Here is a 112,125-nt window from a genome sequence, read left to right as displayed (position 1 = left end):
GACGTCGATCGCGGCCTGGAGGTTCGTGTCGAGCCGGGCGAACGCGGCGGCGGCGCTGTTCGGGCTCACGCTCGTCGCGAAGTCCACCGCCTCCTGGTACTGCCCGCCGTCGTCGAGGCGGCGCACCTGAAGGTGGGCCAGCGACCATTCGCGCGCGGCTTGTTCCGCGGCTTCGATCTTCTTCTCCCCCGCGGTGCCGGACGCGAGGTCGCGCGCCTGGCCGAGCAGGCCGCCCTTGCCGTCCGCGCCGACGAGATTCTCGGCCAGCTTGATGAACTGCTGCTCGTACGCACCGCCGTCGCCGCGCGCGACCAGCGTGAGGGTTTCGTCCGCGCGTGCCTGCAGCGCGTAGATCCGGGCGCGCACCAGGATGTCGACCTGCGACGTGCCGTCGGTGCGCCCGGTCGCGACGAGACTGCCCTGCACGACGAGCGCGACCGCGCCCCACAGCAGCGACAGCACCATGCAGCCGGTGGCCACGAGCAGACCGATGTTCAGCACGCGGTTTGTCCGGCGGGTCAAGTAGATCTGCGCGACCACCAGCGCCGCGAGCGCGGCGAGGACCAGCGCGACCGCTGCCCACGGCACGTCGCTGCTGCTGTCCTGCTCGTCGGAAAGCTTCTGGGTGTGCGCTTTGTAGAGCGAGTCCGCGGCGGGCAGGATCGTCGAGCGCATCAGCTGCGAAGCCTCGCGCAGATACGAAGCGCCGGACGGGAAACCCTGCCGGTTGTTCGCCCGCGCGGTCTCGACGATCCCGGTGTAGACCGGAACCTTCTGGTTGAGGATGTCCACCTGGTTGGCGGCGTTGCCGACGTCAGTGGTGTCCGACGCCGCGCGGGCGAGCGCGGATCCCGCTTCGGCGATGTCCTGCTCGTACCGCTTCCGCAGCGCGGGCGGTTCAGTGCCGACGGAAAGGAAAGCGCTGGCCGCGGTGGCGTCCGCGTCCGACAGCGAGCGGAACACCTGCTGCGCGGCCGCCGCGAGCGGTTCGCGGTGGTCGATCAGGCCGTTGATCGTGTTGTCCTTGTCCTTCACGGACAACACGCCGACGAGCCCGGCCACCAGCGACAGCACCACCAGCGCGACCGCGATCAGCGACAGCTTGCCGGGCGTGGTGGTCGTCGATCTGACGACCGCTCGCACCGCCTGGCCGGGCAGGTCCAGCAGCCCGGCGATTCCGCTGCGGCCCCGAAATTCCTCCGGTGGGGGCTCGGCAGTCGTTTCCGGCCGCGTCGCAGTGCTGCTCATCCCCGATCCTCCCCGTGTGCCACTCGCAGAAGGTAGCCGGTCGGGCAAGTCGCAGCGAACGACACCCGGAAGGTGTCACCTGCACGTGATCTCAGCCAGCGCAGCGACCGTGGCTTCGGCCTTTCTCGCCGGTTCCGCTTGTAGCGGTGCTGCGCAGCAACCCCTGGGTTGCTGCTTCGGCCATTGCCGCGCGTACGTCGACGCACCATGGGCCGTCTGCGCGTAGTTCGACGTACGCGCCTTCGCCGTTCTTCAACTCCAGCTCGCGTTCTCCGTCTACCGCGATAACGCCGCCACCTGCGGCAAGGTCGACGCGTACGCCGGGACGCAGCACTCCCCAGCCGCGTACGCCGACTGGACGCACCACGCCGGGCGCGATGGCGGCGTGCACCACGTACGCGGAGCTCTCGACTGGACCAAGCTGTAGCGCTACGCCATCCGCGCTCGAACGAGAACTCGGACACAGCTGTCCGGCGATGCTCGACAGGCCAATGCCGTCCGGCTCGGCGAAGGTGCAGTAAAGCTCGGTGAGCGCGGTGGGATCCCAGAGCGCCTTCGCGCCGACGTGTTTGTTCATCGAGACCGCGACGTCCACCAACGCGATCTCGCGGCGGTTCTTCGTGACGACCTCGAGCATGCTGACCCGCTGGGTCACGAGGTCCGCGTCGACCTGGCCGCTCGCGACCATCCCGGCGGCCAACCCGGCCACCGTGGCCTCGCCGGCCTGCGGGAACGCGTTGTTTGTACCAGTCGGCAGCGCGAGCAGCGGCACGTCGCCGCAGGCCTTCGCGGCGACCCGGGCGGTGCCGTCGCCGCCGAGGCACACGATCACGCCGGCCCCGGCGTCGACCATCCGGCGCACCGCGTTGACGGTGTCCTGCGCGGTGCCGGTGAGCGTGTCCTCGTCGCAGAACTCGACCGCGGGCAGCGGGTCGCGGCCGAGGTCGCGCAGCACGGCGGCGGAGATGCCGCCGAGATCAGTGGAGAGCAGCACGCGTTCGACGCCGGTCACCGCGAACGCCGACAGCAGCCGGCGCACCAGGTTGGCCTTCTCCTCGACCGGGACGGCCGACGCCTGCGTGACGAGTCTTCGGATGTCCTGTCCGGAGGCAGGGTTCGCCACTATCCCCGCAACGACTGCCCCCATCGGGCACCCCCCAAGTCTGCTGCCGCCAGGGGGCCAGCACACACGTCCGGCCGCGCGGAGGAAAGGGTTGCACGGACGTTGCATCGCACCGTGCCTCCACGCCGGCCAGAGCCTACCCTGGGTTCCCGCGTGGCTACCCATCGTTCAAACGAGAGAAGCAAGCCCTTCGTAGGTGTACCCGGCTTCCTCGACGGCGGCGCGGACAGCCGTCTCGTCGAGGGCTTCGGCGCTGCGGACCGTCACGTGTCCGGTTTCGACGTCCACGGTCACGTTCTCGACCCCGGGCACCTCGGTGAGTTCTTCGGTGACCGACTGCGCGCAGTGGCCGCAGGACATCCCGGTGACGAGATAAGTGTTTTCGCTCATGTCCGGGAGCCTACGAGCCCGCGGACTGGCCACGATCGGGTGATCCACAATGGCCGGTCAGGCACAGAAAGCCTTGGCGGGCAACAGGATCCGCATGGTGAGACAGCTCGGGCCCGGAGACGAAAGAAGCCACCACCCCCGGAACCGGGAGTGGTGGCGACTTAGCGATTAGACGCAGGTCAGATCAGGCTGACCGACGTGGCCTGCGGGCCCTTCTGGCCCTGGCCGATCTCGAACTGCACGCGAGCGTTCTCCTCGAGGGTACGGAAACCGTTGCCCTGGATCTCGCTGTAGTGCACGAAGACGTCGCCGCCGCCGTTGTCGGGAGTGATGAAGCCGAACCCCTTCTCGGAGTTGAACCACTTCACGGTGCCCTCAGTCATCTAAACAATCTCCATACATAACACCAAAACAGGAAGCCGACCGACGTCCTGGGCCCAGACACGGGCGAGATGTGTTCCCCGAAGAGGAAGATCACGCCCGCTGAGTTCTGCGAGCGTGCTTTACCACGAACACAAAAATCGAGACCACCGAAAGTAAAGCACAGCGGAGCGGGCCCGGACAAGCCGACTCACCCCAGTTCGCGCCGCCGGGTCACTCCCCGCTGGCCTGGCGAAGCGGCGCGCCGAACGGCGAGCGCCAGTCAGTGCCCTGGTCGGACGCGACCACGGCGACGTCGTGCGCCTCCGCACTGGCGCTGAACAGCACCGGAACCACTCCGGACCGGGTCTGCTCGGGCACCTCGGCGACCGCGCCGTGCTCCGGCTCCTCGCGCACGACGGACACCAGCGCACCGGCCCGCGCGGACCGGGCCCGGCCGCGAGCCGTCGCCGCGGCGGTACGGGATTTCCCGTCCTTTTCGTCGGCCATGACGAACTCCCCTCGTTCCTTCCCCGCGCCAAGCGGGGGATGACCGCGATGGTGCCATCCGGCACCGACAAAATCCGGCCGAAACCGGTTGTCCCCACCCCTGAAACGCGCCGATTGGCCGCGAACCGAGCCGGGGAGCGTGTCCACCCGGGAATTTCCCCAACCGAACGCCGGCCGAACCTGGCCGAGCGAACCGGGTCCGGATGCCGAACCCCGGGAACACCGTCAGGCTACCTGAGCCAACCCCCGGCAGCTACCGAACATTCCCGGCGTTTCCCTGTGTTCTCAGGAAGATTTCAGGTCCCGGACGGTCGCGGGGCTCCGAGAAGCGTGCTGAGCCGCACGTCCGGAGTAACGACGTCCGGGTCCGTGCGCACGTCGATCACACACGGCCGCTGCCGGACGAGCGCGCTCGCGATGATCGGCTCCAGCCGCTCGCGATCGTCCACCGTGTACCCCGCCGCGCCGAGCCCGCGCGCCCACGACGCGAAGTCCGTCAGCGGGATGGTTACTCCGGACAGCCGTCCGTGCGTACGCGCCTGATGCATCGCGAGGGGGCCGTGCAGGCCGTTCTGGAACACGACCACCATCACCGGCGCGCGGTAACGCACAGCGGTCTCGATCTCTTGCCCTGTCATGAGCGTGCCCGCGTCGCCGACCATCGCGACCACAGCTCGCCGCGGCTCGGCGAGCTTCGCCGCTACTGCCGCGGGGACCGCGTACCCCATCGCAGCGTTGCTCGGACCGAGCTGGCTGCGCGGAGCGGTGAAGCACCAGTAGCGGTGCATGAACTGCGCGAAGTTGCCAGCGTCACTTGTGACGATGGTGTCCTCCGGCGCGAGCTTTCGCAGCGCGCGCACGACGTCGACCGGATGTACGCGCGTGTTGTTGCTTGTGTTCGGCGGTGTCATGAAGGTGTGCACGGCGGCGTTCGCGGCCGACGCTCTGCGCGTACGCGGCGAAGCGATCGCGCGCAGCTCCTTCAGGAACGGCTCGACCTCAGTGTCCACACGGAACGTCAGGCCGCGGCGGCGCTGTTCGTCGATGCCAGTGCCGACAAGGACAAGCGTCTGCTGCGGTGTCGGATAGCGGAAGCCCTGCGTCGTGACTTCGTCGAGCTGAGTGCCGAGCGCGAGCACGAGGTCGGCCCGTTCGAGCGCGTCGAGCTGGCGCGCGGGGATGCCGAGACCGAGGTGCCCGGCGTAGCGCGCGTGGTTCTCCGGGAACGCGTCCTGGCGGCGGAAAGCGTTGTACACCGGGAGCGCCAGCTCGTCCGCCACCGCGATCAGCTCGTCCCGCGCCGACCGCGCGCGGCCGCCGACGATGACCACCGGGTAGCGCGCTTCGTCCACCAGACCGGCGACAGCTTCAGCCGAACGGCCCAGCGTTCCGGTGGCCGGCGGGCGAACCTTCGCCACCGGTTTGGCCGAGTCGTACGGCACGCCCCAGGCGTCGCTGGGCACGCCGATGACGACCGGACCCGGCCGTCCTTCGCGGCAGCGGGCGAGACCTTCGGCAAGAAGATGCGGCACGTCGTCCGGGTCGTCCGCGCGGACGACCCATTTGGCGATCGTTTCGAACATCCCGGTCGAATCGGACGCCGGCACCTCGCCGGTGAGCACCGGGTCGAGCGCGGGGGTTTCGAGCAGCACGACCATCGGCGTCTCGTCCTGATACGCCGTCTGCACGCCCATGACCAGCGCGGCGGCGCTCGGACCGCGGCTGGAGAGCAGCACGGCGGGGCGTTCGGTGAGCTTGCCTTCGGCCTCGGCCATGAAGGCGGCGCCCGAATCGTGGCGGGCCGAAACGAGCGTGACGTCGCGCTCGCGGCGGAGCGCGTCGAGCAATTCCAGGAACGACTCGCCGACGACCGCGTACACCCGGCGAACCCGGGCCTCGTTCAAGACGCGTACGGCCGTTTGCGCGACGGTGGTTCCCACTTGGTATCTAATGAGGAGAGCTTAGGGCGGCACCGTGAACCGGCGTCAAGTGATCTTGAACAACTCGCCGCGGGATTGTGCCGATTGCCGGATCGCGCTGCCCACCAGTTGGGAGGACGCCGTCGTGACATCCGCCGAACATGAGACTGTTTTCACTTATGGGGCTCCGGCGCTCAAATACGGAACCGGCTCGAGCGACGAAATCGGATACGATCTTGCCCAGTTCGGCGCGCGCAGAGTGCTCGTCGTCACCGACCCGGTCGTCGCGGCGACCGGCTGGCCCGAGCGGATCGCCGAGGGCATCCGCGGCTACGGGATCGCGGCCGAGACGTTCGACGGCGTACACGTCGAGCCCACCGACGTCAGCATGCAGAAGGCCGTGGACTTCGCGCGCGGCACCGGCCCGTACGACGCGTTCGTGGCGGTCGGCGGCGGCTCCAGCATCGACACCGCGAAGGCCGCCAACCTGCTGACCAGCAACGACGGCGAGCTGATGGACTACGTCAACGCGCCGGTCGGCGGCGGCCGCGCCCCGGCGAATCCGCTGAAGCCGCTGGTCGCGGTGCCGACGACGACCGGTACCGGGTCGGAGAGCACCACGGTGTGCGTGCTGGACGTGCTGTCGCTGCGGGTGAAGAGCGGGATCAGCCACCTGCGGCTGCGCCCGACGCTGGCGGTCGTGGACCCGCGGCTCACCGTCAGCCAGCCCGCCGGGGTCACCGCGGCGAGCGGGATGGACATCCTGTGCCACGCCGCGGAGAGCTACACCGCCAAGCCCTACACCGAGTTCGGCCGGAAGCGGCCGGAGGAGCGGGTGCCGTACTGCGGGTCGAATCCGCTGGCGGACATGTTCGCGGAGAAGTCGCTGCAGCTGCTGTCGTGGGCACTGCCCGCCGCGGTGCGCGACGGCGACGATCTGGCCGCGCGCGAGGCGATGGCGCTGGCCGCGACGTTCGCCGGGCTCGGCTTCGGCAACGCCGGCGTGCACATCCCGCACGCCAACGCGTACCCGATCGCCGGGCAGGTCCGGGATTTCCACCCCGACGGCTATCCCGGAGACGAAGCGATGGTGCCGCACGGCATGGCCGTCTCGCTCACCGCGCCCGCCGCGTTCCGGTTCACCTTCGCCGCGAACCCGGAACGCCACCAGCGCGTCGCCCGGCTACTGGCCCCGGATTTCGAGTGGTCCGGCGACTTCGCAGATCACCTGCCCGCCGTGCTGACCATGCTGATGCGCGAGATCGGCCTGCCCGCCGGAATCGGCGCGGTCGGCTATCGCGAGTCCGATGTGGACTCTCTCGTGGAGGGAACGCTGAAGCAGCAACGGTTGCTGGCCACCGCGCCGCGCACACCGTCCGAAAAGGACCTGGCCGGGATTCTGCGCGACTCGGTGCAGCTGTGGTGAACTACCCGCATTGGCAGACGGTTCCGTTGCGGTGGAAGGACAACGACGTCTACGGGCACGTGAACAACGTCGTGCACTACTCGCTGATGGACACCGTCATCAACACCTGGCTGATCGAACGCGGCGGCCTCGACATCGAGTCCGGGCCGGTGATCGGGCTGTGCGTGGAATCGCGTTGTGCTTACCACGCCTCGGTTTCGTTCCCGGACGCTCTGCGGATCGGACTGCGGGTGGCGCACCTCGGGCGATCGAGTGTGCGGTACGAGATCGGGATGTACTCGGCCTCTGAGACTTTGGTGGCGGAGGGGCATTTCGTGCACGTGTTCGTGGATCGCGAGTCCCGGCGGCCGGTCGAGGTGACTGGGAAGTTGCGGGAATCGTTGGCGGGGCTGGCTGTTTGATCATTTGGCCGCGCGCAGCGCCCGGCCGCCGAGTTCGCGCAGGTGCTCCATCAGCTCCGGCGGCTCGTGCACCTCGAACTCGCGGCCGAGGCTGGTCAGCCGGAACGCCAGCCACTCCAGAGTGTCGGCCGGGCTGACGACGCGGCAGGTGCGATCGTCCACCGCGGTCACTTCGCTTGCCGCGCCCCAAATCCGCGCCACCTCGTCCGCCGGCGCGTGCACGGTGACCACCGCGCGATGGGTCGGGCGGGAGGTGTGCAGCTTCTTGGTCACGTACGCCGCCGGGTCCTCCGCGGGCAGATCTCTTGCGGTGAACCGGGTCCCGATTGGTCTTGGTTTTTCGATGCGGTCGACGCGAAAGACCCGCCAGTCGTCCCGGTCGGTGTCGAACGCCAGCAGGTACCAGCGACGACCGGACGACACCAGATGATGCGGCTCGACCAGCCTTTTCGTCGCCTCTTTGGCGAGGTAATCGAACCGCAGCCGCTCGCGGTTGGCGATCGCCGTCGCGAGGACCGTGAGCGACTCCGGATCCACGCGCGGCCCGTCGTTCACCGGCAGCGGCACCGTCGCCTTGCTCAGCACGCTCACCCTGCGCCTCAATCGGGACGGCAAGACCCTCTCCAGCTTGGTCAGCGCCCGCACCGACGCCTCGTCAATCCCCGTCACCGCGTGTCCCGACGCCATCCGCAACCCGACCGCGATCGCGACCGCCTCCTCGTCGTCGAGCAGCAACGGCGGCATCGCACTGCCCGCGACCAGGCGATATCCGCCCTCCGCACCCATCGTCGCCTCGACCGGATACCCCAGCTCGCGCAACCGCTCGATGTCCCGGCGAACCGTGCGCCCCTCGACACCCAGCCGCTCCGCCAGCTCACTGCCCGGCCACTGCCTCGGCGTCTGCAACAAGGACAGCAACTGCAGTAATCGCGCCGCACTCATGATCTAGGACCATATCTGACCTACATGGCCTCTAGCGTTCTCGCCATGAACATTCGCCCGTTCCGCATCGACATCTCCGACGCCGCCCTCGCCGACCTGCGCGCCCGGCTCACCCAGACCCGCTGGCCGGCGCCACTGCCCGGCGAAGGCTGGGACCGCGGCGTGCCGACCGACTGGCTGCGCGAGGTCGCGTCCTACTGGGCGACCGGCTACGACTGGCGCGCCCACGAGGCCCGGTTGAACGAATTCCCGCAGTTCCAGACCGAAATCGACGGGGTCGACCTGCACTTCCTGCACGTCCCTTCTTCTGTTTCGGATGCCACGCCGCTGTTGCTGACGCACGGCTGGCCGAACTCCTTCGTCGAGTTCGCTGATCTGATCGAGCACCTGTCGGACTTCCACGTCGTCGTCCCTTCGCTGCCCGGTTTCGGCTTCTCCTCCGCCCCCGGCACCGGCTGGGACACCGCCCGCGTGGCCCGCGCGTGGGCCGAACTGATGCGCCGCCTGGGCTACCGCGACTACGTCGTCCAAGGCGGCGACCTCGGTGCCTACGTGGCCCCAGAAGTCGCACGGGTCGGTCCGGTGCTGGGCGTCTACATCACCGCTGGCCTGGGGATTCCTGGTGAAGGCGACTTAGGTGAGCTGGACTCGGCGGAGCGTGCCGCGTTCGCCGAGATGATGTCGCAAGACTGGATGAATGGCGTCGACCACCACTCGCTGCTGCGGGCCGCGCCGCAGACGTTCGCTTACGGATGGAACGACTCCCCCGTGGGCGCGCTGGCTTGGATGGCACAGAAGTTCCACGAGTTCGGCGGTGGCGGCCGGCCCCTGGACGAGATGCTGGACGGGTTCCTGACGAACCTGAGCGTGTACTGGTTCACCGAGACCTTCGGGACGTCGTCGTGGTCGTTCTACTCGAGCACCGGTTTCGCCTGGCCGCGGGGCCAGAAGGAGGCACCGACCGGGGTGTACAGCGGAGTGCCGGGGATCCGGCGGCTGGCCGCTCGGGAGTCGGAGATCGTGCACTGGCCGGTCGATAATCCGGCCGGGCACCACTTCATCGCGATGGACCAGCCGGAGGCTTACGCAGCGGATCTTGCTCGGTTCGTGACGCAGGTCCGGTCTATGCGATGAGGGTGGGCGTGCCGGGGTGGGCACCCACCCCGGCGAGTGGCCGGGTGGCGCCCGCTAGACTGAGCGCGCGGGCCGTTAGCTCAATTGGTAGAGCTGCGGACTTTTAATCCGTAGGTTCTGGGTTCGAGCCCCAGGCGGCCCACTCAAACTTCCAGGTCAGCGGCTTGTCTCGGACCTGCGGTCAAGATCGGCTCCCCGGTTTATCTCCGGTTTTGGGGGCGGACGGATTATCCAGCACCCCCTCCAAGGCCATCGCGGATCGCCCGCAAGGCGTTGTCCGGGTCCCGGAGCGGGCGACAGCAGACATCGAGCCAAGACGCCTAATCCCGACCGCCGTACAAACGAGTCGATTGGTCGTCTAGGTGTCCGTCGAGGCGTTTGCGCAGCAGTGTCGCCCAGGAAGCGGGCAGCGCCTCGGGATGGTTGAGGAGATGTTCGGCGGCGGCGCGGTCGGTGCGGTCGATGTTGAGCACGCGGTGCACTTCGGCGACGGTGATTCCGTGTGCCGGGCGAAGGACCAGGTCGAGTCGGTCGCCTGCGGTCAGGCGGCCTGGTCTCGCGACCCGGCAGTAGAGGCCGGTTCGGCCGGTGCGTTGGATTTGGACGGCGAGGTCCGGAAGGCTGTGGTGGGCGGCGAGCCGGTAGCACGGGCGGCGCGGCTGGGTTACCTGCAGCGCGACGGTGCCGACGAGGTAGATCGAGCCCACCACGACGTTGTCTTCCAGCATCTCCGCGGTAGTGAGGTTTTCGCCGAACGCCGGCGGGGCGACAGTGCCCAGAACTCCGGCCCAGGCCTGGTAATGCTCGCCTGGATAAAGGAGAACTGCCTTGTCCGGACCGCCGTGGTGTTTGCGGTCGCCTTGTTCGTCGTGTGCCAGGCCGAGCGGTCCGACGTCGACTGGACCGTGCACCGGGGTTTTCTGGATTCCGGACAGCACTGTGCGGCCGCGCCAGGACATCGGGCGCACGACGCCGGCGGAGACTACTGCGATGTGGCCGCCGTTCATCGCTTTCCCTCTGGCCGCGGGTGAAAAAGCACGGGTAACTCCTCTCGGGGGCACCGGAGCGGGGCGGCAGGCCGTCGACCTGCCGCCCGCTTCGGATCAGTTGGCTTGCGCAGCGCGACCTTCGGGAAGTCGATGGGGACCGACAGCGCGACGTTGAGGTAGTTGGTGAAGAGGTTGAGCGCGACGTGCGCTACCAGCTCCACGATCTCTTCGTCGTCGAAGCCCGCCTTGCGAAGGGTTTCCACGTCAGAATCGGTTACGTGGGCGCGGTTTTCCACCAGCTTGGCCGCGAAACCGAGCGCGGCGTCGGTGCGCGGATCGGCGGAGTGGCCGGCCTGGGCGTGACTCATGTGCTCGGCGGAGACTCCGGCTTTCCGGCCGAGTGCGGTGTGGGCCGCCAGGCAGTACTCGCAGCCGTTGCGGTCGGCGACCAGCACCGCGATCTGCTCTCCGAGCTTGGCGCCCAGCCGTCCGCCGCCGAGGGCGCCGAAGCCGGCCCACATCATCTTGAGCGCGGCGGAGGAATTGGCGACGGCCTTGAACATGGCCGGGGTGGCGCCGAATGCCGCGGTGATTTCGGATAAGAGGGACTTCGCTTCGCCGGTGGCGTCCTGGGGGTCGATCAAGGTCACTCGGGACATCGGGGTTGGTGCTCCTGTCAGAGGTGGAGTTGTTTCGTGAGTGTGTTGAGGGAGTGCGAACGTCAGGTGCAGGTCCCGTCAACCGTGCAGACGGCGTCCGGGGCGGCCGTGTCAACGGGCGTTTCGTCGATCAGCCGGGTTACGGCGGTCGCGAGTTCCAGGTCTTCGACCGCGCCGAAATAGTGGCCTCGGAGGTTGCCGTCGCGGTCGATGAGCACCAGGGACGGCGTGCCCCGCATTCCGTACCGGCCGAAGGTGATCGGTGTCGGATCACCTTCGCGGTGCGCGTCGACGCCGACCGGGAACCTGATCTTGTACTCGGACAGGAACGCTTCCAGACTGGTCGGCGTCATCGCCTCGTGGTGCTCGAAAACGCTGTGCAAACCGACCACGGCGAGGTCATCGCCGAAGAACCGGGCCAGCCTGCTCGCTTGCGGAAGACCGTGACTCACGCAACCGGGGCACAGCATCTGGAACGCCTCCAACGCGACCACCCGGCCGCGCAGACCGGCCAGCGTCAGCGGATCGCTGTTGAACCACCGGGACGTCGTCCATTCCGGAGCCGCCGCTTCCCCGAGGACAGCGGCGGTCACCACGCGGACTTGGCATAGGGCTGCGACCACAGCCTGACCTGCAGCGTGACGGATTTGAACCAGGCCTGGAACATCGCCTCGACCTGCTCGTCGCTGTGCCCGCCCGCGGTGAGGAACGGGCGGATCGTCGCGCTGATCGGGTAGACGAACGCGATCAGGTAGCGCAACGGGATGTGCGGCACCGAGTCGGCCCGGTCGATCTTGTTCTTCTTTTCCGCGGTGTGCCGCAGGGCGATTTCCTGCTGATACGCCAGCCATCGCTCGTCGTAGGGGCGGGTGCAGGTGTCGACGATCCACTGCCCGAACCGCGACCGCACCCGGTCGAGATAGTCGGTTATCGGCTCGCCGGACGGCGTGGAGAAGTACGCGAGCAGATGCGGATGCGAGCCCACGAAGCCGTACCAGACGTCGAGGACCTGCTCGATCTGTCCATTGAGGACTTCACCGGCCGTGCGCAACGCGGCCTCGTCGTCCGGTCCGAAAAGGACGGTCGCCTTCAGTTTTTCCAGGTCTTCCGCGGTGACCGGGGACGCCGGGAGCGCTGAATCGTCATGGGTGTAGCCGGGTATGGCGGGAGCGTTCATCTCATGCGCTGCCTTCCTTGGGGCCAAGGCCTTCCTTGTGCCTGCATCGACAGCATGCCACAATATCGCTAGGAGTCCTACCTACCCGTTGCCGAGAGCGAGAGAGAAGCAATGACCTCCGCCGAGAACACCGATCCGTTGACCACCGCGGCAGGCGCACCAGTCGCCGACAACCAGAACAGCCTCACCGCCGGCCCGCGAGGTCCGGTGCTGCTCCAAGACCTTTGACTGCTGGAGAAGCTCGCCCACTTCGACCGCGAGGTGATCCCGGAACGGCGGATGCACGCCAAGGGGTCCGGAGCCTTCGGGAAGTTCACCGTCACGCACGACATCAGCCAGTACACGAAAGCCGCACTCTTTAGCCAAGTCGGCAACGAGTGCGAGACGTTCGTGCGCTTCTCCACGGTCGCCGGGGAACGCGGCGCGGCGGACGCCGAACGCGACATCCGCGGATTCGCCACACGCTTCTACACCACACAAGGAAACTGGGACCTGGTCGGCAACAACACGCCGGTCTTCTTTCACCGCGACCCGCTGAAGTTCCCCGACCTGAACCGCGCGGTCAAGCGGGACCCGCGGACGAACCTGCGAAATCCCGAGAACAACTGGGGTTTCTGGACGAACCTGCCGGAGTCGCTCCACCAGGTCACCATCGTGATGAGCGACCGCGGCATCCCGAAGACCTACCGGCACCTGCACGGCTTTGGTTCGCACACGTTCAGCCTCATCAACGCCGCAGGCGAGCGACACTGGGTGAAATTCCATTTCCGTACCCAGCAAGGGATCGAGAACCTCACCGACGAGCAGGCCACCGAACTCATCGGCCAGGACCGCGAATCGCACCACCGCGACCTCTACGACGCCATCGAGCGCGGCGACTATCCTAAGTGGACGCTGTACGTGCAGCTCATGCCAGAGGCGGACGCGGCGACCTACCGACTCCACCCGTTCGACCTCACGAAGGTGTGGAGCAAGAAGGACTACCCGCTCGTCGAGGTCGGCGAACTCGAACTGAACCGCAACCCGGAGAACTACTTCGCCGACGTCGAGCAGGCCGCGTTCACCCCGGCCAACCTGGTGCCGGGAATCTCGGTCAGCCCGGACAAAATGTTGCAGGCTCGGCTGTTCTCCTACGGCGACGCGGCCCGCTACCGGGTCGGCGTCAACCACCACCAGATCCCGGTCAACTATCCGCGCGCGGCCACGCTCGTGAACACCTACCACCGCGACGGAGCCATGCGCGTCGACGGCAACCAGGGCGGCGTCCCGGGCGTCGAGCCGAACAACTTCGGCCGCTGGACGGAACAGCCACAGCACGCCGAGCCCGCGTCCGCCGCCGGCGCGGTTGCCGACCGGTTCGACTACCGCGAGGACGACGACTTCGAGCAGCCAGGCGACCTGTTCCGAAGCATGACCGAGACGCAACAGCAGGCCCTCTTCGACAACACCGCGCGCGCGATCAAAGGCGCGCGAACGGAAACCGTCGAGAAGCACATCGCGAACTGCAGCCGGGCAGACCCTGCTTACGGCGCCGGAGTCCGCAAGTCCTGCGAGGCGATCGGCGCGCTCTGAGTGCTACGCCGCCGGCTGATGCTCCGGGCAGTCGGTGCGCAAATCCGTCAACGGCAACGGTGTCCGCAGCAGCTCGCAATGATGCGGCGCCGACGGGTCAGCGTGCTTGGGGTCAGCGTGCTTGTCGGGGCTGAAGAAGCGGCAGGTGGTGCACATCCGCGCGACACTCACCACCCCCTGGCGTTGCAGGTCCGCGATGACCTGGAGGAGGGTGTGCAGGGTCGTCGCCCGGTCGCTCGTGGGCAGCTTTCCCAGCGAGGTCACCACCTGCTCGTCCCACGCCGCCAGTTCACGGGCGACCGCCTCGCCTCGTTCGGTCAAGATGAGCCGCCGACGGCGGCCGTCCGGGATCGGGGACCGCGTGAGCAGTTCCTTGCGCTCCAGCGCGCCGACCGCGTCGGACATCGTCGGCGTGGTGACGTCGAACTCCGCGGCGAGCGCGTTCACCTCGCGCCGGGCCTCGGGCTGCCGGGACAACGCCAGCACAGCCTGCTGCTGCAACGGCGACAGGCCGTGGCCACGGGCGCTGCGCTGCGAGAGCGACCGCAGACCGTTTCCGAGCCGTTCGATGGCGTCGGCCAGCCTCCGATCCAGGTCAGCCTCGCCGTGCGATCCGGTCATGCGCTCCGCCTTGAAGTTAGGACTCCTTACCGTTTCATGGTAGACCACGGACGCGGCAGACCTCGGCCGATGACGGAACGGGTACGCGAGGCACGCTCGGTTCGAGGAGAGGCTGTCGCTGATGAGCGACCCGACGTACGGTGCCTGGGCCGGTCCGCGGCTGTTGCACGCGATCGAGTAGTAGATGTTGTCCTCGAGCATGGAACGGTCGCGGTGAAGGCATCCGCAAGTCCGGCAACGCTTTTGACGGATGCCGTGGCCGCCGGTTATCCGGTTCGCAGGGCGGCTGTGCCGGGCAGGCGGAACCTCGGGATACGTGCGTCGTCCGGACGGAGGGACGTGTCCTGGGCGAGGAGGCGACGTGCGGCGGCGTGGTCGCTCGGCCGGTTGACGGATTCGACCGCGGTGAGCCGTCCATTGTGGAAGTGCAGGACGGAGAACGCGTCCGCGGCGTCGCCGATGCGTGCTGTCTCGGTCTCGGCTTCCGGGTCCGGTACCAGTCCGGCGATCTGCAGCTTGGCCGCGAACTGGTCTGTCCAGAACCACGGCACCGCGTCGAACTCCACTGTCCGGCCGGCGAGGCGGGCCGCAGCCACGCGGGCTTGGTCGGTGGCGTTCTGCACCGATTCGAATCGCCTGCGGGTTCCGTCCCGGGTTGGGAAGGAGGAGCAGTCGCCGACTGCGGAGATCGAGGGGTCAGAGGTGCGCAGTGCGGTGTCGACTTCGATTCCGTCGCCGACCGCGAGGCCGGAGTCGCGCGCGAGTTCGACTTCGGGATCCACCCCGATCCCGAGCACCACGAGGTCGGCCCGCAGGCGGGTGCCGTCCGCGAGCACCACTTGGCGAACTCGGGTGTCGCCGTCGAACGCGTGCACCGTCGTGTCGGTGAGGACGCGTACTCCCTCTGCTTCGTGCAGTGCGCGGAAATGGTCGGAGATGTCGGCCGACACGACCCGCCGCATGAGCCGGGGCAGGCTTTCCACAACTGTCACAGTGCAGCCGCGCTTGCGTGCCGCGGCGGCCGCTTCGAGGCCGATGAACCCGCCGCCGACCACGACGACGTCGTCGGCCCGGCCCAGTGCGTCTCGGATCGCGCGGGCGTCGTGCGGGGTGCGCAGCACGCAGATGCCGGCGCGGCCGGATCCCGGCACGGTCAGGTGGCGTGCCCGGCAACCGGTGGCGAGCACGAGATCGCGGTAGCCGAGAGCCCTGCCCGAGCCGAGCCGCACGAGGTGCCGCTCCCGGTCTATCCGCGCGACGGTGTCGTGCAGCAGGGTGATGTCCCGTGCCGCGTAGAACTCCGGTTTGCGGAACTCCAGTCGCGGTTCGGCCTCGCCCAGCAGCATCGACTTCGACAAGGGCGGTCGCTGCACGGGCGGGCCGTCCAGCCCGTCGACGAGAACGATCGGGGCCTCGACGCCTTCGTCGCGGAGGAACAGTGCCGTATGGAAACCGGCGTGCCCGGCCCCCACGACGACGATCGGAACGCCGGTCATTGCTCGTCCGGCAGTTCGACGAGCAGGTCGTGGACGGGAGCGGGCAGCTGACAACTGAGCCTGCTGGTCGGGCGGCGCTCGGACGCGGTGCAGTTGAGCATCTCGTCCTCCGCCTCGCTCATCGGCGGGAAGTCGTCCGCGGCGTCGGCGGGGACGTAGACGTGGCAGGTCGCGCACATGGCGTTGCCGCCGCACTCGCCGACGATCCCGTCGATGGCGTCGTCGACGGCGGCCTGCATCAGCGGCGTGCCCGGCGGCACGTCGAGGGTGCGGTCGCCGTCCGGCGCCCGGAAGGTCACCTTCGGCATGTCAGATCCTCTCCAGCGGCGGGTGCGCGACGGCGACCGGCTCGCTGATCACGGGCGAGCGCATGCGGCCGAGTCCGTCGATCTCGGCCTCGACCACGTCGCCGTCGGCCAGGAACCGGGGCGGGTCCAGCTGAAATCCGCAGCCCGGCGGGGTGCCGGTCAGCAGGAGGTCGCCCGGGCGCAACGCCATAGACCTGCTGACTGAGGCGATCAGCTCGGCGACCCCGACCGCCATGCCCGCGGTGGAGCCGTGCTGGCGCAGTTCGCCGTTGACCCACAGCCGCAGCCCGGCGTCGGCCGGGTCGAACTCGTCCGGGGTCACGAGCCACGGCCCGGTCGGGCAAAACGACGGAGATCCCTTCGCGCGCGCGATCTGGAACAGCAGCGGATGTTCCGCTCCCGCGCCGAAGGCGATGTCCCGGGCCGTGACGTCGTTGGCGATCATGTATCCGGCGACGTACTCCAGCGCCTCGGCGCGCGGAATCCGTTGCCCACCACGGCCGATGACCACGGCCAGCTCGACCTCGTAGTCGAGCTGGCGCGTTTCGGGCGGGCAGACGATGGCGTCACCAGGACCGCATACGCTGCTGGCGGGCTTGAGGAAGACGATCGGCTCTCCCTTCGGCCTGGCCGCGCCGAGCACCTCGTCGCCGTGGGCGGCGTAGTTGAAGCCGATCGCGATGACTGTGCCCGGGCGGGGCACCGGCGGTCCGAGTCTCGTATCGGCCAGCGGCACCAGATCGTCGTCGGCGTAGCGGTCGACGGCGGAGCGCAGCAGCGGCTCGGCCGACGGCCAGCGCGACAGGATCTCGCCCCGCCCTCCGGAGGGCAGGCCGTGGCTGTGGCGCAGCGGAAGGATCGCGTCCGGCCGGACCAGTACTCCTGGCTCCTCGGCGCCGGGCGGCCCGAAACTGACGAGCTTCACGTGTTTCTCCTGGCTTCGGTGATGGCCACGAGCGAGAGCGCCAGTTCGGCGAAGGAACGCACGTCCAGGCCGGTGAGCTGGTGCCATCGCGTGAGGCGGTATGAGACGGAGTTCGGGTGCAGGGCGAGTGCGGCTCCGGTCCCGCGGAGGGTGAACCCGGACTCGGCGTAGGCGACGACGGCGTCGGCGAGGTCCGGCTGTTCGCCCGCGACCCGGCGGATCGGCTCGAGGAGCGGGCCGAGCAGCGGCGCGAGGTCGGGGATGACGGCCGCGAACCAGTCGGTCTCGAACCGAACCGCCGCGCGGCCGTCGGCCTCGGCCAGCCGCAAAGCGCGGGTGGCGTCGCCGAGGCCGAGCCGGATCCCGGCCAGCCCCGGCCTGGTCAGCCCGATGCCGAGAGGTCGGCTCTCGCCGCCCACTTCGGCGGCGAGAGCAACGACGTCGTCGAGCACGGCGCCTTGGGACACGATCGTCAGCAGCCCCGCACGGGCGTCGGCGTGCACGACTCCGGTGATTCGCCGTCCCGCGCGTTGCAGCGCGTCGACCGACTCGCGCGGCCACCAGCGATTCCGGGCGACGAGCACGGTGAACTCCCCGTCCGGATCCAGTGCGAGTTCGCGCATCAGATCGGTGGCGTCCTGACCCGGTCCGTCCGCGTGCAGAACGTCGAAGAAGCGGGCCCTCGTCTCCCGTTCGTGCTGCTCGCGGCCGCCCTGCTGGGCTACGTAGGCGTCCACGACCGCCTGGCTCATCGCCTGCGACCAGTGCGCCATCGGCCCGACGAGTTCGACCAGCAACGACTCCGTGGCGAGGTCCGAACGGCGCAGTGCCTCCCATAGCTCCTGGTGAGCGTGGTGGAACGCCGCCAGAACGTCGTACACGGGCATGTCGTAGTAGGCGCGACGCCGCGCCGACGCGCGGATCGATTGCAGCACTTCAGGATTCGGCGGCGCTCCTTCGGCAAGGCTGCGGGTCATCGTCTCGTAGAGCGACCGGACGTTCCTGAAGTGTTCGCTCTCCGGGAGCAGCGCGTAGGAGGGCAGCTCGGCGCGAATGCGGGCGACCAGCCCTCGCGCCAGCTCGTCCAGCCCGTCCTCGATCGCGGCCCAGAACCGGTCTCGGTCCGCGGGTCCGGGCACCGCCGACAGCCGCGGGCGGCCGGCCTCGCTCACCACGCCGGAGCCCGGTCGGTGTGGGCGGTTTCGGGGAAGTCCGCGGGATGGTCCCGGACCCAGTCGGCGATCTCGTCCGCCCTGGCGAGCCACACTCGCTCGTCCGCGGCCAGCCGGTCCACCAGGGTCCCGATCGCCGCGACCCGGTCGGGGCTGTCCTGCCACGGCACGTGGAAGATCAGCCCCACACAGCCACCGGCGGCCGCCGTGTCGTCCACGATCGCCGCGTAGCCCTCGAGCAGCCCGGCCGGCCCGACCGGCTCCTCGCCGGGTGGCTGTCGAAGCCGGGTGAAGCCGGGCACGTAGTAGGCGCCGTCGACCGCGTGCCAGGGATACGGCAGCAGCGGGAGTCTCGCGGCGCTGCCGAGCGTGGTCCCGAAGGCCGTTCCGGCGATCGAGACGTAGTCGAAACCGTGCTCGGCCAGGACATCGACCGAGTGCGGCCCGAGGAGCCCCGCCGGTGGCCTCGCCCCACGCGGCCGGACGCCCAGTTCGCCGAATACGTCCAGGCTCAGCCGGAGGGACTCGGCGATCTCCGCCGCCGACGATCGGTGCCACGGCTCGTGCAGCCAGCCGTGCCAGCCGACCTCGTGCCCCGCCTCGGCGATCGCGCGCACCGCGTCGGGATAGTTCCGGAAGTTCCACGCCTCCACGAAAAAAGTCGCGGAGTACGAGTGTTCGTCCAGCATCGCCAGCAGGGCCGGAAGTTCCCGCGTCACGCTGTGGTGGTGGCCCACCGGCGCGTCCGGCGCGATCGAGCCGAGCTGGATCTCAGCGGCCTCACCGAGATGGTCGAAGGTGACCGCGACCGCGCAGTCCGCCCCGTCGGGGCCCCACTCGCCGGCCATCACCGGCCCCGGGGCGCGATGTCGAGCCGGGAGATCATGGCGAAGGTCAGGTCGGTCGTGCGCGGCGGCTCGTCGGCATACAGCTCCAGCGAGGGCAGCCGCCGCGGCAGCTCGCGCAGCAGAATCTCCCCCTCCAACCGGGACAGCGGCGCACCGAGGCAGAAATGCCCGCCGGCGGTGAAGGCGAGATGCCGGTTGTCGGCGCGCCCCATGTCGAACGTGTCGGGCCGGGCGAACCGGGCCGGGTCCCGATTCGCCGCGGCCAGTCCGAGCAGGAGGTGCTCGCCCTCGCGGATCGGCGTGCCGGAGAGCTCCGTGCCAGCGCCCGCGTAGCGCCACACGAAGTGCACCGGAGCCTCGAAACGCAGGTTCTCCTCCCACGCCGCCCCCGCCAGCGACGGGTCTTCGGCCAGCCGGCGGTACTGATCCTGGTGCCGGGCCAGTGCGTAGACCGCGTTCGTCATCGCGACCATCGTCGTGTGGTAGCTGGCCACGAAAAAGCCGACCAGAGTGACCACAAGCTCCGTCCTCGACAGGCGCTCGCCGTCCGCCTCCGCGAGCAGGAGCGCCCCGACCGGATCGTCGTCGCCGAGCTTCCCGCGCATCGTGTCGACGATGTCGCCGATGTAGTCGAAATAGAATTGTGCCGTCGCGTCGGCTTCCGCGAGCTGCTCCGGCGTGATGTCCCCCTGGCTGAGGACGGCGTTGAGACCCGGCATCCGCTCCAGGACCGTCGTCGCGTCCTGCGGCGGCGCGTGCAACAGGCGGCACGCGATCAGCGCCGGGATCTTCATCGCGTACTCCCGCACGAAGTCGACCACGTCGTCGCGCTCGGCCAGTTCGTCCAGCCCGCCGAGGATGATCTCCTCCACCCACGCGCGCATCCGCTTGACCGACCGCGGCTGGAACGCCGGTGCCGCGAGCTTCCGCAGCCGGGTGTGCGCGGGCGCGTCCACGTTCGGGAGGGAGAACCGGTAGAACTCCGCCGCCGGACCGGCACCGATGTGCGCGGGAAACTCACCGGGGCGCGGCTGCACCGCATTCTTCGCGGACTTGAGGGCCTTCTCGACCTCGGCGTAGCCCGTGAGCAGCCACGAATCCTGCCCGTTGACCACGGTCCGGGCCACCGGTGCCGTCTCCCGCAGGCGGCGGTAGGCGGCGTGGCGATCGGCGCTGAAAGCCGGGTCCGACGGGTCCAGACGAACGACATCCGCGGCGTTGGTCATCTCGAAATCCCCTTCGATCTCGCTCAGGCACCCGAGTGCCTACCCCAGTCAGGCTAAGCAGCGGCCACCCGCACGTCATGGGCGAAAACGAGAAAATCAACACCTTGAGTTGTGGTTTATCCCGAAGCTGGCAGCATCATCCGCGACGCTGCCCGCCGACCTGATGCGAGTGTTCGGGGCGGCACCTCAGAACGCCTCCGGCAGCGGGGATGTTCTGCTTCACAGACCCGGCTCGAGATCACCCTGCCCCAGTTGGGCCCGCTCGCCCGGCAGTTCCATACGCAGCCATGAACATGTCCAGCAGTTGGTCGACCGTCTCTTCGTCGACCACCCGGGTCGACAGCAGATGGCGGTAATACAACGTGCCGCACAGCACCTCGGCCGCGAACTCCAGGTTCGCGTCCTTCACCAGTTCTCCGGTGTGCTGCGCGCGGGTGATCCGTTCGAGGGTGCGGGTTTCCACGGTGAGCAGGAATCGTTCGTGCAGGGTCGCGCGCAGGGCGGGATCCGCTTGCGCCTCCGCGATCAACCCGCGGTAGACCGGGCCGACCGGGGGGCCGGAGAGTGCGGGGCCCGAGCGCAGGAATTGCTCGCGCAGGTCTGCTCGGACGTCGCCGGTGTCGCGGTAGTCCAGATCCGTGGTCCAGACGCGGCTGAGCGCGTCCAGCAGCAGCGCCGCCATGGAGGGCCAGCGGCGGTAGATCGTGTGTTTGCCGACTCCGGCCCGGCGGGCTACCGCTTCGATGTTCAGGCCCGCGTACCCGACTTCCGCGGCCAGGTCGAGGGTCGCTTGCAGGAGTTCGTCGGTGCGTGCGGCGCCTCTGCGTCGCGGTGCGGCGGACTGGTCGGCCATATCGGCATCTTATCGGCACTCGCCGTGCCGTTGACAATCCGTAGGGGCCGAGTACATCATCGAAGTATCGGCACGGTGCGTGCCGATGATGAGAATCTCGAAGGGACACCGCTATGGGCAGAACGCACGAGGGCTTCTCCGCCGAAGAGCGCGCGGCGATGAAGGACCACGCCAAGGAACTGCGGGACGCGAGACGCGCCGGGTCGCGGGCGGACAAGGCGGCGCAGGCGGAGCGGGACGTGGTCGCGAAGATCGCCGAGATGCAGCCGTCGGATCGGGTGATGGCTGAGCGGGTTCATGCCGTCGTCAAGGTGAGCGCGCCGGTCCTGGAGCCGAAGCTCTGGTACGGGATGCCCGCCTACGCGCTGGACGGCAAGGTGGTCTGCTTCTTCCAGAGCGCGGAGAAGTTCAAGGCGCGCTACGCGACGCTCGGGTTCAGCGACCTCGCCGCACTGGACGACGGTCCGATGTGGGCGGCGGGCTTCGCCTTGGCCGACGTGACGGCAGAAGCGGAGGCGCGGATCAGCGCGCTGGTGAAGCAGGCAGTGAGTCCGGTCCGGAAAGAGCTAGCGGCATCTGCGTAACTGCCATGGCGGCGCTGTCGCGGGCGGCAGCCTGAAAACCCTTGTGTGGCAATACCTTCCACCTAGTTCCGGCAGCAGGCGAGAGCGCTGCCGGAACAAGGTGCGCGGGCTGCGCGGTTGCTTGACCGACCGGAGCCGTGCCTTCCCGGTCGTGCGCGGCCGTCCGTTCGGGCAGCGTTGCGCGGTGGCGGCCGGCTGGCACAACCTCCATGACCGCCTGGCGTCTTCTCGGGCAAAGCTTCACCAATTGCCGCTAGAGGGGACGCCGGAGATGGGATTCACCGCGAAGAAGACGGTCAAGATGGCGATGATCGGCGGGGCGATCGCCGCCACCGCGCTTCTTTCCGCTTGCGGCGGGAACACCGCCGGGAACGGGTCGCCGGTGAACAACGCCGCCGTCCAGCAGTCCGCGCCGGGTGCGGCCACCGGCGGGTCCGGGGGCTCCAGCAAGGCGACCGGCAAAGGCGGCAACGTCAGCGAAGAGAACGGCGACGTCAACTGCAGCAAGCTGGACGGCAAGCGGGTCACCCCGCCCGGCGGTCCGCAGATGGACGTGATCGCCGTGTCCGCGACCAGCGGCACCAACCCGGGCTGCAACGACGCCTTCAAGGTGATCACCGAGTACTACCAGGAGATCCCGACGAAGGGCGAAGGCCCCGGTCACCGCGTGCTCGACATCTTCGGCCACTGGACCTGCGCCGGATCCGGTGACCAGGCCAACCCCCAGGGCAGCGTCTGCGGCAAGGACGGCCGCACCGACTACACGATCGAGACCCGGCCCTCCAGCGGCGGCAAGGGGACGGCGCCGCAGCCTCGCCGGTTCCCGAACACCACCCAGACCGTGCAGTTCACCGGCTACGACGCGAGCGTCAACATGGCCACCTTCCAGCTCGTCCGCCCCCAGGGCCACGGCGAGTACGTGCCGGTCGCCGGCGACACCAAGACCTACCGTCTGCCGCTGGCCGAGCGGGCGATCGTGTGGAGCGCGGCCACGTTGTGCCAGAACGACAACCAGGCCACCGTCGGCGAAGACGGCCTCGGCACCTTCCGCTGCGACGCCGACCAGCTGCGCCGCACCCTCGCCGGCGGAACCCCGGCGCTGGCCCAGATCCTGGTGAGCGGCGACGACCAGATCGCCCAGGTCAAGGAGATCTACCACCCCTGACCGAGCTTCTTCCGGCTGTGGGGCGACCGGGAATCTCCGGCCGCCCCACAGTCGCGACCGGGGCTAGGACTGCGCTGCGGCGAGAAACTCACCGTGCAAAGTCTGTGAGGGCAACTCGTCATACGCGGCCCGATAGTGCGCGGTAAAAGCACTCGGCCGCGTATACCCCCACCGCGCGGCCACCTGGGTAACAGTCGTCTCCCCTGCGGCGGCGGCACGCAACTCCGCCCGCGCATGGTCGAGGCGAACTCGCCGCAGATAAGCCATCGGCGTTGTATCGAGGTGCCGCCGAAACGCCAGCTGCACAGCCCGCGCCGAGACACCGGCAGCCTGGGCAAGCTCAGCCGCCGTGAGGTCGCGGTCCGGATGAGCTTCGATGAACGCGACGGCGCGACGCAACGCTTGAGGATGAGCGTCAAGGTCCGTGCCGGCCCGCTCCGCCAACGCCGTCGTGGGAAAGGCCGCGAGTACCGCGGCGGCAAGGTGCTGGGTCGCGGTACTGAGCAGCAACGGCTGCTCAGCGACGTCCGGAGCGGAGAGGACCTGGTCGCGCACGTAAGTGATAGCCGCGCGCAGGTGGCGGGCACCGGCCTCGGACACCGGATTGTGGTCGAGCAGCTCTACGGGCTTTTCGGCACCGGCGACACGCGTCAGGACCGCGGGATCGAGCATCGTGATGCTGTATCGCGCCCGGCAGATCCGGCCGGAGTACGGGCGGTCGGGCGGGGAGAAGGAGAAGAGGTCGCCGGGGGCGAAGGCGGCGGGTTCGGCCCATCCGGCGACCTGGTGGTCTTCGATGGTTCCGGCTTCGATGTCGCAGAGGCAGATCCGGCCCAGCGGCTCGACGTCGTAGCTCATGTCGAAGTGCAGGTCCAGCTTGTCGGCGCTGACGCTCTCGGACGCGACGCGCGTGATGTGGGCGCCAGCGTCCTGGCTGCCGCTGCCGATGCGCATCGGGGCGTAGGAACTGCAGAGAAATTCTTCGGTGCGGTCCAGGTCCTCGCTCTCGAACACCACCTGCCCGGAAATCGACATGAACTCCCGGTTACCCGCGCGGGTCGGGGATCAAACCGCCCAGCTGGGCGCAGGCGTCGTCGATGGTGGCGACGAGGGCGAGCCGCACGTCGACCCGGGTGAGGCGCAGCGGGCGCAGTACCGCACGGTTGCCGCCGGTCACGACGATCAGCTTTCGTTGCCGGGCGAGCGCGGTGCGGTGGGTCTCGATCATCAGCGACATCCCGACGACGGCCATGAAGTCCAGGCCGGCACAGTCGAGGACGATGTCGCGTCCGGTCCGGAGCTGTCTGTCGAGTTCTTCGATGAGGTCGTCGGCGGTAGCCAGGTCCAGGGCACCGCTCACCCGTATCAGTACGAGGGAGCCGACGGCCCCGCTCCGGATTTGCAGGTCGCCGGGGCGCAGCGACCGGTCGGTTGTTTCGGACATCAGCGGGTACTCCCTGTCGTCTGTGTGGCCAACGCCGCGAGGGGGAACCGTTCCCCGACAGCACCGCTGAATTTCAAGCTGTCGTCTCCACCGTGCAGGGCTCGGCTGGAACGGTCTAGCGGCATAACCGAACACCGGCTATCCGGAAAACGAACCGTTCCGGCGCAGCCGTGCGGGATCGGTCCGGGTTACCGCCGCCGGAGCGGGCAGGTGCCAGCCGCTCTCGTACGCCGTCGTGAAGCGTTCCTCGCCGAGGGAAAGTCGGCCGCGGCTGCTCAGGGTGCGTACTTGCAGGTCAGTCCGGTCGTGCGCACCGCGCAACCGGGCCGCCGCGCCGAGGATGACGGCACCGTCCAGGAAGCGGCCGTACAGTTCGGCCAGGCCAGCCACGGTCACCGCGACGGTGGCCACGATCGGCAGGTCCTTGCTGCTGACCGCGGCCGCGTATGCCCTGGCCAGCGCGGTCTCGGCACCGGAGCCGTCGCCGTGCGCCAGGCAGAGTTCGGCTCGAACGGCGCTCACCAACGCCTGTCCGTGGTCGCCGCCGAACGGGAGTCGGCTGGACAGCCCGGCCTCGGCGGCCTCGATCAGCTCGCGCGCTCGGGTCAGGTCGCCGGTTCGCAGGCGGAAGCTGGCCTCTCGGGCGTCGAGCAGAACGACGGTCTCGGGCACGGTCGAGCGCAGCGTGCGTTCGCGGGTGGCGGCGATCATCGTTGCGGCTTGGCCGGTCTCGCCAAGCCGGACGTGCAGGTCGATCAGGCGCAGGTCGATGAAGGTCTCGTCGTTGTGGCTGAGCGAACCGAACTCCTGGGCCAGCCGCTTGGCCTCGGTCAGGTCGGCCAGCGCACCGTCCAGATCGCCGTCGTATTGCCGCAGCAGGGCGCGCATCGGCAGGGCCATGGCAAGGCCCCAGCTGTCTCCCGTGTCGGTGAAGCAGTCCAGCGCGGCGGCGACGTCCGGGCCGACCTGGTCGAGGCGGCCGTCGTTTTCGGCCAGTTCGGCGCGGGTGATCCGGGCAAGTCCGGCTAGCCATCGGTCCGGGCCTTCGGCTAGCCGCTGGATGAGTGGCGACGCGTCGAGTCCGGCGCGGGCGGCCAGTTCGGCGGCGGTCAGTACGCCGAAGGCTGACAGGTCTGGGTAGTTCAGCAGGCGCGTGGCTACCTCGTCGGCTGGTGCGCCGGCGTCTAGCAGGAGAGCTCCGGCGGCGATGTCGTGGTGCACGCCCGGATCAGCGGACACGGCGGCTTCGCTGAGCCAGTACGACGCTTCGGCGTGTCGGCCCAGCATGTGCCAGTACCAAGTCAGGTCGAGCGCGAGGGCAAGCGCCGCGCCGGAAGTGTCGCAGAGGTGGCGCAGGGCGGCCAGGATGTTGTCGTATTCGGCGGTCAGCAGGTGGAGTGCGTCGAGTTGCCGGGGACCGCGCAGAAGCGGGTCGTTGACGGCGGTCAGTTCGGCGAAGTGCTGGGCGCTCAGGTCCCGTACGGCAGCCAGGATCCCTTGCTCGGCAAGGCGTTCCAGGCCGTACTCGCGGATGGTCTCCAGCATCCGGTACCGGCCGGGGACGAGTTGGAGCAGCGAGCGGTCGACGAGGTCGGCGAGCAGGTCCTGGGCTTGTTCGACCGGGAGGGCGCAGACCGCGGCGGCCGAGGCGGGCGTGACTCCGCCGGGCAGGATCGAGATTCGTTCCGCGACCGACCGCGCTTCTTCGCTGAGCAGATCCCAGCTCCAGGCGATCACGGCGCGCAGCGTGCGGTGCCGGGGGAAGGCGGTTCGGCTGCCGGTGGTGAGCAGCCGGAATCGGTCGGACAGGCCGGAAGCCAGGTCTGCCAAGGAAAGCGTCCGCAGCCGGGCGGCGGCCAGCTCCAGGGCGAGCGGCATGCCGTCGAGACCGCGGACGATGCGCCGGACGTCGTCGAGGTTGCGCTCATCGACGGCGAAATCAGGACGCACGGCGGATGCTCGCTCGGTGAACAGCCGTACTGACGCGGTGTCGCGGGCCTGCTCGACGTCAGAGTCCAGCTCTGGCAACGGAAGCGGGCCTAGCGGGACCAGCGCCTCGCCGTCGATCGCCAGTGGTTCGCGGCTGGTGGCCAGCACTCGCAGTCCGGCACAGCGAGGAAGCAGCGCGGAAAGGAGGTGGGCCACGGCGTCGATCAGATGCTCGCAGTTGTCCACCACCAGCAGGCTTTCCTTGCCGCCCAGCTGATCCGCCAGTACCTCCAGGTCGCTGACCGGTTTGGCCGAGGGCTCGAACAGCGCGGTGCCACGGAGGCCGATCGCCGCCAGCATCGCGGCGGCGACCTTGGTCGGTTCGGTGACCGACGAGAGGTCGATCAGCCAGCTGCCGTCGCGGTATTGGTGGCGGCGGGCGGCTTCCAAGGCGAGCCGGGTCTTTCCGGCGCCGCCGGGGCCGAGCACGGTGACCAACCGGCCCGCGGCGAGCAGCGTGTCGATCCGGGCCAGATCATCGGTGCGGCCGACGAAACTGGTCAGCGGCGCGGGCAAGGTGGCCGGCTTGACCGCCTTGACGGGTTCGGCGCGCAACAGGTTCAGGTGGCGTTCGCGAAGCGCAGTCCCGGGATCAGCGCCCAAAACATCCGCCAGGTTCTCGCGGATTTGTTCGTACTGGGCCAAGGCTTCCGCCTGGCGGCCCTGCGCGGCGAGAGCGTCCATGAGCACCGCGGCGGCGCGTTCGTGGACGGGATGGTCGGCCAGCAGGGCGGTCAGGCGAGCGGTGGCGGCGTCGGGATGGCCTTGGGAAAGCTCAGCTTCGGCGAGGTCGGTGACGGCTTCGATCGACAGGCGGGCCAGCCGGGCCGCGGCGGCGGGATCGACCACGGCGACCGCTGGAGGCTCGACGCCGGGGCGGTCTCCCCACAACGTCACCGCCTCCAGCAAAGCCGGGGCGCGGAGGCGACCCGCGGTGGCGAGTTGCTCGAATCGCAGCGCGTCCACGTCAGCGGCCTCGACGGTCAGCCGGTAACCGCCTCCGACCTGCGTGACCTCGCTGGGCGAACCGAGGGCGCGGCGCAACCGGGAGACCAGCGCCTGCAGGGCGTGCGCGGGGTCGGCGGGCAGGTCGGAGCCCCAGATCGCGTCGACCAAAACGCTCTGCTCGACCGGACGTCCGCCGGCCAGCGCCAGCCGCGCGACCAGCCCCCGTAACCGGGCACCGGGCACCTCCAGTACCTCGGCACCTCGCGCCGCCTGAAACGCCCCGAGCAGCGTGACCCGAAGCCGCGCGCTCCCGTCCATTCGACGATCTTCGCGCGAACACCCGGGTCAGCGCCATGTACCCCCGGGTGAGCGCCGTGTGCGGGCCGTGTGAGCGGCCGTCGGCAGGGTGGCCGTATCGAACGCGAACACAGGGGGTTTGCCATGCATGACGCAGTAATAGTGGGAGCCGGGCCGGTCGGCCTGTTCCTGGCTTGCGAGCTCGGCCTCGCGGGCAGTTCGGTCCTCGTGCTCGAACGCGAGCCGGAGCCCGGTTCCCAGTGGCGGACGGCTCCGCTCGGGATGCGGGGTCTGTCGGCCACCTCGATCGAGGCATTCCATCGCCGCGGGATGCTGCCGCCGTTGCTGGCGGCGTCGGACGTCCACGACGCTCCCGGCGAGGATCGGCCGCGGTCGGTAGGCCATTTCGCGGGCATGGTGCTCGACCCGGCCAAGGTCGAGGTCGACGCGTTTCCCTACCGGCTGCCCAGTTCGCTGCCCGGGGGCATGATGACCAACCTCGACGCGATCGAGGCGGTGCTGTCCGAGCAGGCGGCCAAGCTAGGGGTCGAGATCCGGCGCGGGGTCGAGGTTTCCGCTGTCGAGCAGGCCGAGGACGGCGTGGTCGTGCGGGCTGGCGAGCAGGAGTTCGCGGCGCGCTGGGCGATCGGCTGCGACGGCGGGCGCAGTGTCGTGCGCGGGCTGGCGGGTTTCGAGTTCGTCGGCACCGAACCGCAGTTCACCGGCTACACGATGCTCGTCGACCTCGCCGACCCGGAGAAGCTCAGCCCGGGATTCAACCTGACGCCGACCGGGATGTACGTCCAGATGCCCACGCCGGGACACCTCGGCGTGCTGGACTTCGACCACGGCGCGTTCGACCGCACGCAGCAGCCAAGCCTGGAGCACCTCCAGACGGTGCTGCGTCGGGTGTCCGGCACCGACGTCACGCTGACCGGCGTCCGCCTCGTCTCGACCTTCACCGACCGGGCGATGCAGACCACGACGTACCGGCGCGGCCGGGTCCTGCTCGCCGGCGACGCCGCGCACATCCACTCCCCGCTGGGCGGACAAGGACTCAACACCGGAATCAGCGACGCCTTGAACCTGGGCTGGAAACTCGCGGCGGTGATCCGCGGGCAGGCACCGGAAGCACTGCTCGACACCTACACCCGCGAACGCCATCCGATCGGCGCCTGGGTGCTCGACTGGACTCGTGCTCAGGCCGCGGCGATGCGGCCGGACGCGCATGGCCAAGCAGTGCAGGGCGTCCTCCGCGATTTGCTCGAAACCCGCGACGGCACAACGTATGTGTACGGGAAGATGTCCGGCTCGTCGCTTCGCTACGACCTCGGGGACGAGCATCCGCTGATCGGCCGCTACGCCCCGGATTTCCAGCTGACAGACGGCATTCGCCTCGGCGAGCTGATGCGGGACGGTCGCGGCGTCGTGCTCGATTTCAGTCCCGATCAGCGTCTGCGCGAGGCAGCGGGCCAGTTGCGTTACGCGGCCGGTGTGGCGAAGGACGACCTCGGATTGGGTGCGGTGCTGGTCCGGCCGGACGGCATCGTCGCCTGGGCAGGCGACCACGACTTTTCCGCGGAATCGTTCGCCCAAGCCAAAACTCAGTGGTTCGGCGAAAACCAGGAGCAGCCATGACCATCACTCTCCGCCCGGGAAGCACCGTGCTGTTCACCGGCGATTCGATCACCGACTCCCAGCGAAACGAGAGCGAAGACGGTCTCGGATTCGGTTACCCGCTGCGGATCGCGGGCGAATGGGGGCTCCGCCATCCCGAGCGCCCGGTGACCTGGCTGAACTCCGCGGTCGCGGACAACAAGGTCATGGACCTCGGATCCCGTTGGCGGACCGACGTTCTCGACGCGCGGCCGGACGTGGTGTCGATCCTCGTCGGCATCAACGACGTCGGCTGGCATTCGTACGATCCGGACGGCCGGGTGATTCCCGCCGAGGATTACGCGGCCGGCTACGACCGGCTGCTCGCGCCGCTGGCCGAATCCGGAGCCGAGTTGATCCTCATCGAACCGTTCCTGCTGCCGATCAGCGGCGACATCGAGGTGGGAGATATGCGCCTCGGCGTCGCGGAACGGAAGAAGTGGCGCGTCGACCTGGACCCGAAAATCCAGGTGGTGCGCGAGCTCGCCCGCGAATACGGCGCACATCTGCTCGCCGCCGACGGCATGTTCGCCGAACTCTCCGCGACGACCGGGCCGGAGTACTGGGCCGCGGACGGCGTCCATCCGACGCCGGCCGGGCACGCGGCACTCGCCGCGGCTTGGCTGCGCCTGGTCGCCTGACTATCGCCGGGATCCTTGCTGTGCCTCGAGATTCGCCCGGTACGCCGTCCGCTCCGGGCGGTCCGAGTGCAGCGCCCGGTCGTCGCGGACCAGCCGCCGGATGCGGTTAAGGACCGGCTCCGGGGTGATTCCCGCGGCCGCGGCGAGCGCGCCGACGTAACCGGGGACGGCGATTTCGGCCCGGCGGTTGCGCACCGAATCGACGACCGCCCTGGCGACGTCTTCCGGCTGCACCTTCGGGATCGGCCGCATGTCCAGGCCCGAGGCGAGCGCGGTGTCGACCGCCGACGGCAGCACGGCGGTGAGGCTGACGCCCGCGTCCGCGAACTCGAGGCGGGTCGCGGCCGTCAGCCCCACCACGGCGAACTTGGTGGCGTTGTAGACGGCCAGCCCCTTGACCGGGAACTTGCCCGCCAGCGAGGCGACGTTGACGACGTGGCCGAAACCGCGTTCGGCCATGCCGGGCAGCGCCAGTTTCAGGCCGTTGAGGACGCCGCCGAGGTTGACGTCGATCTGCAGCCGGTCGGTGGCGTCGGAGAGTTCGAGGAACCCGCCGTTCGGCATCAGGCCGGCGTTGTTGACCAGCACGTGCAGCGGTCCGTGGGCCTTCTCGGCCGCGGCGATGAAGGACGCGAACGAGTCGCGGTCGGCGACGTCGAGGTGGTGGGCGGTGCCGCCGATCATCTCGGCGGTCTCCTCCGCGGCCGCCTTGTTGAGGTCGCCGATCGCGACGCGCGCTCCCTTGCTGGCGAACAACTTCGCCACGGCACGGCCGATCCCGGCACCGCCGCCGGTGATCGCGACGGACGCGCCGTCGAGGGTGATCTTGGGATAGGTCATCGGGTCGCTCCTTGCTCGATGGCGGCGCGCACGCGCGCTGGGGTCAGGGTGCGGCCGGCGCGGAGCACGTCGGCGCGGCGGCGCAGGTCCATGAAGTTGGGACCCATGACGTCCAGTTCGGCCTGGCCGGGTTCGATCCGGAGCACCCGGATGCCGGCGGCGCGGAGCTGCTTGACCTCGGCGTCGACGCGCCGGGTCATCGCGCGCCGGGCAAGCCGTTCGACGCGAGCGAAGCCACGCCCGCGTGCGCCGCCGGAGGTGGACATCGGCGGAATGAGCACGACCTCCTCGACGCCGGTCGGGAGGACGAGATCGGCGGACGTTGGCGAGACGGTGCCGCCATCCACGTACGTGCGGCCGTTGACAGCGACCGGCGGAAACCATCCCGGAATGGCCCAGGACGCGGCGATGGCGGTGCCGAGGTCCGTCCGGTGCGAATTCCCGAACGCGACCCGCTCCCCCGTGCGGACGTCGGCCCCGACGAGCCAGGTCTTCGGGTGATCGACCCAGCCCTCGGCGTTGGCCAGCCCGGTGCCGAAATCGCGCAGCCACCCGGCGTCGCCACGCCCTTTGGGCAGCACTCCCGCGAGGCCCGCCAGCAGATCGACCCGGCCGCGCAACGCCGCCGCGGTGAGGCCGAGACCAGGCCAAACAGGCGTCGGCAACGGCGGCAGCAGGCCCGGATGCTGGGCGAGGTGGTGCACAACGCGCTCGTCGGCGGGCTCCCCACGCAGCGCGGCCAGGATTTCGCCAGCCCCGATTCCCGAGCCGAGAAGCGCCGCCATCTCCGCGCCCGCGGACGTCCCGACCAGGACTTCGGTGTCGCGCGCGTCCCATCCCAGCCGGTCCTCGACCGCGGCGAGGGCGGCAGCGGTCCAGGCGAAGCCGAGCGTGCCGCCACACCCGAGCACCAGTGCGCGTTTGGTCATCGGCCACCTCTGCGGAATCACGTGTCAGTGGCGGAACCGTATGTCATTTTCGCGGTGAGGGCAACACGGGTCAGCCGAGGTCGGCGCTGCTGACGACCTTGTTGCGGCCGGTGTTCTTCGCGGTGTAGAGCGCTTGGTCGGCCGCGTGGACCAGGCGATCGATGGCGGATCCCGACTCGGGATACGTCGCGATGCCGATCGAGGCGGAGAGCCCGTCGATCGTCCTCCTGCCGTTCAGGGCAGGCACCTCCACGGCGAGCCGCTCGACGGCCTGGCGGACGCGTTCGGCGACGACGCGGACGTCGGTTCGGTGGATGTCGGGCAGCAGAACCACGAATTCCTCGCCGCCGAACCGGCCGACGCTGTCGTAATCGCGGACCGCGCCGGAGATCGCGGCGGCGACGGCGCGCAAGACGGCGTCACCGCTGAGGTGCCCGTGCTCGTCGTTGATCCGCTTGAAGCGGTCGAGATCCACCATCAGCACGCCGAAGCTGGAGGCGGCACGCTGCGCACGGTCGAGTTCGCGGCCGGCGAGGGTGTGCCAGCCGGTGGTGTTGAAGAGACCGGTCTTCTCGTCGGTGGTCGCGGCGATTTCCAGCTGCTTCACGAGAACCGCCCGGTGGATGACCAGCAGCGGCGGCAGAACGCAGAGCGCCAGTTCGGCCATGGTCGTCACGGCGAGCGCGGTCATGAGGCCGAGGCAGAGGGTCGCGGCTTCGAGCAGGTTGTCGCCCCAACTGCCGAAAAGGGTGCGCAGCGAGCGGTCCGGTGCGTTGAGTCCAGGGACGGTGATGAGGGCGGCGATGACGAAGTACGCGGCGGTGGCGAGGGCGAGGCTGCCGAAACCGGTCCATCCGGCGCGCAGGGCGTCGTCGAGGTTGGGGGTGACGGTCCGGGAGAGGACGGCCGCGGCGGCTTGGCAGGTGACGATGACCAGGGCGGCGTTGAACACCACGCGGAAAGCCGAGATACGGCGGGCGCGATAAGGGCTTCGGACGGCCAGATAGGCGTAGAGGACTGCGACAAGTCCCGTGACGAGAGCCGAGGGCAGCACGAGCACCCCGGCGAAGCTCCACACCGAAGTCAGGTTGATGTGCGGAGTGCCGGAGATGAGCCGGAGCCGTTCGACCTCGCGGCCCAGTTCGGCCTGCAGCAGGCCGCAGCCGGTCAGCAGGCCGAAGACGAGGAGATCCCGGCCGGAGAAGTGTTCGGTACAGACAGCGTTCGCGGTCGCGCCCGCCGCGGCGGTCTCGATCAGAAGGCAGTAGGCGATCAGACCGGGCCGCTGGTTCCACAGTTTCCACTGCGACGGCGATACCGCGGCGCGGAAGGAACGCGCCGGTCTGTCCGCGAGATCGGTGTCAGCCGTACCCACGTCGCCCCCTGCTTGACCAGCGCGTCCCCCCGACGGACCATCAACAGTAGTCGGCGGCATTCGCACTGTCAGCAGAGTTCGGAAAACGTTGCGGCGAGCCGATAACGCGGATATCCGGCCAGGTTTTCCTTGTCCTGACTGCTGAATTCAAGGAAGCCGGGTGCGCCGATCCGATCGGCGCACCCGGGGCGGTCACTTGGAGGGCAGCGGCTGCGGCTTGCCGCCGTCGAGGAGGCCGTACGGCAGGATGCTGTCCGGGGTTCCGGTGATCGCACCCGCCGGGTTGTTCATCAGGCCGGTGACGAAATTGGCGCCGGAACCGTTCGGCGAGGGCAGCAGGAAGCCGAGCGTGCCCGCGCCACCGGCCAAGCCGCCCACCAGGTCTCCGACACCGCCGAGGCCGCTGTTGGCGCTCGGGCTCGATCCCGGACTGTCCGCCGGTGCGGCTTGGGCCGTCGCGGTGGACAGGAAGATCAATGCCAGCCCCAGCCCGAGGCCCCCGAGTGCACGCTTCACGAAACTGCTCCTTTTTCGAAGTGTCGTCCGGTAACGCGACTCAGGGTCGTCCGCGACGGCTGGCGCTGCCACTGGAGACCGGGTAAAGCGCCCGATCGGGCAAGGATTGTCAGTGCTGGAAGGGAGTCAGCGGATCCCAGAGTTCCGCGCAGTGGTGCTGGCGCGGGATTTCCGTGGTGAGCTGGCTGTCCCCGGCGGCGTTGAGCGCCAGCACGACAGGATTGTCCTTTGTGTACGGATCCCACTGCGGAGCGCCGTCCACAGTGGGGTTTCCGGTGCGCGCGAACCCGGACCACTGCGTCAGCAGCTGATCGGCAAGTGCCTGCTGATTGGCCGTGAGCTGAACGCCGTTCGGAAACATCAGCAGCCATTCGGCGACGTGATAGGCGCCGTTCGGTTTGGCCGGATCGACGAAGAATTGCGGCGGGATATCGGTGTCGTCGACCTGGTAGGCGAAGACCGGGATGTGCCGCGACAGCCGCTCGTCGTTGATCAATGCGGGGCAGACCGAGTTGGAGTCGGCGACGGCGGTCCGGTAGGCGAGGAACGGGGCCGGCGCCGGGTAGCGCTTCAGCGGATAGGTCTTGCGGACCTCGTCGGCGTGCTTTCCGTACTGTTGCTTCATGAATTTGTCGTAATCGGCCGCGGTCTCAGCGAACGGCAGTTGAGTTTCGTCGCGGTCGACGCCGTGCATCAGCGTTATGTGGTTGACGTGCCCGGTAGCGAAAGCCTCGGCCGGCGACATCGGCAGCGTCTTGCCGTCGACGATCGGCGCGACTGTGCCGTTGTCCGGATTTCTCCCCTGCCCTGCCTGTTTGAGCACCTTCTCCGCGGGCAGCGCGCGCAGGCAGGCGGCGGTGGAACAACCCAGCGCTATGGCGAATCGCGCCCCCTTTTGCTGCGCTTGTTTCTCGGTGGGCAACTGTGCTTTACAGTCCTGCGTTTGCCAGATGATGTCTGCGCCGAGCAGCGAGTTGTACTCGCCGCTTTGGCTGATCCCGCGCTTGAACAGCCCGGCCGAGGCAGGCGAAGCGGTGTGGGCGCAGACGCTCGAACCGCCCGCGGAATCGCCGTAGATCGTGACGTTGTGCGGGTCTCCGCCGAACTTCGCGATGTTGCGTTGCACCCACCGGAGCGCGGCTTGCTGGTCCTGGAGACCGTAGTTGCCCGCGTGCGCGCCGAACGATTCATGCGCCAGGAAACCGAAAATCCCGAGCCGGTAATTGAACTCCACGCTGATGACGTGCCCGGCCGTCACGAGACGGCTCGCGTCCGTCGGCTTCCACAAGAGGAATCCGCCGCCGTGGATCTGCACCATTACCGGAAACGGACCAGGACCCGCATTCGCCGGCACGCGCACGGTCAAGTTGAGGCAATCCTCGTTAGCCGACCCGGGACCGGTTCCCGGCGGCTGCGGACACTCATTGCCCTCCGCGGTCGCGGCGAACGGCTCCGTCCAGTGCGCAGGCCGCTGCGGCGCGGCCCAACGCCGCTCGCCGACTGGTGGCGCGCCGTAGCGAATCCCTTGCCACGACTTGATCTCCGCGTTCGCGACCCCGCACACCGGTCCGTCGTCGGTAGTCACCGTGGTGCCGGGCGAACACGCCGGCGCGCCCACCTTGGTGGCCAGCGCCGCCGACCCGGCCAGCGACATCACCACCCCCACGACGGCCGCCAATACCGCAGCGGATGCCTTTCCCTCGAATCTCATCCGTCCTCCTTCGCTCCCGCCTGGCCGGGGAGGCCGAACGAACGACGAGCAGCAACCACGCACCGAACAGGCGGTTTACCGGTATGGGCTCGACCAATGACCAACTCCGGGTCATTGCCGCGGGCACGAGTCCCGCGCGCCTCCAGTCTGACCGCCGCACGAGGCGGCACAACCTCCGTTCGGGCGCGCGGGAACTGTCAAATTCCCGGGCACGATGGTCTTTGTCAGGGATCAAGGCGACCGGCGGGAGGAGACGGGCGCACGAGCGAACACCCTTGGGGCCAAGCGGATTCTTCGGAGCAGCACGTTCGGCCGGAACGGCTATCTCGCCGCGCTCAAGACCGCGGTCAGCTCCGGGCTCACGACGCGAACTGCCGGATGCGCGTGCCAGCGGCGCAACACCACCGCCAGCTTCCGCAGATCGGTCCGGATCGTCGCGGATCCGAGCTGGACGATCTGCGCCAGCAACGGCTGCGCGAGCCGGCACGCCTGCTCCAGTTCGCCGGAAGCCGCGTACGCCAGGCACAACCGGAGGCCGAACCGGGTACGAGCGCGAACCGCGCCGTGCGGGATCCGCGCGATTTCCCGGTCGAGAACGCTCGCCGCCTCCGCCGGGCGGCCCAGGTCGTAAAGGCACCAGCCGGTCGCGACGCCTACCGGATCGGCGACCTGCGAGGTGCCGATAACGGGACCGGCCGGCATGCCCGCGGGGTCTTGCAGCCAGGCCCGCGCTCTGTCCAGCGCGCGCATGCAGCCGTCCGGATCTCCGGCGAGGGCATGGCCTTGCGCCTCCCGCTGCGCCGCGAGCCCGAGCACCCGGGCCGGCACGGTCTTGCGCTCTTGCGCCTGCCTCGCCAATGCGACAGTCTCCGCCCCGTCACCCTGGTACATGGCGATCAGCGCTTGCCGGACCAACGCGTAACTCGACAGGAAGTCGTCGCCGGCGACACCGGAAACGCGCACTGCCCGCGCGGTCCACCAGGCGGCGGCCTCGTCGTCGCCGGATTCCTGGGCCATCCAGCCCGCGTACTCCGCCGTCCGTGCCGCCAGCGAGGCCACCTTCGCCAAGGCCCGGCCGCCCACCTGCGCGGCGAGTGTCCGCAGCGCCTGGGCCTGTCCCACCACCATCGGCAGCACGACGTCCGGAGAGGAGGCCTGGCCCAAGTCCCGCGCGGCGTCGAACAACCGCCGATGCTGAATCAACTGTGCCTCCGCGTCCACGGCCACGACCCCGGTGCCGGACACCTTGAGCCCCGCGATCACCGCCATCCCGCCGAGCAGCACGTCCCGTCGCGCGACCGGATTGAACGCGCCTCCGCCATCGGGCATCATCGTCATTACCCACACTTCTTCCTCGGTTGCCCCGGCCGCGATCGGCCGGGAAGCCCGCTCGGCTTCGCCGGCGAGTTCGATCAGCTCTCCGGCCGCACCCAGCAAGGCGTCGCACTTCCGCACGAACTCCGGCGACGGAGCCTGCGCGCCGGTCTCGACCCGGCTGACGTGGCCCTTGCTGTAGTAGAGCCGCCGGGCGAACTCGCTCAGCGAAAGCCCTTCGGCGACCCGCATCGCTCGCACTCTCGACCCGAACGTCTCCGGAACGGAAGACACCTGGCGCACCGCCCTTCGTCGATTTCCCATCTTGCCCGACCGGCAGTCTTCACCCAGCAGGGTGGACGTTCCAGACAACAGCTGGAAACAGGAAACGGACGCTCAGTGTAGTGCGATTTCTACCGAACAAATGATCAGCTGGAGCAGATTTCGTAGATCATTACTTCAGTGTTGTCAGCGGTAGTCAAAAGCTGGACAAAAGCACGGCCGACGATCGGAAACAGGAAACACTCGCCTACCCTCAAGTAGGGCTTGTCAAGCAGCCGTTCGGATGCCAAAGATTGCTCTCTGTTCCCCGCGACCCTCCTCCCCGGCCGGCCCCGTGCCGCGGCGCGCACGACCGGCCAGACCAGGAAAGGCCACTCGTTGAACCAGATCTTCCTCAACTACCGCACGGTCGACGACGGGTTCGGCGTGGCTCTGCTCGACCATCGGCTGTCCCGCGCGTTCGGTCCGGAAGCGGTCTTTTTCGCGTCGAAATCCATCGAACTCGGCTCCGAATGGGAGCAATACCTGTTCGACGCGGTCAAGGCCTCGCATGCCCTGCTGGCAGTGATCGGGAGAAATTGGCTGAACGCCCAGGACGGTAAGGGAAACCGCCTGCTCGACGATCCCCAGGACTTCGTCCGCCGGGAGATAACCACCGCATTCGAGCTGGGGAAACGCGTCATTCCGGTCCTGCTGGACGCCCCTCGGATCACCCGCGAAGAACTTCCCGAACCGCTTCGCCAACTGGCCGATGTGCAAGACGCGCGGGTCCATTTCCGCAACGCCGTCCCCGACATCGACCGCCTCGCGAAGAGGCTGGAGCAGCTCATTCCCGGGCTGCGCCGAGCCTCCGCCGCGGTCGCCGGCACCAAGTTCACCGCCCACGCGCACCAGGGCGGCGTCGTCAACCAGTTCGACCGCGTCGACGTGCGCGGCGACTTCCACGCCGGACCCCGCTGACCGTCTCCCCCCCATACCCCGGAGCTGACTCTTGAGCGAAGAGACTCCGGCCGAAGAAGCTGCGAAGGAACCGGCGGAACCGCCGGAGTCTGAGTCTTCCTCGGCCGAAAAAGACCCCCCGCCGCCCTCGGAACGGGACCAAGCGGTCCACGACCTGCGCGGCCAGGCCTCGGACTTGCTGAACGTCCAGTTCAGCAAGATCGTCTCGGAGGCCGCCGGCCGGCTGGAAGGCGTGACGAACCTCAACATCTTCCACGAGGTGCACACCGACGGCGATTTCATCGCCGGGCCGGGCGGCCGGAGCACCTCGCGGCGCTCGGGCAGAAGCCGGGCCCAGCCGCAGGACCTCGCCGCGATCGAGTACTTCGCGCCGCCGCCCGACTTCCAGGACTGCGTGGACCGGCTGCACAGCAACAATCTGCTGATCATCGCCGACGCGGCGAGCACCGGGCGGTTCAGCCGCGCGTTGGCGGCCTTGCGGGAGGTGCTCGACGAGAACGCCGTGATCTACCGTGTTCCCGCCTCGATCCTGGGCAACCCCAGCTGGCGGATTCACCAGCCGCGCAGCGGTTACCTCGTCGTGGACCCGGACAACGGCGACGGCAAGTTCTCCGCGAGCAAGCTCACCGACGATTGGCTCGCGAAAACCGCCGAACGCCTGCAGGACGAGGAATGCCATCTCGTGGTCGTGACCGGCCCGGCGGCCGGAACCCTTGCCACCGCGACGAAACGCGTCGAGTTCGTCGTCGAAGAGCTCGAGCTGCCGGATCCGATGGACATCGTGCGCAAGCGGCTGGACGGCGAGGTCCCGTGGGCCGACCCCGAAACCCTCCGCGGCCGGCTGGCCGCCGCCAACGTGGAGGAACTGCTTGAAGAACGCGACAATCCGGAGTTCGCGGCCAGGGTCGCGCGTGCCGTGGTCAACGCGGTTCGAGAGAACGAGGATCTCGGCAAGACGCTCGACAAACTGCGAGATCCGACCGGGCAGGTCCGGGAATGGCTCAGCCAAAACCCGGGCAGCGTGGACGTCGCGCTCGTCTTCGCCACCGCGGTGCTCGAAAACGCCAGCTATCTCCACGTCGCGGACGCGGCGATCGCGCTCCACCGGCAGCTCAGCAACGGCAGCTCGGCGACGCTGACCCTGCGCTACCTTCGCAAGATCGTCGCCGAGCGCAGCTGGCTGGAGCTCGATTCCGACGAAACCCGAGGCAGAGCCAGCCTGCGCTTCAAATCGGCTCGCTTGCGAGTGGCCGTGCTCGGCATTCTGTGGCTCGAGCTCGACGGCGCGCGCGAGAAAATACTGAGCTGGCTGCAAAACCTCGCCAACCACACGAACGTGGATGTGCGGGCCCGGGCCGCCCACGCCGCGGGGATCCTCGCGAACACCGACTTCGAGCACGGCGTGCACGGCTACCTCCTGCAGTGGGCCACGTCCGACTCGGCCTTGTTGCAGCAGAGCGCCGCCTACGGGCTCAACGTCGCGGGGACGCGGAGTCCCGGCAACACCGGCATCGCCTGGTCGTATGTCGAACGGTGGGCGGAACTCGTCGGCGAACCCAAGATCCGCAGGCTGCCGATCACCGCGGGCCTCGCGGTCGGCGGGCAGCTCGGCACGCAGAATCCCCGGCGTGCCTTGCGCGTCTTGCGCCGCCTCGTGCGCCACGGCGACTGGGGTTTGCTGGAACCCGTCGCCGTCAGCACCCAGGCGCTGCTCGAATCGGGCTGCGCGGAGGAGGTGCTGCAGGCCCTGCTCGAGTGGACCGAGCGCTCGGAAGACGGGGAACCCGAGGTCAAAGCCCTGACGATATTCGCGTTCGCCGTCGCGCCCGAAGCCGGTCTGCGCGAGCGTCCGCTGCTGATGCGCGAAGAACGCCGGCACGGCGAAGTGCTGGCGGAGCTCTGGGGAAGGGCACTGGCCAGCACGGCGGCCCGGACCCTCGCCGAGGACGCGCTGAGGTCGTGGGTCCGGGTAGCCGATCGCGACCGCTCGGCCGCGGACACCGTGCTCAGCGTGCTGGCCGGAATCGCCGACCGCGGGACCACGGACTTCGAACGGGTCCTGCACCTCCTGCGCGGCTGGGCGAACGATCCGCACGACCCGTCGGACCAGGCAGCCGAATTCCACGACACCCTGCTCGATCTCGATCTCGAGGAAGAAGCATCATGAGCCAGACCTACAACCCGGTCCTCGCCTGCGAAGAAGTCCGGCGCATGCGCCTCGGCGCCCCGCTGCGCTCGCCCGAACTCGGCGTCGCGATGGTCCTGGAACGGGCGACCGGCACCCCGCTCGTGGTCAACCACGGCGAACGCGTGCCGGACGCGCGGACCGGCAACTACCGCCGGATGCACCTGATCGACGTGGCCACCCGCGGGCTGTCGTTCACGGTCCTGGTGGCGAGCTCCGACCCGGCCTTCACCTTCCGGGTGACGGTCGAGTTCGCCTGCCAGGTCACCGATCCGGTCGCCATCGCGTTGAACAAGGTCACCGACATGACCGCCAGCCTGCTGCCGTCGCTCACCTCGATCGCCCGGGAGACCGCGGCCCGCTTCGACGTGCTGGAACCCGCGGCGGCGTCGAACGCGATCTCCGCCCGCCTCAACTCGGCGCGCGACTCGCCGACGGTGCGGCTCAGCAGCTACTCGGTGTCGGTCTCGATGGTCGACAACGAGGAATTCGTGACAGAGCAACGGAAGATCCGGGTGCGCAAGCTGTCCTTCGACGCCATGCGCCCGATCGCGGGCGGGACCCGCGAGGACATGCTCGCCCACATCATGTCGATCGAGGACGGCGATCCGATGGCGCTGCTGGACCGGGAACGAGCCGACCGCGCCGCCGAGGTGAAAGCCCAGATCGACATATTGCGCACCTTGTCCGGCACCGACATGGAGAACTTCAGCGCCTCCGAAGTACGCGAACAGGTCCTCGGCCAGTTCTTCGACCGGAGCAAGGCGGTGCCCGGCAAGCGGCGGAAACTCCGGGACAGCTTGGAGAACCGCGCCAAAGCGGAGATCGAGGAGGCCAAGGTCGTCGAGGGCAACGTTCCCCCGGCGAAGAACACCGCCGAGGACGGAGCGCCGTCCTCGAAACGCGCCAGCCGGCTCCGAGGTTCGATGCGGCCGGCCGAACCGGAAAACGAAAGCTGAGGCATGGACGTAACTCCCGGTGCGCGAGGCACCGCACGCCTCTGGCACTACACCGAAGAAGCGCTCGCCGCGGTCGCGGTGTGGACGGAACGGATCGCGGGAAAGGGCGAGGACGCCGACCCGCTCGTGCTCTTGCACCGGCCGTCGAGATCAGGATTGCTCGCCGTCTTCGACGGGGTCGGCGGCGCGGGCCGGGCCCCGGCGGGCCGCACACCGTCCGGACAGCTGCGCACCCAAGCCTGGCTCGCTTCCCGGCGAGCTCGTGCCCTGGTCGAGGAATGGTTCACCGACGCGACGACCGCCATCGCCCCGAACGTGCTCGCGGCGCACCTCGGCAACCGGCTGGGCGCCGGCGTGCTGCGCCCGCGGAGAATCCGGGGCAAACTCCAGCGCGAGCTTCCGACCACCTTCGCCGGGCTGATCTTCGAATTGGCCGACGGGCAGGCCGCTTGGCAGGTTCTGTGGGCCGGGGATTCCCGGTGCTACGTGGCCGAACCCCGAGGCGGGCTGCAGCAACTCAGCCTCGACGACACCGAGGCAGGCGATGCGCTGGAGCTGCTGCTCCAGGACCCGCCGATGACCAACCTGGTGCAGGCGGGCGGCCCGTTCCAGATCCGCGGCAGCCGGGGATCCGCCCGGCTGCCGTGCCTGCTCATCACGGCGACCGACGGTTTCTTCGGCTACGTCGGCACTCCCGCGGAGTTCGAGTACGCGCTGTGGGAGACGTTGCTGAGCGCGCAGGACGCGATGCACTGGTCGGTCCTGCTCACGGAGAAGGTCCAGTCCTATACGCAGGACGACGCGTCCATCGCGATCGTCGCGCTCGGCTTCGAGGACTTTTCCGTCGTCCGCGCGAGCTTCCGGGCTCGGTTCGACCGGCTGCGGGAAGAACACGCCGAGCCGATGCGCCGGGCGGCCGCCGGCGGGCGAACAGCCTTGGTAGAGACCAGGAAGCGCTCGTGGCTCGCCTATCGCGAGTACTACGAGCGCCGGCTTCCGCCACGCGAAGGGAGCGACTCGTGAAACTCGGCTCGGCCGTGCGGGGCTACGAGATCATCACCCGCCCGTCGAACGCGAACGCGGGCAAATGCCTCTGGGCGTTCGCCCGCAAAGACGGCAGGGATTTCTTCGTCAAGGAGTTCCTCGAACCCAAACGCCCGCGCCCGGACTCGATGGGCTCGGTCGAGGACAAGAAGCGCCGTCTCGCGGCCTGCCGGAAATTCGAAAAACGGCACGAGAAGCTGTCGAACATCCTGCGCTCGGACCATCCGCACGCCGGAAACCTCGTGCTGGCAAGGGATTTCTTCGCCGAGGGGACGCGCTACTACAAGATCACCGACCGGATCGACCCGGTGGACGTGGCTCCCGCGAACCTAGCCCCGCCGGATCGCGCCATCCTGTTGCACACCCTCTGCGAGAGTGTCGCGCTGCTCCACGAACACAAGATCGTCCACGGAGATCTCCGGCCGGAGAATGTGCTGATCCACCGGCCGCCGCGCAGCGACCTGCACATCGCGAAGCTGATCGACTTCGACGACTCCTACCTTTCCGGCAAGCCGCCAGCGGCCGGGGAAGTAGGCGGAAACCCGTACTACGGCGCACCGGAATGGCTCAGCTACCTCCGCGGCGAGCGAGGTGTCCGTGCTTCCCAGCTCACCTCCGCGGCGGACATTTTCGCGCTGGGGCTGCTGATCCATACCTACCTCGCAGGCGCTCCGCCCGAGTTTCCGGCGGAATTCGAATCGCCTGCCGCGGCGGTGCTCGCCGGAGCCGATCTGAAGCTCGATCCGGCGCTGCCCGCGGAGTGGGCCGAGGTGCTGTCCGGCACCGTGCGGAACGAGTCCTCGGCCCGGCCCACGATCAACGACGTGCTGACCCTGCTGCGCGCCCAGCACCCGCCGGCCGCGCCCAGCCGGGTCCGGATCAATCTCACCGGACGTGTTCCGGCGAAAGGAAAATGATGACCCAGCAGACCGCGACCGACCTCGGCTACGCCGTCGACATCGTGTTGTGCATCGACACCACCGCGAGCATGCGCCCGATCCTGGACAACGTGAAGGCGAGCGCACTGACCTTCCCCGGCAAGCTCATGCAAGAAATGGCCGACAAGGGCAGGCGAATCCGCAGCCTGCGGCTCAAGGTCGTCGCCTTCCGCGATTACGGAGACCGCGCCGACGACGCCTTGTCCGAGACGGATTTCCTTTCCGTGCCCGCGAAGGTGGACGAGTTCGAACGCACTGTCAGCGCGCTGCGGCCGGACGGCGGCGGGGACGAGCCCGAGTCCGGGCTGGAAGCGCTCGCCGTGGCGATGCAGTCCGAATGGGAGACCGGTCTCGACCGGCGCAGGCACGTGATCGTCGTTTTCACCGACGCGCCCGCACATCGGCTCGGCGATCCTCGCCAGCGCGGCGCCACCGGCTATCCGTCTTCGATCCCGAGCTCGCTGGACGAGCTTTTCGCCTGGTGGGGCCACGCGCAGCAGCGCGGAGCACGCATGGAGAACTCGGCGAAGCGGCTCTTGCTCTTCGCTCCCGAGGCCTACCCGTGGGAGGACATCGCCGACGACTGGAACAACACGCTGTTCTTCCCTTCCACCGCGGGGGAAGGGCTCGAAGAATGGGAAATGGACCAGATCATCGCCACGATCGCGAGCAGCCTTTGAGCCGGCGCTTCCGCTGGCCCGGCCGACGGAACCACGCGGCATCTCCGCCAGCGGAGGCTCCCCCGCGCCCGATGCCGCCTGCGATCGAAGGGCCGGACGTCGTGCTGTACCGGGACCGGGCGTTGCTGATCATCTGCGAGCGGCCCCGGCCGGGAGCACCGCCGGCGGTGCTTCGGATCCCGGTCCGCAACTGCGCGGCAGCGTCGCTCTCCATCGAACCCGGGCTGACCGGCCAGGAACTTCTCCGGCTGGACTTGAGCGTGCGATGGGGCCGGGACGCGCGGCTCGAGCTCCCGATGTGGTTTTCCGAGCAGTACCGGGTCTTGCTGCAGCGACTGGTCGACGAAGTGACCGCACCGCCGAACCCGAACCCGCGACCGCCGGGACCGCCGCCGGCTCCGGTGCTCGCACCGCTTCCGGTGCGCCGTGCTCCCCGCGACCGCAACTGGGTGACCTTCCGCTCCGGAGACGATGACGAGGTGGTGGTGTTCGATGCCGGACAAGGCTGATTGGTCGTGCGACTCCTGCCACACGAACAACTACGCACAACAGTCGGTGTGCCGCGTCTGCGGCCGGGAAGCGGGAAGCGCGACCGGGGAACTGGCGCTGCCGGACCATCGTCCGCTGAAGATCGCGGCCGACGAGACCGTCGCGTTCGTGGATTCGAAACACACCAAAACGGAACGGCCGACAATCGCGCTGGCCCCAGTGCCGCCGCCGCGGGCGCCGACGCGGCCCCCGCCTGCGCCGAAGATCTCGTCGCCCGGCCCGCGATATGCCCCGCGCCGGAGAAAGCGGCGGGTTCTCCCGTGGCTGGTACTGGCGGTCTTCGGATTTCTGGCGCTCGTCTACGGCAGCCAGCTTCTCGCCCATCTCAGTTCGAAGTTCCAGCAACCCGCGCAAACCACGGCCGCGACGCCGTGCCCGGCGGAGGCCGCTAGCTGGCTGTCGGACTCCGGAGCGGGGCTGGTGGCCAAGTACGACACCGGCAAACACACTGTGACGATCTGCGTCGGTTCGGACGGCTCCTATCACTACGACGGCCGCGTCAACGACGGCCAGCCGACCACGGCGGACAATCACATCTCGCTCCATGCCGAGCGGACTTCCAGCGGATTCACCGCGGTCAACGGGGAGTACAGCTACGAGATCTCCGGGCTTGACCTGACTGTCCGGAAGCGCAACAAGGTCATCGGCCGAGAGCATCTCACCCCGGTGCACTGACGCCCGCGCTTACCGCCTGAACCTCAGCCGCCGCGCGCAATTCGCGCACTAGTTCTCGTACCGCGAGGGATTGCGCGCCCGCGTAAGTCGCGACGTACCCGATCCGCCGAGTCGGCGGATCGGCGATCGGGGTGACCGCGACTCCCGGCGGGATGGCGGCGAGGGTGAGCTTCGGCAGGACTGCCATGCCAATCCCTTGTGCCACCATGGAAAGCACCACCCCGTCGTCGGCAACTTCCATTTTCGCCGACGGCAGCCAATCCTGCCGGGCCCACCAGGACCGGGTGTAGGAGGAGCAGTTTTCCGGCCAGTCGAGCAGCGGCAGAGCGCGCGGATCGGGCAGGACGGCGGGGTTCACCAGGAAATACGGCTCCCGGAACAGTTCTCCGGCGACCAGACCCGGCGGCGGGGTTTCGTCCTCGCCGAGGGTGGCGATGGCGACGTCCGCGCGTCCGTCGGCCACCTCGCCCGCGGTGCCGCGGCCTAGTTCGGGGACGATCAGGACTTGCGGGTTCAGGCCGGAATGCTTGGCAGTCAAGCGTTCCAGGGCAGCGGGCAGGAGATGTGCGGCCGCGCTGCGGAAAGCGGCGATGCGCAACGGGCCGGTGAGGGTTCCGGCCGCCGCGCCCCGGGCTTCGGCGCGGAGAACGTCGAGTTGGCGCAGGATCAGCCGGGCGTGCACGAGGGCGCGGGCGCCGGCCGCGGTGGGGCGGGCGCCGGTTCGGCCGCGGTCGAAGAGGATGGCGCCGACCTTGCGTTCGCAGGTCCGGACGGCGTGCGAGACCGCGGACTGGGTGAGACTCAGCTCGGCGGCAGCGGCGGTGAAACTGCCGGTGCGCTCCACCGCGAGCAGCAGGCGCAACTCGCCCGGCGTGAGGTCGACGGCATCCATGCGGCCAGCTTAACCGCGGCCATGAGTGAGATTCATGGATTGGCGCGGTCCATCGATCCGGAGGTCTGCTCAGGCGGCTTCGACGCGGATAAATTGCTGGTCAGAGCCAATTAAGGAGATCACGTGTCCCTGACCGCCGTTCGCCAGGTCCGCCGTCCCGAGGGCGCGCCTAGTGCCGCTGACTTCGAGTTCGTCACCCAGCCGCTGCCGAAGCTCGCCGACGGCCAGGTGCTGGTCGAGAACCGGTACCTGTCCGTCGATCCGTACATGCGCGAGTTCATGGAGTGGGGCGGCTGGGAGTTGGGCGCGGGTCTGGAGGGCCGCACGATCGGCGAGGTCGTCGAGTCGAAGGAGCCGACGCTGCCGGTTGGCACGACGGTGTTTCACCGGCACGGCTGGGCGACCCACGCCGTCGTCACCGCCGCCGACGTCCGGACGATCACCCCGGCGGACGGCGTTCCGCTGAGCGCTTACCTCGGCATTCTCGGCGGGACCGGGCTCACCGCGTACGTCGGTCTGACCCGGATCGCGCAGCTACGTCCCGGCGACGACGTGTTCATTTCCGCGGCAGCCGGTGCGGTGGGGAGCGCGGCCGGGCAGATCGCCCGGTTGCTCGGCGCGGGACGGATCGTCGGCAGCGCCGGATCCGCGGCGAAGGTCGAGCACCTGACCCGCGATCTCGGTTTCGACGCCGCCTTCAACTACCACGACGGCCCCGTCACTGACCTGCTCGCGAAGGCGGCACCGGACGGGATCGACGTGTACTTCGACAACGTCGGCGGAGATCACCTGGCCGCCGCGATCGATGTCCTGCGGGAACGCGGGCGGGTCGCCTGGTGCGGTTCAGTCGCGCAGTACAACAACCTGCGCACGCCGCCGAGCGCACCGCACAATTTGTTCGACGTCGTCGGGAAAAGCCTTCGGATCGAAGGGTTTCTGGTGCGCAATCACCTCGACGCGCGCGAGGAGTTCGAGGAATTCCTGATCCCGCACGTCCGCGGCGGGCAGGTGCTCGTGAACGAGACTGTGGCAGAAGGGTTTTCCAGCATCGTGGACGCGTTCACCGGGATGCTGCGCGGAGAGAACGTCGGGAAAATGCTGGTCCGCGTCTGACCGCCGGGAGGGGGCCGCAAAGCCCCCTCCCAGGTCAGAACCTCAATCGCGCCAACGGTTGTTGAGGAAAGCGTCGTCGTCCTCGTCGTCTTCCACCGGGCGCGGGCGGCGCGTCGGACGGCGCGGAGCCTCGGCGCGCGGCGCGGGCTGATTCGGAGTCACCGCGAACGGGGACGCCGAACCGGGCTCGTTGCCGAACTCGTCGGAATCGAACGCCGAGGGCGGTTCGGTGCTCGGCCGGTCCGTGCTCCACCCGGATTTGGTCTTGCGCTTCCCCATTTCCCGCCGGTGCTGGACGTACCGTTCGGCCGCCTGCGCCTGCTTCGTCATGTACTCCTGGGACTGCGCCTTGATCTCCTCGGCCTTCTGCTCGCGCAGCGCCCGGCGATCAGCCTGCTCGCGGACCAGCGCGTCCAGTTCTGCCTGCATCGCGGCGGTTTCGCTCATGCGTCCTCCTACCTGGTCCGGATGATCGGCGCGTCGTCGTCATCGTCGAGTGAACCAGTGATCCGGCTGGCGGGCTCCACGAGGTTGTCGAAGACCGCGCCCTCCACCCGGTACGCGGCGCGCCGCTCGGTCTCGCCACCGCCGCCGCCACCGCCGTGTCCGCCGCCCATCGCGCCCATGCCAGGCATCCCGCTGCCGCCGGGCTGGCCCGAGCCGCCGGGGTGGTCACCCGCCGGTTGCGAGAACCCGCCGCCGGTTTGGGTGCCAGCGATCGGAGTGCTGTCCACTCCGACCATGGGCCCGCCGTGCAGCGGAGCGCTCGGAGCGCCCGCGGGCACGCCCGGACCGCCGCTGTGCGAGATCTCCGGACCGGGGCCGCCTTCGATCGGGTGGCCGGGTGCCCCGCTCGGGACGCCGTGGTGCAGCGGCTGGGCCGGACCGCCCGCGGGGTGCCCCGGGACGTCCGAGCCCGAGACCCCCGGGCCGCCACCCGCCGGATGCGCCGGATCGCCTGCCGGGTGCCCGCCGAACGGGTCACCGGTATGCGAGATCTCCGGACCAGGCCCGCCTTCCAGCGGACGTCCCGGGTGCCCACCGAACGGGTCGCCGCTGTGCGACGTCTCCGGACCCGGCCCGCCCTCCAGCGGATGCACCGGGTGGCTGCTGCCGGGCGAGGCACCGCCGTGCCCGTTGCCGTCGGGTCCCTTGTGCTCGCCGCCGTGGTGGCCGGGAGCGTCGTCGCGAGGCTGGCCAGGAACGTCGCCCGCGTGGTGCCGTCCGGTGGTGCCGTCGGGCATCTGCGGGCCGTGGTCGACCTCGTGCACGCCCTGCTTCTTGTCGTCCTCCTCGCCGAGCGTGTAGGTCGTCGGGTTGCCCTTGCCGTCGTCGACCGTGACGACGGTAGGCCCGTTCGGCCCGTCCGGACGCTCTGCGGTGATCTTCGTGTCGCCGTCGCGGAGGTGGATCTTGCCGTCCGCGCCGGGATGGTGGACCTCGTCGCCGTGCTGCTGACCGTCCCCGCCGTCGTGCGCGGACTTGTCTTCGGACCAGTCGATCTTGAAGTCCTTGGCGGGACCGGAACCCTCGCCGATCTTGATATCCATCTTGCCGTCGTGGTCCGGCTCGGACATTTCGAAGGTCTTGTCGCCCTGCTTGACCTTCAGGACATCCCGGCCGTCGTCGTCCGGTTTGCCGTCGTGGTTCTTGTCCTCGCCCGGCTTCCCGTCGTGACCCTTGCCGTCGTCGTCGGGCTTGCCGTCGTGGTTCTTGTCCTCGCCCGGCTTGCCGTCGTGGTTCTTGTCCTCGCCCGGCTTGCCGTCGTGGCCCTTGCCGTCGTGGCCCTTGCCGTCGTCGTCCGGTTTGCCGTCGTGGTTCTTGTCCTCGCCGGGCTTGCCGTCTTCGCCGCCGGGGCCGCCGTCGGCGGGGTCGGTCTTGATCGGCGGGCCGTCCACCGGACCGCCGCCGCCGGGGGAACCGCCGCCGCCACCCTTGTCGCCGGGGGCCTTGTCGCCGGGGCTCTTGTCGTCGCCAGGACCCTTGTCGTCCGGGCTCTTGCCGTCGGGACCCTTGCCGTCGCCGCCGGTCGAACCGGGTTCGCCGCCGCCGGGGCCGCCGAGCGGGCCGCCGCCGTGGCTGCCCTGCGAGTCCTTCTTCAGCGCGTCCATCGCGGCCTCGGCCTTTTGCTTGGCCTCGGCCTGGGCCTTCTGCTTGGCCTCTTGCTCGGCCCGCTGCTTGGCCTCTTCGTCGGACTGGGTGTGGTCCTGTCCGCCGCTCGAACCGGAATCACCCGGACCCGAACCGCCGGGGCCGGACCCGCCGGGGCCGGACCCGCCGCTGGAGCCGCCGCCGGAATCGGTCTTGATCGGCGGGCCGTCCACCGGACCACCGCCGGTCCCGCCGCCGGGACCCCCGCCCGAGCCCCCGCCGAGCGGGCCGCCGCCAGGCGAATCGGACGGGACGTCGAGGTCGGGAACCTTCCCGCCGCCCCCGCCGGAGCCGGAGCCGCTGCCGGACCCGCCACCCGAGCCGGACCCGCCGCCGGTGCCGCCGCCAGGACCTCCGCCGATGCCGCCCGGTCCGCCGCCAGTGCCACCGGGGTGGTCACCCTGCGGCGTGTCCGAACCGGACCCGCCGCCGTAACCGCCGCCGGTTCCCCCACCAGTACCGCCGCCGTGACCGTCCCCTTGGCCACCGCCATAGCCGTTGCCCTGACCGCCGCCGTAGCCGCCGCCCTTGCCGTTGCCATTGCCGTTGCCGCCAGGACCCTGACCGCCACCGCCGGGACCACCGCCGCCAGGACCCCCGGAGCCACCAGAACCGCCGGCCCCGCCATCCTTGGCGCCCTGGAACTTGTTCTTGATCTTGCCCATCTCTTTGTCGAGAGTGTCGTAGGCCTTGTCGACGAGGTCCTTGGCGTCCTTGCAGGCCTTCTCGAACCCCTTGTAGACGTTGTCCCACATGTCGGGGTTGAACTGGTTCATGATCCACTGCTTGGCGAGGTCCTTGCCGTGGCTCTGGATCTCGTCGTCGTCGCAGCAGCCCTGGTCGTTGAGGGTGTTGACCAGGTTGGTGCCGAAGTTGTAGTCCATCCAGCCGGCGATCTGGGCCAGGTCGTTGACGCTGCCGTGCTCGCCGTTGGCGACCGCGACGACCTTCTGCGCCATCGTGTAGTCGGCCTTGCCGACCTGGTCGCGGTACAGCGCGATGACCTGGTCGGCCTTCCCCTTGCACAGGTCGAACAGCGTCTTCGTGGTGGCCAGCGTCGCTTCGCTGGCGTGGTTGAGGTCGTCGCCGAGCTTCGCGGCCTTCTTCTGGATGCTCTCGTTGTACTTGTCCGACGCCGCGTCGGCTCCGGCTCCGGTCCAGGTCCCGAACAGGGTGCCCAGTTCGGTGCCGGTTTCGGTCAGCGTCGACTTCACGGTTTCCGAGCCGTGCTTGAAGTGCATGGCGTCATTGACGAAACCCTCGAAACTGATCCCGCGCTGCTCGTCGAACGGACCGCGGATGTCCTTGTCGAGGTCGAGCTTGCGCGTGTTCCCCTTGCAGTCGTCGGGGATCTTCTCGAGCAGCCCGCCGAAGGTCTCGAACACCCGCAGCGCGGCCGCGGCGGGGTCGAAGAGTTCGTCGGACGTCTTCGTGCCGGTGGCCGCGGCGTCCTTGCCCTCGCCGGGGGCAGGCGGCTTCTTCTTGCCGAGCTCGTCCTTGCCCTGGTCGACTGCCTTTTTCTTCTCGTCCTGGTTGTAGCTGGCCTGCTGGCCCTTCTGCCGGGCCTCTTCGTAGACCTGCTCGAGCGGCGGAGCGCCGCCCGGCGCCGCGAACGGATTCTTCGGGATGGGGATGAACGTCCGCCCGTACGACTGGATGTACTTCGCGACGTCCTTGCCCTCGTCGCCCTGGGGATTCGGGTGCTCGTGCACCCACGCCCGGAGCAGGCCGTCCTTCAGCTCCGGCGGCACCGCCGAGTTGTCGAGCAGCTTCTTGACGTCCGGCCAGGTCTTCGGCTGCTGCTTGTCGTCCGCCATCAGAGGATCCCGTCGACGCCGTTGCCGGTCTTGTTGATGTTGCCGACCTGGTTGTCCTCGTTCTTGCCGTAGGCGGAACCGGCGGTGCTGATGTTCGTGCCGAACGATCCGAGCGCGGTGCTGTAGCCGGAGAGCGCCGCCCACAGCTGCTTGGTTCCCTCGAGGTACTTGTCGGCGTGCGCCTGGTGCACCCGGCCGAACTTCTCCTTGGTCAGCTCGGAGTGTTCGAGGTCAGGATTGTCGTCAAGCAGCTTTTCCGCCAGGTCGCCGATGTTCTTCGACGCCGTCGACAACGCTTGGGTTGTCGCGGTGTACCCGCCCCCACCGCTCATTTCAGTGCTTCTCCTCAGCTCGGCTTGTTGCCAGGGCCTCCGCGAGCACGTCCGCCACGGATTCCACGTCGGTGAATCGATCGAGCTCGTCCAGATCGATCGATACGTCGTAGTAGATCTCCAGCGCCGCGAGAAGCCGGATCCGGCCCTTCGAGTCGATGCCGAGCTCCTCCAGCGGAGCGTCGGGCACGACGAGGGCCGGGTCGAGCCGGAAGGTGTCGCTGACGACCTTCGTGACCTCGGCGCAGTGATCACCCACGCACGCCACCGTAACGCGCTTTGGCGGCGGACCGGGCGACCTTCCCGCTGGAAGTGCGCGGAAGTCCGCCAGAAGGGACCAGGTGTACCGCACGGAGAGTGAGATCGTGCTCTCTCGAGACCGCTCGCAGCACCGCCCGGGTCACGTCTTTGACCTCGGCTTCCGCTCCGCGAACCCATTCCGCGACCACCATCGCGCCCTCGCCCCGCTCGTCGGCGACGCCGAACGCGGCGACCCGGTCGCGGCGGATCGCCGGATGCGCCTCGCCGGCCGCCGCTTCGAGGTCCTGCGGGTGGAAGTTGCGGCCGTCGACGACAATCAGGTCCTTGAGCCTGCCGGTGACGTAGAGGTCGCCGCGGTGCAGCACCCCGAGGTCGCCGGTACGCAGCCAGCCGTCGAGCCCGTCGAGGACGCCGCCGAACGAGTCCGCGTCGCCGCGTCCCCAGTAGCCGGACGCGACGTTCGGGCCGTGCACCCAGATCTCGCCGACCTCGTCCTCGGGCTGCTCGTGTCCGTCGTGGACGATCCGGACGAGCTGCCCGACCGGCCGTCCCACCGACATCACCGGCTGGCCATCCGGCGTCTCGACGGCCCGTCCCTGCGCCAGGGCTTCCCGGTCGAGCACCGCGCCGCGCGGCCCTTCGTCTCCCGCGCTCGCGACGTACACCGTGGCCTCGGCCAGCCCGTACGACGGCCGATGCGCTTCCGGGCGGAACCCGCGCGGACCGAAGACTTCGAGGAAACGCTCGACCGTGCGCGGCCGGACAGGCTCGGCGCCGTTGAGCGCGACCCGGACGTCCGAGAGATCGAGATCGTCGTCCGCGCCGACGTCGGCCGCCAGGTCGTAGGCGAAATTCGGGGCCGCGGTGAAGACCGCCGGATAGTCCGAGAGCTGGCGCAGCCACCGCTGCGGCCGGTGCACGAACTCCGCCGGGGACATGAACACCGACCGGCCGCCGACGTACACGGGCAGGCACAGCAGCTGGATCAGGCCCATGTCGTGGAAGAACGGGATCCAGCCCGCGCAGGTCGTCTGCTCGTCGGAGGCGTAGGCCTGGCTGGCCTGCCAGCACGCGGCGACGATCGCCCGGTGCGGGATCACCGCGCCCGCCGGTTCGCGCGTCGACCCCGACGTGTACTGCAGGTAGGCCGGGCTTTCCGGATCGACGCGGACCGGGTCGATGCCAGGTCCGGACAGTTCGTCCACCACCACGAGGTCGCCGGGATCGCTGAACTCGCGCACCTTCGCCGCGACGGCCGAGGACGTCGCCCACACTCGCGCGCCGGAATCGGCGAGGACGCCCGCGAGCCGGTCGGCCTGCGCGCGATTGCCGGGCAACATCAGCGGAACAGCGACCATCCCGGCGGCCATGGCGCCGAAAAACGCCAGCGGGTAAGCGAGTTCCTGTCCGGCGAGGATCGCGACGCGCTCGCCCGGTTCCGCGACCCGGCGCAATTCCCCGGCCACGATCCGGACTTTCGCGGCGAACTCCGCCCACGTCAGCGTGTACTCGACACCGCGGGTGTGCTCTTGCTGGGTGAACAACGGCCGTTCGTCGTCCTCGCGGGCGAACAGCCGGTCCACGATCGAGACGCGCATGACCTCGTCAGGCACGCTCGCAGACGTCCGGGACACGCAGCGAAACCTACTCGAACTCGGGAGCGGCCCGCGAGGCCGGTCGCGGAGAATTCACTCGCGCACCTGGGCGGCCCGGGATTCCAGATAGCGCTTCTCCGCGATACTCGCCGTCGCCTTGGCCGCCAGCCGGTAGTTCTCGTACGCGCCAGGCAAATCCCCGGCTTTCTCCAGCAAATGCGCCCGCACCGACAGCAACCGGTGATGCCGCGCCATCCGTTCTTCACTGTCTAATGTGGACAAAAGCGCGAGCCCGGCCCGCGGCCCCTCGGTTTCGGCGAGCGCGATCGCGCGGTTCAACGTGACGACCGGATTGGGCGCGATCCGTTCCAGGATCAGGTAAAGCGCGTGCACCTGCCGCCAGTTGGTCTCCTCCGCCGTCTCCGCGTCGGCGTGCGTCGCGGCTATCGCGGCCTGCAGCTGGTACGGCCCCAGCTCCGAACCGGCCAGCGACGCTTTCGCCAGCTCAGTGCCCTCGTCGAGCATGGCGCGATCCCACGTCGAGCGGTCCTGGTCGGCCAGCGGGACCAGGTCCCCGGACGCCGTCGTGCGGGCCGCGCGGCGGGCGTGGGTCAGCAGCATCAACGCGAGCAGGCCGGTCACTTCGCTGTCGTCCGGCAGCCGCGCGTGCACCATCCTGGCCAGGCGAATCGCCTCGTACGCCAGGTCCGCGCGGTGCAGGTCGCTGCCGGACGACGCGGTGTAGCCCTCGTTGAAAATCAGGTAGAGCACCTGCAGCACGACGCTCAGCCGCTCCGGGCTTTCCGTGCCCGGGAACGAACTGCCCGCCGCCTTGATCCGCTGTTTGGCACGGCTGATCCGGGCAGCCATCGTGCCCTCCGGTACCAAAAACGCGCGGGCGATCTCGGCCGTCGTCAGCCCGCCGACCGCGCGCAGGGTCAACGCGGTCTGCGACGCCGGGGTCAGCGTCGGATGGCAGCACAGGAACAGCAGGAGCAGCGTGTCGTCGGTGTCCGGCACCTCGGGCGCGGCCTCGACGGCGTTCGCCAGCTCTCGCTCGCGGCGCGCCTGGTCGCTGCGCAGCTGGTCGACATAACGTCGGGACGCGACCGTCGACAGCCAGCCGCGCGGATTGTTCGGCACGCCTTCGACCGGCCATTGCTGCGAAGCGGCGAGGACAGCCTCCTGCACGGCGTCCTCGCACCCCTCGAATTGGCCGTACCGGCGCACCAACACGCCAAGAACCTGCGGCACGAGTTCGCGCAGCAGGTCCTCGACGGCGGGAGGGTTCACGCTTCCAATTGTCCTTCCGAGAACATCACCTGGCGCACCTCGACCCCGAGGCCTTCGATCGCGGCGTCCGGGATCTGCGCGGCCAGCTCGATCGCGCGCTCCTTGCTCTCGACGTCGATCATGTAGTAGCCGCCGAGGAACTCCTTGGACTCGAGAAACGGCCCGTCGGTGACCACCGGCTGCCCGTTGCGCACGGACACCACCGCGGCCTGCGACGGATCGGCCAGCGCCTGCGCGGCGATCAGCTCGCCGGACTTCTTCGTCGACTCCATGAACGCGGTGACGCCGTTGCCGAGGGCTTCCTTCTCCTCGTCGGTCAGCGCGTCGAGAACGGACTGGTTGATGTGCAGGCTGATCAGGAACTTCATCGTCTTGCTCCTCGTGGTTTCGGGGTCTTACGGGGAGTGGTCGGAGGCGCGGGCGGGTTCTGGACATGCACTTTATGTGACGCGCATCACTGCTTGTTCGGGCGCAGTATGAACAGCATGGAGACCGACGCCTGGGCCGCGCTGGCGAGTCCGTTCGTGGAAGGCGCGTACGCGACCGTCAAGGGCCGAATTCGCACGTACGTCCTGCATCAGCAGCTCTTGGCGCACCTGCCTGCGCCGCCGGCCACGGTGCTCGACGTCGGCGGCGGGGCCGGGCATCAGTCGTTTCCGTTGGCGCGCCTGGGTTGCGACGTCGTCCTGCTGGATTCCTCCGACGCGATGCTGGCGAAGGCGCAGGAGCGGCTAGCTGCGGAATCAGCTGAGGTTCGCGAGCGGGTCCGGCTGGTGCGCAGCCGCGGCGAGGACGCCGTCCGCGCGGTCGGCGGCCAGAAATTCGACGCTGTGCTGTGCCACGGCGTGCTGATGTACGTGGAAGATCCCGTGCCGATGATCGACGCGCTGTGCGCCTGCGCGGCACCGGGCGGGATCGTCTCGGTGATGGCGCTCAACGCCGAGACGCTGGCCGTCCTCCCAGCGCTGGAAGGACGGTGGAACGACGCGCTGACGGCGTTCGACGCACGCGGCGAGCGGGGCGTCCTCGGCGTGGACACGCGCGCCGACACGGTCGCCGGACTGTCGCAGCTCCTCGTCGGACAGGGGGCTGAACCGCTTGCCTGGTACGGAGTTTGGCTGTTCGCCGACTGGAGGGACCTGGACCCCGAAGAGAGCCGGATCGCCGAAATCGCGGAGGTGGAGCTGGAGGCGGCGCGACGAGATCCGTACCGGCGGATGAGCCGGGTGTTCCATCTCGTCGCGCGCGCCTGAACTGTCCTATTCGGACGCTTCCCAGAACTCGGTGAGGATTCGCGCGCCCTGGACCGGATCCTGCGTCATCCACCAGTGCCCGAGACCCTCCAGCACCGCGACCTTCGCCCCGGCCCGCTCCGCCGCACGGCGGCGCTGCTCGTCCGTCCCGACGAAGTGGTCCTCGGTCGCCAGGATGACGAGCCCCGGCCGCTCCGCCGCGCGTTCGAGATTGCGGCCGAACTCCGCGATCGCCGGCTGCGCCGCGGACCGGTAGAGCGGCAGGACCGCGCGCGCCATGTCGTCGTTCATCCCCTCGGCGACCTTGGCGGCCACCGACTCGTGCATTCCGCCGCCGACCAGGCGCTCTGCCCGCTTGTCCGCCGGCGCGGCGAACATCGCCGCGACGGCTTCCTCGCCGACCCCCGGTTTCTGCCACGCCTGCGCGAGGTCGTGCCAGACGTAGTCCGGGTCGAACGCGCCCGCCGTGTCGCTGGCCCAGCTGCGCACCAGCTCCGGGCGGGCCATGACGGCGTTGAGCACGTGCGCGCCGCCCCAGTCGTGGCCGACGAGGTCGACCGGTTCGGGAAACTTCTCCAGCTCGGCGATCAGCCAGTCGCGGTATTCGACGGCCGTCGCGCCGAAACCCTCGGGCCACGGCGCGCCGAACCCGGGCGGGGACAGGCACACGACCGGCCGGTCGCCCAGCTCGGCGAGCAGGCGCTCCCACACCGCGGCGGTTTCCGGGTTGCCGTGGACGAAAACTGCGGTCATCGGACTTCCTCCCTCTCGTCGCTCTCACTCTACGCATACTTGCTTGTCAGCTGGCAAGTATGTTGTAGAGTTTCTTCCGTGACCGCCCGCCGCACTCAACAGGAACGCCGCGACCAGGCGTCGGCCGCTTTGCTCGAAGCCGCTGCCGAGCTGGTCGTCGAGGAAGGCGTGCGCGCCGTGACCCTGGCGCGCGTTGGCGAGCGCGCCGGGTACAGCCGCGGCCTGGTCACACATCACTTCGGCGGCAAACAGGCGCTGCTGGAACAACTCGCCCGCACCACGCAGACCGGCTTCGTCCCCGGCCTGGACACGCTGCCGCCCGGCCTGGACCGGCTGTTGCGGCTGATCGACGGCTACCTAGCCCAGCTCAGCGAGCCGGACGTGCTGAGCCGCGCCTTTCTGGTGCTGTGGGCGGAATCGATGACCGCGCCGGAACTGGCCCCGATCTTCCGCGAACGCGACCAGGCCTTCCGCGACGACCTGCGCCACGAGATCGCGGCAGGCATCTCCGAGGGCGACATCCGCGCCGACGCGGACCCGGAGCAGCTCGCCGTCGCCATCGTCGGACAACTCCGCGGCATCGCCCTGCAGTGCCTGCTCGACCCAGCCGCGGTGGAGCCGGCCGCACTGTGCCGCTGCGCCGCTGAGGTGTGGAAACGGGCGCTTTCCTAGAGCACTGATGTTTTCGACGGGACATCCCTTGCTCGCCAAGGATTCTGTCGGATTAGCCGACTTCGCGAAGGAACTCGCAGTCCGCCGCGCCGACCGGACGGCGACCTGGCGCGCCGAGAGCCAGGCCGTCGCGGTCCTGCCACTGGCCGACGACGAAACCCGCTGCTCCCGGACGTCCGCCGGTGGGCGATCCGGCATTTATCGGCCTGAACTGCGCATTCTCGGATTAGCATAGAAATTGCGTCTAGAGCATTAATATCTAGTCGTCTTCCGCATTTCGGAGAACGTCACACAGGCAGTGAGTGATCAGCTACTTTGTTAGCTGTCTGCATTTGATGACACCGAACATGGGGAGGGCTTCGCGTGTGGGAGGACGTCGAGTTCTCGGTCTTTCACCCGTGGGAATCCCAGCCCCGCCAGGGCGGGTTCTCGCTGGACGCCGGTGCGGCGAAGGAGATCCTTCAGGATCTGCTGGAGTACCAGGACCGGCTTCTTTCCATGAAGCGCAAAGTCACCGCCCTGTGCGCGATGAAGCCGCCGTCGAAGGACCCGTCGACCACGGCGATGCACGTGGCGATGGTCGGTGACGGCAGCGGAAAGCAAGGTGCGTTTTCCTACGGAGGCGGGCACATCGACTTGCAATTGCGCTACGTCGAGGAGCTAGCCGAGCGGATCCGGAAAGCGCTCGCCGCGATCGGCCAGAACGAGCAGGACCAGACCAAGACCGTCCAGAACGTCAACCCCGGCGCCCACTCTCCAGGAAAAATCGGATGAACCTGCGCACGACAGTCGCGATGCTCGCCGTCGCTGTCCTCGCCGTCGGCTGCTCCACCCCCACGGACGGCACCCCGACGCCTTCCGCGTCGCCGACGCAAAACCTGCCCTACGGCGGCGCGCCCAAGGTCGAAAACCCGCTGCCGGACGACGTGCTCTCCGGCGATCCGTGCCAGGCGCTCACCCCGCAGCAACTGACCGACCAGCTCGGTTCCGCAGTGCCGGGGAAGCCCGACACCTCCCCAGTCCGTGCCTGCGACTGGACCAGCCCCGACACCCATGGGTTCATCGGACTGTCGTTCTTCGACAAGCACAACGACGGCCTCAGCAACGTCTACGTGAACGTCCGGCCGCAGATGAAGCGCTTCGACGTGCTGCAGCCCATCCAAGGCTTCCCCGCCGTCGCCTACAGCACTCAACCCGGGCCGAATTCCCAGACCTGCGACGTCAACGTCGGGGTCACCGACCAGCTGTCCTTCGCGGTCGAGGTCACGCCGGGCGGCACCAAATTCGGGAACGTCGACCCGTGCCCGCTCGCGACCGACGTCGCCAACGACGTCCTCACCACGTTGAAGCACAAGGCCGGGCGGTGACATGAAATTCTGGGAGCCGATCAAGCAGTACCTCGACCAGCACCAGGAGCTGACGGTGCCGATCGAGGACATCGTCACGCAGGTGCGGGCTTCGGAACCCAGCGGCTGGCACGAAGGCGCGACCATGGCTCGCGAGCTGGCCGCCGAGCAGGAGACGCTGAGCCAGGACCTCTCTGGAACCCTGACGAAGCTGGAATCGTGCTGGAGCGGCGAGGGTTCCGATCTGGTCAGCGAGCGCCTGCGCCAGGTCCGCGCCTCGGCGATCGACGCGCACCAGGCGTTCGCGGCCAACGAAAACACCCACGCCACCGGCATCGCGATGCACGAGAACCTGCGGAATCAGCTGACCTCGATCCCTCCCGCCCCCACCGGCAGCCCGACACCCGCGGCGGGCCTGATGAACGCGGACGTCATGTCCAAGCTTCTGGAGCATGACAGCGCGCAGCGGAAAAACCTTGATACGTATGAGAAATTTACCTCGGAAAGCCAGGGAAACACCCAGCAGCTGAAGGTCGACTACGGCAAGATCGGCGCCTACGACGGCGGGGATGTGACCATCCAGCAGCACCCCTCCGCCGAGCCCAAACCCCAGTCCCAGTCCCAGCCCGGCTCGGTCGCCCCCGAGCGTCATTCGACCGGCGGTACTGCGACATTCAGTCCTGGCACTGGGCCTAACAGCCTTTCCCCGCACAGCTACCCGGCCACTGCGAATGCCTTGCCTGGCAAGGGAAACGACCACACCAGCACCTCCGGATACACCCCGCCACCAGCCTCCGGACCGCCGGCAGACACCCCGGGGCGCGGCGGAACGAGGGCACCGTCGTTGCCCGGCCCGATGAACGACTTCGGCATCAGCGGCCCCATCGACGGCCGTGTCAACGGCATCGCAGAACGCCTCGGCGGCAACCCCGGCAGCAGCTCCGGACGCTCTGGCAACACCCCCGGCAAACTCGGTGGCTCCGGTGGCTCCGGACGCCCCGGCAGCGAAGGCACTCCCGGACGCCCCGGCAACGGCCCCGGTTCCGGCCGACTGGGCGGTGAAGCAGGCCCCCGCTCCGGAACCGGCCCGAGCGAAGGCGCGGCCTCACGGGTCAACTCGGAACGCGGCGCACCCGGCGGAAAAGGCCTATCCGGCGCAGCGGCACCCGGCGGGCAACGCGGCAAGAACGAAGAAGACGAAGAGCACGAACGCAAGTACGTTCTTGATGTAGACCTCTTCGCCGACGACGGTACCGCCGTAGACCCAGAAACCGGAATGCGTCCGACACCCCCGACGCTCGGGGCTTAGCGAGGCATAAGACCTGTTGCTCCGGCGGACTTTGCTGACCGGCGGATCGGTTCACCACGATCGCTCACCATGGCGACTCGCCACCGCCATGGTCACTCGCCACCGCCACTCGTTGCGGTCACTAGCCATGGCAACTCACCACCGCCACTCGCCACCGCCACGGACACTCGCCATGGCGACTCGTCGCGGCCGCTCGCCACGATCACTCGCCGCGATGATTCGCCACCGCCATTCGCCGCGGTCAACGGCGCACCGTAGCGGCTGATCAGCGGCAGGAACGGGTCTAGCGACCCGGTCCCGCCTCGCCGCCCATCAGGCGACGAGGCGGAACTCCCCCTCGAACGGAGCTCCCCTCAAGCATCGCTTCCCTCAAACGCTGCCCCTCGAAGGCTTGCCTCATCGAACGCCGCCCCTCCGACAACGTCCTCCGAACAGTCGTGCCTCAGACACCGACCCTCAACGCCGCCCTCCAGCAACGTCCTTCAAACAGTCCCCCTCAGGCACCGACCCTCAATACCGCCCTCCGGTGCCATCCCTCGAACAGCCGCGCCCCTCGATCGATCGTCCTTTCGGCGGCGCTGTCTCTCTCACGCATCCGCCCCCGAACGGATGCGTGTCCACCGTCGCCCCCTCACGACCCCCCGGCACCGTCATTGCAGATGACCGCCCCACCGGGCGCGCTCCCCCGGAGCATTCGCTCCCCCGCGATCGCTCCGCACCGCGCTGCCGCTGAAACGGTCACCGCCCTCGGCACTGTCCCCTCAAACAGTCCCCTCCGGCACCGCATCCCGACAGGCACTTCCCCTCAGACATCAGGTTCCTCAAGCGGCACGACCCCTCAGAACGTGCCGCGCGCAAAAACCGCGTCCTCAAAAGACCTCAGACCGCGAAAGCCGCGGCCTTCCGCGCGATCACCGCGTTCTTCCGCGCCCGCACCGCCCGGTTGGCCCCGGGCAGCCACTGCACCACGAGCACTGCCAGCAGGCTCAGCACCGCGACAGCGTCGAAGGCGTTCAGCAGCGCCGGGTTCAGGTCGATCAGGTCGCGCAGGCCAAGGCCGATGCCGAAGACCGCGAAGACTGTCAGCACCACTCGCGCCCAGTTGTGCGCGGCGAGGACCATCACGGCCGACACCAGCGTTACCAGGCCGATGACCAGCCAGATCGCCGCGCGGCTGTTGAAGGACGTCATGGCGATTCCGGTCAGGTCATTGGCCGTCAGCAGACCGCTCGAGGCCAGCTCTCGGCCTTCGTTCTGCAAGTATTCCTGCACGGCGGGGCGAATCAAGCCCTCGCCCTGCACCAGCACCATCGCACCCCACAGCAGCCCGCTGAGCGCGCCGACCAATCCCAGCCCCCCGCCGATGGTCAGGGTGCGGGAACGTCGCGCGCCGGTGGAACTGTACGAACTCACTTCTGTCGAACTCCTTGGATCAGCAATCGAATCAAGCGTCACGGAGTTTCCCGCCGACTGCTTGCGCCGTCCACTGGTTCGCCGATAAAATCTGCAGATTTTTTGAACTGGCCGCGAGATCAGAAGAGCCGGGTTAGGCTCTTCGTCGTCCGAGAAGCGAATGCAGAAGGCGAGCCCTGGCAGATGTCCGCACCCAGCCCGTTCCGGTCGCCGTCGTTCAACGTGCTCAGCAGGCTCCTGCGCTCCTCACCTGCCCTGCTCGACACGACGTTCGACCAGTTGCGCACGCTGATCACGGTCGCGGAAACCGGAACCGCCCTCGCCGCCGCCCGCACGCTCGGCCGCGACCAGTCCAGTGTGCAAAAACAACTCGACACTCTCAACCGCAATTTCTCCGAATTGTGCGGGGAGCCATTGTTGCACCGCCAAGGACGTGGCCGTGACGTTCTTTTTACCGACACCGGACGCGCCGTCGCGCAACAGGCTCGCCGCACTCTTACCGAATGGCTGGACACCATTCACGAATGCCGCCGCGAACTCGGCGGAACGCTTACCGTCGGCGCGACTCGCTACACCCTCGGCAGCCTGGCCCACGCCGGCGATCTCGTGGCCGAGCAGTTCCGCGCGCGGGACATCGAACTGAACGTCGTGCACGTGCGCACCAAAGACCTGATCGACCGCCTGCTGGCCAAGGACGTGGACCTGGTCTGCGGCAGCGTCGTCACGACCAACGCGCTCGACACCGTCGACGTGCTCGAATGGCGGCGCAGCGGCCTCGGCATCCTGACCAATATGGACACTCCGAAGCCCGGCGAGTCCGTGCACACCAGCGAATTGCCGACACTGCCGCTCGTCGTCCCAAGCGGCGGCGTGATCAACGACTTTATGCGCGGCTGGTTCGGCTCCGACTACCGCAACCGGCTCGACATCGTAGCCGAGATCGACTCCGCCCAATACGGATTCGAACTGCTCCGTTCGGGTCTCATCCGCGGATGCATGCTCGTCACCCAAGGGCTCGGCGAAGCCGCGGGCGAAAACCGCCTGCACGCCGCCTCCGGATTGCGCACAATCAGCCTCGTCGACGATATCGAGCCGAAACTCGAACTGCTCGTCGGCGTGTTCGCCCGGCGCGGCGAACGATCCTCGTACCCGGACAGCCACCCGCTCAACCTGCTGTGGAACGCACTGCATGAGGCGGGCGAAGCGTCCTGGCTCGAAGTCGACCGCTGACCTGGCTCTCAGCAGGGACCGGAAGGCAGCCGAGATCGGCACCGGGCCAGGGGCAACGCCGAACCCGGACGGCAACCAGGCGGGATCGGCACCGGGCCACGCCCAGTCACGAACCGGCATCCGCCACGGGCCAAGCAAACCCGCAGCCACGACCGGCACCCGGCCAGAAGCAACTCCGAACCCGGACGGCCAACCAGCTGAGATCGGCACCGGACCACGGGCAGCCGCGAGCCGCACAGAACCGGCATCAGCACGGTCGAACCAGGCACAGCAACCAGCAAGGCTTAGCAACCAGCGGGGCTCGGCAGCCAGCCAAGGCACGGCAACCTGCGCGGCTCAGCAACCAGCTGAGGATCGGCACCACACCGGGATCAAGCGCCGAACCTGGCTCAGCACCAACCGGGATCAACCGCCGAACTTGGCTCAGCACCAAACCGGGATCGACCCCGAACCTCGATCAGGAGCAAACCGGAACCAGCACCGCATCAGCCTCAACGGCGAGCCGAGGCCAGGCCCGGCCCCGAGCCGCGATCAACCCCTGGCCAAACGAAACCCCTCAGCCGACCTCCTCGATCTCCACCCGGTCCGGATAAAACGCGACGTGCCCCTTGATCGAAGCCACCGCGTCATACGGAGCCTCGTAAACCCACACCGCGTTCTCGCCGTCCGGCACCGCGGCCAGGCTGTAGTACGACGCGTCCCCCTTGTACGGACAGTGCGTCTTGTGTTCCGTAGGCGACAGCATCGCCAAGTCGACATCTTCCAGCGGGATGTACTGCACCGGCGGATAGCTCGCCTCCCGCAGCACCTGCGCGCGGGTGGTGTCGGCGATGGTCTTCTCGCCTGCCTTGACCACCACCCGCGCGGGGTTGGGCTCAACGGTGATCGGGTGGTCCGGCCCAGGGATCAGCTTGTCGGGCATCGTTCTCCTCCTCCGCGCAACGGAAGCGGTGCGCACTCCCAACACTAGGCCGGACCACCGACAAAATCAGACGTCGGCGAGGTCAGACCCCGGCGACCTGCGAGATCCAGCTGCGGTACCGCGTGATGTTGGTATACGCGGTGCTGCTCTGCCGGTCACTGGTCGACGCGACGCCGACCTGTCGTCCGGACGCGAACATCGGGCCGCCCGAGTCGCCGCCGGCGGTGATGCCGTCGCCGTAGGTCGCGCACACCGCGACGCCGCCCTCGTAGTCGCTGCACGAAGGCGTCGTCACGCGCACGTTGGCCACCTTCAGGTACCGCGACTGGCAGTTGATCTCCGAACCGCACCGGCTCGTCGCGCCCCAGCCGTAGACCTGCACGGTCTGCCCGGCGCGGACGTCGGTCGACGTGCCGAGCGGCGAGTACGTCGCGTTCACCGAGCTGGACAGCCGCACGATGGCCAGGTCAGCGGCTCCGGGGTAGCGCGTGATCGCGGCGCCGGTGGCCGTCGTGCCGCCGCTGCTCTGGTCGAGGCTGCCGATGCGGAAGGTGTACGTACCACCGGAAGCGACGCAATGCTTCGCGGTGAGGATGTACTGCGGGGCGATGATCGTGGCCGTGCAGTTCTGCTGCCCGTTCACGAACAGCCGCGCCGCCCACGGGGCGTTGGAGGCGTAGCCGCCGCCGATGATCGCGGGGCCAGGGCTAGGGGCAGCGGCGCCGGCCTGACCGGCGAATCCGGCTAGGCCAAGCGCGGTAGCGAGCACGAGGAAACAGGTGCGCAAACGCATGGTCTCTCGTTTCTGCGGCGTCGTCGCCGCGGTTCCGGTGGGGACGGGGCTTCGATCATCAGCGCCGCGCCCAGGAACCAGAACCGGCGAAAGTAGCCGGGGACCACCTGTTCTTCTGCCGACACCGCCGCTACGGACAGTTCCGCGTACTGTTCAGACTCGCGTCCGGCGCAGCCAGTACAGCCCGATCACCGGAAGCACCAGCGGGATGAACAGATACCCCTGCCCGTACACCGACCACACCGTGGCGTCCGGGAACGCCTGCCGGTCGAAAATGCTCAGGGTCCCGACCGTCAGCACGCCCAGCAGCTCGACCGTGCAAGCGGCCAGCGCGATCCGCCACCACGTACGGCCGCCGCGGGCGAGCGCGATCGTCGCCAGGATGTAGACCACCGCGGCGAAGGCCGACAGCACGTACGCCAGCGGCGCCTCGTGAAACTTCGTGCCGATCTGGACGCCCGCCCGCGACGTCGCGGCGAGCGCGAAGATGGCGTACACCGCGACCAGGATCCGGCCGGGACCGGTGGCCGTCTTACGCGCTTGCTCCACTCCACACCTCGTTCAGTCGCAGCACCATCACCGGAATGGCCAGGCAGGCGATGCCGAGCACGACCGTGCTCGACCGGCTCTGCTCGGCCAGTGCCCACGCCGCGCCGACCGGCAGCACGACGAGGCAGCCGATCAGGTAGGCGAGGTAGGTCGCGAGGCTGCCCGGGTGGTGCCCGCCGACGAGCAGCACGATCCCGATCACGAGCTGGACGACCAGCAGCACCTCGATCACGCCGAGCGCGACGAGCAGCGGGGTGTCCGGCAGCTTCTTGCGCGCCGCCTGGACGAAACTCCACAGCGCGACGAGCGCCGCGCATCCAGCGACCGCTATCGCGAACCCGACGATCACCCGTTCCTCCTTTTGCCCGCCGGGCTCAACGTACCCGCCCGGCTGACCGCCCCGGACGGGCGAGGGGCCGACGGCGTGGCCGGGGCCACGTTCACCGGAACGGGTTCCTGGCATTCCGTCAATTCCCGAATGCCACGGAAATCCCGCTCGACCGGGCGACGGGGAATCACGCTCGGTTCGCCAGTGCCGGTTTTATCCTCGCCCCGCTCGGGTCGGCCGAACGCTGAATTGGCGGATTGGCGCGGCGGCGAAGCTGTGCGGGAATGGTTTCCGTCGCCGGAGCACCGGAGAAGCGCATACGCGGAAGGGTCCACTTTTATGAACGTCCGGCACGAGGCATTCTGCCTCGCCGATCCGTGGTTCTTCGACCGCCGACGGGAAATATCCGCCGACGACCTGGCAGCGGCCCCGCCGAGTCCATTGTGGACAATAGAGGAGACCGAGCACTGGCGCTACCTCCGCCCGCCGGGAGCCGGATTGCCGGAACAGGGCTGGGCGGTCGAGATTTCCGCCGCTCCCGGCAATGCCGACCGAGTACTGGACCGTGTCCGCGAGTACTGCCGGACGCGCCGGCTGCACCATCGGCACCTGCGTTCCCGGTCGATTTTCCTTGATCGCAATGCCGAATATCCGACAACCGGCGGAACCGGCGCTCTCGCGACTATTTATCCGCCAGACAATAACACCCTCGACCGGATCCTCGACGATCTTTCCGAACTCCTCACCGGCGAACCGGGGCCGGATATCGACGGCGCGCTTCGCTGCGGAGAATGCCCGATTCACGTGCATTACGCCGGATTCACGCCACTGTGGACCGAGTACGGCGGGGCCCGCGTGCCCGCGCTGCGCAGGCCGAGCAGCGCGCTCGAACCGGAGCATCAGGGCCCGGGCTTCTCCGTGCCCGGCTGGGTCCGGATTCCCGACTGCGTGGCGGAGTACACCGACGCGCCGGAGCCGCCGCACCCCGTCGTCGAAGTACTCCGTCAAGCCCACGGAACCGCCGTCTACCTGGCCGAACGCGGCGGCGAGCAGGTGCTCGTCGAGGAGGCTTGGCCCTACACCGGACTGGACGGCAACGGCGTCGACGCGGTCGCCCGGCTGGAGCGCAAGTACGACCTCTTCCAGCGGCTCGCCGGAATCCCCGGCATCCCGAAGGCCCACGCGTACCTCACCGGACAGCGCCACTACCTGGTGCGGGAGTACCGGCCCGGCGTTTCGCTGGACGCCTGGCTCACCCGGCATTACCCGCTCACCCGCCGCGACTGCCCGGAAAGCGACCTGGCCGCCTACCGCAAACAGGCGCTGGCCGTGCTGGCGCAAGTGGACCGCATTGTCGCCGAAGCCGGCGAACGCGGCGTCGTCCTCGAAAACCCGCACAACATCCTGGTCGACAGCACCGGCACGGTGTCGCTGACCGGCTTCGACCGCGACGAGACGCCTCTGCGGCTGCGCCTGTTCCTGCCGCTGGCCCCGCTCTATCACCTGGTGCCGGAACGCCTCCGCTGGGCCGCCGAGCTCACCGAACGCCGATTCTCGCTGCCCGCCGGATACGCCGACAGCATCGCGCCGCACACCGAGCCCGCGCACACCGAACTCGACGAACCGCGTCCGGATTGGACCTTGGTGCGCAAGCAGATCTCCGAAGCCCTGCTCGCGTGCGCGACCCCGAACCGCCTGGATCGCCTGTTCCCCGGCGACATCGAGCAGTTCCGCGTCGGCGGCGCCACCTTCGGCACCGGCGCGGCGGGCGTCCTGCACTCGCTGCACGTCGCGGGCGTCGGCCGCTTCCCCGAACACGAGCAGTGGGTCCTCGACGCGGTCGAAGGAGAACAGCCCAGCCGCGCGGGTTTCTACGACGGCAGCCACGGAATCGCTTACGTGCTGGAGGAATTCGGCTACCGGAAGGCCGCGGGCACTCTGCTCGCCGCCTCGCGCGCGCTGGTAGACCAAACCGTCGGCCACGACCTGGCGAGCGGACTGGCGGGCATCGGCCTGACCCGGCTGCACTTCGCCGCGACCCGCGGCGACAACGAATTCGGCAGGCAGGCGCTGAACATCGGCATCCGGCTGGCCGAGGCGCTGGACACCGCGGAACCTCCGGGCGCGACAGCACAGGCCGGGTTGCTGTACGGCTGGTCCGGCCCGGCGCTGCTGTTCCTCCGGCTCTACGAGCGCACTGGCGAACCCGCTTGGCTCTCGTTCGCCGACCAGGCGCTCGAACGCGATCTGGAGGAATGCGTCCCCGCGCTCGACGGCTCGCTGCCGGTCCGCGACGGCAACCGGGGCTCACGACGCGGTGCGGGAATCGGCAGCGCCGGCATCCTGATCGTCACCGAGCAGCTGGCGCGGTACCGCCTCGACGCGAAGGCAGCGCGCAGCCTGCCCGCGCTGCGCGTCGCGTGCCGCGGGGAATTCGCGCTCCATCCCGGACTGCTGAACGGCCGCTGCGGCCTCGCCGCCGGGCTGGCGTTCAGCAGCACCCCGGACCGGCGCACCCAGGACGCGATCGACCGCCACCTGACACGGCTTTCGTGGTACGCGGTCCCGTTCCGCGGCGGCCTTGCCTTCCCCGGCACTCACCTGCTACGACTGTCCGCCGACGTCGCCACCGGCGGCGCCGGAGTCCTGCGCACCCTCTCCGCGCTTCAGGACGGCACCGAACTGCTCCCGTTCCTCGGGCCGACTCCGCGGATCCCGCATTAGTCCACAATGGACCGCGGTTGTCGACAAGTCACTTAGTCGGCAGTTCCACCACGCGGAACCCTGACTGAGTGTCCGGACACTTTTTGAATCACTCATTCAGCCCAGCCCGTTGGTCCGATATCCGCAGCCGGGGCCAGGGCCTCGGAAAACGCCGGGGGAACTCGGCACTACCGTCGGTAACCGCTGTCAAGACGGCGTTCGGCTGCTCGTTCAGCGGAACCACGGGGCCCCCGTTCGTGATAGAAACCGGGGCTGTTCCGTTCGGTGGGCCTACGAAGGGTGTATCCGAGATTTCCGTGACGAGGACCACTCGCACCCACTGGCGTGTCCGCTTCCCCGGCCGTGTCCGCACTCTCGCCGAGGGTGACCCAGGAGTTCGTGAATCATCGTGGAGACCAAGGACGATCCCGGCAAGGCGTACGACAAGTCGATCCGGAAGAGGCTGACCCGGACGGTCCTGATCCCGAGCATCACCCTGCTCGTGCTGTGGGCGGTGCTGGCGACGGCCTTCTTCATCAACGGCTTGTACGTGCGGCTCGTCGCGGGCTCGGTGCGTGACGTTTCGATCCCCGCGCTCACCGCGCTGTCGTCGCTGCAGCAAGAACGTCAGTTCGCCCTGCAATACCTCGACAGCCCCAGTTCCGGTCCGCAGCAGCTGCAGCAACAGGAGCAGGACAGCGACGGCAAGCTGAAGGGCCTGCAGGAAGCCTTCGCCGCCACCATTTCCAGCGCGCCGGACGAGATCGCCAGCAAGGTCACCGCGCTGAAGGCGCAGCTCGACCAGCTGCCGGTGCTGCGCTCGCAGGTCAACTTCCGCAGCATCAACCGCGCACAGGTCAACGCCTACTACAACGGCGTCCTCGACTCCGCGGCGACGCTGTTCGACACGCAGGCGCGCATCGTCCCCGACGCGACCGCGGTGCAGGGCGCGATCTCGGCGACCTCGCTGTTCCGGGCGGGCGACCTGATGTCGCGCGAGACGTCGCTGGTTTCGGCGGCGTTCTCCGGCAGCAACTTCGCGCCGGACGACTTCGTCCAGTTCTCCCAGCTGGTCGGCTACTACCGCACCCAGCTGGCGCAGATCTCGCCGTTCCTCGAACCGGCGGTGCGCCAGCATTACCAGCAGCTTTCGGCGAGCGACGCGTGGAAACGGCTCAACGCGGCCGAGGACTCGCTGATCAAGCACGGTCCGTGGACCAGCAGCGACCAGAGCACCGTTCCGGTGTCGGCGGGCGATTGGCACGCGCTGACCGCGCAGGTCGCGCAAGGTCTGAACCAGCTCACCATCGAACAGGCGGACCAGGTTTCCGCCGCCGCGATCGACTCCGGAAACGCGCAGCTGCGCAACGCCATCATCGGCAGCATCGTGGCTCTGCTCGCTTCGCTGGCCGCGATCATCGTCGCGGTGCGGGTGTCGCGCTCGCTCGTCGACCGGACCCTGATGACGCGCCTGGAGCGGCTGCGCAACGACTCGCTCGACCTGGCGCGCAACCGGCTGCCGAACATCGTCGGCAGGCTCAAGAGCGGCGACCCGGTGGACATCGAGGCGGAGCTGCCGAAGCTGGACCACGGCCGCGACGAGATCGGCCAGGTGGCCGAAGCGTTCAACACCGCGCAGCTCACCGCGGTCAACGCGGCGGCGAGCGAGGCGAAGGCGCGAAGCGGTGTGCACAACGTGTTCCTCGGCATCGCGCACCGCAACCAGGTCCTGGTGCACCGGCAGCTGCAGATCCTGGACGAAATGGAAAGCCGCGAAGAGAACTCGACTCAGCTGGCGTCGCTGTTCCAGCTCGACCACCTCGCCGCCCGCGCCCGGCGGACCACGGAGAACCTGATCATCCTCGGCGGCAAGCAGCCCGGACGGCGCTGGCGCAAACCGGTTTCGCTGATGGAGGTGCTGCGCGCGGCCGTCTCGGAAACCGAGCAGTACTCCCGGGTGCAGGTCGAACAGGTGCCGGACGTCGCCATCGTCGGCACCGCGGTCGCGGACACCATTCACCTCGTCGCCGAGCTGGTCGACAACGCGACGTCGTTCTCCCCGCCCGGTTCGCAGGTCGAGGTGACCAGCCGGATGGTCGCGCGCGGCGTCGTCGTCGACGTGTCCGACCAGGGGCTGGGCATGAAGGAAGGCGTGCGCGAGTGGGCGAACGCGATGATGGCTGACGCGCCCGAATTCGACGCGATGGCCCTGCGCGCGGACTCCAGCCTCGGCCTGTTCGTGGTCGCGCGGCTGGCTTCCCGGCTCGGCATCACCGTCACCTTCGACCCGTCGCGCTACGGCGGCACCCGGGCGACCGTGCTGATCCCGTCGAACCACCTGGCCGACGCGAACGCGCCCGAACCCGCCGACGAGGCCCCGGCGCTCGCTCAGGTCGGCGCGCCCGCGCAGGAAAGCGCACACCGGCCGGCCCCGGAGACGCCTCAGCCGACGCCGGCCCCGCGTCCGTACCCGGCCCGTCCGCTGCCCACGCCGGCCCCGCGCACTCCGGAGCCGTATCCCCCGTCCGCGGGCCAGATCCCGGACGTCCCGGCCGCGCCGCGCGCGTCCGCCGAACCGGACCTCAGCGGACTGCGGGGCGACGACCGGCCCCGGCTCCCGCGCCGGCAGCCGCAGCAGAACCTCGTCGCCCAGCTGCACGACGACCCGGACGCCGCCACCGAAGCGGACGTCACCAACGCCGGCGAGACCACCGCGCGGACGCTGATGGCGTTCCACAAGGGCACCCGCCGGGCGCGAGGCGGGCAAAATGACTCATAACGACCGAACACCTCACGACACCGAAAGTCAGGGTCTGTCCGCATGAACGAGTACGGGAACTCCACCCCTGATCTCAATTGGCTGCTCGACGACGTCGTCAACCGCGTCGTCGGCGCGCAGAACGCCATCGTGCTGTCCGCCGACGGCCTGCTGCTCGGCAAGTCGTCCGGGATGAGCAAGGACGACTCGGACCAGCTCTCGGCCATCGCGTCGAGCCTGCAGAGCCTCGCCAAAGGGGTGAGCAGGCAGTTCCACCGCGGTCCGGTGCTGCAGAACATGATCGAGATGGAGCGCGGGTACCTCTTCGTCTCGGCCGCCGGGCAGGGCGCATGCCTCGCCGTGCTCGCCGGCGCGGACATCGACGTCGAAATGATCGCCTACGAGATGAACCGGCTCGTCAAGCGCGTCGGCGACTACCTGGCCTCGGCGCCGCGCGAGGCCGCGAACCTGCTGCGGGAGGCAACGTGACCGAGGACGGCTGGTACGACGAGGCCGCCGGACCGCTGGTCCGGCCGTACACGATCACCAGCGGACGGACCCCGTCCGAACATCAGCTCGACCTCTCCACCCAGGTGATGACCCTGCAGCAGGGATCGGACCCGGTCGGGCTCGGCCCGGAGCACCTGGCGATCACGCAGCTGTGCCGCAGACCCTTGTCGGTGGCCGAGATCGCGGTGTACGTGAAGCTGCCGCTCGGCGTCGTGCGCGTGCTGTGCGGGGACCTGATCGACCGCGGCCTCGTCATCACCCGCGCCCCGTCCCGTCAGCCGGCCCAGGCGCCGGACCACGAAACTCTCCAGGCGGTTCTCGATGGCCTCATCAAGCTCTGAAGACGCCGCGGCGTCGGTGCCGACCCCGGTCAAGATCATCGTCGCGGGCGGCTTCGGCGCCGGGAAGACCACCATGGTCGCCTCGGTCAGCGAAATCCCGCCGCTGTCCACCGAGGAGGTGCTGACCGAGGCGAGCACCGGGGTCGACGACCTGTCCGGGGTGGAGCAGAAGAAGACCACCACGGTCGCGCTCGACTTCGGCCGGATCACCATCTCGCCGCGGCACGTGCTCTACCTGTTCGGCACCCCGGGCCAGGAACGGTTCTGGTTCATGTGGGACGACCTGGCCCGCGGCGCGATCGGCACCGTCGTGCTGGTCGACACGCGCCGGCTCGAGACCAGCTTCGCGGCGGTCGATTTCTTCGAGCGGCGGAAGATCCCGTTCGTCGTGGCGGTGAACTGCTTCGACAACGCGCCGCGCTACACCCCCGACGAGATCCGCGAGGCGCTCGTGGTGCCCGACGGCGTGCCGATCGTGATGTGCGACGCGCGGCAGCGGGATTCGAGCAAGATCGCGCTGATCCGGCTGGTGAAGCACGCGATGACGGTGGTTCCGCAGCCCGCCTGAGCCGGGTTTCCAGACCAGCGAGGGGGTTCCCGGCGCGGGGAGCCCCCTCGTTCGCTTTCCGCTGTCCTCAGTGGAGTTTCAGTGGACCGGGGCCATCCGGAGATTGAAGTGCCGCAGGATCTTCGGCGCTTCGACGATCCGGTAGCCCGGCACCTGATCCGGGTTTTTCGCGATGTCGCCGAGGATCTCGGCCACGTAGTCGTAGTGGCCCTGGGTGTACACCCGCCGCGGCAGCGCCATCCGGACCAGCTCGAACGGGGCCGGAGTGATCAGCTCGTTCTGCTCGTCGAGCGTGCCGAGGTAGAGCGAACCCAGCTCCACGCAACGGATTCCGCCCGCCAGGTACAGCTCACACGCCAGCGAGTGCCCCGGGAACCGGGACGCGGACAGATGCGGCAGCAGGCGGCCGGCGTTGAGGTAAAGCGCGTGGATACCCGGCGGCTGCACGATGTCCACACCGGCTTCGTTGGCCTGCCTCGCGAGCCGGGCCGCTTCGCCCGCGCGCGCGGCGAGGTAGTGCGGGTCGACGACTTCCTGCAGGCCCTTCGCGACGCGGTCGAGGTCATGCGCCGCGAGGCCGCCGTAGGTGCGGAAGCCTTCGGTGGCGATGAGGTTGGTTTCGCAGCGCTGCGCCAGTTCCGGGTCGGTCAGGCCGATGAACGCGCCCATCGGCGAGATGCCGTCCTTCTTCAGGCTCGCGACACAGCCGTCGACCAGGCTGAACGCCTCGCGCGCGACCTCGCGCGGCGTCTTGTCCGCGTAGCCCGCCTCGCGCTGGATGACCAGCCACGCGTTCTCCGCGAACCGTGCGGCGTCAAGGAAAACCGGCACGCCGTGCGCCCGCGCGAGCTTCGCCGCCGCGGCCAGGTTGGCCATCGAGACCGGCTGTCCGCCGCCGCCGTTGTTGGTGATGGTGAGCAGCACCTGGCCGACGCGGGCGCCGTCCGGGCCGCTGAGCAGGCGTTCCAGGGCGTCGAGGTCGATGTTGCCCTTGAACGGTTCGAGGCTGTCGAGATCGCCGAACTCCGCGCAGGGCAAGTCGATCGCCTCAGCGCCGAGCAGCTCGACGTTCGCGCGGGTGGTGTCGAAGTGCGTGTTGCTGACCGAGATCCGGCCGCTCTCCAGGACGCTGGAGAACAGCACGCGCTCGGCCGCACGGCCCTGGTGCACCGGCAGGAGGTGCGGGTATCCGGTGAGGTCGCTCAGCGCGTCGCGGAAGCGGTAGAACGAATCCGACCCGGCGTACGAGCGGTCCGCGGCAGCCGCGGCGGCCTCCTGCGCGGTCGAGACCGCGCCGGTGCCGGAGTCGGTGAGCAGGTCGATGCTGACCTTGTTCGCGGGCAGGTTGAAGGCGTTGTAGCCCGCCGCGGCGAGCGCCTGCTCCCGTTCGGCACGCGTGGTGACCGGGATTTCGGCGACGACTTGGGCGCGGTACGGCGGGAAGGTCCGCATCAGAGTATTTCCTCCAGTTGTGGGTGACAGCCGAAAAACTGCCGCGTCAGGTAATCCGGCCGAGCACCGGGCGCTTTCTCGGCGGCGCTACCGCATAGGCTTCGGAGGACAGGTAGACCGTGATTCCGGAACCGAACTCGCCCATTCGCAACGACACGTGCGCGATCAGTCCGACGCCGTCGCGCAGTGGCCGTTCCGAAACCGCTGCCAGCGCTTTGTCCAGTTGTGTCGGATCGAAGTCGTACTGCGCGAGAATGGCGTGAACCCGGGCGCGAGCGATCTCGTCGTCCGGCACGTAGCTGCGAATAGGCAGGTAAAGACTGTAGTTTCCCGGAGTGCCTCCCATACCCTCGACAAAGGAATAGCTGGAAACCAGCGGACGGCCTTCGAAGGGGCCTTTTCCGCCGCCGAGCACGGCGAGGAATTCCCGGATCAGCATCGGGTCCGCGCCGGGCACCAGCTCCGCCGCGCGCACCGCGTCCTCGGCCTCGGCGGCGCCGTGCGAGACGTACACCTTGACCCGCGACAACGGGTCGTCGTCGAGGTCGAGCGCGAAGAAGGTGAAGTTGTCGCTCTCGCCGCGGCGCAGCGCGTGCTCGACGACCGGGTCGAACGCCTCGCCGAGATTCAGCCGCCGGAATCCCTCGCTGACCAGGGAATCCGCCATGGTCGGGCCGCTGATCTGCGGGTTCAGGTACACCTTGATTTTCGGCGCGGAGCCGTTGCGGAAGATCAGCGAGTACCACAGCGTGAACGGCCCGCGGCGCTCGTCGTGCGGGAGGAAGAGGTCCGCCACCGCGTCGAGCCGGTCGGTGACCAGGCCGTACTCGCCGGCCACCTGAGCGAGGAACGCGCGCGGGTCCGGAGCCCCGACGCTCTCGCCGAGAACCCTTACCACACATTCGCCATTGGCGTCGAATGCGACCGAGAATTCAACAGGCGTGGTGTCGTCCGCCACATTGCACGGGAACTGCGCCGGAGCGTCTACAGTCAATTCACCGGACTCGCCGAGCAACAACCGGAGAAGATCCAGGTGACGGCGTTCTTCGGGATCGAATCCCACTGCCTGGCACAACCGGTCGAGTTGACCGCCGGCGTGGGTGTACATCGACAACTCGACCATCGGCACACTCGCTCCGACCATGGCGCTGTATTCACCGTTTCATTCGTGCGTTCGGCCCCGCGAAGCATCCGCTGTTCGGCGGAGCGGGCGTTCACGGACCGCCGAGAAGATTAATCCCCGGAATGCTGATCACGATACCTCTGACGGAGCGACAACACCGTACGGAAACCGTGTCTGAGTGTGCTGATCAACACCGGAATTCACCTGAATTCCGCATCGACAGGACCGGATCCGCAAGCTACCCGGGCCCGCCATGTGGCCTAGCCCACTGCGATACGCGGCCGGTTTCCCGTGCACCCGATGCGGCGGCTCGGCGCCGAAAATTGTCGGTGGTGGATGAGACGCTCGTCTCATGACACAGATCCCGAAGCATCTGGCCAAAGTGGCCGAGAGCGACCGCCCGCCGATCCCCCGCGTCGCCGACGAACGCGAGACCCTGCTCGCTTACCTGGAGTGGCACCGCGAAACCCTCGCGCTGAAGTGCGCCGGGCTAAGCCAGGAAGCCGCGTCGGCGCGCGCGGTGCCACCGTCCACAATGTCGCTGCACGGCCTGGTCCGGCACCTGGCCGGCGTCGAACGATGGTGGTTCCGCATCCAGTTCGCCAGCGAGGACGTCCCGCTGCTGCACTACTCGGACGACGACCCAGACCAGGACTTCGACCGCCTGGACGGCGATTTCGGCGAGGCACTGGCGTTGTGGCACGCGGAGTGCGACCGGAGCCGGGAGATCGTGGCGGCGGCGTCTTCTTTGGACGCGCAGGGGGTTGGGAAGACCACCGGAGAGCCGTTCTCGCTGCGGTGGATGCTGCTGTCGATGATCGCGGAGTACGCGCGCCACAACGGACACGCGGACCTGCTGAGGGAGGTGACAGACGGGGCGACGGGGCGGTGAGGTGAGTGGCGCTCGAGTCCTGTTAGGAGGTGATGCAGGGAGGCCACGGGGTGCTCTCTGGCGATCGGCAGCCGTCCGCCGCCGCGCTCGCGACGACGGGTTCTCTTGAACGCGTGCTGACAGGTTGCCGCGCGGCAGCCAACGGCAGCGTCTCGTGAACGCCCTGCCGACACGTCGCCGCGCAGTAACCAACGACAGCGTCTCCTGACGCCCTGCCGACACCTTGCCGCGCAGCAGCCAACGGCAGCGTCGCCTGAACGCGCTGCCGACAGGTTGCCACGCAGCAGCCAACGGCACCGTCTCGTGAACGGCCTGCCCACGCGTCGCCGCGCAGCAGCCAACGGGAGCGTCTCCGCAGCTGGTCAGCCAAGCTCGTGCCCGATGAGGTCGACGCCACTCGTGCCGCCGGTGACGCTCCGCCTCAAGCCGCCCGGCGTGCGATGCTGGGCGGCATGATCGCCGATCCTGACTCCGGCCTGCTCTCACCGGTGCGCGCCGGAACCCCGGCCGAAGCGGTGACTGGTGACCGGGCGTTCGCGGACGCCCTGCTGGCAGCGGAGGCCGCCCTCGCGCGGGCGCAGGCGCGGCTTGGCACGGTGCCGTCCGAGGCGGGCGAGCGGATCAGCGCTGCCGCACGGTTGTTGGGCGAGGGCGAGCTCGACGTCGTCCAGCTGGCGCGCGACGCGCGTGCGACCGGAAACCCGGTGGTCAGCCTGGTGCGCACGCTGTCCGCCAAGGTGCCGGACGTCGCCGACTACGTGCATCGCGGTTCCACCAGCCAGGACATCGTCGACACGGCGATGATGCTCGTCGCGCGCAACGCCCTCCGGCTGATCAGCGCGGACCTGACGGCGATCGCGGACGCCCTCGCCGCGTTGGCGCGCGCCCATCGCGACACGGTCATGCCCGGGCGAACCCTCACCGCGCACGCCGTCCCGACGACTTTCGGGCTTAAAGCGGCGATCTGGCGCCAAGGCGTCCAGGAGGCCGCCCGCCGGATCGCCGAGTTGCGGCTGCCGGTGTCGCTCGGTGGCGCAGCGGGAACGTTGGCGGCGTACGTCCAGTACGGCGACGGCACCGACGACTACGCGGAACGGCTCGTCGCTGCCTTCGCCGAGGAAACCGGTTTGACCGCACCGATTCTGCCGTGGCACGCGGATCGCACGCCGGTGGCCGAGCTGGCTTCCGCGTCGGCCGGCGTGACGACGGCGTTGGGCAAGATCGCTGTCGACGTCCAGGTCCTGGCTCGCACCGAGATCGGCGAGGTGACCGAGGCGACCGGCGGCGGGTCGTCGGCGATGCCGCACAAGCAAAACCCGGTGCGGTCGGCGTTGATCCGGTCGGCGGCGCTGCAGGTGCCGGTGCTGGCGGCGGGAGTCACGCAGTCCGGGTTGGCCGAAGACGAACGCTCGGCTGGCGTCTGGCAGGCCGAGTGGCAGTTGCTGCGCGAATGCCTGCGCCTCACCGGCGGTGCCACTCACACCGCCGTGGATTTGGTGCGGGGATTGGACATTCACGCGGACCGTATGCTGGATAATCTCGCGCTCACCAACGGGCTGATCGTCTCGGAACGACTGTCGGCAGCTCTGGCCCCGCTCATGGGCAAAGCGCGCGCGAAAGACTTGCTGGGCACGGCTTCCCGACGCGCGATCGAGGAAAACCGTCCACTGTCAGAGATCCTGGCTGACACACCTGAGATTACGGCTGTCGTCGACACCGAAACGTTGGCCGGCCTCCTGGACCCGGCGCAGTACGTCGGCGCAGCGGGACGAATGGTGGACCGGGCACTGGAAAACCCCGCGGAATAAGCACGAACGGGATCGCCACCGGAGGAAATTCCGCCCCGGCAAGCGATCCCGCTGCGCGGTTATTCCATTGTGGACTAGTGGGCCAAGCCATGCCCGCCCGGTTCGGGACGGCGCGGCTGGGCGGCCGTGTCGACCTCGGCGGGTTCCTCGTCCTCGGGAAGCAGCACCCCGTGGCGTGCCGGGAGAACCGCGGTCAGCAGACCGAGAACCGCGATGCCGAGGTGCAGCCAGTTGTCCGCGTCGGCGAGGTTGAGCGGGTTGCCGAGGCCGGACACCGGGTTGACGGTGATCGTCCCGGCGAGCATCAGGCCCCAGACGAACAGCGCGCCGTAGCCGATGAAGAGCAGCCAGCCGAACGTCCGGGCGCGGCCGGAGCCCAAGGCCAGCAGCAGGCCGATCACGCCGGTCACCACGTGGACGACGTTGTTCAGCGGATTGGCGGAAAACCGCCACAAAGTGACACCGTGTCCAGTGAAATCGCCGAACCCGGACTTCACGAGCCCGATGATGCCGTAGGCGAGAAACAGGACCCCGAGCAGAATGGCCAGCACCTGGGCGGGCTGCACCCCTTCCACCCGGACGCGGGCTCGATGCGCACGAACCATGACTCCAGTCCTTCCGTACCGAAGGTGACGGTGGGCCAACCCTGAAGGGATCCCCCGCCCCAACCGGCCCGAAACCCGAATTCGGCCGCCCCCAACCCGCCCACTGGGCAAAATCAGCGACACCGGGTGGGCTGCCGGGACTGATGGGACTGCTGAGCCGATCGGAGACCCGAGTGAGGTACCAGCCGGACCGGCTTCGCGGCCTCGGCGGCGAAGAAGCAGGAGAGAAGAAGCTGAAGGATTGGCGCGGCGGTTCCTCCAACCGCGGAAACCGGCGCGTCCGGCGGAACCGCGCGGTATTCCGACGTGCGGGGCGATCGGCAGGATTCGCACGGCGCTCAGAACCAGCCCCCAGCACAACCCCGCCGCACCCAGACCAACCAGCCACCGACACCGCCGCTGCCCTCAAACCAGCCCCGCCCGCACCGCCGCCGCACTCACCGCAGTGCGGCGACCGGCAGGAGCCACGCCGCCCCCAGACCAACCCAACCGCAAGGCCGCACGCCGCACCCAGACCAGTTCGGCCACCGACACCCCGCCGCACCCACACGAGGTCAGCCGCCAGCACCACACTCACGCCAGCCCAGCCGCCAGCACCCCCGCCGCGCCCAGACCAGAACAGCCGCCACCCTCAAACCAGCCCAGCCACCAACACAACCCCGCCCTCAAACCAGCGCAGCGACCAGCAACGCGAAAGCACCGATGATCACCGCGACCCGCACGTAGTGGTAGCGGTCCCAGCGGTTCATCTGCTCTTTCCAGTCCGCGGGCCGGTTCTCCGGAGTCCACGTCTTGCCCTGGTTGTTGATCGGGACCAGCAGCAGAATCGACATCACCACACTCACGATCAGCAGCCCGGCCCCGATCACGACCAGCCCGGTGCCTGGGCGATCCCACGCCACGATCGCCCAGATCGCGCTCAGGACAAGCGATCCGATGTACCAGAACGGCATGATCGCGCCGAGCATCCGGCCGCCGTGGGCGCGGCCTAGCTGATTGCTGTCGTCGGGGAGCGCGTTGAAGATCGGGTTGATGACGAAGGCGACGGAGAACTCCACCCCCACCATCACGCCGACGATCACGACGGTGCAGACCTCGAGTGCGCTGAGCATGATGACCTTCCTAAGATCTAGCAGTGCTAGCCGATCAGTCGATGCTAGTACTACTGCCGCTCGGTTGTCTAGCAGTGCTAGACTCCGACCATGTCAGTACACGAACGCAAGCAGCGCGAACAAGCGGAACGCGAGCGCCTCATCGTGGCGACCGCCCGGGAGCTCGCCGAGCAGCAGGGCTGGGACGCCGTCACCACCCGCAGGCTCGCCGAGCGCATTGAGTACAGCCAGCCCGTCCTCTACAGCCACTTCCGCGGCAAGCGCGAGATCATCGGCGCGGTCGCGCTCGACGGGGCCGCCGAACTGGCCGCGGCGGCGCGGGCCGCTGCCAGCGCCGAAAGCGACCCGCGCGCCCGGGTCACCGCGCTCGCCCTCGCGTACCTCGACTTCGCCGAGCAGCACCCGGCGGTCTACGACGCCATCTTCCAACTCGACGGCGGCCTCGCGTTCGCGCAGGAAGACACTCCGGAACCGCTGAAGGACGCGTTCGCCGCGCTGCTCGAAACTCTCGGCGAGGTCGCCGGCGAAGGCGTCGAACCGGGTCTGTTCACCGAATTGTTCTGGGCGTCCCTGCACGGAATCGCGACCCTGACCCGCGCGGGACGGCTGCCGAGGGAGTTCGCCGAGCAGCGGGTCGACCTGCTCGTGGAACGGCTCGCCGTGGTCTGAACCATCCCTGCTTGCCCGCAGCCCACCCGAGCGTCACGCGTACTGGCCGGTACCGAGACCCATCCCACAAACCGGCCCCATTCGGCGAACCCTGATCAAGCGATCGGGGAAGTCGGGGCATGCGCAGGGCGAACTCGTTCCTTTTGGCCGGCTTGTTTCTCGGTGCGGTCATCGCGTTTCTGGTCACCGAAGCCGGGCCGTACCGGCAGGTGGTCACCGCCGCCGAGTCGGCGGACGGGTCCGGCGTCATCTCCGCGACCACCGACTCCAGCACACCCGGTCCCGTCCCGAAAGCGAGCACCGGCAGCGCCGCGCCGCAGCAGGGCCCCGACCTCAAGACCGAACTCGCCGCGCTCGTCCCCCAGGGGCACGTCAGCGTGGTCGTCTACGACCGCACCAACGGCACGACCCCGGTTTCCCTCGACGCGCATCGGCACTACACCTCCGCGTCCCTCGTGAAGCTCATGATCGCCCTCGACGCGCTCGATCGCGGCACCAATCCGGGCACCGTGCAGGAAATGCTGTCCCGCAGCGACGACGACACCGCCAACCGGCTGTGGGTCGCGGGCGGCGCGACGAGCATCGTCCGGGAAGCGGTGAGCGAGATGGGCCTCGCCGAAACCAAGCCGCCGGAAAACCCCGGACGCTGGGGCGACACGGAAATCACCGCCGCCGACCTCACGCGCGTCTACCGCTACCTGATGGACCGCGCGCCGGCCCAGCAGCGCGAGACGATTCTGCGGGCGCTGCGCAACGCGACCGAGAACGGAGCCGACGGATTCCGGCAGTACTTCGGCATCCCGGACGCGCTCGGCGACGCTCACTGGGCCGTCAAACAAGGCTGGTCCTGCTGCAATCCCGGGCGCATCCTGCACACCTCAGGCCTCGTCAAGGACAACCGGTACCTCATCACGGTCCTCACCGAGAATCCCCGCTCGGTCGGCTACGACACTGCGGAAGCTCAGGTCACCGAGGTGGTCAAGCACCTTCCGGGATCCGCTGAGCGTCACTGCTCCACCGCGGTCAGCCCGCCCCGCGCGCCTGTGCTCGGCAGCGGCCACGGCTTCACGCCGCCGGTCACGTCGGCCCGCGGCCCCGGCGCCGACGGTCCCGGGATCCGCTGCCCGATCCACGTCAGCACGTCCGGCAGCTGCGCCTTGAACGTGTTCATGTTGTGCCCCGCGTCCGGAATCCGCCACGACGTGAACTGCACCGGCGCCTGCGCGGCCGCGCGCATCTGGTCGACCGCGCGGCTTTCGTTCTGTTCCTTCTCCCCGGAGATCGCGAGGAGTTCCAGCGGGGCCGGGTGCAGCCGGACGTTGATCTTGACGTTGTTCGCGTCCTCGATGTCCTTGCGGCCGCGGAAAAGATTCTCGGTCTCACCGTCCACTTGCGCCTTTTCGTACCCGCTCACGCTCGCCGCCTGCGCGTACCACTGCGGATGCCGCGTCACGAGGTTCAGCGCGCAATAGCCGCCGGACGACCAGCCCGCGATCGTCCACGCCCGCCGGTCCGGGTTGACGCCGAGGCGCTGGATCGCCCATTCCCGGACGTCCGCGGACAGGTAAGTGTCATTGGGGCTTCCGTTGACCTCGTCGACGCATTCGGTGTCGTGGCCGATCTTCGGCGTTCCGGTCGGGTCCGGGATCAGCACGATCACCGGCGGCAGCAGATGCTTCGCGATCGCCGCGTCAAGCTGCTCGGGCAAGTGGTACCCGATCGGGGCGGTGGTGACCTCCGGGCCGGACGGGTAGTTCGGGATCCAGGTGATCGCCGGGAACCGCATCGACTTGTACGGGTGCTGGAAGTATTGCGGCGGAAGGTAAACCGTCACGTCGCGGGTGAGGCCGGTGCGCCGTCCGGTCACCGTCACGTGCGCGATGGTCCCCTTGCCGACCCGCGCGTGCGCCACCCCGAGGTCCCGCGCGCGGCCGAGATCGACGCCGTTGTCGCCGCCCTCGACGTCGATGCCCTCGGCGGCGAACGCGCCGGTTCCGAGCAGCGAGCCGAGCGTCGGGAAGAATCCGCCGATCATATTGCCGGTCAAGCCAAGCGTGACGATTACGAGACACAGCGCGACAAGAACGGTGGCACTGCGGCCGATTTGCTTGCGCTTGCGCCATTTGTCCCAAAACCACGGGACCGAGATGACCGCGAGGAGCGCGAGCACGCCGATCACCGCGAGCATGACGGGCGAATCCAACCTGATTGCGCTCAGGTGCACGGGTACCTCCAGGACCGATCGCGCGCCCGGAAGGCGGGACCCGCTGCTTTAGATACGTTTGAGGGGCCATTCTCGTTGTGATCACGTGACGTCGATCACGCCCAGAATGGCCCCGGCAAACTCAGCGGAACCTCAGGATTGCCCGTTAGTCCCTGATTAGTTGCCGAATGCGCCACGCAACACGGTGATCGCCTGTGTGATCGCCGCTTCCGCCGCGTGCGTTTCACGAAGCGCGTTCACCATCACGAAGTCGTGGATCACGCCCTGGTACCGCACCGCCGTCACCGGCACGCCCGCCGTACGCAGCTTCGCGGCGTACGCCTCGCCTTCGTCGCGAAGAACGTCGGCCTCGCCGGTGATCACGAGCGCCGGCGGCAGTCCGGCGAGCTGCTCCACAGTGGCGCGAAGCGGCGAAGCGGTGATCTCGGCGCGCTGCGCCTCATCGGTCGTGTACTGGTCCCAGAACCACTTCATGCCTTCGCGGCTGAGGAAGTAGCCCTCAGCGAACTTCGCGTACGACTCGGTGTCGAAGGAAGCGTCGGTGACCGGGTAGAACAGCACCTGCTGAAGGAACTTCACGTCCCCGCGCTCCTTCGCCATGAGCGTCAGCGCGGCGGTCATGTTTCCGCCGACCGAGTCGCCCGCGATCGCGATTCGCGTGGTGTCGAGCCCCTTCTCCGCGCCGTTCTGGACAACCCACTTCACGGCGGCGTAGTTCTCTTCGATCGCGACGGGGTAACGAACCTCCGGCGAACGGCTGTATTCCGGGAAAACAACGGCCGCGCCGGTTCCGGCGGCGAGCTCGCGGACCAGCCGCTCGTGGGTGTGGAAATCGCCGAAGACCCAGCCGGCGCCGTGGATGTAGACCAGCACCGGCAGCGGCCCGGTGACGCCCTGCGGCTTCACGATCCGGACCTCGACGTCACCGTTCGGTCCACCTGGGACGGTCAGCGTCTCGATGTCGGCGGGCGCGAGTTCGACGTCGCCGTCCTGCACGCCGTCGACCGCCTTGCGGCCTTCGGCGGGCGGGAGCTGGAAGAGGTACGGCGGCTGGTCGGTGGCCTCGGCGAACGCCAGGGCGGCCGGCTCGAGGGCGAGGTTCTGCGGGTTCGCGGTCATGACTTCCTCCGATAGCTGCGTCGTGCGGACTGCACAGAACATAACTCCACAACTTAGTTGTGCACAACTAGATGACACACAATGAGATCTAGAGCACTTGAGTTGCCCTTCCCGATCAGCCGAGAGAGGATGGAGAGCTGGGAAGAAGAAACCCGAGGGAGGCCACCGATGACCAGCCCAGACACCGGAGAAACCGGTTCGCTGCTGCTTGACGACCAGCTGTGCTTCGGCCTGTACTCGGCTTCCCGGGCAGTCACCGCGCTCTACCGCGCGCTGCTCGAACCGCTCGACCTGACCTACCCGCAGTACCTGGTGATGCTCGCGCTGTGGCAGCAGGACGAGCAGCAGGTCAAGGAACTCGGCGCCGCACTGAGCCTCGACTCCGGCACCCTGTCGCCGCTGCTGAAGCGGCTGGAGAAGGCCGGGCTGATCAAGCGCGAACGCCAATCCGACGACGAGCGCTCGGTCCGCATCCGGCTGACCGAAGAGGGAACCGCGTTGCGCACCAAGGCGGAACGGATCCCGCCGCACGTCGGAGCGGCGATGAACCTGGACAAAGCCGAACTCGGCCGGATGCGCGCCGTGATGGACGAGCTGACGGCTTCGGTCAACGCCTACCGGGAGTCCTACCGGCCGAGCTGACCCCGGCGCCATGGTTAGCATGAGCGCCAGGGCGAGCGTGAGGACGGCGATGAGCACACAGGACGAAGCACTGCGCGCGGTGGAAGCCAGTCTGGACCGGCCGTCGGCGGCCCGCGTCTACGACTACTTCATCGGCGGCACCACCAACTACGCGATCGACCGGATCTTCGCCGAGAAGGTGCGCGAACGGCTGCCGCTGATGGGCGAGTATTGCCGCACCAGCAGGCAGTTCCTCGGCCGCGCGGTGCGCCAGAGCGTGCGCGAGGGCATCCGGCAGTTCGTCGACATCGGCTCCGGCCTTCCCACCGCGGGCAACGTGCACGAGGTTGCCGACGACGAACGCCCGGACCACGACACTTCCGTGCTGTACCTGGACAACGAGCCGGTGGCGCTCGCGCATTCGCAGGTGCTGCTCGCCGACACCGCGGACGAGGACCGGCACCAGGCGATGGCCGCCGATCTCCTGCAGCCGGCCGAATTGTGGGACCGGGTCGCGGATTCGCACGTGATCGACGTCCGGAAGCCGGTGGCGCTGATCGTCAACGCGGTGCTGCACTTCATCAAGGACGACCAGGACCCGGACGGCATCCTCGAGTTCTACCGCAAGCAGCTCGCGCCGGGCTCGTTGCTCATCCTTTCCCAGATGACCAACGAAAACCCGGTGGACGACAACGAACGCCAGGCGCTCGTCGACATCATCAAGTACTACGAGTCGACCACCAACCCGGGCATCCTGCGCACGAAGGCGGAGTTCGAACGGTTCTTCGGCGGCTGGCCGCTGCTCGAACCGGGCCTGGTGTACGCGCCGGCGTGGCATCCGGACGGCGACACGGTGTTCGCGAAGGCGCCGTCGGAGTCGCGCGTGATCGGCGGCGTGGCCCGCAAACCGCAGGCCTGACCGGGGTTTTCCCACCCGGCCTCCACCCCCGGGTGGAGGCGCGGGACGGCCCGGCCCGGGCACAGTCGACGCTGTGCCGAACACTTTCGACAACATCCTGATCGGCCTGGTCGTCCTGACCTGGCTGATGTGGCGACAACTCCAAGTCCGCCGCGCCGACCGCCCGCCGGTGGTGCTGCTCGTCATCAGCGCGCTCGGAGCCGCCTCGCTCGGCGTCGCGATCGCCAAGACCACGCCGACCACCGCGGCGATCCTGTTGCTCGTCGGCAGTTTCGTCATCGCCGGTGGCTTCGGCGTAGCCCGCGGCTACACCATGCTGGTCTGGCGGGCCGACGGAACCCTGTGGCGGCAAGGAAATTGGCGAACCGCCGTGCTGTGGCTCATTTCCTTCGGCGTCCACTTAGGACTTGACTTCGCCATCGACGCGGCCAACGAAGCGAAAGGCCTTGGCGGCGCGTCAATCCTGCTTTACCTGGCAGTTTCCCTTGTCGCCCAACGGCTCACCGTCCGCAACCGCGCTCACGACGCCTTGCGCAAGACGTCCAACGCCGCGTAAACCGCCTCCCGTCCCAGCTCCACCGCACGCCGCAGCACCGCCGGATCCCGCTCCAGCACGGAAACATCCGGCGCACCGGCCGGCGGCCGGACGCTCGCCAGCCGCGGATCTTCCCGCAGTTGGCGTTCGTCTTCCAGATCCCGGTGGTACTGCGTGCGCCAAGCGTCGATGGTGCCTGGCGCGTGGCGGCGGAGAAACCGCGGCACGACCACGTCCTGCACGCGCGGCGGCCGCATCGGAGGTTCGTCCTCGCGCCGGGTCCGCAGCACCAGCACGTCTGTCGCGCCCTGCGCCAACGCGGTGCGAAACGGCAGCGGTTCGGCGATCCCCGCGTCCACGAACCGCCGCCCGCCCATCGCGATCGGCGGCCCGGCCAGCACCGGCATGCACGACGACGCCGCGAGCGCCGTTTTGACCCCGTCGACGTCCTCGATGAACGGACGCAGATCGGTCGACTCGCCGGTGTCGGCGTCGGTGGCGAGCGGGTGGAAGCCGACCGGACTCGCCAGAATCGCCGGGAAATCCATCGGTTCGAGCACCGAGTACACCTGGTGCACGAGATAGTCGAGATCGATCACCGAACGGCCGCGCAGGGTGTGCAGCGGGTTGATGATCCGCCGCATGACCGCCGGGTTCCACCAGGTCCGCACGCCGGTCCGCGAGCGTCCGCACACCAGCCACGCCGCGTTGAGCGCACCGGCGGAGGCGCCGTAGACGTCGTCGAAGGCCAGCGTGGCCCCGAGTTCGTCGAGCGCGAGCACCATTCCGCTCGAATACGTGCCGCGGCTGCTGCCGCCCTCCACCGCGAGCGCGAGCCTGCGGCCGTCCGTCCGCCGCCCCGGCACGCTGCCCTCGGCGATGCGCTCGACGAGCAGTTCCATAACCGGATCCACCCCTCCATCTTGATCCTCTTCGCCGCTCCGATCGACCCGTTTTGCCCCCTCCTCGGGTGACCTGGATTGCACTCAGTTGCACTGCACCTAGTTGCATATGACACTGTCCGGCATGGCACTGGAGCACGCGATCCTCGTCTCGCTGTCGGAGCGCTCCGGCTCGGGCTACGAGCTGGCGCGCCGGTTCGAGAAGTCGATCGGGCTGTTCTGGAGCGCCTCCCACCAGCAGATTTACCGCGTGCTGAAGCGGATGGAGGAAGCCGGCCAGGTCGCCGTCGACGTGGTGGCCCAAGACGGCCGGCCGGACAAGAAGGTCTACACCGTCAGCGAGCCGGGCCGCGTCGAACTGCGCCGCTGGCTCGCCGAACCGTCGCCGTCGGCCGGGCCGCAGGAGCTGGCGGTGAAGCTGCGCGGGGCGTCGTTCGGCGACCCCGAAGCGGTCGCCGCCGAGATCACCCGGCACCGCGACGCGCACGCCGAGCGGCTGGAGCTGTACCGGCAGATCGAGAAGCGCGACTTTCCCGCCCCAGACCGGCTCCGCGGCCGTCCGCTGCACCAATACCTCGTGCTGCGCGGCGGAATCCGGGTGGAAGAAGGCCAGGTCGAGTGGCTGGAAGAAATCCTGACCGCGTTGCAGGCCGACGAAAAGGAATCTCACTGATGACCGAGTACCCGAACCTGCTGTCCCCGCTCGATCTCGGCTTCACGACGCTGCGCAACCGCGTCCTGATGGGGTCGATGCACACCGGTCTGGAAGACCGAGCGTCGCGCTTTCCGCAGCTCGCCGAGTACTACGCCGAACGCGCGCGCGGCGGCGTCGGCCTGATCGTCACCGGCGGGTTCGCGCCGAACCGCACCGGCTGGCTGTTGCCGTTGGCCTCGAAGCTGTCCACGCCCGCCGAGGCGAAAACCCACCAGCTGCTCACCAGCGCGGTGCACGCCGAGGGCGGCAAGATCGCGCTGCAGATCCTGCACGCCGGCCGCTACGCCTACCACCCGCTGAGCGTGTCCGCGTCGAGCCGCAAAGCCCCGATCAACCCGTTCCGCCCGCGCGCGCTCACCGCGTACGGCGTGCATCGAACCATTCGCGCGTTCGCCGATTGCGCCGCGCTGGCCCGCGACGCCGGGTACGACGGCGTCGAGATCATGGGTTCCGAGGGCTATCTGATCAACCAGTTCCTCGCCGAACGCACCAACCGGCGCACCGACGCGTGGGGCGGCACCGCGGAGAAGCGTCGCCGGTTCGCGGTCGAGATCGTCCGCCGCACCAGGGAAAAAGTGGGGCCGGACTTCATCATCATCTACCGGCTGTCCATGCTCGACCTCGTCGAAGGCGGGCAGAGCTGGGACGACGTCGTCGCGCTCGCCCGCGACGTCGAGGCGGCCGGGGCCACGATCATCAACACCGGCATCGGCTGGCACGAGGCGCGCGTGCCGACGATCGTCACGTCGGTGCCGCGCGGCGCGTTCACCTGGGTCACCGGCAAGCTGAAGCCGCACGTTTCGGTGCCGGTGGTGACCTCCAACCGGATCAACCTGCCGCACGTCGCGGAACAGGCGCTCGCCGACGGCGACGCGGACCTGGTCTCGATGGCCCGGCCGCTGCTCGCCGACCCGGACTGGATCCGCAAGGCCGAAACCGGCCGCGCGGACGAGATCAACACCTGCATCGCCTGCAACCAGGCCTGCCTCGACCACGCGTTCAGCCGGAAACCGGTGTCCTGCATGGTGAATCCGCGAGCCGGGCACGAAACGACCCTGAACCTGCTGCCGACCCGGAAGGTCAAACGCGTCGCCGTCGTCGGGGCCGGACCGGCCGGGCTCGCCACCGCGACCGCGCTCGGCGAACGCGGCCACGACGTCGAACTGTTCGAGGCCGACGACGAAATCGGCGGCCAGTTCGGGATCGCGCGGCGGATTCCGGGCAAGGAGGAATTCGCCGAGACCATCCGGTACTACACGCGCCGGCTGGAGGTCACCGGAGTGAAGGTGCACCTCGGCACCCGGGTGACCGCCGCGGAGCTGACCGGCTTCGACGAGGTCGTGCTGGCTACCGGCGTCACGCCGCGGGTCCCTTCGCTGCCCGGGATCGACCATCCGAAGGTGCTGTCGTACGTGGACGTCGTGCGGCACGGCAAACCGGTCGGCGAGCGGGTCGCGGTGATCGGCGCGGGCGGCATCGGCGTGGACGTCAGCGAATTCCTCACGCACAGCTCGTCGCCCGCGTTGGATCGCGACGCCTGGATGGCCGAATGGGGCGTCACCGACCCCGCGCTCGCGCCCGGCGGACTCGCGAAGCCGAAGCCGGAACCGTCGCCGCGGCAGGTCTACCTGCTGCAGCGCAAGAAGTCGCCGATCGGGGCCGGGCTCGGCAAGACGTCCGGCTGGGTGCACCGCGCGGCCTTGCGCGCCAAGGGGGTGGAAAAGATCAGCGGCGTTTCCTACGACCGGATCGACGACGCCGGTCTGCACGTCACCGTCGACGGGAAACCGCGGCTGCTGGAAGTCGACACCGTGGTGGTCTGCGCAGGCCAGGAATCCGTGCGGGAGCTCGCGGGCGCGCTCGGCGAGGTGCCGGTGCATCTCGTCGGCGGGGCGGACGAAGCACGGGAACTCGACGCCAAACGGGCCATCGACCAGGGCACCCGGCTGGCCGCCGTCCTGTAGCCGCTTGCGCGCACTGGCAGGATGGCCCCGTGCGAGACGTATGCGTAATCGGGCTCGGGCTCATCGGCGGTTCCCTGCTGCGAGCCGCCGCGGCGAGCGGCAGGACCGTCTGGGGAACCACAGTGTCCGAAGTGGACGCTGACGCGGCGAGCCGCGGCGGCTACGACGTCACCACCGACGCCGAAGCCGCCTTGCAGCGAGCCGCGGCCGCGGACGCGATCGTGGTCATCGCGGTGCCGCTGCCCGCGGTGGAGAACCTGCTGCGGCAGGTCGCGCAACACGCGTCGCACTGCATCCTCACCGACGTGGTCAGCGTGAAGGGCCCGATGCTCGACGCGGTCCGCCGCCGCGCGCCGTACACGCGCTACGTCGGCGGACACCCGATGGCGGGCACGTCGCACTCCGGCTGGCTGGCCGGCAACACGATGCTCTTCCGCGACGCGGCCTGGGTCGTCGGCGTCGAGGAGGAAACCGACCTCACGGCCTGGTCCGAGGTCACCCGGCTCGTGCTGGACGTCGGCGCGCACGCCATCCCGCTGCCCGCCGATTCGCACGACGAGACGGTCGCCCGGATCTCGCACCTGCCGCACCTGTTCGCCGCGATCCTCGCCTCGGTCGGCGCACAGGGCGGCCCGCTCGCGATGACGCTGGCCGCCGGCTCGTTCCGCGACGGCACCCGCGTGGCCGGCTCGTCGCCGGACCTGGTGCGCGCCATGACCGAAGGCAACCGCGACGCCCTGCTCCCGATCGTCGACGACGCACTCGGCCGATTGGGAGCCGCCCGCGGCTCGCTCGCGTCCACCGGCGGCCTCGCCGCGACCATCAACGCAGGTCACGAAGGCGCTCTGGCGTTGGAAGCGGCCCGCGACGCGGCACTGTCCGGCGTTCGCATCGACCTCACCGCCGCCGACGCCCGCGAAGGACTCGTGGCACTCGGCGAACGCGGCGGCCGCATCACCGGACTGGACGGAGCCGTCGCACTCGGCGAAGTCTCTTGACTTGCCTGGAACGCCTGTTGTGTAACGATTGAAGCCTCTCAATCCCAACCCCGGGGAGGCATTCGATGGGCATCAACTTCGACGAGCTCAAGAACAAGGCGACCGAGGCGCTGCGCGAGAACAGCGGCAAGCTCGAGCAGGGTCTCGAGAAGGCGGCAGAATTCGCGAAGTCCAAGGTCAGCGGCCACGATTCGCAGATCGACGGCGGCGTGGACAAGGCAAAGGACCTGCTGGGCAAGGTCACCGGCAAGCACGAAGAGGGCGGCGAGAAGCCCGAAGGCGGCCCGAAACCCGAAGGCGGCCAGGCCGAGGGCGGCCAGCCCGGCGGACAGCAGTAACCCTCCGCCTCCGGGTTGGGCCCGGCTGCGGCCAGGCTCAGGTGCGCCGGTGGTACGGCAGGAACCGGCGCACCAGCCGCAGCGGCGACCGTTCCACCAGGTCCGGCCCGCGTACCGCGTCGAAGGTCGAGCCGAGCTGGTCCACCACCCCGGCGAGGCGCGGGTTGTCCGGCATCGGCACCGAATCCGGGTCCCGCTGCTCGCGGACCGCGGACGCCAGCTCCGCCAGCGCGTCCGTGAGCAGCTCGATGTCCGCGGGCGACGGAGCGGGCGCGCCCTCCCCGATCGTCACGCCGACCTCGGTCACCGCGTCGGTCACGCGCTCCAGGCCAGCGATCACTGGCCACCACGCCACCGCCTGCCGTCCCGCCGGCGACGGCTCCACGATCACCTGCTGAAACGCCGTCCGCAGGTCCGCGAGCGCGCGGTACGCCGCGCGCCGGGCCCGCGACCGGGCGAGCCGCGATTCGCTGGTCGAGTTCAGCACCATCGCGGTGCGGACGTACTTGGCGACCGTGTCGAAACTGTCCGCCAGCCGCCCGCCGACGGTCGGCCGCCGCGAACCCGGCCACAGCAGATAGCCGACGACGAGCACGATCACACAGCCGATCACGGTGTCGACCAGCCGCGCCAGCACGACGGTCCAGCTGCCGGTGTTGGCGAGGTCCATCTGCAGGATGATCAGCGGCGTCACGAAGGTGCCGAGCATCCCGTAATTGCGCACCTTCCCGACCGCGGCCCCGCCGGCGAACACCGCGATCAGTGCCACCAGCACCCAGCCGCGCGCGCCGAAGGCGAGCACCACCGCACCGATCCCGACGCCCGCGACCGTGCCCATCCCGCGCAGCACCGCGCGGCCGAACACCGAGCCGAAGTCCGGTTTCAGCACCACGCCGACGGTGAGCGTGATCCAGTACGACCGCTCGAACGGCACCATCAGCGCCACCACTTCGGCCACCGCGACGCACACCGTGAGCCGAAGTGTCGCCAACCAGGTCAGCGGCCCGGAAAGCCCGCTCGCCCACTCGCGCACGCGACGCAGCAGCGAAACCTTCTTACGGCGTTTGCGGTCATCGAGCTTTCCGATCCTCGCCAGCCCGGCGTACAGCGCGCTGACCACCGCGTCGGCGTTCTCGTCCGCCAGTTCAGGCGCGGGCGGCAGCGGCTGGCTCGCCAGCACGGACGCGGCCACGCGCGTCAGGTAGTCGATGACCTCGTCCGGCGCGCGCTGTCCGGCGTTGACCATCGCGACCGATGCCTCGACCGCGGGCGTCGTCGCGGACAGCCGGTTCAACAGCCGGCGATACGCAGCGTCTCGGCCGGACAGCCAGGAACGCGCGACCAGCAATCGGTCGTACGCCGTGCTCATCGCGGTGGTCAGCTGATGGCGCGCGACCCGCGAAGTCGGTTCGTCTTCGGCCGACAGCATTGCCGCGAGTTCGATGTAGACCTGCGCGACAGCCGTGCGTTCAGGGCTCGTCGCGCGAAGCGTCCAGGTGCCGAGCGCGACCAGCAGACCCCAGCCAGCGCCAGCGCAGAAGAGGCCGAAGAGCACTTCGGTACGTACGCCGGTCGCGTGCTGCGCGGTGCCGAGTACGCAGAAGACGAACATCTGCAGCCCGGCCACCGACGCGTTGCTGCCCGCCGCGCTGATGAGCGCGGAAACCGCCGCCACCACCACGATCGCCGGGATCGACCAGGCGGGCATGCCGCCGGTGAGCAGCCCAAGGAGGTATCCGATCGCTGCGGCGAACGTCGCCCCGCCCAGCCGGCGCGCGCGGTAGCGGTAGGCCCCGGCCGCCTCGGACAGCACCGTCGGCAGCGCTCCGGTGGAGATCAGCGCGCCCACCGCGATGTCGCCAGCCGCGTACGCGACCGCCAGCGGAGTAGCCAGCGCGACCACCGCGCGAGCGACCATGTTCCACGGAATGGGAACAGGTTTGGAACGCAGAAGCTGCGTCAGCCAGTGCGGCGCGGCGAAGTCGGGGCGGCTCACCGCACCATCTTGACCTACCGGGGCTGTCCGGGATTGATTTGTCGCTCGGCCAACAACGTGTTCGAGGAGCTCTCATGGCGGGTCGCAGGTATTCGTTCGAGGTGAACAAGGTGAGCAGCGCGCCGCCACCAGTGCTGTTCCGGCTGGAAAGCGACGGGACGCTGTGGTCGACCTGGGCGCGGCCGCTCGTCTTGCAGTCCCGGTGGTCGGCGCTCGGCGACGACGGCAAGGTCGACGCCGTCCGGGAAGTCGGATTGTGGCCGGTTCTGCTGCGCGAGCGGACTCTCGAATACGTACCGGATCGACGGCACGTCTACACAATCGACGGTTCCAGCCCGATCCACGACTATCGTGCGGAAGTGATGTTCACGCCGAACGCCGACGGCGGCACAGACCTCAGGTGGTCGGGGTCGTTCGCCGAACGGATCCCCGGAACGGGGCCCGTCGCCCTCGCAACGTTGCGCGGAGTGATCGGATTTTTGGCCACGCGGTTGGCCAAAGCGGGCAATCGTGCTGTCTGACGGGGGTGCGTTGCACCACAACGATCAACTCAGACTGGAGTACAGACGTCATCCCCTCGGGTGACCCCGAGGGAAAGGAAGCAGCATGGCGAAGCGATGGCTGGCGGCGGCATTGGCCGGTTTGCTCGCATTGTCGGCGTGCTCCAGCCCCGATTCGAGTCAAGCCCCGGAACAGGCGAACCCCGCCCCGGGGGCGGCGAAGCCGGGTCCGCCGCCCGGGCCGTACCCGTTCGGCACCGTGCAGCAGAAGGCCCCGGCGATCCAGGACGGCAAGGTCGGCGTGGTCCGCCGCATCCAGACCGACAAGCCGTACGTCTTCATCACCATGGACGACGGCGCGGTGAAGGACCCGTCCGCGCAGGGCCTGATCCAGCAGTCCGGCGGGCATCCGGTGCTGTTCCTGAACAACCGGTACGTGAAGGGCCACGAGGCGTACTTCAAGGCGATCCTGGACTCGACCGGCGCGGTGCTCGGCGACCACACGGTGAACCACCCGAACCTCAAGGGCAAACCGCTGGACTTCCAGAAAAAGGAAATCTGCGACGACGCGGACGACTTTCAGAAGTCTCTCGGCGTGCGCCCGAGCCTCTTCCGCCCGCCGTTCGGCAACTACGACCAGAACACCCTGAAGGCCGCCGCGGAGTGCGGGATGCGCGCGTCGGTGCTGTGGACCGCCTCGGTCAACGACGGCGTCGTCCAGTTCCAATCGGGCGACAAGCTCCGTCCCGGCGACATCGTGCTGATGCACTTTCGCAAGACGTTCAAGGAAGACTACGAAGCGTTCATCGCCCAGGCCAAGAAGGACGGCCTGACCCCGGTCCCGCTGGCCGACTTCCTGGGCTGAGCACCTGGCGCACGCTCGTGAGTGCGCACGCCGGTTCTAACCGGCTTCGCCACTCACGAGACCCGCGCCGCGCGGGCGCTTACCTCGTCAATCCTCGTGCGCGGCAATGCCGGCTCTAACCGGCTTCGCGACTCACGAGCCCGCCTGCCGCCGCCTCCGGGAGCTCAGCCAGCCCCGAGGCACACGAACGGCCGCCGCATCGGGTCCACCGCCACCGCTTCCGCCAGGGCCAGCGCGGGTGACGTCCCCTCCGCCAGCCGCCGGTGCAGGTCGGCCATCGTGTCGGCCGCCGCGCGGTCGCCGACTCGGGCCACCGCGCCGATGACCGTCCGCGAACCGCTCGCCAGCAACGTTCCGGCGAAGCCCAGCGCTTCCTCGCCCGGCCGGATGTGGCTCATCGCCAGCTCGCACGCGGCCAGCACCACCCGCTCCGGCGGGTTCGCGAGCCGGGTCGTCTCGTGCGCGAACAGCGGGCCGTCGACCAGCTCCACGCGGGAGAACAGCGCGTTCGCCGGCTCGTGCGCGCCGTGCGCGACCAGGTGGGCCAAGCGGGTTCCGTCCAGCGCGGTCAGGACCGTCGCGCTCGTCGCCTCATCGCCCTCGACCAGCTGCGCGTCCGGATAAACCGAGCGCAGCTTGCTCACCTCGCCGACCGCGCCCGGCACCCCGGGGCCGCCCGCGAGCAGCACTGGACCGTCCTCAGCGGGGCGTTTCGCGGTGATCCACGCGGTCGCCGACGGCGCGATCGACACCGGATGCCCGCGCAGCGACGGCAACGCGCCCCACGGCATCGCATAGAGCTGACCGATCGGGACGATCACCAGCTCGCGATCGTCGAGGGTTTTGACCAGCGACGCGGAAATCAGCGCGTCGAGCTTCTCCGCCCGGCGGCGCGCGGACGCGGACACCGTCTCCGCCATGATCGGCGACAGATGGTCCGGCGCGAGCGCGTCGAGGTCGGCGTGCAGCTGGGTCGCGGTCTCGACGATGTCGTCCAGCGGCCCCAGTTTGAGCAGCCGGAACGTTCCGCGGTCGACGACCAGCGAGTACAGCTGATTGTTGTACGGCACCAAACTCACCAGCACGCGATCGCCGAGCGCGGCGACGACCTCGTCCGGCGTCGCGACCGGACGCGGGCGGCCCCACTGGCTCGTGTACCAGCCGAGCCTGCTCGCCTCGCGCTGCAGCTGGGTGTAGCGCTGCTCGAGCGCCTTCACCGGCTCGCCCTCCAGCCGGGCGCGCTGGATGGTGCGCTGGACGTGCCGCATCTCGTTGATGTGCTTGGCCAGCACCGGATCCTCGATCACCGGCAGCGGTTCGTACCGGTAGACCTGCGCCCGGGTGCGTTCGAGCCACGCGAACATCCGCCGCGCGCCGGCCGCGTTCCGCCGCGCGCGCCGCAGCACGAGCCGCATCGCCAGCCTGCCGAGTTCCTCGCCGTGCACGGCCGTGCCGCACAACAGATCGAGCCCGCCCATCCGGTCGCGGATCGTGCCGAGTTCGCGCAGTCCGGCGCGGGCCTGCGCGAGCGCGGCGCGCGGCCGGTCCTCGGCGACAGCCAATTCCGCCCGGCACAGCCGAAAGAGCATCCGGTGGTCGATCGGTGACGTCGCGCGCGGGGCGGGCACGTGGGTGAGCACGAGCGAGGCTTCGGCGATTTCCTTGCGGCGGATCAGCAATCGCACCGCGAAGAGCCGCGCGACCGCCGCCTCGTCACGCAGCCCGAGCGCGGCCAGCCGCTCCGCGATCGAGACAAGTTCGGCGGGCAACCGCGAGGTAGACCGGCCTTGCCGATCCGACAGCACCTGCTGGGCTTCCGCCCGAAACCGCGCCAGACCGGCGATCTCGGCCCACGTCCGGTTGCCGCGGCGGAGAAATCGGCGGCGCGCGTCCGACGCGGACTTTCGCGCCAACGCGAAATCGCCCTCCAGCAACGCGGCCGCGGCCCGCGCGACCTCGGCTTCCGCGATGTGCTGGCCGGATCCGTTGGCGCGCAACTCCGGCAGCGCCTCGTCGAGGTGCTTGCCCGCCTCATCGGCGAGGCCCGCGGTGAGCAGCGCGCGGGCCTGGTCGAGCCGGATCAGCGGGATCGAACCGGGCGATTCGGTGACGAGGATCCGCGCGGCTTGTTCGTAGCTGGACAGCGCCTGCGGGACGTCGCCGATCAGCTGCGCGTGGTCGCCGAGGTTCTGCCGGATCTTGCCTTCGAGCCGGGTGTGCCCGTTCTCGCGGGCGAAACCGAGCGCGCGCTCGAGGTCGGCTTGCGCGGCGTTCGGCTGGTTCAGCGCCATGTGCACGAGGGCCCGGTTCAGGAGCATGATCACCAGCGTCCGGCGGGAGTCGTCGAACTCCGCCTCGATCCCAGGCATGACGGCGTCGTACACCGAAAGCGATTCGCTGAACCGGCCGCCGCGCATCAGCACCACCGCGCGTTGGCCGGTGACCAATAACCCCAGTTCGCGGACGGCCTGGTTCTCCGGGAGCTGATCGCGAAGCTGCCGCGCGGTCTCCAGGTGCGCGAGACCGGCGTCGGTGGAGGCGACCTCGGCCTCGGCCGCGCCAAGGCTCACCAGCACCCGCACCTGCAGTTCCCGGTGTTCAGGCAGCGGTTCGGCAACGCGCGCCAGCCGCGTGAGCGCGCTGCGGAACAACCGCACCGCGATGCCGGGCCGCTGGTCGGACGCGGCGGCCCGGCCGCGCGCGTACAGATCGGACGCCGCCGCGATCGTTCGATCATGGACGGGCGCGGACACGGACTCTATGGGAGCACACCTCCGCCACTCTCCATAACGCCCGTCCGGGTTTCTCAGAGCACGACGGTCGGCGTGACCACGGTGCGGCGGTGCGCGCCGGCGCCGAGGTGCACGAGGATCTGCGTGGTTCCGCAGGGGACGCGTTCGAGCACGAAGCGGCCGCCCTCGTCGGTGGCCGTCGCGAACGTGCCGTGATCGGCGACCCGCACCTCCACGTCGTACTCGCCCGCGGGCGCGAGCCAGCCGTCGATCCGGTGCACCTTCCCGATTTTGGTCAGGTTGATCATCACCGTCAGGTCGCTGACGGTGAAGGTGATCGTGCCGGTCGCCGTGCTGCGCACGCCAGCCAGTTCGTCGAGCCGCTCCCAGCGCGCGACCTCGACGTCGAGGTTCTCGAGCTCGAGCGCGAACTGGACCCGCTGCACCAGATCGTCCGGCGGCGGGTCCAGCTCGTCGAGAAACCGGCCGATGTCCGCCAGAATGGCCTCGTCGTCCGGAATCGCTTGGCCGTGTCCCGGCCTGCCGATGTTGTCGCTCACCGGGCACCCCCTTCTCCTGCGAGCAGATCGCGCATCGAGTCGAGGCAGCGGCCCCTGGTGGGCCCCACGCTGCCGCGCGGCATCTGCATAGCCTCGGCGACCGCGCGGTATTCGGCGCGGCCGGCGAGGACGGTCAGCCGCAGCAGCTCCTGGCAGCGTGCGGGCAGGCGGAGGAAGGCGCGCCAGACCCGGCGATCCCGGTCGGCGCGGACGGCTTCCTCCTCAGGCGCGGGATGATCGCTTTCGAGCGTCGCGGCGACCTCGTCGGACAGCGGCACGGGCTGGGTGCGCCTGCCGTAGGGACGGGTCGCCTCGCGGCGAGTCGTGGTGATCAGCCAGGCGGCGAGCGCGCGGGGGTCGCGCAGCTTCGCGAGCTGGCTGAACAGAGCGAGCCACACGGTCTGGACCACGTCCTCGGCCAGCTGCCGGTCGAGCCCGTTGGCGCGCGCGACGTGCCAGACGAGCGGCGTCAGCTCGTCGACGAGTTTCGCCATGGCGCGCCGATCGCCGCCCCGCGCCGCTTCCATGCAAGCGGCGTGCAGGTCGGCGCCGGTCAGGCCTTCCCAGGGCGGGTCTACCTCGGTGGTGTGCACGTCGGTCACCGTAGCTGCCTCACTCCGGAGGTGGGCCGACCTGGGCGAGCAAGCCACCGGTCGTGTCGGCACGGCCGGGCCAGTCGCGGGTCGCCTCTCCGGTCGGGTACCGGATCGATCGTGAATTGTGCGCGCTCTTTCAGTGGGTTCGGTGATGCGGATGGTGCACAGGGGCACGGTGTGTGCCCCGTGGGTGGGCTCTTGGTTGAGGAGCGAACAACTGGCTCTGGGATACATCAATCTCTGACTTTTTTTCAGGTGGGTTTTTCTCGGAGCCGGTTGGGGCGGCTTTTGGTGCTCGCTGCTTGGTCTTGCTTCGGTTCCGGTGCTGCTTTGCCGCGGTTTTCGTTGCCGTGCACCCGGCGGATGGCGGCGTTTGTGCAGGTCCGGCGGGTTCTCCCGGGCCTGGCAGCCCGGTCGGCTTCCGCCGGGACCGGCGGGGTGCCGGGACACGACCGGCCGGGCTCCCCCTCCAGCACGGTCGTGTCCCGACAGCTCCGTCGGACCCGATGGGTCCCCCAACGACCCATCGCGCCCCGCCGGCCCGGTTCGGCCGAACGAATTCCTCCCCTGAATCCGCCCTTCCGCACCGGACCGGAAGCCGATTCACCAGCCCCGTCCGTCCGTCTGCCGGATCGATCCCTCCCCCGGATCCACCCGGCCGATACAGTTCAGGTCGCCTTGCGGCCCGGTTCTGGCTGGACGGATTCCTCCCCGAACCCGCCTGACCACAACCGGACCGCAAGCCGACCTGCCAGCCGGACCGGCCCGCCAAGCCCGCCGACCCCGCGAACCCCTCCCCGAGGTCCGCTCAGCCGGACAAGCCGCAAGCCGAGCCGCCAGTCCTGCCGAATTGGCCGCAAGGCGCGCCAGCTGGGCAGATCCCTCCCCGGACCTGCCCAACCACGCCAACCCGCAAGCCAACCCACCCCGACCAACCCGCGAAACCCGCCAGCCGAACCGATCCCTCCCCGGATCCGCCCGACCGCGCCAGCCCGCGGGCCGCGGTCCGTGAGGCCTGGCCGTTCCCGCCGCTCCAGCCCGCTCAGCGGCCGGCTGGGTCCCCTCCGAAACCCGTCCGGCCGGGCCGGGTCCCCCAGACCCGGGCCGAGCGGAGACCGGACCGGCGGGTGGCCAGTCCTTGCGTCACGTCCATCTCGCTTCGCGCCGGCCGCCGGCCTGATCGCCCCCTTGTGCCGATCAGGTCGCCGGTTCAGCGCTGGTGCACGCGGAGCGTGCGGTCGTGCGGGTGCGCACCGGCCAGCGCGGGCTGCTCGCGCGCGCCGACCGGTACTCCCCGCCCCCATGAGGGCCCGCTCCCCTGTCGGGCCCCGCCGGAAGGGAATTCCTCCCCGAACTCCCTCCGGCTGACGACGTCCGGCAACCCCCTCGGCTCCCGGGCGCCGCCCGTCTCGCTATTTGGCAGTGCCGGTGTCGTCGAGCGGCTCGTGGTTGCCGTCCGGCTGCACTCCCCGGTTCGCCCCAGGCGCGGGGCTCGTCTTGACGGGCGGAACGGTGGTTCCCGGCTGCCGCTCGTCCTTCTGATCCGCAGGCATGTGGCCCTCCCTTTCCTTGGTTCGCCCCATAGGACGCATCCAGAGTGCGCCTAGATACACGGAGCGCCAAAGTTTTTGAGGATTTTGTGAGCCTGCCGGTCAGGACGGCCGTGTCACCTCCCCCGGATGCCAACCGTCAGTGACGATCGGTAATCCCTCCGAGAGCGCGGCGGCCCAAGCGCGGTAACCGTCCGGGCCGGGGTGGAAACGGTCAGCGGCGAACATTCCCGGACGGAGCAGTCCCGGAACCAATGGGACGTGCGTGACCCCGGGAAGCCGCGTCAGCTCGCGCGCCGCCCGGTCGAGCGCGACGGACCGCGCGCCCAGCACGTCCCGCAGCGGCCGGGGCAACGACGGGAAACTCGCGAGCGGCGGCACACCCGCGAGGACGACCGGGACGTCGCCGGCCCTCCGCCGCACCTCGACGACGATCGACAGCAGATCCCGCCGGTATCGGGCAGCCGAGTGCAGTTCCAGAGTGTCGTTCACGCCGAGGACGACCACCACCACGTCCGCCGCCCGGACGCGCGGAACCAGCTCGTCGAGCACGACCCGCGCCGACGCGCCGGTGATGCCCAGCGCGTGCCACCGCACCTCGCGGTCTGGGTACGCGCGAGCCAGCCCCGCCGCGAGTTGCCCGGTGAGAGCCTCGGCGTGGGTGAGCGCACCGACGCCGTCCACCGTCGATTCGCCGATGACGGTGAGCCGCAGCGGTCGCCCGGAACCGAGAGCGCCTTCGATCGGCCCGTCGGCTCCGGGGAGCCGCGGAGTCTCCCGACGCACCCGCACAGCCTGTGCGACCAGCACGGGTGCCATCAGGAAGAGGAGAAACAGCCGTAGAACTGCCATGCCTCCGACAGTAACGAGGGCCTACGACAAATCCGGGCCCGCGGAGGGAGTTGTCCACAGGGGAGGTGAGTTGTGGACAACCCTGGGGATAGCTTGGGGAAAGCCGCCGGGAGCAGCATGTCTGCAACTGCCGACAGCACCACCAGCCACAGGCGGCTGCAACCTCGGACGCTCCAGCCGCAGGTGTCAGCAGCAGCAGACAGCCTCGTTACTGAGCGATCGACACTGTCTTCCCCGCCAAAGCGTCGTCTTCGGCCGCGTCCAGCAAGTACCGGGCCACGTTCGCCCGCGAAACCTGGTAGCTCCCCCGCACGTCCCGCCCCACCTCGCTGCGGACCCGCGCCCGCGCCGGTTTGTCCGTCAGCCTCGTCGGACGCACGATCGTCCACCGCACCTCCGGGGCCTCGCGCAGGATCGCCTCCATCCGCCGCAGGTCGGCATATCCGTTGCGCAGCACCGCTCCCAGCAACGGTTTCAGCAACAACCGCGAGAACAGGCTGTCGCCCTCCGCGGGCAGACCGGACGCGCTCACCACCACGAACCGCGTCCGGGACCCGCGCAGGGCGGAAACCACGGAGCGGGTGCCGTCGGAGTTGACCGTCGTCGGCTTGAGATCCGTGGGGCCAAGGGCCAGAACGACCGCGTCACGACCGGTCACGGCGTCGGCCAGGCGAGGGTCGGTCAGGGAGTGAACCGCGACGTCCAATCGGGGATGCGCGGGCACGGTCAACCGCGCGGGGTCGCGGACTACGGCGGTTACGTGCCATCCGCGCGCCAGCGCTTCCCGCACCGCCAGGCCGCCGATCCGGCCGCTCGCGCCTAGGACGGTGATCTTCATGAGAGGCCTCCAACAGGGGTGAGCAAACACTTACCAGCTAGGGTGAGTGAACACTCACCACGCTGAGAAGACCCTCAGGGAGCAAGCATGGGAAGCCGCGAGGACCTCGTCGCCGCAGCAGCGACAGTCATGCGGGAGCGCGGGTACGCACATGCCACGACGAAGGCGATCGCGCAGGCCGCGGGCTACTCGGAAGCCTTGCTGTACAAGCATTTCCGCGACAAGACCGCGCTCTTCCTGGCAGTGCTGAAAGAGGAGCTGCCCGACCTCGTCGCCACAGCGGAAAGGCTCGCCGAAAACCCCGGGAAGGCAGATCTCGCGGACAATCTCGCCGAGCTCACCGCCACCGCGCTGGCCTTCTACTGCGCGAGCTTTCCGATCTCCGTCTCGATCTTCTCCTCGCGCGATCTGCTCCGCACCCACCGGGACAGTCTCGAAAACGGCCCCGACCTGCCGATCCAGCACGTCGCCGGCTACTTCGCCGCCGAGGTCAAGCTAGGCAGGCTGCGCGGCGATCTCGACCCCGAAGCGGCAGCCCGGCTCCTGCTCGGCGCGTGTTTCCAGGAAGCGTTCCTGGCGTCCTTCGAGGAACGAGAGCCGCGCCCGGACCTCGCACACCGCCTGGCCACGACCATCGAGAAGCTCGGCTAGTCGCGGTTCTTCCGCAGCTCGTGCCAGCGGTCGTACAGGTTGTTGACCTCGACCAGCATGAACGCCAGGAAGTCCCGCATCTCGGCCAGCCGTTTCCCGGCGGGGGTGTCCTCGCCGAGGGCGCCGATGCCCTCGGTGGCCGCGTCGCGCCACATGATCAGGAAGCGGTCGCGCTTGAGAAAGGTCGCGTACCAGAGGTCGTCGTAGAGCCGGTAGTGGTCGCGGCGCTCGCCGGGTTCGCGGACCTTCGTCACGAGACCGATCTGGTCCAGATACCGCACCGCGCCGGAGATCGCGGCCGGGCTCACCGACAGCTGCTCCGCGAGCTCAGCGGCCGTCAACTGCCCCGAGTCGGTCGTCATCAACGCCGCGAACACCCGTGCCGACATGCGCTGCATGCCGATCTGAGACATCACCAGCCCCAGGCTCTCGACGTAGCGGCGGACGGCGTCCTCGTCACGTTCTGTCTCAGGCGTCGTCATCCGTCCATCCTCTCCCACGCCTCCCCGGAAGATCACTCGGTCCAGACGTTTTCTTAACTTCACAACTTCGTGAAAAGAGTGTAGCTTCCGAACCATGGGAAACGCCATTGCGATCTCCGGCCTGCACAAAGCATTCGGCCGGGTGAAGGCCCTCGACGGCCTTGATCTTCAGGTTCCCGCTGGGGAAGTGCACGGATTTCTCGGTCCGAACGGCGCCGGGAAGTCCACCACGATCCGAGTGCTGCTCGGACTGCTTCGCGCCGACGCCGGCGAGGTCCGGCTGCTCGGCGGCGACCCGTGGCGCGACGCCGCGAGCCTGCACCACCGGCTCGCCTACGTGCCCGGCGACGTCAACCTCTGGCCCAACCTGTCCGGCGGCGAGGTCATCGACCTCCTCGGCAGGCTGCGCGGCGGCCTCGACCAGAAGCGCCGCGAGGAACTCGTCGAGCGCTTCGACCTCGACCCGCGCAAGAAGGGCCGCACGTACTCGAAGGGCAACCGGCAGAAGGTCGCCATCGTCGCCGCGCTCGCGTCCACTGTGGACCTTCTGCTGCTCGACGAGCCGACCTCGGGCCTCGACCCGTTGATGGAGGCCACCTTCCAGGAAGTTATCCAGGAGGAGCGCGCGCAGGGCCGCACGGTGCTGCTGTCCAGCCACATCCTCGCCGAGGTGGAAGCCTTGTGCGACAAGGTAAGCATCATCCGCAACGGCCGCACCGTCGAGTCCGGCACGCTCGCCGAACTGCGCCACCTCACCCGCACCTCGATCGCCGCGGAGCTGTGCGGACCGCCCAACGGCCTGGCCAAACTCTCCGACGTGCACGACCTCAAGGTCGAGGGCAACCGCGTCCGCTTCGACGTGGAAACCCGCTCGCTCGAGGACGCGCTGCGCCAGATGACCCAGATCGGCGTGCGCAGCCTGGAAAGCAGGCCGCCGACGCTCGAGGAACTCTTCCTGCGCCACTACGCGGACGAACTCGAGGCAGGGAAATGACCGGCACGCTCAACGGCACCGGGCCGCTGATCCGGCTGGCCCTTCGCCGCGACCGGATCATCCTGCCGATCTGGATCGTCCTGCTCAGCCTCATCCCGGTGGCCACGATCAGCAGCTACGACCAGTTCTATCCGACCGCCGCGAGCCGGGCCGGGCTCGTCGCGTCGGCCGCCGCGAACCCGTCGTTCGCGCTGCTCTACGGCCCGGCGTTCAACCTCGGCACGGCAGGCGGGTTCATCGCCTGGCGGATGGGCGGATTCCTGGCGCTGCTGACCGGCCTGATGGCCATCTTCACCCTCACCCGGCACACCCGCGCGGAAGAGGACACCGGCCGCGCCGAACTACTCGCGTCCACTGTGGTCGGTCGATACGCGCCGCTCACCGCCGCGCTCGCGGTGACCGGCGGGGCGAGCGTGCTGATCGGTGTGCTGCAAGCGATCACGTTGGCGTCGAAGGTTCCCGTGGCGGGTTCCGTCGCGCTCGGCGCGAGCACTGCGCTCGCCGGCCTGGTCTTCACCGGCGTCGCCGCGGTGGCCGTACAGCTCGGCGAATACTCGCGCACTGCCAACGGCATCGGCACCGCGGTGCTCGGCGTCGCGTTTCTGTTGCGTGGCGCGGGTGATTCGACCACCGACGCGCATTGGCTGTCCTGGATTTCGCCGCTCGGCTGGGCGCAGCAGATCCGGCCGTTCGCCGAAGAACGGTGGTGGGTACTGATTTTGCCCGTCGCGACCACGCTCGTGCTGTTCGTCGTGGCCTACGTGCTGCTGCCGCGTCGTGACGTCGGCGTCGGCCTGCTTCCGCCGCGGCTCGGACCCAGCGAAGCCGCGCCGTCGCTGCGGTCGCCGTTCTCGCTGGCCTGGCGGCTGCAGCGGGGTCCGTTGCTCGGCTGGCTGGTCGGGCTCGCGGTCGGCGGCGCGCTGTTCGGGACGATCGCGCAGGGCATTTCCGGCCTGGTCGGCGGCACCGAGCAGAGCAGGCAGATCTTCGAACGGCTCGGCGGATCGCACGGACTGGTCGACGCTTTCCTCGCGACGATGGTGAGCCTGTTCGCGATGCTCGCCTCGCTGTACGGCGTGCAGGCGACGCTGCGGATGCGCACCGAAGAAACCGCGATCCGGCTCGAACCGCTGCTGGCCACGCGGGTCGGACGGCTGCGCTGGGCCGCGAGCCACCTCGTGTTCGCGTTCCTCGGCAGCGCGTTGCTGGTGCTCGTCGGGGGTGTGCTGCTCGGGCTGTCGAACGGGCTGCGCAGCGGTGATGTCGGGGGTTCGGTCGGGAACATGGTCGCGGCCGTCGCGGTGCAGGTGCCCGCGGCGTGGGTGATCGTCGCGGTGGCCGCGCTGATCTTCGGGCTGCTGCCGAAGCTGGCGACCGCCGCCTGGGGCGTGGCGGCGCTGGCGCTGCTGATCAGCATGTTCGGGCCGGTCGTCAACGCGCCGCAGGTGCTGCTGGACGTCTCGCCGTTCCAGCATCCGCCGAAGGTGCCCGGCGAGGTGTTCACCGCGCTGCCGCTCGTGGTGCTGCTGGCGGTCTCGGCGGTCGTGCTGGCGGCGGGCCTGGCCGGCTGGCGGCGGCGCGACGTCGGCTGAGTTCAGCGTTCGTCGCGGAAGAACCCGGTGGTCGGGGCCAGCGTGGTCGGCGGGGGTGCCGACGGGCTAGACGGAGCCGGGGTGACCGACACGGTGGCCGTGGTCGTGCGCGGCGCCGGAGCCGGGGGCGCGGGCGGGCGATGGGTCACGGTGACCGGCGGCAGAGGGAGGCCGGTCACCGTGACCGTCACCTGCTGTACGGGCGGCGGGGTGGGCGGCGACGACTCTCCGGCCGGACGCGGAGTGCGACCGGCGACCAGCAGCGCGGCGACGAGCAGGCCGCCAGCGAGCCCGGCGAGACCGGTCACGACGACATAACCCCAGGTGGGAGCGGTGTCCGACATCCGGCACCTCCTCGCCGCACGGTCACTCGGCTACGAGGGTTTCGTCGCGTTGATCATAGGCGTCGTTACGCACTGTGCAACTTGATATATACCGACTCAACTTATATAACACTAACCCTATGAGGGGGATTCTTCGCTCGCCGGACTTCCGGCGGCTCTGGCTCGCCGACGGCCTCAGCCAGGTCGGCAACCGCATCGACTTCCTGGTCATCCCACTGCTCGCCACCACGACGCTCGCCGCGTCGGTGGCCGAGGTTTCGCTGCTGCGGACGCTGAGCACGCTCCCGTACCTGGTGCTCGGGCTGCAGGTGGGCGCGTGGTGCGACCGGATGCGCAACCGGCCGGTGCTGATCACCGCCGACCTCGGGCGCGCGGTGCTCATCGGCTCGGTTCCGGTCGCCGCGCTGTTCGGGTCGCTGACGCTGGCCCAGCTGTACGTCGTCGTGCTGCTGGCCGGCGTGTTCACCGTCTTCTTCAACGTCGCGCACCAGACCTACCTGCCGAACCTCGTCGAGCGCGGCGAGCTGCCGGACGCGAACGCGCGGCTGCAGACGAACCTGTCCGTCGCCGCGATCGCCGGACCCGGCCTCGGCGGGATGATCGTGCAGTTCGTCGGAGGCGCGGGCGCGATGGCGCTCGACGCGTTGACCTACCTGTGGTCCGCGGCGTGGCTGCGCCGCATTCGCACGCCTGATGTGCGGCCCGAGCCCGCTGAGCGGAACCTGCGCCGGGAAATCGGCGAAGGCTTGCAAACGGTGCTGCACAATCCGATCCTGCGCGCGATCACCATCCACAGCGCCGTTTCGAGCCTGTTCCAGTCGATGTTCATGGCGGTCTCGGTGGTGTTCTCGGTCCGCGACCTGCACCTCGAACCATTCATGATCGGATTGGTCAGCACGGTCTCGCTAACCGGAGCACTGCTGGCCAGCCTGGTCGCTCAACGTCTCGGCACCCGCTTCGGTGCGGCGAGGGCGCTGTACATCGGCGGTGCCGTGTACAGCGTTTCGTTCCTGCCCAACGCTTTCGCGACGCCGGGGTGGGGTGTCGCGTGGTACATCGCCGGCGGGATCGCGTCGAGCTTCGGCATCATCGTGCTCGGCGTGTTCGAGACGAGCTTCCGGCAGGCGATCACCCCGCACGAGCTGCTCGGCCGCGTCTCGTCGGTGTCGCAGACGGTCATTTTCGGCGTCGCCCCGCTCGGCAGCCTGCTCGGCGGCTTCATCGCCGAACTCACCACAACCCGGGTCACGCTGTACGTGTCCGGCATCGGAATCCTTGCGGCGTCGGGAATTCTGATCGCTTCGCCGCTTCGCAAGATGCGCGACTTACCGGACTAGCTGCGTGCGCGGTCGAGAAGAATGAGCGGGACGGCAAGCGCGGCGAGAACGGCTCCGATGAGGCTGACCCACGTGAGGGCTTGAGTGAGCACGGCTGCCGCCAAGACGGGCGTCGCGCTGATTCCCAGTTGAAAGGCCGACACCGTGGTTGCCCCGGCGAGCATGGGGGCGTCGGCCGCGATGGCGAAGACCCGGCCGTAGATCGCGGGGTTCACCACGAAAGCGGCGATCCCGAGCAGGAACACTGTGGGAATCACGGCCCACGAGCGGTGGATCGCGAAGACCAGGACGATCGAGAGGACCGCGATCGCGACGGCTCCGCTCAGCAGCGCGGCGTGCGGTCGATGGTCGGAGATTCGTCCGCCGATGGACAGACCGACGAAAGCTCCGACTCCGAAGAGCGCGAGGATCGCGGGAATCCAGACGGTGGGGACACCGGTGATCTCGGCGAGCATGGCCGAGAGGTAGTTGAAGGTGATCATGTACGCCGCGGTGGTCAGGATCGTGATCCCGAAAATGCCCCAGAGCCGCGGTTTGCGAAGCGTAGCCAGCTCTCGCGCCACGCTTGGTCGCGCCGCCTGCCGGTTCGCCGCGGGGATGCCGAGCGAGCAGGCGACGATTCCGGCGAGCGTTAGTGCGACCACGGCCCAGAATCCGCCGCGCCATTGGGTGAAGTGGCTGAGCAAGGTGCCCGCTGGTCCGCCGGCGACCATCGCCACGCTCAGGCCGCTGACCACGACCCCGGAGGCGCGGGCGTTGCGGTCCGGGGTGACCAAGCCGATCGCGGTCACCGAAGCGACAGCGAAGAAACCGGCGTAGGCGACGCCCGAAGCCACCCTGCTGACCAGCAAGACCGGGTAGTCGCCCAGCAGTCCGGCGGCGACGCTGACCGCGAACACTCCTTGCGTGAGCAGCAGCGCGGTGCGCCGGGGCCAGCGCAAGCTGAGCACGGCGAACGGCGGCCCGCCGAGGACGACCCCGAGCGCGAACGCGGTGATGAGAAACCCGGCGGAGGACAGCGAAACTTGGATATCGTCGGCCACTGCAGGCAGTACGCCTGCCAGAAGAAACTCCGCGCTGCCCATCGCGAACAGGCTGAAAGCGAGCAGGTACACGCCGACGGGCAGTCGCGCGGAGTTCCGCGGCTTTTCGACAGTCTCGCTGGTCATGAACGGTTGAACCTCCGTGATCTGGGAGCACCTCTGTGTCCAGCTTCGGAAGGCTCGACCGGAAGCGGCAAGAAACGTTGCCGTTTCCGGGACGCATTGGTTGACTGCGCCGCATGAACGACCACCCCGCCGTCGACGCCGTGCTCGAACAGATCGCGCCCCGGCTGCGGCGTGCTCGGGACGACCGGGGCGTCAGCCTCGCCGAGCTGTCGCGGTCCACCGGCATCTCGACCAGCACGCTGTCCCGGCTGGAATCCGGGCAGCGCAAGCCGAGTCTCGAACTGCTGTTGCCGATCACCGCGGCGCTGGGCATCCCGTTCGACGAGATCGTCGCCGCGCCCCGGATCGTCGACCCGCGCGTGCCTCAGCAGGCCGCCAAGCGGGATGGGCGAGTGCTGATCCCGCTGTCCCGGCATCAGGGAGAACTCCGTGCCTACAAACAGATCATCCCGGCGCGCGACGAAGAGCCTCAGCCGCGCAGCCACGACGGGCACGAGTGGCTCTACGTGCTTCGCGGACGCCTACGCGTACGCCTGAGCGATCACGATTTCATCATGGGGCACGGCGAAGCAGCCGAGTTCGACTGTCACATCCCGCACTGGTTCGGCGCCGCCGGCAAGGGCGACGTCGAAATCCTCAGCCTCTTCAGCAAATCCGGCGAACGCATCCACTTACGCGTCGGCCGTCGCGACTAGACCTTGCGCAGACCGTCGAGCAGTACGCGCACGAGATGCCGGCTGTCCGGCGTAAACCGCTCCACCGCGAGCGCGCCGACGATGAGCGCGCGCAGGTCTTCACCGTCGATGTCGGCGCGTACAGCGCCCACGGCCTGCGCGCGCTCCAGCAGCGCGGTGAGGTTCACGCGAAACCGCTCCGCTGCTTCAGCCTTGTACGCGGAACCGCTTGTCTCACCGAGCGCTTCGCAGATCGCGCGGTTACGCGACGCCTGCTCGATGACGCGCGTGAAGTAGTCGTAGAACGCTTCGCCCGGCACGTCGGAGTCGATCAACTCCTGCGCCTCGACGCCGTACTGCTCCAGCCGCTCCACCACGACCGCCTGGAACAGCGCTTCCTTGCTGGGAAAGTGCCGATAGACGGTGCCCGCGCCGACACCCGCGAGCCGCGCGATGTCGTCGAGCGGCACCGAGAGCCCGTCGACGGCGAAGGCCGCTTCGGCGGCAGCCAGCACGCGGGCGCGGTTCCTCCGCGCGTCCGCGCGGAGCGCAGGCTTCTCCACCGGCCATCTCCTCTGCTCTCAAAGTGGTGCGGTCGTCCGATTCTTCCCCGGAACGATCGCCGCCGCTTCTGACCGTGTCCCAGATCTCCAGGCCGTCGTTGACAACCGGAGTGAGAACTCCGTATCTTCGTAAGCGGGTGCCCCGTTCCGATTATTCCCCCGTCTTCCCGAATGAGGTTTCTGATGTCCCGCACCGTGTCCGAAGTGGCCGAGATCGTCGCGAACGCGCTGAGCGCCTTCGACGCCGCGCCGTTCGCTGACGTCCTCGCCGAGGACGCCGTCTACGAAATCCCGTTCACCGGCCATCGCTCGACCGGCCGCGACGCCGTACTGGCCACGCTCGGCGCGGGCAGCGCCGTCGCGGCCCGGATCGGCCTGGAGAAAGTCGAGGTCACCACTACCGAAACCGCGGACGGGTTCGCCGTCGAACTCGTCGCCGAGGGCCGCAATCCGCACACCGGCCACCGCTATCGGATCCCGTCGTCCGCCGGACTGCTGACCGTGCGGGACGGCGAGATCACCCGGTACCGCGACTACCCGAACAACGGCGCGGCAACCACGTTGCACGGGACGAAGGAGGTCTTCCAGCGCTTCCTCGACGCGGCCGTCGACAACCGCTGGGACGACCTCGCCGACCTGTACTCCGAGGACGTCGTGATCGAAATCCCGTTCGCACCGGCGGGCGTGCCGAAGGAGACGCGCGACCGCGAGGAGTTGCGCAAACGCTTTCACGAGGCAGGACAGCGGCGGCGGATCACCAAGTCGGACCGGGTGGTCGTGCACGAGACCGGCGACCCGGAGGTGCTGGTGGCGGAGTACGACCTGCACGGGGAGTTCGAGGGCAAGCCGTATGTGTCGACGTACGCGATGGTGCTGACGGTGCGCGACGGGCGGATCGTGCACTCCCGGGACTACTCGGGCGCGCCGGTGTTCACGGAATCGGCTTAAGCGGCGTCGACCCTCACCAGCCCGACCGCCATGTCCGCCAATGCCTCGCGCCCCTCCCGCGCCCGCGCGTCGACGGGGTCGCAGACGTACTGCAGGATCAGTCCGTCCACTCCGGCGACGATCATGCGCGCGAGGTGGTCGAAGGAAACGGCGGCGGTCTCGCCCGCCCGCTCGGCGGCTTCCCGGCACCAGGCAGCAACGACGCCGACGTAGCGCTCGTACTGGAGCCGGGCGAGCTCTTCGTGGCCCGGAGTGCGCAACGCGTACATCGTCAGCTCGTACTGCAGCAACTGCAGCTCGCGTCCGCCTTCGACGAGCTTGCCCCAGAAGGTGTCGAGTCCTTGCCGGATCGCGTTCTCCAGGCCTTGGTCGGTGATGGCCGAGGCCTGGAGAACACCGGCGATCTCGTCGACGACGTCCTCGATCACGGCCCGGAGCAGCTTCTCCTTGGACGGGAAGACGTACTGCATGGTGGCCAGCGGGACGTCCGCCTGGGCGGCGACAACGCGCAGCGAAGTCTTGGCGACGCCGTGGGCGGCCAGCGCGGCGCGGGCGGCCGCGATGAACTGCGTCCGGCGTACCGCGGCCTCGACGTACGGCACGGCCACTCCTTTCGGTCAGTCGACCGAAATCTTGCCACGAATCCTTGCCAGCCGCGGCGCCGCTCCTTAGGCTGCACCAATTCGGTCATCTGACCGAGTCTCCGGAACGCGAGGGAGCAAACCATGAAGGTCGTGGTCGTCGGCGCGGGACTGGCGGGGCTTTCCGCCGCACGGGAACTCAGCGACGCCGGAGCCGAGACAGTCGTGCTCGAAGCTCGCGACCGGGTCGGCGGGCGAGTCGAGGGCGGCGAGATCGGCGGCCATCCGATCGAACTCGGCGGCACCTGGATCGGCGAGGGCCATTCCCGGATGCACCGGCTCATCGGCGACCTCGGCCTGGAGACTTTCCGTACCTGGAACGACGAAGGCAAGACGCTTGTCCAGCTCGGCGGCAGGCGAGTCCTCGTCAACGGAGCCAAGGGCGCCGTGCCGCGGCTCAATCCGGTCGCGCTCGCCGACCTCGCGCAGGGTTTGGCCCGCTTCGGCAGGCTCGCCCGCGGCATCGACCCGGCCCAGCCGTGGACGCATCCGAAGGCGCGCCTGCTCGACAGCCAGACCTTCGCGACCTGGGTCCGGCGCAACCTGCGCACCCCGAGCGGGCGGGCCTACTTCCGGGTCGCGACCGAAGCCGTCTTCGCCGCCGATGCCAGTGATCTGTCCCTGCTGCACGCGCTGTTCTACGCAGTCAGCAACGCAGACCTGGAAACCCTCCTCGCCGTCGACCGCGGCGCACAGCAGGACCGCGTCGTCGGCGGCTCCGTCCTGGTGGCACAACGACTCGCCGACGGACTCGACGTCAGGCTTTCGACACCGGTCGCGTCGGTGGCCCACGACCGGACTGGGATCACGGTCACCACCCGTGCCGGTCAGAACTTCACCGGCGACCAGGTCGTCATCGCCCTCCCACCGACGCTCGCCGGACGGCTGAGGTACGCCCCGGTGCTGCCCGCTTGGCGCGACCAGCTGACGCAAAAGCTGCCAGCCGGCACCGTCGCCAAGTCGTTCGCCGCGTACTCGACGCCTTTCTGGCGCGAGCAGGGGCTCAACGGGCAGGTCGCTTCCGACACCGGCCCGGTCAAAGTCACCTTCGACGTTTCCCCGCCGGGCGGCGAGATCGGCGTCCTTCTGGGCTCGTCGAAGGCGGCGAGGCACGGCGCTGGCAGCGTCTTCCTGCCGACCGGCGCCGCCAGGCTGTGCTCGATTCCTTTGTCCGTTACCTAGGGCCGCGGGCCGCCGAACCGACTGCGTACGAGGAGAAGGACTGGAGCGCCGAGGAATTCACCCGCGGCTGTTACGGCGCCCACTTCGCCCCCGGTGTGTGGACCAGTTACGGCGACGTGCTGCGGCCACCGGTCGGCCGAATCCACTGGGCGGGTGCGGAGTACGCGGTGGAGTGGAACGGCTACATGGAGGGCGCAGTGCGATCCGGCAGCGCTGTCGCGGAAGAGATCCTGCGCCTTTGAATTGGCTCACTGAGTCGCGGTCTGGGAAGCCCCAGGAGTGAACACATGCTCCACCACCCCCACCGTCCAATCCCACACCCCCGGCACCAGCAGCACCCCCACCAGCGCGAACACCGGGAACACCAGCCGCGTCTCCACCTTCTTCCCGGTGTGCAGCCGGAGCGGCTTCGGCGGGCGGAGTTCGTACCAGGTCTCCCCCGCGATCGGCAGCGGGAACAGGAACGGGCAGCCCGACTCCGTCAGCGAATCGCCGAGACAATGCACGAAACAGCCGGCTGCGACGGCCACCCCCAGCCAGCCTGAGATGTCCGCCAGCTGGGCCACCCGGTCGTCTGGCGCGGTGAAGTACCACCAGGCCACCGCGCCGCCGTAGGGCAGCAGCAGCCAGTCGCCCAGTGCGGCGACGGCGAGCAGGAGTCCGAACAACAACACGCCCAGCACGGCCCAAGCTCCGCCGGCGGAACAGCCGGCGGAGGTGGCCGCGCCGAGGGCGACGGCGAACAGCAGGGTGTGCGAGAGGTGCCGGTGCGTGCCGGTCACCTTTTCGTCGCGCGGGCCCTTCGTCAGGGCGTATACCGCTGCGGACACCCGGCGCAGCAGCCAGGACAGCGCGCCGGTCAGCCAGCCGAACAGGCGGGTCGCGCTGGCGCTGGGATGGTCAAGGTCCGGCAGCAGCGCGAACCCGGCCGTGGTGGCCGCGAAGACCACCGCCTGGTGCACTGAGCCGACGCCGACCGCGGGCGCGAGGGCGAGGCCCGCGCACCAGCCGGTCAGGGCGTGCGTGCGCCCCATCATGATGGTTATCCCCCAGGTCGCGGACCACTTACTAAACCGGCGCGACCGTATCGGGAGATCAGGCCGGAGGTTCCTCCGACACGCTCAGGTGTTCGGCCACGCCGGTGAGCTCGATCACCCGGCTGACCGCCGGGCTCGGCACGA

General features: G+C 69.0%; 111 protein-coding genes, 1 tRNA gene and 1 pseudogene (2 of these 113 running past the window's edge). 49 read left to right on the top strand and 64 right to left on the bottom strand.

What is annotated here, in order from left to right:
- The 6 genes from ABD156_RS45260 to ABD156_RS45235 form a co-directional block, all read right to left on the bottom strand.
- Positions 1–1,248 carry the 5' portion of a hypothetical protein gene (locus tag ABD156_RS45260; protein WP_344287961.1) on the bottom strand. The gene continues 141 nt to the left of window position 1, outside the view, so only the first 1,248 of its 1,389 coding nucleotides appear in the window; it begins with the start codon at positions 1,246–1,248; the stop codon falls past the left edge of the window.
- A 91-nt stretch (positions 1,249–1,339) separates the two neighbouring features.
- Positions 1,340–2,395 carry an ATP-NAD kinase family protein gene (locus tag ABD156_RS45255; protein ID WP_344287959.1) on the bottom strand — a complete coding sequence of 352 codons (1,056 nt, stop codon included), beginning with the start codon at positions 2,393–2,395 and terminating at the stop codon, positions 1,340–1,342.
- A gap of 144 nt (positions 2,396–2,539) precedes the next feature.
- Entirely contained in the window at positions 2,540–2,761 is a 222-nt protein-coding gene (locus tag ABD156_RS45250) for a heavy-metal-associated domain-containing protein (protein WP_009071751.1), read from the bottom strand.
- 179 nt (positions 2,762–2,940) lie between these two features.
- Positions 2,941–3,144 carry a cold-shock protein gene (locus ABD156_RS45245; protein ID WP_009071749.1) on the bottom strand — a complete coding sequence of 68 codons (204 nt, stop codon included), beginning with the start codon at positions 3,142–3,144 and terminating at the stop codon, positions 2,941–2,943.
- Between the two features lie 211 nt (positions 3,145–3,355).
- Positions 3,356–3,631 carry a hypothetical protein gene (locus tag ABD156_RS45240; protein ID WP_344287954.1) on the bottom strand — a complete coding sequence of 92 codons (276 nt, stop codon included), beginning with the start codon at positions 3,629–3,631 and terminating at the stop codon, positions 3,356–3,358.
- A 296-nt stretch (positions 3,632–3,927) separates the two neighbouring features.
- Positions 3,928–5,571: a thiamine pyrophosphate-dependent enzyme gene (locus ABD156_RS45235; RefSeq protein ID WP_344287952.1), complete on the bottom strand. Its 1,644-nt coding sequence runs from the start codon at positions 5,569–5,571 to the stop codon at positions 3,928–3,930.
- A 124-nt stretch (positions 5,572–5,695) separates the two neighbouring features.
- Here ABD156_RS45235 and ABD156_RS45230 point away from each other — a divergent pair, with 124 nt between their 5' ends.
- Positions 5,696–6,976, top strand: a complete 1,281-nt coding sequence (locus ABD156_RS45230) for a hydroxyacid-oxoacid transhydrogenase (protein WP_344287950.1) — start codon at positions 5,696–5,698, stop codon at positions 6,974–6,976.
- Positions 6,970–7,377, top strand: coding sequence for an acyl-CoA thioesterase (locus ABD156_RS45225; protein ID WP_344287948.1), 408 nt, complete (start codon positions 6,970–6,972; stop codon positions 7,375–7,377). Before ABD156_RS45230 ends, ABD156_RS45225 begins: the two co-directional genes overlap by 7 nt.
- Here ABD156_RS45225 and ABD156_RS45220 read toward each other — a convergent pair whose 3' ends face one another.
- Positions 7,378–8,319: a helix-turn-helix transcriptional regulator gene (locus ABD156_RS45220; RefSeq protein ID WP_344287946.1), complete on the bottom strand. Its 942-nt coding sequence runs from the start codon at positions 8,317–8,319 to the stop codon at positions 7,378–7,380.
- Positions 8,320–8,364: 45 nt separating this feature from the next.
- On the opposite strand from ABD156_RS45220, the gene ABD156_RS45215 reads away from it, so the two are divergent.
- Entirely contained in the window at positions 8,365–9,453 is a 1,089-nt protein-coding gene (locus tag ABD156_RS45215; RefSeq protein ID WP_344287944.1) for an epoxide hydrolase family protein, read from the top strand.
- Positions 9,454–9,522: 69 nt separating this feature from the next.
- Positions 9,523–9,595, top strand: a tRNA-Lys gene (locus ABD156_RS45210).
- Between the two features lie 178 nt (positions 9,596–9,773).
- Here ABD156_RS45210 and ABD156_RS45205 read toward each other — a convergent pair.
- The 4 genes from ABD156_RS45205 to ABD156_RS45190 all read right to left on the bottom strand — a co-directional run bounded on the left by ABD156_RS45205 (position 9,774) and on the right by ABD156_RS45190 (position 12,278).
- Positions 9,774–10,460: an MOSC domain-containing protein gene (locus ABD156_RS45205; protein ID WP_344287942.1), complete on the bottom strand. Its 687-nt coding sequence runs from the start codon at positions 10,458–10,460 to the stop codon at positions 9,774–9,776.
- Positions 10,457–11,092, bottom strand: coding sequence for a carboxymuconolactone decarboxylase family protein (locus ABD156_RS45200; protein ID WP_344287940.1), 636 nt, complete (start codon positions 11,090–11,092; stop codon positions 10,457–10,459). The genes ABD156_RS45205 and ABD156_RS45200 overlap by 4 nt, the downstream gene beginning before the upstream one ends.
- A gap of 71 nt (positions 11,093–11,163) precedes the next feature.
- Complete coding sequence (locus ABD156_RS45195; protein ID WP_344287938.1) at positions 11,164–11,694, bottom strand: thioredoxin domain-containing protein; 531 nt, start codon at positions 11,692–11,694, stop codon at positions 11,164–11,166.
- Positions 11,691–12,278, bottom strand: a complete 588-nt coding sequence (locus tag ABD156_RS45190; RefSeq protein ID WP_344287936.1) for a protoglobin domain-containing protein — start codon at positions 12,276–12,278, stop codon at positions 11,691–11,693. Before ABD156_RS45190 ends, ABD156_RS45195 begins: the two co-directional genes overlap by 4 nt.
- A 228-nt stretch (positions 12,279–12,506) precedes the next feature.
- Here ABD156_RS45190 and ABD156_RS45185 point away from each other — a divergent pair, with 228 nt between their 5' ends.
- Positions 12,507–13,850, top strand: a complete 1,344-nt coding sequence (locus ABD156_RS45185; protein ID WP_377928371.1) for a catalase — start codon at positions 12,507–12,509, stop codon at positions 13,848–13,850.
- A 3-nt stretch (positions 13,851–13,853) separates the two neighbouring features.
- Here the strand turns inward: ABD156_RS45185 and ABD156_RS45180 are convergent, their stop codons facing one another.
- From ABD156_RS45180 to ABD156_RS45145, 8 genes are all read right to left on the bottom strand, one after another.
- A complete protein-coding gene (locus ABD156_RS45180) occupies positions 13,854–14,471 on the bottom strand; it encodes a MarR family winged helix-turn-helix transcriptional regulator (RefSeq protein WP_344287934.1) in 618 nt (205 codons plus the stop codon).
- A 266-nt stretch (positions 14,472–14,737) separates the two neighbouring features.
- Positions 14,738–15,967 (bottom strand): NAD(P)/FAD-dependent oxidoreductase, encoded by a 1,230-nt coding sequence (locus tag ABD156_RS45175; RefSeq protein ID WP_344287932.1) that lies wholly within the window; start codon positions 15,965–15,967, stop codon positions 14,738–14,740.
- Complete coding sequence (locus tag ABD156_RS45170) at positions 15,964–16,275, bottom strand: 2Fe-2S iron-sulfur cluster-binding protein (protein WP_344287930.1); 312 nt, start codon at positions 16,273–16,275, stop codon at positions 15,964–15,966. The genes ABD156_RS45175 and ABD156_RS45170 overlap by 4 nt, the downstream gene beginning before the upstream one ends.
- 1 nt (position 16,276) lies before the next feature.
- Positions 16,277–17,200: a fumarylacetoacetate hydrolase family protein gene (locus ABD156_RS45165; RefSeq protein ID WP_344287928.1), complete on the bottom strand. Its 924-nt coding sequence runs from the start codon at positions 17,198–17,200 to the stop codon at positions 16,277–16,279.
- Positions 17,197–18,372 carry a PucR family transcriptional regulator gene (locus ABD156_RS45160; protein ID WP_344287926.1) on the bottom strand — a complete coding sequence of 392 codons (1,176 nt, stop codon included), beginning with the start codon at positions 18,370–18,372 and terminating at the stop codon, positions 17,197–17,199. The genes ABD156_RS45165 and ABD156_RS45160 overlap by 4 nt, the downstream gene beginning before the upstream one ends.
- Positions 18,369–19,220, bottom strand: a complete 852-nt coding sequence (locus tag ABD156_RS45155) for a polysaccharide deacetylase family protein (RefSeq protein WP_344287924.1) — start codon at positions 19,218–19,220, stop codon at positions 18,369–18,371. The genes ABD156_RS45160 and ABD156_RS45155 overlap by 4 nt, the downstream gene beginning before the upstream one ends.
- Positions 19,220–20,446: a cytochrome P450 gene (locus ABD156_RS45150; protein ID WP_344287922.1), complete on the bottom strand. Its 1,227-nt coding sequence runs from the start codon at positions 20,444–20,446 to the stop codon at positions 19,220–19,222. Before ABD156_RS45150 ends, ABD156_RS45155 begins: the two co-directional genes overlap by 1 nt.
- Positions 20,447–20,684: 238 nt before the next feature.
- On the bottom strand, positions 20,685–21,299 hold the full coding sequence (locus ABD156_RS45145; RefSeq protein ID WP_344287920.1) for a TetR/AcrR family transcriptional regulator: 615 nt from the start codon (positions 21,297–21,299) through the stop codon (positions 20,685–20,687).
- Between the two features lie 113 nt (positions 21,300–21,412).
- Between ABD156_RS45145 and ABD156_RS45140 the strand changes: the two genes are divergently transcribed.
- Together ABD156_RS45140 and ABD156_RS45135 are read left to right on the top strand one after the other, a co-directional pair.
- Entirely contained in the window at positions 21,413–21,883 is a 471-nt protein-coding gene (locus tag ABD156_RS45140; RefSeq protein WP_344287917.1) for an iron chaperone, read from the top strand.
- 271 nt (positions 21,884–22,154) lie between these two features.
- Positions 22,155–23,048, top strand: a complete 894-nt coding sequence (locus ABD156_RS45135; protein WP_344287915.1) for a hypothetical protein — start codon at positions 22,155–22,157, stop codon at positions 23,046–23,048.
- A gap of 63 nt (positions 23,049–23,111) precedes the next feature.
- Here ABD156_RS45135 and ABD156_RS45130 read toward each other — a convergent pair whose 3' ends face one another.
- The 3 genes from ABD156_RS45130 to ABD156_RS45120 form a co-directional block, all read right to left on the bottom strand.
- Positions 23,112–24,083: a helix-turn-helix transcriptional regulator gene (locus ABD156_RS45130; protein ID WP_344287913.1), complete on the bottom strand. Its 972-nt coding sequence runs from the start codon at positions 24,081–24,083 to the stop codon at positions 23,112–23,114.
- A 10-nt stretch (positions 24,084–24,093) separates the two neighbouring features.
- Positions 24,094–24,492, bottom strand: coding sequence for an STAS domain-containing protein (locus ABD156_RS45125; RefSeq protein ID WP_344287911.1), 399 nt, complete (start codon positions 24,490–24,492; stop codon positions 24,094–24,096).
- A 138-nt stretch (positions 24,493–24,630) separates the two neighbouring features.
- Positions 24,631–27,747, bottom strand: a complete 3,117-nt coding sequence (locus ABD156_RS45120) for an AfsR/SARP family transcriptional regulator (RefSeq protein ID WP_344287909.1) — start codon at positions 27,745–27,747, stop codon at positions 24,631–24,633.
- Between the two features lie 123 nt (positions 27,748–27,870).
- On the opposite strand from ABD156_RS45120, the gene ABD156_RS45115 reads away from it, so the two are divergent.
- Positions 27,871–29,364, top strand: a complete 1,494-nt coding sequence (locus ABD156_RS45115) for an FAD-dependent monooxygenase (RefSeq protein ID WP_344287907.1) — start codon at positions 27,871–27,873, stop codon at positions 29,362–29,364.
- On the top strand, positions 29,361–30,023 hold the full coding sequence (locus ABD156_RS45110; protein ID WP_344287905.1) for a GDSL-type esterase/lipase family protein: 663 nt from the start codon (positions 29,361–29,363) through the stop codon (positions 30,021–30,023). Before ABD156_RS45115 ends, ABD156_RS45110 begins: the two co-directional genes overlap by 4 nt.
- On the opposite strand, the gene ABD156_RS45105 is transcribed toward ABD156_RS45110, so the two are convergent.
- The 6 genes from ABD156_RS45105 to ABD156_RS45080 all read right to left on the bottom strand — a co-directional run bounded on the left by ABD156_RS45105 (position 30,024) and on the right by ABD156_RS45080 (position 37,032).
- Complete coding sequence (locus tag ABD156_RS45105) at positions 30,024–30,863, bottom strand: SDR family oxidoreductase (protein WP_344287903.1); 840 nt, start codon at positions 30,861–30,863, stop codon at positions 30,024–30,026. It abuts the gene before it with no gap.
- Positions 30,860–31,792 carry a patatin-like phospholipase family protein gene (locus ABD156_RS45100; protein ID WP_344287901.1) on the bottom strand — a complete coding sequence of 311 codons (933 nt, stop codon included), beginning with the start codon at positions 31,790–31,792 and terminating at the stop codon, positions 30,860–30,862. Before ABD156_RS45100 ends, ABD156_RS45105 begins: the two co-directional genes overlap by 4 nt.
- A gap of 70 nt (positions 31,793–31,862) precedes the next feature.
- Entirely contained in the window at positions 31,863–33,167 is a 1,305-nt protein-coding gene (locus ABD156_RS45095) for a GGDEF domain-containing protein (RefSeq protein WP_344287899.1), read from the bottom strand.
- Between the two features lie 192 nt (positions 33,168–33,359).
- Positions 33,360–33,683, bottom strand: coding sequence for a hypothetical protein (locus ABD156_RS45090; protein ID WP_344287897.1), 324 nt, complete (start codon positions 33,681–33,683; stop codon positions 33,360–33,362).
- Positions 33,684–33,792: 109 nt separating this feature from the next.
- Positions 33,793–35,394: a carboxylesterase/lipase family protein gene (locus ABD156_RS45085; protein ID WP_344287895.1), complete on the bottom strand. Its 1,602-nt coding sequence runs from the start codon at positions 35,392–35,394 to the stop codon at positions 33,793–33,795.
- A gap of 321 nt (positions 35,395–35,715) precedes the next feature.
- On the bottom strand, positions 35,716–37,032 hold the full coding sequence (locus ABD156_RS45080) for an NsdA family TPR-like regulatory protein (RefSeq protein ID WP_344287893.1): 1,317 nt from the start codon (positions 37,030–37,032) through the stop codon (positions 35,716–35,718).
- Positions 37,033–37,368: 336 nt separating this feature from the next.
- Between ABD156_RS45080 and ABD156_RS45075 the strand changes: the two genes are divergently transcribed.
- The 8 genes from ABD156_RS45075 to ABD156_RS45040 all read left to right on the top strand — a co-directional run bounded on the left by ABD156_RS45075 (position 37,369) and on the right by ABD156_RS45040 (position 44,980).
- Positions 37,369–37,950, top strand: coding sequence for a toll/interleukin-1 receptor domain-containing protein (locus tag ABD156_RS45075; protein ID WP_344287891.1), 582 nt, complete (start codon positions 37,369–37,371; stop codon positions 37,948–37,950).
- Positions 37,951–37,981: 31 nt separating this feature from the next.
- Positions 37,982–40,117, top strand: coding sequence for a hypothetical protein (locus tag ABD156_RS45070; protein ID WP_344287889.1), 2,136 nt, complete (start codon positions 37,982–37,984; stop codon positions 40,115–40,117).
- A complete protein-coding gene (locus ABD156_RS45065; RefSeq protein WP_344287888.1) occupies positions 40,114–41,094 on the top strand; it encodes a hypothetical protein in 981 nt (326 codons plus the stop codon). Before ABD156_RS45070 ends, ABD156_RS45065 begins: the two co-directional genes overlap by 4 nt.
- 3 nt (positions 41,095–41,097) lie before the next feature.
- Positions 41,098–42,117, top strand: coding sequence for a serine/threonine protein phosphatase (locus tag ABD156_RS45060; protein WP_344287886.1), 1,020 nt, complete (start codon positions 41,098–41,100; stop codon positions 42,115–42,117).
- Positions 42,114–43,055 carry a protein kinase domain-containing protein gene (locus ABD156_RS45055; protein WP_344287884.1) on the top strand — a complete coding sequence of 314 codons (942 nt, stop codon included), beginning with the start codon at positions 42,114–42,116 and terminating at the stop codon, positions 43,053–43,055. The genes ABD156_RS45060 and ABD156_RS45055 overlap by 4 nt, the downstream gene beginning before the upstream one ends.
- Positions 43,055–43,756, top strand: coding sequence for a vWA domain-containing protein (locus ABD156_RS45050; protein WP_344287883.1), 702 nt, complete (start codon positions 43,055–43,057; stop codon positions 43,754–43,756). Before ABD156_RS45055 ends, ABD156_RS45050 begins: the two co-directional genes overlap by 1 nt.
- 71 nt (positions 43,757–43,827) lie before the next feature.
- The gene (locus tag ABD156_RS45045; RefSeq protein WP_344287881.1) at positions 43,828–44,265 is read left to right on the top strand and encodes a hypothetical protein; all 438 of its coding nucleotides are present in this window, start codon (positions 43,828–43,830) and stop codon (positions 44,263–44,265) included.
- Positions 44,249–44,980 (top strand): zinc finger Ran-binding domain-containing protein, encoded by a 732-nt coding sequence (locus ABD156_RS45040; RefSeq protein ID WP_344287879.1) that lies wholly within the window; start codon positions 44,249–44,251, stop codon positions 44,978–44,980. The genes ABD156_RS45045 and ABD156_RS45040 overlap by 17 nt, the downstream gene beginning before the upstream one ends.
- Here ABD156_RS45040 and ABD156_RS45035 read toward each other — a convergent pair.
- Positions 44,964–45,872: a LysR family transcriptional regulator gene (locus tag ABD156_RS45035; protein WP_344287877.1), complete on the bottom strand. Its 909-nt coding sequence runs from the start codon at positions 45,870–45,872 to the stop codon at positions 44,964–44,966. The two genes, ABD156_RS45040 and ABD156_RS45035, sit on opposite strands and share 17 nt — an antisense overlap.
- Positions 45,873–45,995: 123 nt before the next feature.
- Between ABD156_RS45035 and ABD156_RS45030 the strand changes: the two genes are divergently transcribed.
- The gene (locus tag ABD156_RS45030; RefSeq protein ID WP_344287875.1) at positions 45,996–46,985 is read left to right on the top strand and encodes an NADP-dependent oxidoreductase; all 990 of its coding nucleotides are present in this window, start codon (positions 45,996–45,998) and stop codon (positions 46,983–46,985) included.
- 42 nt (positions 46,986–47,027) lie between these two features.
- Here ABD156_RS45030 and ABD156_RS45025 read toward each other — a convergent pair whose 3' ends face one another.
- The 7 genes from ABD156_RS45025 to ABD156_RS44995 form a co-directional block, all read right to left on the bottom strand.
- A complete protein-coding gene (locus ABD156_RS45025) occupies positions 47,028–47,432 on the bottom strand; it encodes a hypothetical protein (protein ID WP_344287873.1) in 405 nt (134 codons plus the stop codon).
- Between the two features lie 8 nt (positions 47,433–47,440).
- A complete protein-coding gene (locus ABD156_RS45020) occupies positions 47,441–50,953 on the bottom strand; it encodes a hypothetical protein (RefSeq protein WP_344287870.1) in 3,513 nt (1,170 codons plus the stop codon).
- Positions 50,953–51,285 carry a hypothetical protein gene (locus ABD156_RS45015; protein WP_344287868.1) on the bottom strand — a complete coding sequence of 111 codons (333 nt, stop codon included), beginning with the start codon at positions 51,283–51,285 and terminating at the stop codon, positions 50,953–50,955. The genes ABD156_RS45020 and ABD156_RS45015 overlap by 1 nt, the downstream gene beginning before the upstream one ends.
- Position 51,286: 1 nt before the next feature.
- On the bottom strand, positions 51,287–51,544 hold the full coding sequence (locus ABD156_RS45010; protein ID WP_344287866.1) for an acyl carrier protein: 258 nt from the start codon (positions 51,542–51,544) through the stop codon (positions 51,287–51,289).
- Positions 51,537–53,144, bottom strand: coding sequence for a fatty acyl-AMP ligase (locus tag ABD156_RS45005; RefSeq protein ID WP_344288299.1), 1,608 nt, complete (start codon positions 53,142–53,144; stop codon positions 51,537–51,539). Before ABD156_RS45005 ends, ABD156_RS45010 begins: the two co-directional genes overlap by 8 nt.
- A 90-nt stretch (positions 53,145–53,234) precedes the next feature.
- Entirely contained in the window at positions 53,235–54,434 is a 1,200-nt protein-coding gene (locus ABD156_RS45000; protein WP_344287864.1) for an RNA polymerase sigma factor, read from the bottom strand.
- Positions 54,431–54,802, bottom strand: a complete 372-nt coding sequence (locus tag ABD156_RS44995; protein ID WP_344287862.1) for a YciI family protein — start codon at positions 54,800–54,802, stop codon at positions 54,431–54,433. The genes ABD156_RS45000 and ABD156_RS44995 overlap by 4 nt, the downstream gene beginning before the upstream one ends.
- A 117-nt stretch (positions 54,803–54,919) precedes the next feature.
- Between ABD156_RS44995 and ABD156_RS44990 the strand changes: the two genes are divergently transcribed.
- Complete coding sequence (locus ABD156_RS44990; protein WP_344287860.1) at positions 54,920–55,687, top strand: methyltransferase; 768 nt, start codon at positions 54,920–54,922, stop codon at positions 55,685–55,687.
- A gap of 6 nt (positions 55,688–55,693) precedes the next feature.
- Here ABD156_RS44990 and ABD156_RS44985 read toward each other — a convergent pair whose 3' ends face one another.
- Complete coding sequence (locus ABD156_RS44985; RefSeq protein WP_344287857.1) at positions 55,694–56,440, bottom strand: alpha/beta fold hydrolase; 747 nt, start codon at positions 56,438–56,440, stop codon at positions 55,694–55,696.
- Positions 56,441–56,518: 78 nt separating this feature from the next.
- Between ABD156_RS44985 and ABD156_RS44980 the strand changes: the two genes are divergently transcribed.
- The 4 genes from ABD156_RS44980 to ABD156_RS44965 all read left to right on the top strand — a co-directional run bounded on the left by ABD156_RS44980 (position 56,519) and on the right by ABD156_RS44965 (position 59,767).
- Positions 56,519–57,112, top strand: coding sequence for a TetR/AcrR family transcriptional regulator (locus ABD156_RS44980; protein WP_344287855.1), 594 nt, complete (start codon positions 56,519–56,521; stop codon positions 57,110–57,112).
- Positions 57,113–57,475: 363 nt separating this feature from the next.
- Positions 57,476–57,886 carry a hypothetical protein gene (locus ABD156_RS44975; RefSeq protein ID WP_344287853.1) on the top strand — a complete coding sequence of 137 codons (411 nt, stop codon included), beginning with the start codon at positions 57,476–57,478 and terminating at the stop codon, positions 57,884–57,886.
- Positions 57,883–58,479: a DUF3558 domain-containing protein gene (locus ABD156_RS44970; protein ID WP_344287851.1), complete on the top strand. Its 597-nt coding sequence runs from the start codon at positions 57,883–57,885 to the stop codon at positions 58,477–58,479. The genes ABD156_RS44975 and ABD156_RS44970 overlap by 4 nt, the downstream gene beginning before the upstream one ends.
- A 1-nt stretch (position 58,480) precedes the next feature.
- Complete coding sequence (locus ABD156_RS44965; protein WP_344287849.1) at positions 58,481–59,767, top strand: hypothetical protein; 1,287 nt, start codon at positions 58,481–58,483, stop codon at positions 59,765–59,767.
- 879 nt (positions 59,768–60,646) lie between these two features.
- Here ABD156_RS44965 and ABD156_RS44960 read toward each other — a convergent pair.
- Entirely contained in the window at positions 60,647–61,180 is a 534-nt protein-coding gene (locus tag ABD156_RS44960; protein ID WP_344287847.1) for a hypothetical protein, read from the bottom strand.
- A 183-nt stretch (positions 61,181–61,363) separates the two neighbouring features.
- Here ABD156_RS44960 and ABD156_RS44955 point away from each other — a divergent pair, with 183 nt between their 5' ends.
- On the top strand, positions 61,364–62,410 hold the full coding sequence (locus ABD156_RS44955) for a LysR family transcriptional regulator (protein ID WP_344287845.1): 1,047 nt from the start codon (positions 61,364–61,366) through the stop codon (positions 62,408–62,410).
- Between the two features lie 556 nt (positions 62,411–62,966).
- Here the strand turns inward: ABD156_RS44955 and ABD156_RS44950 are convergent.
- The 4 genes from ABD156_RS44950 to ABD156_RS44935 all read right to left on the bottom strand — a co-directional run bounded on the left by ABD156_RS44950 (position 62,967) and on the right by ABD156_RS44935 (position 65,023).
- Positions 62,967–63,332 (bottom strand): DUF427 domain-containing protein, encoded by a 366-nt coding sequence (locus ABD156_RS44950; RefSeq protein ID WP_344287843.1) that lies wholly within the window; start codon positions 63,330–63,332, stop codon positions 62,967–62,969.
- Positions 63,333–63,414: 82 nt separating this feature from the next.
- Positions 63,415–64,125, bottom strand: a complete 711-nt coding sequence (locus ABD156_RS44945) for a S1 family peptidase (RefSeq protein ID WP_344287841.1) — start codon at positions 64,123–64,125, stop codon at positions 63,415–63,417.
- Positions 64,126–64,278: 153 nt separating this feature from the next.
- On the bottom strand, positions 64,279–64,635 hold the full coding sequence (locus tag ABD156_RS44940) for a hypothetical protein (RefSeq protein ID WP_344288297.1): 357 nt from the start codon (positions 64,633–64,635) through the stop codon (positions 64,279–64,281).
- A 22-nt stretch (positions 64,636–64,657) separates the two neighbouring features.
- The gene (locus ABD156_RS44935) at positions 64,658–65,023 is read right to left on the bottom strand and encodes a hypothetical protein (RefSeq protein ID WP_344287839.1); all 366 of its coding nucleotides are present in this window, start codon (positions 65,021–65,023) and stop codon (positions 64,658–64,660) included.
- Between the two features lie 318 nt (positions 65,024–65,341).
- Here ABD156_RS44935 and ABD156_RS44930 point away from each other — a divergent pair, with 318 nt between their 5' ends.
- The 5 genes from ABD156_RS44930 to ABD156_RS44910 all read left to right on the top strand — a co-directional run bounded on the left by ABD156_RS44930 (position 65,342) and on the right by ABD156_RS44910 (position 71,882).
- Complete coding sequence (locus tag ABD156_RS44930) at positions 65,342–67,726, top strand: class III lanthionine synthetase LanKC N-terminal domain-containing protein (protein ID WP_344287837.1); 2,385 nt, start codon at positions 65,342–65,344, stop codon at positions 67,724–67,726.
- A 388-nt stretch (positions 67,727–68,114) separates the two neighbouring features.
- Positions 68,115–70,484 (top strand): sensor histidine kinase, encoded by a 2,370-nt coding sequence (locus tag ABD156_RS44925; protein ID WP_344287834.1) that lies wholly within the window; start codon positions 68,115–68,117, stop codon positions 70,482–70,484.
- 42 nt (positions 70,485–70,526) lie between these two features.
- Positions 70,527–70,952, top strand: a complete 426-nt coding sequence (locus ABD156_RS44920) for a roadblock/LC7 domain-containing protein (protein WP_116199532.1) — start codon at positions 70,527–70,529, stop codon at positions 70,950–70,952.
- A complete protein-coding gene (locus tag ABD156_RS44915; protein ID WP_344287831.1) occupies positions 70,949–71,314 on the top strand; it encodes a DUF742 domain-containing protein in 366 nt (121 codons plus the stop codon). The genes ABD156_RS44920 and ABD156_RS44915 overlap by 4 nt, the downstream gene beginning before the upstream one ends.
- Entirely contained in the window at positions 71,295–71,882 is a 588-nt protein-coding gene (locus tag ABD156_RS44910) for a GTP-binding protein (RefSeq protein ID WP_067583957.1), read from the top strand. The genes ABD156_RS44915 and ABD156_RS44910 overlap by 20 nt, the downstream gene beginning before the upstream one ends.
- A 78-nt stretch (positions 71,883–71,960) precedes the next feature.
- Here the strand turns inward: ABD156_RS44910 and ABD156_RS44905 are convergent, their stop codons facing one another.
- Together ABD156_RS44905 and ABD156_RS44900 are read right to left on the bottom strand one after the other, a co-directional pair.
- Positions 71,961–73,334 carry a tryptophanase gene (locus ABD156_RS44905; RefSeq protein WP_344287828.1) on the bottom strand — a complete coding sequence of 458 codons (1,374 nt, stop codon included), beginning with the start codon at positions 73,332–73,334 and terminating at the stop codon, positions 71,961–71,963.
- Between the two features lie 46 nt (positions 73,335–73,380).
- Positions 73,381–74,478: a tryptophan dimethylallyltransferase gene (locus ABD156_RS44900; protein WP_344287826.1), complete on the bottom strand. Its 1,098-nt coding sequence runs from the start codon at positions 74,476–74,478 to the stop codon at positions 73,381–73,383.
- A gap of 331 nt (positions 74,479–74,809) precedes the next feature.
- On the opposite strand from ABD156_RS44900, the gene ABD156_RS44895 reads away from it, so the two are divergent.
- Complete coding sequence (locus ABD156_RS44895) at positions 74,810–75,349, top strand: DinB family protein (RefSeq protein WP_344287824.1); 540 nt, start codon at positions 74,810–74,812, stop codon at positions 75,347–75,349.
- Positions 75,350–75,801: 452 nt separating this feature from the next.
- Positions 75,802–77,157, top strand: coding sequence for a 3-carboxy-cis,cis-muconate cycloisomerase (gene pcaB / locus ABD156_RS44890; RefSeq protein ID WP_344287823.1), 1,356 nt, complete (start codon positions 75,802–75,804; stop codon positions 77,155–77,157).
- Between the two features lie 74 nt (positions 77,158–77,231).
- Here the strand turns inward: pcaB and ABD156_RS44885 are convergent, their stop codons facing one another.
- Positions 77,232–77,762: a DUF4383 domain-containing protein gene (locus ABD156_RS44885; RefSeq protein ID WP_344287822.1), complete on the bottom strand. Its 531-nt coding sequence runs from the start codon at positions 77,760–77,762 to the stop codon at positions 77,232–77,234.
- A 665-nt stretch (positions 77,763–78,427) separates the two neighbouring features.
- The gene (locus tag ABD156_RS44880) at positions 78,428–78,874 is read right to left on the bottom strand and encodes an anthrone oxygenase family protein (RefSeq protein WP_344287820.1); all 447 of its coding nucleotides are present in this window, start codon (positions 78,872–78,874) and stop codon (positions 78,428–78,430) included.
- A gap of 90 nt (positions 78,875–78,964) precedes the next feature.
- Between ABD156_RS44880 and ABD156_RS44875 the strand changes: the two genes are divergently transcribed.
- Positions 78,965–79,543, top strand: coding sequence for a TetR/AcrR family transcriptional regulator (locus ABD156_RS44875; protein WP_344287818.1), 579 nt, complete (start codon positions 78,965–78,967; stop codon positions 79,541–79,543).
- 95 nt (positions 79,544–79,638) lie between these two features.
- Here the strand turns inward: ABD156_RS44875 and ABD156_RS44870 are convergent, their stop codons facing one another.
- From ABD156_RS44870 to ABD156_RS44860, 3 genes are all read right to left on the bottom strand, one after another.
- The gene (locus tag ABD156_RS44870; RefSeq protein ID WP_344287816.1) at positions 79,639–80,367 is read right to left on the bottom strand and encodes a hypothetical protein; all 729 of its coding nucleotides are present in this window, start codon (positions 80,365–80,367) and stop codon (positions 79,639–79,641) included.
- A gap of 182 nt (positions 80,368–80,549) precedes the next feature.
- Complete coding sequence (locus ABD156_RS44865; RefSeq protein WP_344287814.1) at positions 80,550–81,767, bottom strand: alpha/beta hydrolase; 1,218 nt, start codon at positions 81,765–81,767, stop codon at positions 80,550–80,552.
- A 156-nt stretch (positions 81,768–81,923) separates the two neighbouring features.
- Positions 81,924–82,886, bottom strand: coding sequence for an alpha/beta hydrolase (locus ABD156_RS44860; RefSeq protein WP_344287812.1), 963 nt, complete (start codon positions 82,884–82,886; stop codon positions 81,924–81,926).
- A 168-nt stretch (positions 82,887–83,054) separates the two neighbouring features.
- Here ABD156_RS44860 and ABD156_RS44855 point away from each other — a divergent pair, with 168 nt between their 5' ends.
- The 3 genes from ABD156_RS44855 (at position 83,055) to ABD156_RS44845 (ending at position 84,982) form a co-directional block, all read left to right on the top strand.
- Positions 83,055–83,528, top strand: a complete 474-nt coding sequence (locus tag ABD156_RS44855) for a MarR family winged helix-turn-helix transcriptional regulator (protein WP_344287809.1) — start codon at positions 83,055–83,057, stop codon at positions 83,526–83,528.
- Between the two features lie 49 nt (positions 83,529–83,577).
- Positions 83,578–84,426 carry an SAM-dependent methyltransferase gene (locus ABD156_RS44850; RefSeq protein WP_344287807.1) on the top strand — a complete coding sequence of 283 codons (849 nt, stop codon included), beginning with the start codon at positions 83,578–83,580 and terminating at the stop codon, positions 84,424–84,426.
- Positions 84,427–84,499: 73 nt separating this feature from the next.
- Positions 84,500–84,982, top strand: a complete 483-nt coding sequence (locus ABD156_RS44845) for a hypothetical protein (protein WP_344287805.1) — start codon at positions 84,500–84,502, stop codon at positions 84,980–84,982.
- Here ABD156_RS44845 and ABD156_RS44840 read toward each other — a convergent pair.
- On the bottom strand, positions 84,946–85,875 hold the full coding sequence (locus ABD156_RS44840; RefSeq protein ID WP_344287803.1) for a patatin-like phospholipase family protein: 930 nt from the start codon (positions 85,873–85,875) through the stop codon (positions 84,946–84,948). The two genes, ABD156_RS44845 and ABD156_RS44840, sit on opposite strands and share 37 nt — an antisense overlap.
- Before the next feature lie 112 nt (positions 85,876–85,987).
- Here ABD156_RS44840 and ABD156_RS44835 point away from each other — a divergent pair, with 112 nt between their 5' ends.
- The 4 genes from ABD156_RS44835 to ABD156_RS44820 all read left to right on the top strand — a co-directional run bounded on the left by ABD156_RS44835 (position 85,988) and on the right by ABD156_RS44820 (position 89,878).
- Entirely contained in the window at positions 85,988–86,536 is a 549-nt protein-coding gene (locus tag ABD156_RS44835; RefSeq protein WP_344287801.1) for a PadR family transcriptional regulator, read from the top strand.
- The gene (locus ABD156_RS44830) at positions 86,536–88,542 is read left to right on the top strand and encodes an oxidoreductase (RefSeq protein ID WP_344287799.1); all 2,007 of its coding nucleotides are present in this window, start codon (positions 86,536–86,538) and stop codon (positions 88,540–88,542) included. Before ABD156_RS44835 ends, ABD156_RS44830 begins: the two co-directional genes overlap by 1 nt.
- Positions 88,543–88,571: 29 nt before the next feature.
- Complete coding sequence (locus ABD156_RS44825; protein WP_344287797.1) at positions 88,572–89,540, top strand: prephenate dehydrogenase; 969 nt, start codon at positions 88,572–88,574, stop codon at positions 89,538–89,540.
- Positions 89,541–89,605: 65 nt separating this feature from the next.
- The gene (locus tag ABD156_RS44820) at positions 89,606–89,878 is read left to right on the top strand and encodes an antitoxin (RefSeq protein ID WP_344287796.1); all 273 of its coding nucleotides are present in this window, start codon (positions 89,606–89,608) and stop codon (positions 89,876–89,878) included.
- A gap of 37 nt (positions 89,879–89,915) precedes the next feature.
- Here ABD156_RS44820 and ABD156_RS44815 read toward each other — a convergent pair whose 3' ends face one another.
- Complete coding sequence (locus ABD156_RS44815; RefSeq protein WP_344287794.1) at positions 89,916–91,874, bottom strand: FUSC family protein; 1,959 nt, start codon at positions 91,872–91,874, stop codon at positions 89,916–89,918.
- Between the two features lie 74 nt (positions 91,875–91,948).
- Between ABD156_RS44815 and ABD156_RS44810 the strand changes: the two genes are divergently transcribed.
- Together ABD156_RS44810 and ABD156_RS44805 are read left to right on the top strand one after the other, a co-directional pair.
- Entirely contained in the window at positions 91,949–92,395 is a 447-nt protein-coding gene (locus tag ABD156_RS44810) for an SRPBCC family protein (RefSeq protein WP_344287792.1), read from the top strand.
- Positions 92,396–92,480: 85 nt separating this feature from the next.
- On the top strand, positions 92,481–93,239 hold the full coding sequence (locus ABD156_RS44805; RefSeq protein WP_344287790.1) for a polysaccharide deacetylase family protein: 759 nt from the start codon (positions 92,481–92,483) through the stop codon (positions 93,237–93,239).
- 164 nt (positions 93,240–93,403) lie between these two features.
- Here ABD156_RS44805 and ABD156_RS44800 read toward each other — a convergent pair whose 3' ends face one another.
- The 6 genes from ABD156_RS44800 to ABD156_RS44775 all read right to left on the bottom strand — a co-directional run bounded on the left by ABD156_RS44800 (position 93,404) and on the right by ABD156_RS44775 (position 100,367).
- The gene (locus ABD156_RS44800; protein ID WP_344287788.1) at positions 93,404–95,992 is read right to left on the bottom strand and encodes a CHAT domain-containing protein; all 2,589 of its coding nucleotides are present in this window, start codon (positions 95,990–95,992) and stop codon (positions 93,404–93,406) included.
- Positions 95,993–96,045: 53 nt separating this feature from the next.
- Complete coding sequence (locus tag ABD156_RS44795) at positions 96,046–96,531, bottom strand: carboxypeptidase regulatory-like domain-containing protein (RefSeq protein WP_344287786.1); 486 nt, start codon at positions 96,529–96,531, stop codon at positions 96,046–96,048.
- Complete coding sequence (locus ABD156_RS44790) at positions 96,528–97,133, bottom strand: RNA polymerase sigma factor (protein ID WP_344287784.1); 606 nt, start codon at positions 97,131–97,133, stop codon at positions 96,528–96,530. Before ABD156_RS44790 ends, ABD156_RS44795 begins: the two co-directional genes overlap by 4 nt.
- Before the next feature lie 1,406 nt (positions 97,134–98,539).
- Entirely contained in the window at positions 98,540–98,680 is a 141-nt protein-coding gene (locus ABD156_RS44785; RefSeq protein WP_158242475.1) for a hypothetical protein, read from the bottom strand.
- Between the two features lie 99 nt (positions 98,681–98,779).
- Complete coding sequence (locus ABD156_RS44780) at positions 98,780–99,529, bottom strand: SGNH/GDSL hydrolase family protein (protein WP_344287782.1); 750 nt, start codon at positions 99,527–99,529, stop codon at positions 98,780–98,782.
- Between the two features lie 208 nt (positions 99,530–99,737).
- Positions 99,738–100,367, bottom strand: coding sequence for an NAD(P)-dependent oxidoreductase (locus tag ABD156_RS44775; protein ID WP_344287780.1), 630 nt, complete (start codon positions 100,365–100,367; stop codon positions 99,738–99,740).
- A gap of 87 nt (positions 100,368–100,454) precedes the next feature.
- Between ABD156_RS44775 and ABD156_RS44770 the strand changes: the two genes are divergently transcribed.
- Positions 100,455–101,018, top strand: coding sequence for a TetR/AcrR family transcriptional regulator (locus ABD156_RS44770; RefSeq protein ID WP_344287778.1), 564 nt, complete (start codon positions 100,455–100,457; stop codon positions 101,016–101,018).
- On the opposite strand, the gene ABD156_RS44765 is transcribed toward ABD156_RS44770, so the two are convergent.
- On the bottom strand, positions 101,015–101,500 hold the full coding sequence (locus ABD156_RS44765) for a GbsR/MarR family transcriptional regulator (RefSeq protein WP_344287776.1): 486 nt from the start codon (positions 101,498–101,500) through the stop codon (positions 101,015–101,017). The genes ABD156_RS44770 and ABD156_RS44765 overlap by 4 nt on opposite strands.
- Before the next feature lie 94 nt (positions 101,501–101,594).
- Here ABD156_RS44765 and ABD156_RS44760 point away from each other — a divergent pair, with 94 nt between their 5' ends.
- Both ABD156_RS44760 and ABD156_RS44755 read left to right on the top strand, forming a co-directional pair.
- Positions 101,595–102,494, top strand: a complete 900-nt coding sequence (locus ABD156_RS44760; protein WP_344287774.1) for an ABC transporter ATP-binding protein — start codon at positions 101,595–101,597, stop codon at positions 102,492–102,494.
- Complete coding sequence (locus tag ABD156_RS44755; protein ID WP_344287772.1) at positions 102,491–104,086, top strand: ABC transporter permease; 1,596 nt, start codon at positions 102,491–102,493, stop codon at positions 104,084–104,086. The genes ABD156_RS44760 and ABD156_RS44755 overlap by 4 nt, the downstream gene beginning before the upstream one ends.
- Positions 104,087–104,088: 2 nt before the next feature.
- Here the strand turns inward: ABD156_RS44755 and ABD156_RS44750 are convergent, their stop codons facing one another.
- Complete coding sequence (locus tag ABD156_RS44750; protein ID WP_344287770.1) at positions 104,089–104,430, bottom strand: hypothetical protein; 342 nt, start codon at positions 104,428–104,430, stop codon at positions 104,089–104,091.
- A gap of 119 nt (positions 104,431–104,549) precedes the next feature.
- Between ABD156_RS44750 and ABD156_RS44745 the strand changes: the two genes are divergently transcribed.
- On the top strand, positions 104,550–105,767 hold the full coding sequence (locus tag ABD156_RS44745) for an MFS transporter (RefSeq protein ID WP_344287768.1): 1,218 nt from the start codon (positions 104,550–104,552) through the stop codon (positions 105,765–105,767).
- Here ABD156_RS44745 and ABD156_RS44740 read toward each other — a convergent pair.
- A complete protein-coding gene (locus ABD156_RS44740; protein WP_344287766.1) occupies positions 105,764–106,936 on the bottom strand; it encodes an MFS transporter in 1,173 nt (390 codons plus the stop codon). The genes ABD156_RS44745 and ABD156_RS44740 overlap by 4 nt on opposite strands.
- Before the next feature lie 113 nt (positions 106,937–107,049).
- Here ABD156_RS44740 and ABD156_RS44735 point away from each other — a divergent pair, with 113 nt between their 5' ends.
- Entirely contained in the window at positions 107,050–107,631 is a 582-nt protein-coding gene (locus ABD156_RS44735) for a helix-turn-helix domain-containing protein (protein ID WP_344287764.1), read from the top strand.
- On the opposite strand, the gene ABD156_RS44730 is transcribed toward ABD156_RS44735, so the two are convergent.
- A complete protein-coding gene (locus ABD156_RS44730) occupies positions 107,628–108,173 on the bottom strand; it encodes a TetR/AcrR family transcriptional regulator (RefSeq protein ID WP_344287762.1) in 546 nt (181 codons plus the stop codon). The genes ABD156_RS44735 and ABD156_RS44730 overlap by 4 nt on opposite strands.
- A 183-nt stretch (positions 108,174–108,356) precedes the next feature.
- On the opposite strand from ABD156_RS44730, the gene ABD156_RS44725 reads away from it, so the two are divergent.
- Complete coding sequence (locus tag ABD156_RS44725) at positions 108,357–109,121, top strand: nuclear transport factor 2 family protein (protein ID WP_344287760.1); 765 nt, start codon at positions 108,357–108,359, stop codon at positions 109,119–109,121.
- Here ABD156_RS44725 and ABD156_RS44720 read toward each other — a convergent pair.
- Positions 109,118–109,723 (bottom strand): TetR/AcrR family transcriptional regulator, encoded by a 606-nt coding sequence (locus tag ABD156_RS44720; RefSeq protein ID WP_344287758.1) that lies wholly within the window; start codon positions 109,721–109,723, stop codon positions 109,118–109,120. The genes ABD156_RS44725 and ABD156_RS44720 overlap by 4 nt on opposite strands.
- 123 nt (positions 109,724–109,846) lie before the next feature.
- Between ABD156_RS44720 and ABD156_RS44715 the strand changes: the two genes are divergently transcribed.
- Entirely contained in the window at positions 109,847–110,944 is a 1,098-nt protein-coding gene (locus ABD156_RS44715; RefSeq protein WP_425546131.1) for a flavin monoamine oxidase family protein, read from the top strand.
- Positions 110,908–111,186, top strand: a pseudogene (locus ABD156_RS47955) (flavin monoamine oxidase family protein); the annotation flags it as partial. The gene ABD156_RS44715 and the pseudogene ABD156_RS47955, both read left to right, overlap by 37 nt.
- Positions 111,187–111,192: 6 nt before the next feature.
- Here the strand turns inward: ABD156_RS47955 and ABD156_RS44705 are convergent.
- Both ABD156_RS44705 and ABD156_RS44700 read right to left on the bottom strand, forming a co-directional pair.
- Positions 111,193–111,978, bottom strand: a complete 786-nt coding sequence (locus ABD156_RS44705; protein ID WP_344288295.1) for a metal-dependent hydrolase — start codon at positions 111,976–111,978, stop codon at positions 111,193–111,195.
- Positions 111,979–112,039: 61 nt separating this feature from the next.
- Positions 112,040–112,125: the 3' portion of an STAS domain-containing protein gene (locus ABD156_RS44700; RefSeq protein WP_344287754.1), read on the bottom strand. It continues 268 nt past the right edge of the window; 86 of the gene's 354 nt are visible here — the last part of the coding sequence; its start codon lies beyond the right edge, outside the window; the stop codon is at positions 112,040–112,042.

This window comes from Amycolatopsis albidoflavus (assembly GCF_039525725.1).
In the GTDB taxonomy this organism is placed as follows: domain Bacteria; phylum Actinomycetota; class Actinomycetes; order Mycobacteriales; family Pseudonocardiaceae; genus Amycolatopsis; species Amycolatopsis albidoflava.
The sequence above is the reverse complement of the archived record's forward strand: the minus strand, read 5'-3'. Positions and strand labels throughout refer to the sequence as shown.

Bases quoted from the DNA above. Each gene is read 5' to 3' on its own strand.
- ABD156_RS45255 (WP_344287959.1), bottom strand. From the start codon at position 2,395: ATGGGGGCAGTCGTTGCGGGGATAGTGGCGAACCCTGCCTCCGGACAG.
- ABD156_RS45250 (WP_009071751.1), bottom strand. From the start codon at position 2,761: ATGAGCGAAAACACTTATCTCGTCACCGGGATGTCCTGCGGCCACTGC.
- ABD156_RS45245 (WP_009071749.1), bottom strand. From the start codon at position 3,144: ATGACTGAGGGCACCGTGAAGTGGTTCAACTCCGAGAAGGGGTTCGGC.
- ABD156_RS45240 (WP_344287954.1), bottom strand. From the start codon at position 3,631: ATGGCCGACGAAAAGGACGGGAAATCCCGTACCGCCGCGGCGACGGCT.
- ABD156_RS45220 (WP_344287946.1), bottom strand. From the start codon at position 8,319: ATGAGTGCGGCGCGATTACTGCAGTTGCTGTCCTTGTTGCAGACGCCG.
- ABD156_RS45215 (WP_344287944.1), top strand. From the start codon at position 8,365: ATGAACATTCGCCCGTTCCGCATCGACATCTCCGACGCCGCCCTCGCC.
- ABD156_RS45205 (WP_344287942.1), bottom strand. From the start codon at position 10,460: ATGAACGGCGGCCACATCGCAGTAGTCTCCGCCGGCGTCGTGCGCCCG.
- ABD156_RS45190 (WP_344287936.1), bottom strand. From the start codon at position 12,278: ATGAACGCTCCCGCCATACCCGGCTACACCCATGACGATTCAGCGCTC.
- ABD156_RS45180 (WP_344287934.1), bottom strand. From the start codon at position 14,471: ATGACCGGATCGCACGGCGAGGCTGACCTGGATCGGAGGCTGGCCGAC.
- ABD156_RS45175 (WP_344287932.1), bottom strand. From the start codon at position 15,967: ATGACCGGCGTTCCGATCGTCGTCGTGGGGGCCGGGCACGCCGGTTTC.
- ABD156_RS45170 (WP_344287930.1), bottom strand. From the start codon at position 16,275: ATGCCGAAGGTGACCTTCCGGGCGCCGGACGGCGACCGCACCCTCGAC.
- ABD156_RS45155 (WP_344287924.1), bottom strand. From the start codon at position 19,220: ATGGCCGGCGAGTGGGGCCCCGACGGGGCGGACTGCGCGGTCGCGGTC.
- ABD156_RS45150 (WP_344287922.1), bottom strand. From the start codon at position 20,446: ATGACCAACGCCGCGGATGTCGTTCGTCTGGACCCGTCGGACCCGGCT.
- ABD156_RS45145 (WP_344287920.1), bottom strand. From the start codon at position 21,299: ATGGCCGACCAGTCCGCCGCACCGCGACGCAGAGGCGCCGCACGCACC.
- ABD156_RS45140 (WP_344287917.1), top strand. From the start codon at position 21,413: ATGGGCAGAACGCACGAGGGCTTCTCCGCCGAAGAGCGCGCGGCGATG.
- ABD156_RS45135 (WP_344287915.1), top strand. From the start codon at position 22,155: ATGGGATTCACCGCGAAGAAGACGGTCAAGATGGCGATGATCGGCGGG.
- ABD156_RS45130 (WP_344287913.1), bottom strand. From the start codon at position 24,083: ATGTCGATTTCCGGGCAGGTGGTGTTCGAGAGCGAGGACCTGGACCGC.
- ABD156_RS45125 (WP_344287911.1), bottom strand. From the start codon at position 24,492: ATGTCCGAAACAACCGACCGGTCGCTGCGCCCCGGCGACCTGCAAATC.
- ABD156_RS45120 (WP_344287909.1), bottom strand. From the start codon at position 27,747: ATGGACGGGAGCGCGCGGCTTCGGGTCACGCTGCTCGGGGCGTTTCAG.
- ABD156_RS45115 (WP_344287907.1), top strand. From the start codon at position 27,871: ATGCATGACGCAGTAATAGTGGGAGCCGGGCCGGTCGGCCTGTTCCTG.
- ABD156_RS45110 (WP_344287905.1), top strand. From the start codon at position 29,361: ATGACCATCACTCTCCGCCCGGGAAGCACCGTGCTGTTCACCGGCGAT.
- ABD156_RS45105 (WP_344287903.1), bottom strand. From the start codon at position 30,863: ATGACCTATCCCAAGATCACCCTCGACGGCGCGTCCGTCGCGATCACC.
- ABD156_RS45100 (WP_344287901.1), bottom strand. From the start codon at position 31,792: ATGACCAAACGCGCACTGGTGCTCGGGTGTGGCGGCACGCTCGGCTTC.
- ABD156_RS45085 (WP_344287895.1), bottom strand. From the start codon at position 35,394: ATGAGATTCGAGGGAAAGGCATCCGCTGCGGTATTGGCGGCCGTCGTG.
- ABD156_RS45080 (WP_344287893.1), bottom strand. From the start codon at position 37,032: ATGGGAAATCGACGAAGGGCGGTGCGCCAGGTGTCTTCCGTTCCGGAG.
- ABD156_RS45065 (WP_344287888.1), top strand. From the start codon at position 40,114: ATGAGCCAGACCTACAACCCGGTCCTCGCCTGCGAAGAAGTCCGGCGC.
- ABD156_RS45060 (WP_344287886.1), top strand. From the start codon at position 41,098: ATGGACGTAACTCCCGGTGCGCGAGGCACCGCACGCCTCTGGCACTAC.
- ABD156_RS45050 (WP_344287883.1), top strand. From the start codon at position 43,055: ATGACCCAGCAGACCGCGACCGACCTCGGCTACGCCGTCGACATCGTG.
- ABD156_RS45045 (WP_344287881.1), top strand. From the start codon at position 43,828: ATGCCGCCTGCGATCGAAGGGCCGGACGTCGTGCTGTACCGGGACCGG.
- ABD156_RS45040 (WP_344287879.1), top strand. From the start codon at position 44,249: ATGCCGGACAAGGCTGATTGGTCGTGCGACTCCTGCCACACGAACAAC.
- ABD156_RS45035 (WP_344287877.1), bottom strand. From the start codon at position 45,872: ATGGATGCCGTCGACCTCACGCCGGGCGAGTTGCGCCTGCTGCTCGCG.
- ABD156_RS45025 (WP_344287873.1), bottom strand. From the start codon at position 47,432: ATGAGCGAAACCGCCGCGATGCAGGCAGAACTGGACGCGCTGGTCCGC.
- ABD156_RS45020 (WP_344287870.1), bottom strand. From the start codon at position 50,953: ATGGCGGACGACAAGCAGCAGCCGAAGACCTGGCCGGACGTCAAGAAG.
- ABD156_RS45015 (WP_344287868.1), bottom strand. From the start codon at position 51,285: ATGAGCGGTGGGGGCGGGTACACCGCGACAACCCAAGCGTTGTCGACG.
- ABD156_RS45005 (WP_344288299.1), bottom strand. From the start codon at position 53,144: ATGCGCGTCTCGATCGTGGACCGGCTGTTCGCCCGCGAGGACGACGAA.
- ABD156_RS44995 (WP_344287862.1), bottom strand. From the start codon at position 54,802: ATGAAGTTCCTGATCAGCCTGCACATCAACCAGTCCGTTCTCGACGCG.
- ABD156_RS44990 (WP_344287860.1), top strand. From the start codon at position 54,920: ATGGAGACCGACGCCTGGGCCGCGCTGGCGAGTCCGTTCGTGGAAGGC.
- ABD156_RS44985 (WP_344287857.1), bottom strand. From the start codon at position 56,440: ATGACCGCAGTTTTCGTCCACGGCAACCCGGAAACCGCCGCGGTGTGG.
- ABD156_RS44970 (WP_344287851.1), top strand. From the start codon at position 57,883: ATGAACCTGCGCACGACAGTCGCGATGCTCGCCGTCGCTGTCCTCGCC.
- ABD156_RS44965 (WP_344287849.1), top strand. From the start codon at position 58,481: ATGAAATTCTGGGAGCCGATCAAGCAGTACCTCGACCAGCACCAGGAG.
- ABD156_RS44955 (WP_344287845.1), top strand. From the start codon at position 61,364: ATGTCCGCACCCAGCCCGTTCCGGTCGCCGTCGTTCAACGTGCTCAGC.
- ABD156_RS44950 (WP_344287843.1), bottom strand. From the start codon at position 63,332: ATGCCCGACAAGCTGATCCCTGGGCCGGACCACCCGATCACCGTTGAG.
- ABD156_RS44945 (WP_344287841.1), bottom strand. From the start codon at position 64,125: ATGCGTTTGCGCACCTGTTTCCTCGTGCTCGCTACCGCGCTTGGCCTA.
- ABD156_RS44930 (WP_344287837.1), top strand. From the start codon at position 65,342: ATGAACGTCCGGCACGAGGCATTCTGCCTCGCCGATCCGTGGTTCTTC.
- ABD156_RS44920 (WP_116199532.1), top strand. From the start codon at position 70,527: ATGAACGAGTACGGGAACTCCACCCCTGATCTCAATTGGCTGCTCGAC.
- ABD156_RS44910 (WP_067583957.1), top strand. From the start codon at position 71,295: ATGGCCTCATCAAGCTCTGAAGACGCCGCGGCGTCGGTGCCGACCCCG.
- ABD156_RS44905 (WP_344287828.1), bottom strand. From the start codon at position 73,334: ATGCGGACCTTCCCGCCGTACCGCGCCCAAGTCGTCGCCGAAATCCCG.
- ABD156_RS44900 (WP_344287826.1), bottom strand. From the start codon at position 74,478: ATGGTCGGAGCGAGTGTGCCGATGGTCGAGTTGTCGATGTACACCCAC.
- ABD156_RS44895 (WP_344287824.1), top strand. From the start codon at position 74,810: ATGACACAGATCCCGAAGCATCTGGCCAAAGTGGCCGAGAGCGACCGC.
- pcaB (WP_344287823.1), top strand. From the start codon at position 75,802: ATGATCGCCGATCCTGACTCCGGCCTGCTCTCACCGGTGCGCGCCGGA.
- ABD156_RS44885 (WP_344287822.1), bottom strand. From the start codon at position 77,762: ATGGTTCGTGCGCATCGAGCCCGCGTCCGGGTGGAAGGGGTGCAGCCC.
- ABD156_RS44880 (WP_344287820.1), bottom strand. From the start codon at position 78,874: ATGCTCAGCGCACTCGAGGTCTGCACCGTCGTGATCGTCGGCGTGATG.
- ABD156_RS44875 (WP_344287818.1), top strand. From the start codon at position 78,965: ATGTCAGTACACGAACGCAAGCAGCGCGAACAAGCGGAACGCGAGCGC.
- ABD156_RS44860 (WP_344287812.1), bottom strand. From the start codon at position 82,886: ATGACCGCGAACCCGCAGAACCTCGCCCTCGAGCCGGCCGCCCTGGCG.
- ABD156_RS44855 (WP_344287809.1), top strand. From the start codon at position 83,055: ATGACCAGCCCAGACACCGGAGAAACCGGTTCGCTGCTGCTTGACGAC.
- ABD156_RS44850 (WP_344287807.1), top strand. From the start codon at position 83,578: ATGAGCACACAGGACGAAGCACTGCGCGCGGTGGAAGCCAGTCTGGAC.
- ABD156_RS44835 (WP_344287801.1), top strand. From the start codon at position 85,988: ATGGCACTGGAGCACGCGATCCTCGTCTCGCTGTCGGAGCGCTCCGGC.
- ABD156_RS44830 (WP_344287799.1), top strand. From the start codon at position 86,536: ATGACCGAGTACCCGAACCTGCTGTCCCCGCTCGATCTCGGCTTCACG.
- ABD156_RS44820 (WP_344287796.1), top strand. From the start codon at position 89,606: ATGGGCATCAACTTCGACGAGCTCAAGAACAAGGCGACCGAGGCGCTG.
- ABD156_RS44810 (WP_344287792.1), top strand. From the start codon at position 91,949: ATGGCGGGTCGCAGGTATTCGTTCGAGGTGAACAAGGTGAGCAGCGCG.
- ABD156_RS44805 (WP_344287790.1), top strand. From the start codon at position 92,481: ATGGCGAAGCGATGGCTGGCGGCGGCATTGGCCGGTTTGCTCGCATTG.
- ABD156_RS44785 (WP_158242475.1), bottom strand. From the start codon at position 98,680: ATGCCTGCGGATCAGAAGGACGAGCGGCAGCCGGGAACCACCGTTCCG.
- ABD156_RS44780 (WP_344287782.1), bottom strand. From the start codon at position 99,529: ATGGCAGTTCTACGGCTGTTTCTCCTCTTCCTGATGGCACCCGTGCTG.
- ABD156_RS44775 (WP_344287780.1), bottom strand. From the start codon at position 100,367: ATGAAGATCACCGTCCTAGGCGCGAGCGGCCGGATCGGCGGCCTGGCG.
- ABD156_RS44770 (WP_344287778.1), top strand. From the start codon at position 100,455: ATGGGAAGCCGCGAGGACCTCGTCGCCGCAGCAGCGACAGTCATGCGG.
- ABD156_RS44765 (WP_344287776.1), bottom strand. From the start codon at position 101,500: ATGACGACGCCTGAGACAGAACGTGACGAGGACGCCGTCCGCCGCTAC.
- ABD156_RS44760 (WP_344287774.1), top strand. From the start codon at position 101,595: ATGGGAAACGCCATTGCGATCTCCGGCCTGCACAAAGCATTCGGCCGG.
- ABD156_RS44755 (WP_344287772.1), top strand. From the start codon at position 102,491: ATGACCGGCACGCTCAACGGCACCGGGCCGCTGATCCGGCTGGCCCTT.
- ABD156_RS44750 (WP_344287770.1), bottom strand. From the start codon at position 104,430: ATGTCGGACACCGCTCCCACCTGGGGTTATGTCGTCGTGACCGGTCTC.
- ABD156_RS44745 (WP_344287768.1), top strand. From the start codon at position 104,550: ATGAGGGGGATTCTTCGCTCGCCGGACTTCCGGCGGCTCTGGCTCGCC.
- ABD156_RS44740 (WP_344287766.1), bottom strand. From the start codon at position 106,936: ATGACCAGCGAGACTGTCGAAAAGCCGCGGAACTCCGCGCGACTGCCC.
- ABD156_RS44735 (WP_344287764.1), top strand. From the start codon at position 107,050: ATGAACGACCACCCCGCCGTCGACGCCGTGCTCGAACAGATCGCGCCC.
- ABD156_RS44725 (WP_344287760.1), top strand. From the start codon at position 108,357: ATGTCCCGCACCGTGTCCGAAGTGGCCGAGATCGTCGCGAACGCGCTG.
- ABD156_RS44715 (WP_425546131.1), top strand. From the start codon at position 109,847: ATGAAGGTCGTGGTCGTCGGCGCGGGACTGGCGGGGCTTTCCGCCGCA.
- ABD156_RS44705 (WP_344288295.1), bottom strand. From the start codon at position 111,978: ATGGGGCGCACGCACGCCCTGACCGGCTGGTGCGCGGGCCTCGCCCTC.